Source organism: Streptomyces sp. NPDC043854, from assembly GCF_056436005.1.
Genome location: NZ_JBWKDK010000008.1, coordinates 1 through 115,343, shown reverse-complemented (window position 1 = coordinate 115,343; position 115,343 = coordinate 1). Strand labels below are relative to the sequence as shown.

Sequence of the window (115,343 nt, the reverse complement as noted above, 5' to 3'; positions counted from 1 at the left end):
GAAGCTCGTCGTGAGCAGCAGGCCATCCCGAGGCGCTGCTCGCCTCGCAGCAATACTCGACGCGCTTCCGGACGCGCTGCTGCTCGTCAACGCCAACGGCACGGTCGTCAACGCGAATTCGATCGCCCTCGAGGTCATGGAGAGCCCCGGCACCGGCCTGGTCGGCCGCGGTGTGCTGGACCTGTTCCCCGACTTCGACTCCAAGCTGATCCCCGGCTCGATGCGCCGCCCCGGCGACGACGACGGCGGCCGGGCCAAGCCCAAGCGGATGGTCGCGCGGCGCACCGACGGCAGCGAGTTCCCGGTCGAGGTCACCCACGCCCACCTGGACGGCCGGGACGCCTACCGCGAGCCGCAGCCCGCCTACACCGGGGACGAGCTGCTGATGCTCGTCGTACGCGACCTCTCCGAGACCGTGGACACCGAGGCCGAGCTGGCCCGCTCCCAGCGGCAGACCGAGATGATCCTGCGCGCCGCCGCCGAGGGCGTCGTCGGCACGGACACCGACGGCCGCGTCGTCCTCGTCAACCCGGCGGCCGCACAGATCCTCGGCTACCGCGCCACCGATCTCGGCAACCGCGAGCTGCACGCCCTGATCCAGCACTCGCGCGCCGACGGCTCCCCGTTCCCCTTCGAGGAGTCCCCGCTCGCCGACACCCTGCGCAGCGGCCGCAAGCACCGGGTGCGCGGCCAGGTGCTGTGGAACAAGGCCGGGCAGCCCGTCTCCGTGGACCTGACCACCTCACCCGTGCGCGACGGCGACATGCTCGTCGGCGCCGTGATGACCTTCACCGACCGGCGGCCCTTCGACGCGCTGGCCGCACGGCACGCCCAGCTCGTCGCGGTCCTCGGCGGTTCCCTGCGCGGGCCGTTGGAGGAGCTGCGCGGTGAGCTGGCCACCCTGGCCGCCGACGACGGCGGCCAGCTGTGGCCCGAGGCCAACCAGCTGCTGCACCACCTGGCCGCCGGGTACTCCCGGATGACCACGCTCGTCGACAACGTGCTGGCCTACCAGCGTCTGGACGCGGGCAGCGAGAAGCTGAGGAAGAAGAACGTCCTGATGGACGGGGTCGTCAAGGCCGGCGTCGACGGCGCGGTCGAGCTGATCGGCCCGGGCCGGGCGCAGTTCGCCGTGCACGCGCCGACCATCGAGGCCGAGGTGGATCCGGAACGGATCGCCACCGCCCTCGCGCACCTCGTCGCGGACGTCGCCGGCGTGGACGCCACCGGCAAGACCCCCCAGGGAAGCGGGTACGCCGACTCCACGATCGTGGTCGCCGCCGCGCAGCGCGGCGAGGTCGTACGCATCGAGGTGCGCGGGCCCTACCAGGGCGGAGACCCGGTGCACGAGCCGATCGTCCGCGGCATCGTGACCGCGCACGCGGGTGTGCTCCAGACCGTGGAGGTGCCCGGCGCGCCCGGCGGCGCGTACGTGCTGGAACTCCCCCTGGGCTCGGGCGCCGGGACCGTGACCCTGCCCGAACCGGAACCGGAACCCGAGCCGGAGCCTGAGCCCGAGCCCGAACCGAAGCCGGATGCGCAGGGTGGCGGGGCGGCCGCCGGAGCGGCTGCCAAGGGCACCGGGCGACGCGGCCGGCGCGGGGTGGACGCGTTCCTGGAGGACTCCGCGGACGAGGCGGGCGCACCCGGCGCCGCTGCGGCCGGGGGCGCGCTGGCACTGCCGTCCGGGCGGCGGCGAGCCGGCGAGGCCCCTGCCGACGCGGCCGCGCCCGCGCTCGCTCAGTCCCCGGTGAACCCGGCCGGCCTCGGCACCGGCCGCCGGCGCGGCCGGGACGGCGACGGCGAGGGCGCCGAGGGCGGTGCCGCCCGGCCCGTGCCCCCGCAGGGCACCGCCATGCCCGCACTGCCGCCCGTGCCCGCCATGCCTTCGGTTCCGGCGACCGAGCACCCCGCCGGGCGGCGGCGTGCGCTGGGCCAGGCCGGTCCGGTACGGCCCGGTAGCCCGGTGCCCGCGGCGGGACTCGCGCCGGCCGCACCCGCCGGCGGCCCGGCTCCCGCACGGCCGATCGCCCCGGAGGGCGGCTTCGCGCTGCCCGCCGGTCCGACGCCGGGTCCGGCCCCTGTTCCGGCTCCTGTTCCGGCTGGGGCTGCGGTCCCGGCCGCCACCCCCGTTCCCGGTCCTGCCGCCGGACCGTTCCCGCCCGCGCCCGGGTCGCTCGGCTCGCCCGGGTCCGCTCCCGCCAGCGCCCCGGTTCCCGTCGGCGCCCCGGTTCCCGCCGGCGCACCGGCACCCGGCTCCGCTCCGGCTCCTGGCTCCGCTCCGGCTCCGGGTGCCGTGCCCGGCGCCTCCGCCGAGGGCGAGGCCCCGGTCGGGCGGCGTGCCCGGCGCGCCCTGGGCACGCCCGGTGCCGAGTCCGCGGCTCCCGCCGCGCCCGCCGCCGCGGGTGACGGGGAGGCCGTACCGCCGACCGGGCGGCGCCGGGCCCTGCCGCCCACCCCTGCCTGGCCGGTTCCGGCAGCCCGGACCGCCCCCGAGGACGACGAGGCCGCCGGCCGTGCCGCCGTGCCCGGGGCCCGGCAGCCGCAGGACGGGGCGGCCGAGCCGGGCCGGCCGATCAGCGTCCGCACCCTCGGCCAGGGCATCTCGGTCGACCCGTCCGCTGCTCCCGACAACGGTGCCGCCGCCGGCGGCTCCGGACGCCGCCGCCGGCTCGCCGAGCCCGCGCCACAGGGCCGTGCCTTCGTGATAGGCGCCCCCGAGGCGGGCGCGGCCGAGGGGCCGGAACCGCTGGACGGGCCCGGCGGCGCCATCGAGGTGGTCAGCCGGCCCGTTCCGCCGCCGGTCGACGACGAGCTGCCGCCGGAGCCGCTGGACAACCCGCGCCGGCTCCTGGTGTGGCCCGCGCCCGACGTGCAGACGCAGCAGGCGCTCAGCGACAACGGCTACCGCCCGGTGGTCGTGCACTCCCGCGAGGAAGTCGACGCGCAGATCGCCGCGTTGCCCGCGGCCCTGTTCGTGGACCCGCTGACCGGCCCGATCACCCGGACCGCCCTCCAATCGCTGCGCGCGGCCGCGGTGGCCGCCGAGGTGCCCGTACTGGTCACGGCCGGGCTCGGCCACGCCTCGCGCGAGGCGGCGTACGGGGCGGATCCTGCCGTGCTCCTCAAGGCGCTCGCGCCGCGCGACAGCGAGCAGCACCCGTCGCGGGTCCTGCTGATCGAGGAGCGCGACGGGATCGCAACCGCGCTCACGGCCGCGCTCGAACGGCGCGGGCTCCAGGTCGCCCGGGCGGGCGCCGACACCGACGCGGCGGAGCTGGCGTCCCGGATGCGGCCCAACCTGCTGGTCATGGACCTCATGCAGGTACGCCGCCGACGGGCCGGCATCGTCGACTGGCTGCGCGCCAACGGCAGGCTCAACCGGACCCCGCTGGTGGTCTACACGGCCACCGGGATCGACGATGCCGTGCTGCCGCGGCTCGCGTCCGGGGAGAGCGTGCTCTTCCTCGCGGAACGGGCCACCACGGCGGACGTGCAGGGCCGCATCGTGGACCTCCTGGCCAAGATCGGCACCAACTAGCCATCCTGGCCCGATGGCCATCACCGACACGTCCGAGCACGCCGTCCCCGCCGACAACGGGGAGGTGAGTCTGCTCATCGCCCGGCAGGTCGAGCCGGGGTACGAGGAAGCGTTCGAGGGCTGGGCGCGCGGCATCCTGGAGACCGCCGCGTCCTTCCCGGACCACCTCGGCTACGGGCTGTTCCGCCCGGCGCAGGAGGGCGGACCGTGGTTCCTCGTGCACCGCTTCCGGGACCAGTCCGCGCTGCGACGGTGGCAGGACTCGCCGGAGCGGGCCGCCTTCTTCGCGAACTGCGAGGGCCACCACCACACCGAGACGGCCCGGCGCGAGCTGCACGGCATGGAGACCTGGTTCGCCAAGCCGGGTACGGCCCAGCCCGCACCGCCGCGGTGGAAGATGGCGATCAGCTCCGGGCTGGCCATTTTCCCGATCTCGCTGGTCGGCAACGCGGTGCTCGGGCCGTACCTGGTGGACGTGAACTTCGTGCTGCGGACGGCGGCCTTCGCCGCCGTCTTCAGCACCCTGATGACCTACGTGGCCATGCCTGCCGTCAGCAGGCTGCTGCGGCCTTGGCTCACGCGCGGCTGACGGTGGTTCAGTCGAGCACGGTGACGTCGAGCTCGCCGTCGGCGTACTGCCTGCGGATCACCTTCTTGTCGAACTTGCCGACGCTGGTCTTGGGGACCGCCTCGATGAACGTCCAGCGCTCGGGCAGCTGCCACTTGGCGATGGACTGGCCGAGGAAGGCCCGCAGCGCCACATAGTCCACGGTCCCGCCCTCCTTGAGGACGACGGTGGCCAGGGGGCGCTCGCCCCACTTGTCGTCCGGGACGGCGACGACCGCGGCCTCGGCGACCTCGGGGTGCGCCATCAGCGCGTTCTCCAGCTCCACGCTGGAGATCCACTCGCCACCGGACTTGATCACGTCCTTGGCCCGGTCGGTGAGCGTGAGGAAGCCGTCCGAGGTGATCACGCCGACGTCGCCGGTCTTGAGCCAGCCGTCGGAGCTGAACTTGTCGTCGGGGCGCAGCGGTTCGCCGGATCCGCCGTAGTAGGCGCCCGCGATCCAGGGGCCGCGCACCTCCAGCTCACCCGCCGACTCCCCGTCCCAGGGCAGGATGTCGCCGCCCGGGCCGACCAGGCGGGGTTCGACGCCCGCCGGGAAGCGGCCCTGGGTGATCCGGTACGGCCACTCCTCGTCGGCGTCCAGGCCGGCCGGAGGGTGCGCCATGGTGCCGAGCGGCGAGGTCTCGGTCATCCCCCAGGCATGGCAGAGGCGGACGCCGAGCTTGTCGTACGCCTCCATCAGCGAGGGCGGGCAGGCCGCGCCGCCGATGGTGACCTGCCGCATGGAGGTCAGGTCGCGCGGGCGGGCGGTGACCTCGGCGAGGAGCCCCTGCCAGATGGTGGGGACGGCCGCGGCGTGCGTGGGCCGCTCCCGCTCGATCATCTCGGCGAGCGGGGCGGGCTGCAGGAACCGGTCCGGCATCAGCATGTTGATGCCGGTCATGAACGTGGCATGGGGCAGGCCCCAGGCGTTCACGTGGAACTGCGGGACGACGATGAGGCTGGTGTCCTTGTCGTTCAGCCCCATCGACTCCGCCATGTTGACCTGCATGGAGTGCAGGTAGATGGAGCGGTGCGAGTAGACGACGCCCTTCGGGTCGCCGGTGGTGCCCGAGGTGTAGCACATGGCGGCGGCCTGGCGCTCGTCCAGCTCCGGCCAGTCGTAGTGGTCGGAGCGGCCCGCGAGGAGCTCCTCATACTCGTGGACGCGGACGCCGAGTCCGTCGAGTACGGAGCGGTCGCCGATGCCGGAGACGACCACGTGCTCGACGGTGGGCAGGTGCGGCAGCAGCGGGGCGAGCAGCGGCAGCAGGGTCCCGTTGACCAGCACGACCCGGTCGGCGGCGTGGTTGACGATGAAGACGAGCTGCTCGGGGGGAAGCCTGAGGTTGAGGGTGTGCAGGACCGCGCCCATGGAGGGGATCGCGAAGTACGCCTCGACGTGCTCCGCGTTGTTCCACATCAGCGTGGCCACCCGGTCGTCCTGCTGGACGCCGAGCCCGTCGCGCAGGGCGTGGGCCAGGCGCCCGGCCCGGGCACCGATCTCGGCGAAGCTGCGCCGGTCCGGCTCCGCCTCTCCGGTCCAGGTCGTGACCTGGGAGTTCCCGTGGATCGTCATCCCGTGTCGGAGTATCCGACTGACGAGAAGCGGTACGTCCTGCATGGTGCTCAGCAAAGCGTCCTCCCGTGGGCGCTGCGGCGCTGCGGCGGCTTGGATTGCTGCCGATTCTGCGCACGTACCGGTCGGCATGTCACTACCCGGGGGTACAAACAGGGCGCTCAATCGCTGTCAGGGGACACGGCGTGGCGCCGCGCACAGGCCCGGGGCGCGCGTACGGTGCACGGCGCACAGGCCGCGCCGGGGGCGGGCGTTGTTTCACGTGAAACGGCGGCCCGGGTTTCACGTGAAACATCCCTGGTCGCGGCCGGAACGGGCGGCGGGCGCTCAGCGGACCGGGGTGAGCTCCGGGTCCTCGCGGAGCTTGACCAGCGCGCGGGAGACGGCGCTCTTGACGGTGCCGATGGAGACCCCCATGAGCTCGGCGGTCTGAGCCTCGGTCAGGTCCTCGTAGTAGCGCAGGACGACCATGGCACGCTGCCGGTCGGGCAGCCGGGTCACCGCGCGCCACATCGCGTCGCGCAGGGCCTGCGCCTCGGCGGGGTCGGTGCTCTGCGGTGCCTCGGTCTCCGGGAGCTCGTCGCAGGCGAACTCGTCGATCCTGCGCTTGCGCCACTGGGAGGTGCGGGTGTTGACCAGGGCCCGCCGGACGTAGCCGTCCAGGGCCCGGTGGTCCTCGATGCGGTCCCAGGCGGCGTAGGTCTTGGCCAGCGCCGTCTGGAGCAGGTCCTCGGCATCGCACGGGTTGGGCGTGAGCGAGCGCGCGGTGCGCAGCAGGCCCGCGCCCCGGGTCCGGACGTACGCCGAGAACGACGGGTACGGCGTCGGTTGCGAGGCGAGCGTGCACACGGGCGTGGTCATGGCTCCACGCTAGAAGCGCGGGGCCTGGCAGGGGATCGGCCGCAGGTGCCGAAGGGGGGTCCCTCTCAGGTTGTAGGGGCGGGGCGTATCCCACCTCCTGAAGGTGGAGGGGGCGGGGGCGGTGGGCAGGGCCACGGGTCGCGGGGCGTCAGCCGTCCGCGCCGAGGATCAGCCCGGACGTCGGTACCCCGGTCCCGGCCGTGACCAGGGCGTGGGCGGCCCCGCGGACCTGGTTGACGGAGGTGCCGCGCAGCTGGCGCACGGCTTCGGCGATGCCGTTCATGCCGTGCAGGTATGCCTCCCCGAGCTGGCCGCCGTGCGTGTTGAGGGGCAGCTCGTCCGCGGCAACGAAGTCGGCGGCCTCGCCGGGCTTGCAGAAGCCGAACTCCTCCAGCTGCATCAGCACGAACGGCGTGAAGTGGTCGTAGAGGATGCCGACGTCGATGTCCGAGGGGCGCAGTCCGCTGGTCCGCCACAGCTGCCGGGCGACCACGTCCATCTCGGGCAGGCCGGTGAGGTCGTCGCGGTAGAAGGAGGTCATGCCCTCCTGGCGGCGGCCCGCGCCCTGCGCCGCCGCGGTGATCACGGCAGGCGGGTGGCGCAGGTCGCGGGCCCGCCGGGTGCTGGTGACGACGATGGCCTGGCCGCCGTCGGTCTCCTGGCAGCAGTCCAGCAGCCGCAACGGCTCGGCGATCCAGCGCGAGGCGGCGTGCTCGGCGAGGGTGATGGGCCGGCCGTGGAACCAGGCGGCGGGGTTGTTCGCGGCGTGCCGCCGGCCGGTGACGGCGACGTGCCCGAACGCCTCGGGGGTGAGGCGGTGGGCGTGCAGGTAGCGCTGGGCGGCCATGGCCACCCAGGAGGCCGGCGTGAGCAGCCCCCAGGGCAGCGACCAGCCCAGGGCGGCGCCTTCCGCAGAGGGCTCGCGCTGCTGCACACCGGAGCCGAAGCGGCGGCCGGAGCGCTCGTTGAAGGCGCGGTAGCAGACGACGACCTCCGCGACCCCGGTGGCGACGGCGAGGGCGGCCTGCTGGACGGTGGCGCAGGCAGCACCGCCGCCGTAGTGGATGCGGGAGAAGAAGGAGAGCTCCCCGGTCCCGGCGGCCTGGGCGACCGTGATCTCGGGGCTGGTGTCCATGGTGAAGGTGACCATGCCGTCGACGTCGGCGGGGGTGAGCCCGGCGTCGTCGAGTGCGGCGTGCACGGCCTCGACGGCGAGCCGCAGCTCGCTGCGGCCGGAGTCTTTGGAGAACTCGGTCGCGCCGATACCGGCGATGGCGGCGCGCCCGCCGAGCCCGTCCCGGTTCCGCACGCTCATGCCGTGCCTCCCGGGGCGGGCAGGGTCACGGTGACGGTGCCGGTGACGTGCCGGCCGATGCCGTTGGCCCCGACCACGCGGATCTCGGCGGTGTCCCCGGCGAGGGCGGTGACGGTGCCGGTGAGGGTCATGGTGTCGCCCGGGTGGTTCGGGGCGCCCAGCCGGATGGCCACCCTGCGCAGGACGGCCCCGGGGCCGAGGTGGTCGGTGATGTACCGGCCGACCAGCCCGTTCGTGGTCAGGATGTTCATGAAGATGTCCGGGGAGCCCTTTTCGCGCGCGAGCTCCGCGTCGTGGTGCACGTCCTGGTAGTCCCGGGAGGCGATCGCGCCCGCGACGATGAGCGTGCGGGTGATCGGGATCTCCAGCGGCGGCAGTGTGTCGCCGACGTTCATGCGTCCTCCCCCTCGGGCGGTGTGTTCGGCCGGGACAGGAGGGTGCCGAGCTCGGCCAGCAGCTCGCTGCCGCAGCCGAGGTAGGCGTCGAGCTGGCGCCCCCACAGGAAGTGCCGGTGGACCGGGTGGTCGAGGTCGGCGCCCGTCCCGCCGTGCAGGTGCTGGACCGCGTGGACGACCCGCTTGCCCGCCTCCGAGGCCCACCAGGCCGCCGTCAGGGCGTGCTCGTGCGCCAGGAGCCCTTGGTCGATGCGCCAGGCCGCCTCGTAGGCGGTGACCCGGATCGCCTCCGTGTCCATGTGCGCGTCGGCGGCGCGCAGCATCACCCCCTGGTTCGTGGAGAGGGGCCGGCCGAACTGCTCGCGGGTGGAGGTGTACTCGGCCGCGCGGGCCACGGCGCCCGCGCATACGCCCGCCTGAAGCCCCGCGAACGCCGTGCGGGCGGCGGCGAGCACCTGCCCGTAGGGCTGCCCGCCGGGAGCGGGCGCCGGGCCGAGCGGTTCGGCCTCGGCCCCGGCCAGGCCGAGCCGCCCGGCAGCCCAGGGGGCGGTGGTCTCCACGGGCGCGGTCTCCACGCCGGGAGCGTCCGTCCGTACGAGCCACAGGGCCCGGTCCGCATCGGGGACCAGGACATGGGAGGCATCGCGCAGCCACGGCACGAGGGGAGCGGTACCGGTCAGCCGGCCGTCCGCCGACGCGGTGAAGCATCCGCGGGCCGGGAGGGCGCCGGTGGCCACCGCCTCGCCCGTGCACAGGGCGGGCAGCAGGCGGGCCCGCTGCTCGGCGCTGCCGTGCGCGGCGACGGGGAGGACCCCGTACACGCAGGTGGCGGCGTACGGGACCTGCGCCGTGGTGCGGCCCTGCTCCTCCAGCAGCAGCACCAGCCCGAGCAGGCCGATGTCCTCCACCGCGCCGATCAGCCCGGAGTCGGCGAGGGCCTTCCACAGTTCGGCGTCGGTGCCGGTGTCGGCCGCGGCGAGGCGTTCGTGGGTGGCGAGGTCGCGGAAGATGCGGGTGGCGAGCGCGGCCGCGGTTGCCTGCTCCTCGGTGGGGCGGAAGTCCATCAGCCCTCCGCCCCGCCTCGGAAGACCGGCAGCTCCAACTCCTCGTCCACCCGCAGGAACTCCAGCCGGACGGGCATCCCGATGCGGACCGCGTCGTACGGGACGCCGGTGATGTTGGTGATCATGCGGACTCCCTCGGCGAGTTCGACGAGCGCGACCGCGTACGGGGGGTCGAAGGCCGGGAACGGCGGATGGTGCAGGACGACGTAGCTGAAGACCGTGGCCTCGCCGCAGGCCTCGACGGTGTCCCAGTCCAGGCTCGCGCAGGCGTTGCACCCGGGCAGCCAGGGGAAGCGGAGGGTCGCGCAGGAGGTGCATCGCTGGATCAGCAGCCTGTGGTCCCGGACGCCGTCCCAGAAGCCCTGGTTGTCGCGGTTGACCACGGGACGGGGGCGGCGGGGCTGCTCGGGCCGCCGCCGGGGCGGTGCCGCGTGCGGGGGCGCGTCCTGCCCGGCCGGTCGGGGCCGTGCGGCGGGCGCGTACTTGAGGATCCGGAAGCGGTGGGTGCCGGCGAGTTCGCCCCCGACGCGGACGTCCATGCGCGTGGTCACGAAGTGGCCGGGGCCCAGCCCGGTCGTCTTGCGCGGCGATACGGACTCGATCACGGCGTCGAAGGTGACGGTGTCGCCGGGGCGCAGCGGGCGCAGGTACTCCTGCTCGCAGTCGGTGGCGACGACGGAGGTGCAGCCGGCTCCGTCGAGGAGGGCGAGGAGTTCGTCGTAGGCGCCGGAGCGGGCGGTGTGCCCCGACAGTCCGCCCATCGTCCAGGCCTGGAGCATGGTGGGCGGGGCGATCGCGTCCGGGCCCGTGTAGGCGGGGCTGGTGTCGCCCATCGCCTCGCACCAGTGGCGGATCATCGCCTCGTTGACGGGGTCCTTGCCCTGCCCGGCGGTGGCGGCCGGCCGGCCCTCGTAGGCCAGGAGCCGCGCGAGGAACCGCTCTGCTGCCGCGTCCTGTGCCTTCCCGGACTCCGTGGCGGTCATCGCTTCCTCCCCTTCATGCCGAGCCGCATCATGGCGACGATCTCCCGCTGGACCTCGCCGGCTCCGCCGCCGAAGGTGTTGATCTGGGCGGCGCGGTTCATCCGCTCCAGCTCGCCGTCCGCGAAGGCTCCGGGCCCGGCTCCCCGCAAGAGGGCCCGCTCGCCCACCACCTCCTGGCACATCCGGTACACCTCGACGGTGGTCTCGGTGCCGAAGAACTTCACGCCGCTGGCGTCGCCCGGGGCCAGGGTGCCGGCACCCACGTCCTGGACCAGGCGCCAGTTGAGGAGGCGTACGGCGGCCAGCCGGGCGTGGGCCTCGGCGAGCCGGGCTTGCACCCAGGGCCGGTCGGCGGGGCGTTCGCCGGTGACCGGGTCGGGAGTGCGGGCGTGCCGGAGCGCGGCCTCGTAGACGTCCTCGGCCTGCATGCCGATGGCGGCCAGGGCCACCCGCTCGTGGTTGAGCTGGTTGGTGATCAGGCCCCAGCCGCCGTGCTCGGGGCCCACCAGGTTGCCCGCGGGCACGCGGACCCCGTCGTAGTACGTCGAGGTGGTCGTCAGGCCGCCTACCGTCTCGATCGGGGTCCACGAGAAGCCGGGCGCGGCGGTCGGCACGAGGATGATCGAGATTCCTTTGTGCTTGGGGGCCGCCGGATCGGTGCGGCAGGCCAGCCAGATCCAGTCGGCGTTCTGGGCGTTGGACGTGAAGACCTTCTGGCCGTCGACTATCCAATCGGCTTCGTCACGTACCGCGCGGGTGCGCAGGGACGCCAGGTCCGTGCCGGCCGCGGGCTCGGAGTAGCCGATGGCGAAGACGGTCTCGCCGCGGAGGATCCGGGGCAGGAAGTAGTCCTTCTGCTGCGTGGTCCCGTACTTCATCAGGGTCGGGCCCACCGTGTTGAGGGTGACCATCGAGACGGGGGCGCCGGCCCGGTAGGCCTCGTCGAAGAACACGAACTGCTCGTCGGCGCCGCGCCCCTGGCCGCCGTACTCGACGGGCCAGCCGAGGCCGAGCAGGCCGTCGGCGCCGATCCGGCGCAGCAGGGCGCGCTGGGCGGCCGGGTCGGCGGGGGGCGCGCCGTCCGGCAGGAGGTCGTGGAAGTACGCGCGCAGTTCGGCGCGGAGCCGCAACTGGCCTTCGGTCGGGGCGAGGTGCACGGCGCAGTCCTCCCGGCTCACATCGGCGATGTGAATCTGACTGTCCGTCAGTTCTGCGGAGGATGTCAAGGTCGCCGGCGGGCGGCGGCAGGCTCGGACGCACACGAAAAGGGGCAGCACGGGGAGCGGGTGCCTGCCGCAGCTACCGCATCGGGAGGAAGTGGACCGCCACATTCGAGTTGGCCTGCTGGATTCCGGCCAGTGCCGAGCCGTTGACCTGCGCGGAGTTGCTCTGGTCCGACGCCACCCCCCCTGCAGAGCACGGCGGCAAGCGGGAGCGAAGCGGCGGCGGCGAGGACACGGGCGGTACGGATGCTTGGCCGTCCCATGCCTCACACCCCTGCGCGCCCTCCCGCGCGCCCCCGCGCCTCCTGTGTCCGCCCCGCGCGCTAGGCGGCGAGCGCGAGCCGAAGCCGGACGTCCGCCGCGGCAACGGCATCCCGCGCCGAGCCGGTGACACGGGAAGCGGCACGGGCGGCAGCCCCGATGGGGGCACCCTCACCGACGCGGGCAGCGGCGGCAACAGCCGAGTTGCGGACGGACGGGGTGCTGCCGTGCGCCTCGGCGCAGATCCGCTGCTTGATGGTCGGCGGCAGCGCCCAGCTCGGCATCACCGTCCCCCGGCTCCGCGATACGGCCGGCCGGCACACCTCCACGCACCTGCACCAAGCGGGCGCTTCCCCGACGGAGACGGTCGGCGCTGCGGCCCCGCCGCGAAGCCCGAGGACGGAGAGCAGCGACGCGAGCGCGGTGACGACAACGGTCCAGACCGAGGTGAGAGTGATGCGCTGAGCCATGACGAGGTGCCTCGCTTCGCACTGTTCCGGCGGGCGGATCTGCATACATTCGTCATGATGTATCCGCAAATGCACGGCCCGCACCACCCGCGCCGATCGTCCGACAAACACCACCCGAAGGGCCCAAACGAAGAAGGGGTGCCCCGGAACCGGGACACCCCTTCTGGTCAGCGCGCGCCGACCTGGTGCGGTGGGTGTGGGATTTGAACCCACGGTGACTCGCGCCACGACGGTTTTCAAGACCGTTCCCTTAGGCCGCTCGGGCAACCCACCTGGCCGGTACAGACTACCGGGAGGTGGGAGGCGGTGGCGTCAGGAATTCTGGGCCTTGTCGTAGGCGGCCTTCGCCTCGTTGCCGAAGTAGGGGCCGAACATCCGGTTCGGCAGGAAGGTGTAGCCGAAGCTGTTCACCGAGACCTGGGTGCCCAGGCCCGTGGTCTCGTTGAAGTCCTGGAACCAGGGGCCGCCGCTGGAGCCGCCGGTCATGTTGCAGGCCAGGCTGTGGTCCTTGGTCAGCAGGAAGTCCCTGCTGCTGTTGCCGCTGCAGTAGACCAGCTTGGTGCCGTCGTACGGCGAGGCAGCCGGGAAGCCGAAGGCGTACATCCGCTTGTTGTAGCCGCCGTTGAACAGGATGCCCTGGGCGCCGACGACCTGGCTGAGCTTCTGGCCGTTCTGCGGGGCGACGACCGCGAGGCCGACGTCCATGTTCATGTCCTCGCTGGCGGCCCACTGGTCCGTCGCGAAGGTCTTGGTGGCCGGCCACTGGCCGTAGGGCGCGTTGCCGTTGTTGTACGCCGGGACGAAGACCCAGTTGGTGTGCCAAGCGCCCTGGTACTTCACGCAGTGGCCGGCGGTGATCACCGTGCTGCCGTTGGCGCTGGTGACGGAGTCGCCGGAGCAGGACGCGGTCCGGTCGCCGAAGGTGAAGAAGACGCGGCCGGAGGTCTTCACCACCGCCCCGCCGCCCGTCCAGGCGCCGCCCGCCTGGGGGAAGGCCGTCGGGGAGGCCGCGGCGGAGGCGGGCGCGGAGGCGGCGGTCGGAGCGATCAGCGTGGGCCGGTCCGCGGTCGTGGCCGGCGCCCGTCCTGTCCCCGGCGCCGCCACCACGTCCAGCGGGACGGCGCTGCGCATCCGCTCGGCGGTCCAGAAGCCGGCGGTGTGCTGCTGCCGGAACGAGGCCGGGGCTTCCGCGGCGGCCGATGGGGTGGCCGCCGTCAGCGCGCCCGCGATGAGGGCGCCTGCCGCCAGCAGGACCGATGCCGCCGTGCGATGACGATTCACGCATGACTCCTTCTGCCGTGCCCGGTCCCGTCGAACCGGACAGGGTGGGGGTGAAGAGCTGTCGGTGCGGATCGGCCGCAGGGTGGCACGCGCGGCACGAGATGTCAGGAGACGGCCGGACCGTTCGGTCGGTTCAGGCCAGGAATTGGCCAACTCCCGCCCGTGGGACCGGCCGTACGCCCCTCCCGCCCCTCACCATCTCTTCCCTCATACGGTCATCAGCACGCCCGCGTACGAGACTCCGGCCACCACCACCCACGCCCCGAGCCCCAGTGCGGCGGCCCGACCGCCTGTCCGGGCCATGGAGCGGAGGTCCACCGCGCTGCCGAGCCCGAACAAGGCGGCTGCCAGCAGGAGTTCCTGCACGGTGTGCGCCCACTCCAGGGCTGCCCCGGGCAGCACACCGGTGGCGCGCAGGGCGGCCGCGGCCAGGAAACCGACCACGAACAGCGGCACGGGAGCCGGGCGGCGACCGGAAGACGTGCGCTCGCCCCGGCGGCGGGCCCGCAGTGCGAAGGCCACGGCCGCCACCAGCGGAGTCAGCAGCGCCACGCGCATCAGCTTGACCACGACCGCTTCGCCGAGCGAGCCGGGGCCCGCGGTCTGCGCGGTCGCCACGACCTGGCCGACGTCGTGGACGCTCGCGCCGACCCAGCGCCCGAACGCCACGTCGGAGAGCCCGAGCGGATCCTGGAGCAGCGGCAGTACGGCAATGGCCAGCGTGCCGCACAGGGTCACCAGCGCGGCCGAGGCGGCCACGTCCTCCTCGTCACTGCCGGTCACCTGGCTCACCGCACCGATCGCCGAGGCCCCGCAGATCGAGTAGCCGGTGGCGATCAGCAGCGGCTGGTCGCCCGGCAGGCCGAGCCGTCGGCCCAGCCAGAGCGTCCCGAAGAAGGTGGCCGCGACCACGCCCGCCACCATGGCCAGGGTGGCCCAGCCCAGTCCGAGCACCTGGTCCAGGCCCAGACCGAGGCCGAGCAGCACGATGCCGATCCGCATCAGCCGCCGACCGGCCAGCGAGAGGCCGGGACGGGCGGCTCCGCGTACGGTCGCCCGTAGGCCGGGAAGGTGGGCCGCGGCGATCCCCAGCACCACCGACGCGGTCAGCATGGGGATCGCGGGCACGAGCCGGTGCACGCACCACGCCACGGCGACGCCGGCGGCGGCCATCCCCAACCCCGGCCAGGAAGAGGATGTTTCACGTGAAACCCGGCCCGCCGGTGCGCTTCCTGCCGCGCGTATCGGGCGGTTGAGAAGCGCCATCAGTCGGCGGGGAGCGTGTAGACGCGGCGCACACTACTGCCCAGGCGGACGACATCGGCTCCGTAGATGTGGATCGATATCGCCTTGGTGGTACAGGAGTTGCGGACCTTGTGGATGTCGCCGGGCGGGGCGAATCCGCAGACGTCGCCGACGCCGTTGACCACGGCCTCGGTGGCCACCAGCCGGGCGCCGGACGTCGCTGTGGCGGGCGCGAGCCGGTAGCGGAGCTCGCTCTCCTCGCCCTCGTGAACGCCCGCCACGCACCAGGAGACGTGGTCGTGGATGGCGGTCTCCTGACCGGGCAGCCACACCAGCGCCACCACCGAGAAGCTGCCGTCCGGCTCCGCATGCAGGACATGCTGCCGGTACCGGTCGGGGCTGCCCTCGCACTGCTCGGGCATGAGCAGGTCGGGCGTGCCCAGCTGCGGGGCGAGTCGTTCGCCGACGAGGTAGGCGGTCAGGTCCGGGGCCAGCCCCCGGTCCACGACCGTGCGGATCTCCTGGACGAGGGCGGCCATCCTCGCAGTGGTACGGGCCGGCGTCGTGGTGGTCATATGGGCAGAGTCGGACAGCTCACCCATCACGTCCAACGACAGTTTTCACCTGAAATCCCAAGCACTGCTTATGGGTTGCCGGGGGCGTGATCGACGGGGTCAGCACCCTATGCGGTTCGAGGCCACCAGCTTGAGCGCGTCGAGGAGCACGGCCGTCGCCGGTATCCGCAGGTGGTCGCGGTACACGTACGCGGCAATGTGGCGGCGGGCGTCCGGCTGGAGCGGCCGCCCGCAGACCCGGGTCAGGGAGAGGGAGGGCAGGACCAGGGCGGGCATCATCGCCACGCCGAGCCCCTGCCCGACCATGCTCTGAACGACCAGGTTGTCGTCCGAGGCGAACCGGATGTCGGGCACGAAGCCCAGCTCGGCGCACTCGTGCAGCAGGTTGGCCCGGCAGCGCGGACACCCCGCGATCCACCGCTCCTCCGCGAGGTCGGCCAGGTGCACGGCCCGGCGCCGGGCCAGCTGGTGCCCGGTCGGGAGCAGCACGGTGAGCTGGTCCTCCAGCAGCCTGACCTCCACGACCTCCTCGGGAACCTCCTCATGGAGCCCGGGGTAGGTGAAGGCCAGGGTGATGTCGCACTCCCCGCGTTCCAGCCGCAGCAGCGATTCCGGGGGCTCCCCGTCCAGCAGCTCGACCTGGACGCCCGGATGGTCCTTGGCCAGGCTGCTCAGGGCCTCGGGAACGAGGGTGGCGTTGGCGCTGGGGAAGCCGCACAGGCGCACCCGCCCGGTGCGCAGGCGCGCGTGCGCCTTCATCTGGGCCTCGGCGGCGGAGAGACTGCCGAGGATGGACTCGGCGTGCCGGGCCAGGGACTTTCCCGCCTCGGTGAGCTGCATCCTGCGGCCGACGCGGGTGAACAGCGGGGTACCGACGGCGCGTTCGAGCGCCTTCATCTGCTGGGTGATCGCGGGCTGCGTGTACCCGAGGGCACGCGCAGCCGCCGAGTAGGAACCAGAGGCCACGACTTCGTGGAAAGTACGTATGTGCCGCGAATCGAACACACGGGAAGCATAAGCGGACGTTGGGAGGGGCCGAAGGCAGAATCCCGCCCGCGGCCCCTCCTCATTCCGGCCAGCCGTCCCGGCCGGCCGCCCGCTGCTACTTGTCGCCGACGCGCGAGCCGAGCGTGATGTCCACGGTGGTCGGCTTGCCGTCGCGCAGGTAGGTCAGCTTCACGACGTCGCCCGGCTTGTGCGTCCAGATTTCGCTGATGAGCGTCGGGCCGCTGTCGATCGGCCGGTCGCCGAAGCGGGTGATGATGTCGCCCGGCTTGAGGCCGGCCTTGCCGGCCGGGCCGTTGGGATCGACCAGCTCGTTGGCCGGAGCGCCCTGCTCGGAAATCTTGGCGCCGTCGACCTTGGACTGGAGGTCCACGGAAACGGAGATGACCGGGTACACCGGCTTGCCCGTCTTGATCAGCGACTCGGCGACGATCTTCGCCTGGTTGACCGGAATGGCGAAGCCGAGGCCGATCGAACCGGCCTGTCCGCCGCCGAACCCGCCACCGCCGGCGGACTGGATGGCGGAGTTGATACCGATGACCGCGCCGCGGCCGTCGAGCAGCGGACCACCCGAGTTGCCCGGGTTGATCGAGGCGTCCGTCTGGAGGGCGCTCATGTACGAGTTCTTGCCGCCGGAGCCGTCGCCGGAGGCCACCGGGCGGTCCTTGGCGCTGACGATGCCGGTGGTGACCGTGTTGGACAGGCCGAAGGGGGCGCCGATCGCGATGGTCGCGTCGCCGACCGCGACCTTGTCGGAGTCGCCGAGCGGGAGCGGCTTGAGGCCGGCCGGCGGGTTCTTCAGCTTGAGCACGGCAACGTCGTAGCCCTGGGCCCGGCCGACGACCTCGGCCTCGTACTTCTTGCCGTCGGAGAAGGTCGCGGCGACCTTGCCGCCGTTCGCCGCGGAGGCCACCACGTGGTTGTTGGTGAGGATGTGGCCCTGCTGGTCGTAGACGAACCCGGTGCCGGTGCCGCCCTCGCCGTCGCCGGCGGAGGCCTGGATGGTGACGACGCTGGGCAGCGCGGAGGCGGCCAGACCCGCGATGGAGCCGGGCTCGCGCTTGAGGTCCTTCGGGGTGTTGCCGGCGGTGATCGTCGTGGAGCCGAAGCCGTCGCTCTTGCGCTCCGCCGCCCAGTAGCCGAGGCCGCCGCCGACACCGCCCGCGAGCAGGGCCGCCACGAGCACGGCGGCGATCAAACCGCTCCGCCCCTTCGGCTTGGCCGGGGGCACGCCGTCGACCAGGGGGGTGCCCCAGCCGGTGCCGTGGCCGCCGCCTCCCGCGTATGCCGGGACCGTCGGCGGCGCGGGGGGCCAGCCCTCGGCACCACCGTACGCGGCCGGGGCCGGCGCGGTGTGCGGGGCGGCAGGCTGCGCGTACGCCGGGGCCGGAGCCTGGTGCGGGGCGGGCGGGATCTGCTGGGTGGGCTCGGTGCCGGGCGCAGGCGTCGGCGGGAGCTGCTGGGTCACGGGCTCAGCGGGGGCGGGCGCCGAAGCCGGGGCCGCCGGGGCGGGAGCGGCAGGCGCCGCGGCCGGGGCCGCCGGGGCGGAAGCCGGGACCGGAGGGGCCGCGGGGGGCGTCGGGGCCGCGGTTCCCTCGTTATCGGTGCTCACAGCGCTCTCTCCTCGTCACACACGGCTTCACAAACTGGCGTTTCGGCCCGTCTGAACGTTCGACGTGCCGCACAAGTTCCTGGGAAAAGCGTTCCCCATCACCCGTCAGAGCACTGTAAGCCGGACCTGTGCATCTCCCCCATCCTTTATATCTGGCATTTCGGTCACACCTGCAGGGTCGAAGGCCTCCATCCGGAGCCTCCTCGGTGGCACCATGACCCGGTGACCCACGCAATGCCGCTCCCCATCCAGGTCGTCGCCCACCGCGGCGCCTCGGAGGATGCCCCCGAGCACACGCTGGCCGCCTACCGCAGGGCCATCGAGGACGGCGCGGACGCCCTCGAATGCGATGTCCGGCTCACCGCCGACGGTCATCTGGTCCTGGTCCACGACCGCCGGGTCAACCGCACCTCCAACGGCCGCGGCGCCGTCTCCGCCCTGGAGCTGGCCGATCTCGCGGCCCTCGACTTCGGCTCGTGGAGGGACCGCGAGGAGTCCCCCGACTGGGACGCCGACCCCGAGCGGACCTCGGTCCTCACCCTGGAGCGGCTGCTGGAGCTGGTCTCCGACGCCGGACGGCCCGTACCGCTCGCGATCGAGACGAAGCACCCGACCCGCTGGGCCGGACAGGTGGAGGAGCGCCTCCTCTTCCTCCTCAAGCGGTTCGGTCTGGACGCTCCGCCCGCCGAGGGCCCGCACCCGGTCCGCGTCATGAGCTTCTCCGCCCGCTCCCTGCACCGGGTGCGCGCCGCCGCGCCGACGATCCCGACCGTCTACCTGATGCAGTTCGTGTCGCCGCGGATGCGCGACGGGCGGCTTCCGGCCGGTGTGCGGATCGCCGGCCCGGGCATGCGGATCGTGCGCAACAACCCCGGCTACATCCGCAGGCTCCAGAGCGCGGGCCACTCCGTGCACGTGTGGACCGTAGACGAACCCGAGGACGTTCAGCTCTGCGCCGATCTCGGCGTGGAAGCAATCATCACGAACAGACCGCGACAGGTTCTGTCACAGCTCGGGCGCTGACGTCCCTATTTGCCCACCCGCCCCGCCGGACCCGCCCGTGACAGGGTGTGCCCCGGCGCATCCGCTCCGCAACCGGTGGTCATGAATGCGTCAGAGGGCTCCCGGTTCGTCGGTTTCCGGTCCAGGCCATTGGGGCATCCAGACCATGGCGTGGGACTAAGGAGGTTCCGGGGGTGGCGTTGGTGGTGGCACAGGAAGTGCCCACGTCGTCGTGCATGGACGTACGCCATGGTCCTGCGGGCGTAGGCGAGGCGAGACACCGGATGCGCGAGCAGTTGCGTATCAGCGGGGTGTCCGAATCGGTCGTGGACGACGCCGTACTGATCCTTTCCGAACTGCTCGGCAACGCCTGTCGGCACGGCAGGCCGCTGGGCGCCGGGGAGATCGGCGACGGGGAGATACGCGCCGCGTGGCGCATCGACATGGCGGGACGGCTGACAGTCGAGGTCACGGACGGAGGCGGCCCCACCCGCCCCGTTCCGGCCACGCCCTCGGTCACCGCGCACGGCGGCCGGGGGCTGAACATCATCAGCGCCCTCGCACAGGACTGGGGAGTCCGGGACGGAGCGGCCGGCGAGGTCACCGTCTGGGTGATCGTCGCGTGCGGGGCACGTCACGCGGATTTTGCTACGCGCGTTGCGCCCCCGGTCCTCGACTTCAGCACCGCCTTCGACGATCTGGATCCCTGACCGGATCCCCGACCGGATCCTCCAACGGATCCCCGACTGACCCGAACGACCGAACGACCCGAACAACCCGACCGACCTGAGCAACCCGAACGACCCGACTGCAGCACCCGCATCAGCGGCCATCGGTACGACCATCAGCACAGCGTCCGTACAAGCGGCCGACCGGGAGCGCACGCCGACCGTGCTCCCGGCCGCACCCCACCGGTTGCGGCGGCTGAAACGGCTAGGCTCACGCCCAGACGCAACAGCCGTACCGCCGCAACCGGGAGACACCCACGATGGCCAAGAAGCGCCCCGCAGCCAAGAGTGCAAAGCCGCAGCTCAAGAACGGGGAGATCCCGGTGGTGGGCGCGCGCGAGCCCTGCCCCTGCGGATCCGGGCGCCGCTACAAGGCCTGCCACGGCGCGGCCGCCGCGCACGCCGCCACCGCGCGCGTGCAGCGTCCCTTCGAGGGCCTGCCCGGCGAATGCGACTGGGTGGCGCTGCGCGAGCTCGTGCCGGCGGCGACCATCCCGCTGACGCTCAAGGGCGGCCTGCCCGAGGGCGTCCCGTCCGTCACGCTGGTGACCGTGCTGCCCATGGCCTGGCCGGCGCTGCGCCGCGAGGACGGCTCCGTCCTGCTCGCCCTGCAGAACGACTCGACCACCGGCGACCTCGCCCGGGACATGGCCGACACCCTGGAGCGCGCCCTGGCCACGGAACCGGGCAATCCGGTGCCGGGCCGCCGGGTTCCCGCCGAGGGCCCCCGACTTCAGGATCTCCTGGACACCGACAGCGTTTTCGAGCCGGTTGTGCACACCGGCTTCGAATTCTGGATTCCGGATGCGGAGACCGCCCAGAACGCCTCCCCGGAGATCGCCGCCTCGCTGGAGCGCGCCAACGCCGCCGCCATCCCCACGGTCAAGCTGGCGAGCGTGGAAGCGGCCTACTGGTGCGAGACCCCGGACAAGAACCACCTGCGCTGGGTCATGCCGCACCCCGAGGAGAAGCTGCTCGACGCCCTGGCCCGGCTGCACGCGGCCGGCACCTCCTCGCTCGGCGAGGGCACCCGGCTGGTCGGCTCCTTCCGGGCGCACGGCCTGGTGGTCCCGGTCTGGGACCTGCCCACCGGCGTGACCGCCGACGACGTGGAGAAGCCGGCCGCCGAGTTCGCGGAGCGCCTGGCCACGGCGCTGGCCTCGGACGCGCCGCTGACCGCGGAGGAGCGCCGGGCGCGCGGCGGGCTCACCAACCGCCAGATCACGCTCAGCTGATCGCCCACGCGCCCGCAGGAGCGGTGACCGCGGTCACAACTCCCGCTAATCGTCGGCAAATCGGTGTCTGAATATCAGAGATCGAATTTGCGAACAGGCGATCTCTTGTTACCGTTCTTGTAGCCCGGTCGCTGGTGCATCCCCCGTCGCCAGCGACCGGGCCCTTCCATTTCCGGGGGGGCTCAGCCCTCTTCCGGTGCCGGTGAGTTGCTCCCGGACCGCAGCAGCAGCCGCCCTTCCTCACCCGGAACTGCAAACTCCGCAACGGCCGAGTAGGCGTCCTGCGGCCCTGCCGAGCGCTCCCGCGGGGTCTCGCACAGCCCCGGCTCGTCCCCCGCCCCGACCGTGCACCGGATCTGCACCGTCTGCCCGGCGGGTCCCATCATCGTCAGGACGGCGTCCAGTGCGCGGCCGCCGGTGTTGCGGAAGTAGCTCCGGCCCCAGGTCTGCCCGTCGGCGGCCAGGACACAGGTCTGCGCCTCCACCCCCTGGGGCGAGGACAGTTCGGGACCGCACCGGGAGTCCGTGCGGGACTGCTCGGGCGGACCCGGCTGGGCCGGACCGTCCTTGCCCGCGGCCTGGCCCGCCGCGCCGTGCTGCCGTTCGGACGCGGCCGAGGGCGCCGCCGCACCGGACCGGCCCGGTGGATCGGCGAACCCGAGGGCGGACAGCAAGCCGCCGCCCTTTCCGTCGTCCTGACCGACGAAATCCGGTCCGGCGATCGCTCCGGCCAGCGGGAGCGACAAGATGATCAGCACACCGGCGCCGATACCGATCAAGCGGAGATTCATTCGCCGAAGATAGCGACGCGGGAATGGGGCACGGAGATCCCCGCGCCCAATTCCCCGGGAAACGCGTCGCACAGGCACCCGAACGAGTGAAGGGCGGGCACCGCAGCCGCCGCGGCCCGCCCTGGTCCGTCAGTACGCGAGCCGACTGCCGCCGCCGGAGGCCCCGCTGCTCGCCTCGACCAGCGCGTCCACCACGGCCTCGACCTCCGGCAGCGACACGCTCCCGGAGTCCGCGGGCTCCCGCTCCCATCGCACCTGCCCGCCGCCGCAGGCGGGGGAGGGCGGGAGCAGCAGGTAGCCGCCCTCGCCGTGGAAGCGCAGCGCGGAGGGGACGTGGTCCTTGGCGTAGAGGAGCTCGCCGAGCCGTTCCAGCGAGTACGGCGCCACCAGCAGCGACCAGCGCGTGGGCGTGGCCACGATCGGGCCGAGCCGCATGCCCTGCGCCTCCAGCCGTACGACGGCCCGCGCGGCCGCGGCGGCAGGCAGGCTCACCGCGCACGGAGCGGAGCCGCCGGTGGCGAGGAGGACGGGGGCGGCGGGCCGGCGGGTCCACCACCAGGCCACCATCCGGGGGTCGGTCGTGGCCGCGAGCAGCCCCGGCTCGAAGGGGTGCGCGCCGGGGACGGGGCAGTCGGGGTCAGGGCAGGCACAGCGGTCGGCGGCGCCGGTCCCGCAGCGGCCGACACCCGGCAGGACGGGCCACTGCCGCCCGGCGGCGCAGGCCACCGCCGCGTCGCGCAGTGCCGTGCCGGGGAACGCCGCGTCGGGGGGCTCCGCTTCGGGGAGCGCCTGGTCGGGAGTGGCAGGGAGCGCCGGGTCGGGAAGTGCCTGGTCGCCGCTCTGGGCCGGGGCGGGCCGGAGGGTTTTCAGGCGGTTGCGGAGCCGCTGGAGACGCCTTCCGAGGATCTCGCGCATGAGCGCTCGTTCCTTTCCTTGAACGCCGAGGGCCACATCACACCATGTAAGCGATGACTCACCACACGTACACGTTTCGCGTCACTGTCCGCCAGAAGCAGGTTCACACGGTTCGTGCAGTTTTCTTACGGGTCCATGAATCGTCCGGCGGGGCGGAACGCGACCCGCGCCGGTACCGAGACCGGCTGCCGCCGCTAAGGACGACGGCCCCTGCCGGGCGGTTCCCGGCGGATGCCGGGCTGCGCCAACCACCCCCGGGCATCACTGAGTACGTACCCGAGGCCACTTCGGCGCCCGCTCAGTCGATCGCAAAAACCGTCCGCTTCCGTCTTTTTCCAGCCAAGTTCTAGCCTTGGCTGGACCGTGAGTTGCCGCCTCACGGACACCAGGATTCCCAGCCGGACAATGCTGGACATCGATCCTCGTGTGCGTGTAGATGTGGATTCATTGATGGCGGCGCAGCACGATCTGGGGGTTTGCGATGCTATATGGCGAATCGCACCAGGTGGAAAGGCGGACGCCATGAGCGCCCCGCATCTGCCGAAAGTGGCTGGAATCGATCCAGCAGTTGCATCGGTCCCGCACACTACGGCCCCCACGCCCGTCCTGGCCGCCCCCGTACCCGCCGCGGCCCCCGCCCCGAACACGCTCGTCCAAGACCGCCTCGCGGGCATGGTCTCCGACCTGACCACCCTCCACGAACTCACCGAACGCCTCGCCCGCGCCGGCGATCTGGAGTCCTCCCTCCAGGAGTTCCTGCGCGCCGGAGCCGCCCTCGTCGGCGCCCGCCGCGGCCTGATCGTCCTGGAACCCTCCGACGGACTCGGCCCCACGACCACGATCGGCCTCGGCCTCGGCCGCGCCGACCTCGGGCACATCGAGACCGTCCCGCGCGCCGCGACCCCGTACGGCCGCATCCTCGACGGACTCCCCGATGCGCACGGCGGCTCCGAGGTGCTCCCCGAACCCGACGCCGCCCCCGGCATCGGCGGGTACGGAGCCCCGGTCGACCCCCGGCACCGCGAGGTCGCCGCCCGGCTCGGCTACGCCGCCAGCTACGCCCTGCCGCTGACCGCCGAGGCCACCGGCCGGCTCGGCGCCGCCGTCTGGCTGTACGACGAGCAGGCCGAGCCGAACGGCCGCCAGCGCGGCGTCGTCGGCCTCTACGTCCGCCACGCCGCCGAGCACCTGGCCCGGATGCTGGAGGTGGAACGGTCCCGCAGCCGCCTCGCCACGGTCGCCGAGGAGCTGCTGCCCAGCCGGCTGCCCCGGATCCCCGGCGTCCAGCTCGCCGCCCGCCACCACACCGGGCCGCACGGCGGCGGCGACTGGTACGACGCGCTCCCGCTGCCGGAGGGCGCCCTGGGGCTGGCCGTCGGCTCCGTCACCGGAGCGGGCCCCAGCGCCGTCGCCGCCATGGGCCGACTGCGGGCCTCGCTGCGGGCGTACGCCGTGATGGAGGGCGAGGACCCGGTCGCGGTCCTGTCCGACCTCGAACTGCTGCTGCGCCTCACCGAGCCGGCCCGCTGCGCGACCGCGCTCTTCGCCTACTGCGAGCCCGCCCGGCGCAAGATCGTCCTGGCGGGCGCGGGCCACACCCCGCCGCTGCTCGTCGGGGAGCGGCGCACGGAGTACGTGGAGACCTCGCTCTCCGCGCCGCTCGGGATGCTGTCCTGCTGGGAGGCGCCGAGCGTGGAGCTCGAACCGGCACCAGGAGAAACGGTGCTGCTGTACACCGAAGGGCTGCTGCGGCGCATAGGCGAACCGATGGACCGGGCCTACGCCCGGCTGCACGCCGCCGCCGCGGGCACCCCGCGCGGCGTCCGCGACGACCCGGCGGCGCTGTGCGAGCACGTCCTGCGCGCGGTGCTGCCCGAGGGGGACCCGGCATTGGGCGGCCCGGCATCGGGCGGCCCGGCATTGGGCGGCCCGGCATTGGGCGGCCCGGCATTGGGCGGCCCCGTGAAGGGCGGCACGGCCCCCGCCGTGCCCGCCCCGCCCGCCGCCTCCGCGGCCCGCAGGCAGCAGGACACGGAGGACCTGGTCCTGCTCGCTGCCCGTTTTGACTGATTTATCACAGCCGTCCCCGGGCGTCTTCCCCTCGCACATACGATGGATACGGTCCTTACCCGGTCCTGTCGTAGCTGTCGTAGCTTGAGGAGAAGACGTGGCTGACGAGCTCACCCCGGAGACCCCGGAAGAAGAGCAGCCCAAGAAGACGCACAAGCAGCGCAAGAACGGGCTGTACCCGGCCGTCAGCGACGAGCTCGCCGAGAACATGCGCACCGGCTGGGCCGACACCGAGCTCCACGGCCTCGAGCCCATCGCCCAGGCCGCGCACACCGCCGCCCGCCGCGAGGCCCTGTCCGCGCGCTTCCCGGGCGACCGCCTCGTCGTGCCCGCCGGCCGGCTGAAGATGCGCTCGAACGACACCGAGTACCCCTTCCGCGCCGCGACCGAGTACGCGTACCTCACCGGCGACCAGACCGAGAACGGCGCCCTCGTCCTGGAGCCGACCGGAGAGAGCGGCCACACGGCCACCCTCTACCTGCTGCCCCGCTCCAACCGCGAGAACGGCGAGTTCTGGCTCTCCGGCCAGGGCGAGCTGTGGGTCGGCCGCCGCAACTCCCTCGCCGAGGCCGAGCAGCTCCTGGGCATCCCGGTCAAGGACGTCCGCGAGCTCCCCGACTCCCTCGCCGAGGCCACGGGCCCGGTGCGCGTCGTGCGCGGCCACGACTCCGTCATCGAGAAGGCCCTGACCGACAAGGTCACCGCCGAGCGCGACGAGGAACTGCGCGTGTACCTCTCCGAGGCCCGCGCGGTGAAGGACGAGTTCGAGATCGGCGAGCTCCAGAAGGCCGTCGACTCCACCGTCCGCGGCTTCGAGGACGTCGTGAAGGTCCTCGACAAGGCCGAGGCCACCTCCGAGCGCTACATCGAGGGCACCTTCTTCCTGCGCGCCCGCGTCGAGGGCAACGACGTCGGCTACGGCTCCATCTGCGCCGCCGGCCCGCACGCCTGCACCCTGCACTGGGTCCGCAACGACGGCCCCGTCCGCCCCGGCGACCTGCTCCTGCTCGACGCCGGCGTGGAGACCCACACCCTCTACACCGCCGACGTCACCCGCACGCTGCCGATCAACGGCACGTACACCGACATCCAGCGCAAGGTCTACGACGCGGTGTACGAGGCCCAGGAGGCCGGCATCGCCGCGGTCAAGCCGGGCGCGAAGTTCCGCGACTTCCACGACGCCGCCCAGCACGTGCTGGCCGAGAAGCTCGTCGAGTGGGGCCTGCTGGAGGGCCCGGTCGAGCGCGTCCTGGAGCTGGGCCTCCAGCGCCGCTGGACCCTGCACGGCACCGGCCACATGCTCGGCATGGACGTCCACGACTGCGCCGCCGCGCGCACCGAGGCGTACGTCGACGGCACGCTGGAGCCGGGCATGTGCCTGACCGTCGAGCCGGGCCTGTACTTCCAGGCCGACGACCTGACCGTGCCCGAGGAGTACCGGGGCATCGGCGTCCGCATCGAGGACGACATCCTGGTCACCGAGGACGGCAACCGGAACCTGTCGGACGGCCTGCCGCGCGCCTCGGCCGACGTCGAGGCCTGGATGGCCCGCCTGAAGGGCTGACGGCCCTCACCCCGCACCCCGCCACGGGCGGGATCCCCGTACGCACACGCACGGGGGTCCCGCCCGTCGGCGTATCACGACGCCTGGAGCAGGGCCGCCCCCTCGCGCCACTTCAGGATCTTGTCGAAGCTGACCACCGCGCCGCGCCCCGGCCGGTTGCGGAACCGGACGTGGTCGGCGAGCTCCTCGATCAGCCACAGACCGCGACCGCTCTCGCACTCCGACGGCACCGGATCCGGAGCCCCCGTGAACGCCGCGGGCCCCGCCGCCTCCGGGAACCCCGGGCCCGAGTCGGTCACCTCGATGCGGCAGCGGTCCCCGTCCAGGTACGCCGTGACGCGGTAGGCGCCGCAGGCCTGCGCGGCCGGCTCCCCGTCGCGGCCGGCGGCCGGCGCGGGCCCGCCGTGCTCCACCGCGTTCGCACAAGCCTCGCTCAGGGCCACCGACAGGTCGAAGGAGATGTCCGGATCCACCCCCGCGGTCTCCATCGTCCTCAGCAGCAGTCGCCTGGCGAGCGGCACGCTCGCGGCTTCGCGCCTCAACTGGAGAGACCACCAGATGCTCATACGGTTACCTATTGCCACCCCCGGCGCACCGTAAGCACCCGGCGGCCCGCACAGCCCTCATTCGGCCGATGCGGCACGCCGGGGCCGCCGTGTATGGCCGTGCGATGGACGGATGAGATGAACGGGTCGCAGACGGGCACACGCGACCTTCCGGACCTGCCGTATGCGCGGCACGGGCGCAGTGCGATGATGACCCGGCCATGACTGTCCCCCATGCGACGTCCGCCGGAGTCGGCCTCCGGCTGATCCGGGCCGCGGTGTTCACCGCGGTCTGCGTCGTGCTGTCCGCGGCCGGGCACGCGCTGGGGTCCTGCGCCACCGTGCCCTGGTGGGCTCTGGTCATCGGCTTCCTCACCGTGTTCGCCGTCGCCGCCCCGCTCGCGGGACGACGGCGCTCGCTGCCCGGCATGGCGGCCGGGCTCGCCGCCGGCCAGCTGGGACTGCACGCGGTGTTCGGCCTCGCCCAGCACCGCGCCTCGGCCGCCGAGGCGCGCACCGCCGCCGACACCTCGCTGGCGGAACTCGCCGCGCAGCTGGTGTGCGGGGGCGGCTCCGTCCCGCCCGGGCCGGCCGACGCCCGGCGGATCCTGGAGGCCGCCGGGCTGGACCCGGCCGCCCTCGCGGCCCAGGCCGAGGCGCAGGCCCACGCCGGCCACGCCCACCTGGCCCGGGCAGCCGTCGAGCCGGCCACCGGCCTGCTCACGCCCGGCATGTTCGCCGGCCACCTGCTGGCGGCGGTCGCCGCCGCCTGGCTGCTCGGACGCGGCGACGCCGCCCTGTTCCGGCTCGTCGAGCTGTCCCGCAGCTCCGCCGAAGCCGGCCCGGTACGCCCGCTGCGCGCCGCCCTGGCCTTCGTACGGGCACTCGGCGCCGGGCTCGCCCCGGCCCCCGCGGGCGGGCCGAAGCTCCCGCGTACCGCCTCCGAGCCCGCGACGCCCACGGGCCGGGAAGCACTCCAGCACGCGGTGATCAGGCGCGGGCCGCCCACGGCGCTCGCCCTCGCAGCCTGACGCGGCACCCTCCACCCCGGAAGCACCGAGCACCCGGGCGGCGGTGCCGCGGAACCCGTGCGCGCCCGCGCGCGGATCCACCGTCATCTCTGCCTCATGTGGAGTGTTTCCGCCATGAAGACCTCGCGCGTCCCCCTCGTCGCCGCCCTCGCCGCCGGCTCCGTCCTCGCCCTGTCCGGTTCGGCCTTCGCGCACGTCAGCGTGCAGCCCGGCGAAGCAGTGAAGGGCGGCTACGCCACCCTCGACTTCAAGGTGCCGAACGAGCGCGACAACGCCTCGACCACGCAGCTGGAGGTCAACTTCCCGGCCGACCAGCCGCTGACGTCCGTCATGCCGCAGGACGTGCCGGGCTGGACCGTGACGGTCGAGAAGACCAAGCTCGACAAGCCGCTCACCGTGCACGGGAAGCAGATCAACGAGGCCGTCACCAAGGTCACCTGGAGCGGCGGCAAGATCGAACCCGGCAAGTTCCAGCAGTTCCCCGTCTCCGTCGGCAAGCTGCCGGAGAACGCCGACCGGATGGTCTTCAAGGCGATCCAGACGTACGACAACAACGAGGTCGTCCGCTGGATCGAGGAGCCCAAGGAGGGCGCGGCCGAGCCGCAGACCCCGGCTCCCGTCCTGAAGCTGACCGCGGCCAAGGCCGCCGACGCCCACCACGGCGACGCCAAGAAGCCCGCCGACGGCGCGCACTCCGCAGGGGACGGCCACGCCGAGGCCGCAGGAAGCAGCTCCGACACGACCGCGCGCGCCCTCGGCGTCGTCGGCATCGCCATCGGCCTCGCCGGCGTCGCGTTCGGCGTCTCCTCGCGCCGCCGCGCGTCCTGACCTGCCGCCCTCCCGGGGCGTATCCACACCACCACGGCATCACGCGCGGCCGGACCCTCGTCCGGCGGCGCATCAGCAATCCACCCGATTCCAGGGACAACACACCATGCGCACCACACGTGTGACGGTCGCCGCCCTCGTGGCGGCGGCTGCGCTCACCCTCACCGCCTGCGACGGTGGGACCCCCGCCGCAACCGACGGGGTCACGCAGATCACCGGCCAGTCCAAGGCGGGGGCCGCAACGGTCCTCGACCGCCCCTTCGACAAGCCCGAGCTCGTCCTCACGGACACCGGCGGCAAGCCGTGGAACCTGCGCGAGCAGACCCAGGGCAAGCCGACCCTCATCTACTTCGGCTACACCAACTGCCCCGACGTGTGCCCGCTGACGATGAGCAACATCGCCGTCGCCAGGAAGGCGCTCCCGAAGGCCGACCAGGAGAACCTCCGGGTCGTCTTCGTCACCACCGACCCCGAACGGGACACCCCCGAATCCCTCGGCGCGTGGCTCAAGGCCCAGGACCCGTCCTTCATCGGACTGACCGGGGACTTCGCCACCATCCAGGCCGCCGCGCGCCGGCTCGGCATCGGCATCGACCCCGCCAAGAAGGAGGCCGACGGCAGCGTCGTCTCCATGCACGGCGCCCAGGTCATCGCGTTCTCGCCCAAGTCGAACGAGGGCTACCTCCTCTACGGCGAGAACACGACCGTCGACACCTACACCAAGGACCTGCCGAAGATCATCAAGGGGGAGAACCCGTGACCACCCGCACCACCCGCACCCTTGCCGCCGCCCTCTCCCTGACGGCAGCACTGGCCATATCCGGCTGCTCCTCCGACTCGGACGCCGCCGACAAGCCGAAGATGACGGTCAGCGGCGCGTTCATGCCCGAACCGGTCAACGACAAGATGGCCGGCGCCTTCATGGTCATCAAGAACGACTCCAAGACCGCCGACAAGCTCACGGCCGTCACCAGCCCGCTCTCGGACGACATGCAGATCCACGAGACCAAGGACCAGAAGATGCAGCAGGTCCCGTCCATGGACGTGCCGGCGAACGGCGAGCTCAAGCTGGTGCGCGGCGGCAACCACGTCATGTTCATGGGGCTCAAGAACAAGCCGAAGGTCGGCGACAAGGTCACCATCGAGCTGCGTTTCGAGAAGGCCGCCCCGGTCAAGGTCGAACTGGACGTGAAGGAACGGACCTACCAGGCCCAGCACACCGAATCCCACTGACGCACTGACGGACCGAGGGACTGACACGCCATGACGGCCACCGCCCCCGCCCCCTCCACGGCCCGCGACCGGGCCGCGGCACTCCTGCCGCGGCTCGCGCTGGTCCTCGCAGCCCTGCTGGCGACCCTGTTCACCGCGGCCGCCCCGGCCACGGCACACGCCGCACTCACCGCGAGCGACCCCAAGGAAGGGGCGGTGGTCGCCACGGCTCCCGCCCAGGTCACCCTCTCCTTCTCGGAGCAGGTCGCCATGGGCGACGACTCGATCCGCGTCCTGGACCCCCAGGGCAAGCGCGTGGACACCGGCGAACTGCGCGACATGTGCAGCGGATCCACCATCCGCTACGGCACCGCCCTGCACTCCGGCCTGCCCGACGGCACGTACACCGTCGCCTGGCAGGCCGTCTCCGCCGACAGCCACCCCATCTCGGGAGCCTTCACCTTCTCCATCGGCGCCCCCTCGGCCACCAGCGTCACCCTGCCCGACCGACAGGCCGGCGGCGGCCCCGTCGGCATCGCGTACGGCATCGCCCGCTACGCCGCCTACGCGGGCTTCACGGTGCTGGTGGGCAGCTGCGCCTTCGTCCTGGCGTGCTGGCGGCAGGGGTCCGCTCAGCGGCCGGTCCAGAAGCTCGTCCTGCGGGCCTGGGTGACGCTGACCGCGGCCACGCTGGTGATGCTGGTGCTGCGCAACCCGTACACCGGGTCCGGGGAGTTCGCCGACGCGTTCGACCTGAGCGGCCTCAAGGCCGTGCTGGAGACCAAGACCGGCGCCGCCCTGGTGTCCCGGCTGATGCTGCTCGGGGCCGCCGCGCTCTTCATCGCCGTGCTCTTCGGCGCCTACGCGCGGCGGCAGGTCGGCGCCGGCGGCGGCGATCGCGCCGGCCGTGCCGCGGGCGCTGACGGGGCTGCCGGGTCTGACGGCGCCGCCGAGAAGGACACCGCGGACCTCTTCTTCGGCCTCTGCATCGGCGGCAGCGTGGTCGCCGCCGGTATCGCCGCGACATGGGCCCTGTCCGAGCACGCGTCCACCGGCATCCAGCCCGGTATCGCCATGCCCGCCGACATCCTGCACCTGCTGGCGGCGGCCGCCTGGCTCGGCGGACTGGCCGCACTGCTCCTCGCGCTCCACAAGGTCCCCGGCATCGAGCGCGACGCCGTCCGGCGCTTCTCCCGGCTCGCGTTCGCCGCGGTCCTGGTCCTCACCGTCACGGGCGTCTACCAGTCCTGGCGCCAGCTCGGCAGCTGGTCGGCCCTCACCGGGACCGAGTACGGACGGCTGCTGCTGCTGAAGGTCGGGATCGTCGCCGTTCTCGTCGGCATCGCCTACCTCTCCCGGGGCTGGACCGCGCGGCTGGCCGAGGCACCGGCCGAGGATCCAACCGAGGAGTCGGCCAAGGCCGCTGCGGCGAGCGGTGTTTCACGTGAAACGTCCAAGGCACCGGCCGAGAGCTCCGAGGTCCCGGAGGCACCCGAGGCCCTGGAGGCACCCGAGGCCCCGGAGGCCCCCACCGACCCTCGCCGCGCGGCACAGCTCGCGCGGCAGCGCGCGGCCGTGCAGAACGCCCGCGAGCGGCAGGCCCGCGACGCCGACCCGAACCGCGCCGGCCTGCGCCGCTCCGTGCTCGCCGAGGCGGGCGTGGCCATCGTGATCCTCGCCGTGACCACCCTCCTGACCAGCACCGAGCCCGGGCGTGCCGCCGCGCAGGAGACCAGTCGCACGGCGGGCGCCGCCACGGCGGTGCCCGACCGCGCCGTCAAGATCACCCTGCCGTTCGACGCGGGCGGCGCGAACGGCAAGGGCTCCGTCCGGCTCCAGCTCGACCCGGGCCGGGTCGGCGCCAACACCCTCCACCTCTGGGTCGAGTCCCCCGACGGCAACCCCCTCGACATCCCCGAGACCAAGGTCGCCTTCACCCTGGCCGCCAAGGACATCGGCCCCCTCCCGCTCGTTCCCGAGCGGGAGGCCCCCGGACACTGGAGTGCCTCAGGGGTCCAGCTGCCGCTCGCCGGGGAGTGGCGGATCGACGTGACCGTCCGTACCTCCGAGATCGACCAGACCACCGTGCAGAAGACCGTGAAGATCGGCTGACCAGCGTGACCGAGAGCAACACCGACATCGCAATCTCCCGCCGCAGGCTGCTGGGCACCGTCGGCGCCGCGGGCGCCACCGGACTCGCCCTCGGCGGCGCCGGCGGCGCACTCGTGCACTCCGCCCTGGCCGACGCGCCGTCCGGGGCGGCCGGTCCGTCCGGCGGCACCCGGCTGTCCTCGGTGGGCGCCGCCCGCGTCGCCTTCCACGCCGACCACCAGGCCGGCATCACGACGCCGCTCCAGGCCAAGGGCCATGTGCTCGCCCTCGACCTGTCCCCCGGCGCCGGCCGCAAGGAGGCCGCCGCCCTGATGCGCCGCTGGTCCGACACGGCCCGCCGGCTCATGGCGGGCGAGACGGCGCCGACGGCGGACACGGGCATCGCCCTCGACGCGGGGCCGTCCTCCCTGACGGTGACCTTCGGCTTCGGCCACTCCTTCTTCGAGCGCACCGGGCTCACCGACCACCGCCCCACGGCGCTGGACCCGCTGCCGGAGTTCTCCTCCGACCGACTCGACCCACAGCGCAGCAACGGCGACCTGTGGGTGCAGATCGGCGCCGACGACGGCCTCGTCGCGTTCCACGCACTGCGCTCCCTCCAGAAGGACGCGGGGGAGGCCGCCCGCGTGCGCTGGCAGATGAACGGCTTCAACCGGTCCCCCGGCGCCACCGCCACCCCGATGACCGCCCGCAACCTGATGGGCCAGGTCGACGGCACCAACAATCCGAAGCCCTCGCAGCCCGACTTCGACAAGCGGATCTTCGTGCCCGCCGGCGGGCCCGGGCCCGCTGAGCACGCGTGGATGGGCGGGGGCTCGTACGCCGTCGTCCGGCGCATCCGGATGCTCCTGGACGAGTGGGACAAGCGGTCCCTCGCCCAGCAGGAGCAGGTCATAGGCCGGACCAAGGCCACGGGCGCGCCGCTCACGGGCGGCACGGAGACCAGCCGGATGGGGCTCGACAAGCTCGGCCCGGACGGCAAGCCCGTCATCCCCGCCAACGCCCACGCCCGGATCTCCGCCCCCGAGCAGAACGGCGGGGCGGCGATGCTGCGGCGCCCCTTCTCGTTCCACGACGGGATATCCGCCGACGGCACCCCGGACGCCGGGCTGCTGTTCATCTGCTGGCAGGCCGATCCGCTGCGCGGCTTCGTGCCCGTACAGCGCAAGCTGGACCGCGGTGACGCCCTGTCGGAGTTCATCCGGCACGAGTCCAGCGGCCTGTACGCCGTGCCGCCCGGGCCGCGCGACGGAGAGTACGTGGGGCAGCGCCTGCTCGAAGGGTGAACAGAACCCCTCCCGGCTGGTGCCCGGCATTAGGCTGATCGCATGTCGGCCACCCGCTTCACCTATCTCGGTCCCGAGGGCACCTTCACCGAAGCCGCCCTCCGCACACTGCCGGAAGCCGCGACCCGGGAGCTCGTCCCCATGGTGTCGGTGCCGGCGGCCCTGGACGCGGTGCGCAACGGGGAGGCGGCGGCGGCGCTGGTGCCGATCGAGAACTCGGTGGAGGGCGGTGTCACGGCCACCCTGGACGAGCTGGCCTCCGGCGAGCCGCTGATGATCTACCGCGAGGTGCTGCTGCCGATCGCCTTCGCGCTGCTGGTCCGGCCCGGGACACAGCTGTCGGACATCAAGACCGTGACCGGGCACCCGGTCGCCCAGCCGCAGGTGCGCAACTGGCTGCGGGCGAACCTGCCCGACGCGGTGTGGGAGTCGGCCGCGTCGAACGCCGACGGGGCCCGGCTGGTCCAGGAGGGCCGCTTCGACGCGGCCTTCGCGGGCGAGTTCGCGGCCGCCACCTACGGGCTCGTCCCGCTGGTCACCGAGATCCACGACGCGCAGAACGCCGAGACCCGCTTCGTGCTGGTGGGCCGGCCGGCCAGGCCCGCCGCACCGACCGGCGCCGACAAGACCTCGGTGGTGCTGTGGCTCGGCGACGACCACCCCGGCGCGCTGCTGGAGCTGCTCCAGGAGTTCGCCGTGCGGGGGGTCAACCTGATGCTGATCCAGTCCCGGCCGACCGGCGAGGGCATCGGCAACTACTGCTTCGCGGTCGACGCCGAGGGCCACGTCTCCGACCGGCGGGTGAGCGAGGCGCTGATGGGTCTCAAGCGGACCTGTCCCCAGGTGCGGTTCCTCGGCTCCTATCCCCGTGCCGGGGTCACCCGCAGTGACGTCCGGGATCCGCGGCCGGGGACGTCGGACGGCGACTTCACGGCTGCTTCCGACTGGCTGGCCCGCTGCCTCGACGGCCGACCCTAGGCTCGTCCGCCTCCGCCCACTGTCCACAGAGTTATCCACAGGACGAGAAAGAGGCCTGTGGACTAGTCGACAGTCGGGCCCGCAAGGTCGACAAATCGGCCGGCGGCTCAGGTTTCGCGCTGGAGAGCGACGGGTGAACGGCGTCACCCGTCTATCGGCGGGCAACTCTTTGGAGCGAGCCATTCCCACCCGAATGAGTGTGTGAAGGTGGTTTGAACCTTGAATCGGGATGACCACCCAGTGGACGGGATTGATCTGATTCCGTGTCCACAGATGCGGCTCACAGCCTGTGGACAACTCTTGCCGGCGGACAATTCCTGTGGACAAGACGGGGGGACCAGTCGGCCGCCCCGCCGCCGTCCGAATGCCGGGTTGCATCCTCCCGGGAAGGGGCGGCCTTTACCGACCGAACGGGAGCGGCCGTTTCCGGCCACCGAGGAGAGTTTTCCATTCGCGGCAATTAGGGCATAGCGACACGCAGCGTGATATCGGTGTGAGCCCGGCAAGCCCAGACCGGTAGCCTGGAGGAGTGATTGACCTTCGGCTGCTCCGTGAAGACCCTGACCGTGTCCGCGCCTCGCAGCGCGCCCGTGGAGAGGACGTCGATCTCGTCGACGCCGTGCTCTCCGCCGACGAGCGCCGCAGGTCCTCCGGGATGCGCTTCGACGAACTGCGCAACGAGCAGAAGTCGCTCGGCAAGCTCATCCCCAAGGCCTCCCCGGAGGAGCGCGCGGAGCTGCTGAAGAAGGCCGAGCAGCTCAAGGCCGACGTCAAGGCGGCCGAGGCCGAGCAGAACGAGGCCGACGAAGCGGCCCGCAAGCTGCTCCTCAAGCTCGGCAACGTCGTCCACCCGGACGTCCCGATCGGCGGCGAGGAGGACTTCACCGTCCTCGAGACGCACGGCGCGATCCGCGACTTCGCCGCCGAAGGCTTCGAGCCCAAGGACCACCTGGAGCTCGGCGAGGCGCTGGGCGCCATCGACGTCGAGCGCGGCGCCAAGGTGTCGGGCTCGCGCTTCTACTACCTGACCGGCGTAGGCGCCCTGCTGGAGCTGGCCCTGGTCAACGCGGCGATCGCGCAGGCCACCGAGGCCGGGTTCATCCCCATGCTGACCCCGGCACTGGTGCGCCCCCGGGCCATGGAGGGCACCGGCTTCCTCGGCCAGGCCGCCGAGAACGTCTACCACCTGGAGAAGGACGACTACTACCTGGTCGGCACCTCCGAGGTCCCGCTCGCCGCGTACCACATGGACGAGATCATCGACGCCGAGAAGCTTCCGCTGCGGTACGCCGGCTTCTCGCCGTGCTTCCGCCGCGAGGCCGGCACCTACGGCAAGGACACCCGCGGCATCTTCCGCGTCCACCAGTTCGACAAGGTCGAGATGTTCTCGTACGTCGCGCCGGAGGACGCCGAAGCCGAGCACGCCCGCCTCCTCGCCTGGGAGAAGCAGTGGCTGACCAGCCTGGAGCTGCCGTTCCAGGTGATCGACGTCGCCACCGGTGACCTCGGTGCCTCCGCCTCGCGCAAGTTCGACTGCGAGGCGTGGATCCCGACGCAGGGCAAGTACCGCGAGCTGACCTCCGCCTCGAACTGCGACGGCTTCCAGGCCCGCCGCCTGTCGATCCGCGTCCGCGACGGCAAGAAGACCCAGCCGCTCGCGACGCTGAACGGCACGCTGTGCGCCGTGCCGCGCACGATCGTCGCGATCCTGGAGAACCACCAGCAGGCCGACGGCTCGGTCCGGGTCCCCGCTGTGCTCCGTCCGTACCTGGGCGGCCGCGAGGTCCTGGAGCCGGTCACCAAGTGAGCCCGGCCCCGTTCCCGTACAAGCTCGTCGCGACCGATCTCGACGGCACGCTGCTGCGTGGCGACGACACCGTCTCGGAACGCACTCGGGAAGCGCTCGCCGCGGCCACCGCGGCGGGCGCCGTCCACATCATCGTCACCGGCCGGGCCGTGCCCTGGACCCGGCGCGTGCTGGACGACCTCGGCTACCGGGGGATAGCGGTGTGCGGCCAGGGCGCCCAGGTCTACGACGCGGGAGCCCACCGGCTGCTGACCTCGGTGACGCTGGACCGGCAGCTGGCCGGCCTGGCGCTGTCGAAGCTGGAGGCCGAGGTGGGCCCGCTGGCGCTGGCTGCCAGCCGTGACGGGGTCGATGGCGATGTGCTGTCCGGGCCCGGTTACCGGGTGCAGGCAGGCCTGCCTGCGGTCTATCTGGAGGACACCGCCGCGGTGTGGTCGGCTCCGCTGAACAAGCTGTACATCCAGCACCCGGAGCTCGACGACGACGCCCTGGTCACGGTGGCCCGGCAGACCGTCGGCTCACTGGTCGACATCGTCATGGCCGGTCCGGGGATAGTGGAGATCCTGCCGCTCGGCCTGACCAAGGCCACCGGGCTCTCCCTGGCCGCTCGTCGGCTGGGGGTGAGGGCCGCCGAGACGATCGCCTTCGGCGACATGCCCAACGACATCCCGATGTTCGGCTGGGCGGCGCACGGCGTGGCGATGGCCAACGCCCATCCGGAGCTCAAGGCAGTGGCCGGCGAGGTCACGACCTCCAACGAGGAGGACGGCATCGCGGTGGTACTGGAGCGCCTGCTGGGCGCCGCGTAAGACGCCACCGCACAAGGACACGGCGCGCAAGCGCAGATACGAGGGTCCGGGGCAGCCCGCGCCGAACGGCGCGCTCGAAGTGGCTGCCCCGGACCTTTTGTTCTCCCCGCACCGCCCACTCTGCCCCCGGCGGAAGCCCCGTACCAGTGATTTTCGGCGCCTCGGCGCCGACCCCCGGTCAGGTCGCCGCCGGTCATGTTTCACGTGAAACATGCTCAGGAGGGCGGCTGGGGCGGGGGTGCTCGGTCATGCCCCGCACGGCTGTGCCCCGCCTGGCCGGTGGGCCGGGCGGGGCACAGGGATTCCGGGCTCGTGCCGGGCTCGTCCTACTCCTCGCCGGCGAGGGTGAGGCGGCGCAGCTTCTGGCCGGCGTACAGGGTGGCGCCGACGGTGACCACCGTCAGCAGGGTGATCGCGGTGGGCAGGGCGACGGTGGCGTCGACATAGCCTTCGCCGGCGACCTTCTCGGCCAGGGCCAGGGCCCACTGCTGGACGCTCAGGGTCTTGGCCCCGGAGACCAGGCTACCGAAGAGCGACTCCCAGATCAGGGCGTAGACCAGGCCGAAGACCACCGCGTGCCGGCTGATGGTGCCCAGCAGCAGGAACAGGGCGCTGTAGGCGATGGAGGCGACCAGCGCGGCGACGGTGTAGGCGACGGCGATCTGCTGGCCGTTGTTGTTGAGGATGAAGCCGGCGATCAGGGTCGGGATGGCGGAGAAGGCCATGGTGACGGCGATCGCGACGATCAGCTTGGTCATGATGATCGTCGGCCGCTTCACCGGCTTCGAGAGCAGGTAGACGATCGAGCCGTCGTCGATCTCCGGCCCGATGGCACCGGTGCCGGCGATGACACCGATCAGCGGGACCATGGTGGCGAGCGCGAAGCCGCCCAGCAGATCGGCGGCGATCTTGTCGTCCAGGCCCATGAAGACGCGGACGGCCGCGGCGATGACGATCAGCATGGCGGGCAGCGCGAAAAGGATCAGCGCGCGGCGGCGGCCGAGCAGGGCACGGTAGGTGAGCCGGGCCACGGTGGGGTTGTACATGGGTGCCAGCTCCTTCAGGCCGCGACGAGGTAGGAGAAGACCGACTCGAGGGACTCGTCGGAGGGTGAGACCGTCAGCAGCCGGATGCCGTGGGCCCGGGCGACCTGCGGCAGCAGCTCGGTGAAGCGCCCGAAGTCGACGGCCTCGATGCGCAGGGCGCCTTCCTTGACGTCGACCTCGATCCCGGCTGTGGACGGGTCGGCGATCAGGGCTGCGGCGAGGGCCCGGTCGTCGGAGGAACGGACCAGGTAGCGGTGCGGGCGGTCCGTCATCAGGCGGCGGATCTTGCGGAAGTCGCCGGAGGCGGCGTGCCGGCCGGCGACGACCACCTCGATGTGGGAGGCGAGCTGCTCGACCTCCTCCAGGATGTGGGAGGAGAACAGGACGGTGCGCCCTTCCTCGCCCATGCGCCGCAGCAGGTCCATCAGTTGCATGCGCTGACGCGGGTCCATGCCGTTGAACGGCTCGTCGAGGAGGAGCACCGACGGGTCGTGGACGAGCGCGGAGGCCATCTTCACGCGCTGGCGCATGCCCTTGGAGTAGGTCGCGATCTTGCGGTCCTGGGCGTACTCCATCTCGACGGTGGCCAGGGCGCGCTGCGCGGCGGCGGCGTCGAGGCCGTGGAGTTCGGCGTTGGCGACCACGAACTCCCGGCCGGTGAGGAAGTCGTACATGGCCTCGCGCTCGGGTACGACGCCGATCTGCCGGTAGGCCTGCTCGTTGCCCCAGATGGGGGCGCCGTCGAGGGTGACGGTGCCCGTGGAGGGGGCCAGGAAGCCGCCCATCATGTTGATGAGGGTGGACTTGCCGGCGCCGTTGGGCCCGAGCAGTCCGGTGACGCCGGGGCCGATGCGCATGGTCACGTCGTTGACGGCGACGACGTTCCCGAACCAGCGGGAGGTGTGGTCGATGTCGATGGTGGTCACAGCCCGGCCTTCCGGTAGCGCGCCATCAGGGCGGCGTACGAGCCGACGATGAGGGCGAGGATGACGAGCAGGTAGACGAAGCCGACGCCGGCCGAGGGGCCCTCGCCGCCCGGGAAGGCGGAGGTGGCGCCGAGGAACGCCGTCTGCATGCCGTCGATCAGGGTGATCGGGGAGAACAGGCCCATCCACTCGATCGGTGCGGTCTCCCCGGCGCTGTAGGCGACGCCCTGCACCGCGGTGACCGCGCCGTAGGGGATCAGCAGCAGGGCGATGATGCCGGCGACGCCGAACCCGCGGCGCGGGGTGAGCGCGGCAACGACCAGGCCCAGGCCGGCGAACAGGACCGAGAGCAGCAGCACGGAGACCAGCCCCTGAGCGAACCCCTTGGTCTGGTCCGCAAAGTCAAATTTGGCCAGCAGCGAGCCGATCCACATGATCAGCAGCGGTGTGGCGGTGAGGATGAACAGGGCGGAGGCCATCGCCGCGTACTTGGCGAGGACGTAGTCGACCCGCTCGATGGGCCGCGAGAAGTACAGCGGCACGGTCTTGAACCGCAGGTCCCGGGAGACCGACTGGGGTGCCTGCGAGGCGAGGTACAGGCCGATGACCATCTGGGTGGTCAGGGCGTACGTCGTGTACTTGATCGGCAGGCCGGTCGACCCGGGCACCGCGATGGCGATGGCCACGATGATCAGCGCGGGGACGCACATCACCGCGAAGAGGATCATCGGGAGGACCTTGGACTTGGCCGAGCGGCCGAGTCCGTACGCACCGCGCAGGGACTGCGAGTACAGCGAGGTGCGGGCGTAGGAGCGGCCGAGCCGGGCGCCTTCGTAGGACCGGTAGCCGATGTTGTGGATCTGGGTGGAGGTCTCAGGCGCCATCGGTACCGGTTCCCTTCCGCTGGTCGTTGTCACGGAATACCTCCGCGATGTGGTGGCGCCGCTGCTCCATGCGGACCAGGCCGAGCCCGAGGCGGGCGACGGTGTCGACGATGGTGTCGTAGGTGCTCTCGCCGGTGGCCTCGACGAGCAGGATGTGGCCCGCGCCGGGCAGGCCCTGCTCCTCGCCCGGGTGCAGGACGACGCCCGCCGCGGTGAGCGCCGCGCGCAGGGCGGCGGTGCCGTCCGGGTGCGCGTCCGAGTCGGTGACCTCGACGGCGACGGTCGCTGTGGTCTGCATGAAGTCGCTGGTGGAGCTGGAGCGCAGCAGCTTGCCGCCGTCGACGACCACGACGTGGTCGCAGGTCCGCTCCAGCTCCCCGAGGAGATGGGAGGTGACCAGCACCGAGATGCCGAAGTCGGTGTACACGCGGCGGATCAGGCCGAGCATCTCGTCACGGCCGACCGGGTCGAGGCCGTTGGTGGGCTCGTCGAGGAGGACCAGCTGCGGGTCGTGGACGAGCGCCTGGGCGAGCTTGACGCGCTGCTTCATGCCGGTGGAGTAGCCGCCGATGGGACGGTAGCGCTCCTCGTACAGCCCCACGTGGCGCAGGGTGTCGGCGGTCCGCTCGCGGGCGGCGGTCGGCGGGAGCCCGGACATGCGCGCCATGTGCACGACGAACTCGGTGGCCGAGACGTCGGGCGGCAGGCAGTCGTGCTCGGGCATGTAGCCGACCCGCTCGCGAATGGCGCCGCCGTGCGTCGCGACGTCGAGGCCGAGCACGGAGGCGCGCCCCTCGGTGGCGGGGGACAGTCCCAGCAGGATCTTGATCAGCGTGGACTTGCCGGCCCCGTTGGCGCCCACCAGGCCGGTCACTCCCGGGCCGATGTCCAGGGAGAGCCGGTCGATGGCGGTCACTCGGGGGTACCGCTTGGTCAGGCCTTCGGCCGCGATGACTGTCACGGCTTCGACGGTAGTGGCGCGTCAATCGCAGGTCGTCAGACTTGGAGCGCGATCCGGTATCAGCCTTCAGGACTACGGACCCTGACCGAAGGCTGATGTGCACCGGACAACTTTGTCCACAGGTCCCAGGCACGCCCCTTGACGTGGCCTCCGGCCATTGTCACATTCATCAGTGTCAAGTTACGGGCGGTACGGCTCTACGGACGGACGGCTATGGGTGGGGACACGAGGCATCGCACCGCACAGCTCACCGGTCGGCTCGCCGCCGACCTCCACGGTTTCAGAGAGGTGCAGCGCCTTGCGTACGAGTGCGCCGAGGCCGTGGCGGCGCAGCTGCGGCCGGGCGTGACCGAGCGCGAGGCCGCACGGATGCAGCGGGAGTGGCTGCGCGAGCGCGGGGTACGGGACTGGTTCCACCTGCCCTTCGCCTGGTTCGGGGACCGCACCGCCTTCGTGGACTTCAAGGTCCCGCTCCAGTTCTTCCCGACCAACCGGAAGCTGGAGCCGGGGATGCCGTTCATCCTCGACATGGCACCGGTCCACCGGGGTTACGCGGCCGATATCGGGTACTCGGGCAGCCTCGGGTTGAACCCGGTGCAGGACCGGCTGATGTCCGACCTGCGCGCCCACCGGGAGCTGATCCTCGAACAGGTCCGCGAGCGCCGCTCGCTGCGCGAGGTATACGAGAACGTCGACCGGCTGATGGTCCGCCAGGGGTACGCCAACCGGCACCGCGCCTACCCCTTCGGCGTGATCGCGCACAAGATCGACCGGGTGCGGGAGCGGCGCTGGTCCCCGACCGCGTTCGGGTTCGGGGTGCAGTCCCTCAAGGGGCTGGCCTCCGACGCACTGCACGGGCACCGGGAGGGCTGGTCCCCGCTGTGGAGCCCGTACCGCTTCTCCGACCACGCCCCGCAGCCCGGGCTGTGGGCGGTGGAGCCGCACCTGGGGTTCCGGGGCACCGGCGCGAAGTTCGAGGAGATCCTGGTCGTCACCGACTCCCGGGATCCCGAGGAGAGCGCGTTCTGGCTGGACGACGATCTGCCGCACGTGCGGCGCTGGGCCGAGGAGAAGGCAGCATGAACGGGGTGAACCGGGTGAACGGGGTGGACGGGGTGGACGGCGTGCGCCGGACGGGCCTGGCGGGAGCGCGCGAGCGACGGGTGAGCACCGGCGGGATCGACCTGTGCGTGGTCGAGCTCGGGGACACGGCCCGGCCCACCGTGGTGCTGGTGCACGGGTACCCCGACAGCAAGGAGGTCTGGGCGGAGGTCGCCGAACGGCTCGCGGCCCGCTTCCATGTGGTGCTCTACGACGTACGCGGCCACGGGCGCTCCACCGCTCCCAAGCCACTGCGCGGCGGGTTCACGCTGGAGAAGCTGACCGACGACTTCCTGGCGGTGGCGGACGCGGTCAGCCCGGAGCGTCCGGTGCACCTGGTCGGCCACGACTGGGGTTCCGTACAGGGCTGGGAGTTCGCGACCGTCGCCCGTACCGAGGGCCGGATCGCCTCCTTCACCTCCGTGTCGGGGCCCTCCCTCGACCACTTCGGGCACTGGATCAAGAAGCGGATGAGCCGGCCCACCCCGCGCCGGGCCGCGCAGCTGCTGGGTCAGGGCCTCAAGTCCTGGTACGTCTACATGCTCCACACGCCCGTCCTGCCGGAGCTCGCCTGGCGCGGGCCGCTCGGCAAGCGGTGGCCCGGCATCCTCGAGCGCCTCGAGAAGGTGCCGGCCGGCTCCTACCCGACGCCCTCCCTGCCGTCGGACGCCGCGCACGGGGCCTGGCTCTACCGCGACAACGTACGGTCCCGGCTGAGCCGCCCCCGCGCCGACGCGTACGCCCACACACCCGTACAGCTGATCACGCCGACCGGTGACGCCTTCCTCTCCGAGAAGCTCTACGACGACCTGGAGCGGTGGGCCCCCGACCTCGTACGGCGCACCCTGCCGGCCAGGCACTGGGTGCCCCGGACCCGCCCCGACCAGCTGGCCGCATGGATCACCGAGTTCGTCACCACCCGCGAGGAGCCCGCCGCACGGGCTCCGAAGGACAGGGCTCCGGGCAAGTACGCCGACTGGTTCGGGGGCCGCCTGGTCCTGGTCACCGGCGCCGGCAGCGGCATCGGCCGGGCCACCGCCCTCGCGTTCGCCGAGGCCGGAGCCCGGGTGGTGTGCGTGGACCGGGACGCGGAGGGCGCGAGGCGCACGGCCGACATGGCGCGGCTCATCGGAGCCCCCGAGGCCTGGGGCGAATGCGTCGACGTCAGCGACGAGCAGGCCATGGAGAAGCTCGCGGCGAAGACCGCGGCCGAGTACGGCGTGGTGGACGTCCTGGTCAACAACGCCGGGATCGGCCTGTCGGGCCCGTTCCTGGAAACCACGGCGGAGGACTGGAGGAAGGTCCTCGACGTCAACCTGTGGGGCGTCATCCACGGCTGCCGGATCTTCGGGAAGCAGATGGCCGAGCGCGGCCAGGGCGGACACATCGTCAACACCGCGTCCGCCGCCGCCTACCTGCCGTCCCGGACCCTGCCTGCGTACAGCACCTCGAAAGCGGCGGTGCTGATGCTGTCGGAGTGCCTGCGCGCCGAACTCGCCCCGCAGTCGATCGGCGTCTCGGCGATCTGCCCGGGCATCGTGAACACCAACATCACCGCCACCTCCCGGTTCGCCGGAGTGGACGCGGCCGAGGAGAAGCGCCGCCAGGAGCGCGCCTCGCGGCTGTACGGGCTGCGCAACTTCCCGCCGGAGAAGGTCGCCGACGCGATCCTGCGGGCGGTCGTGCGCAACGAGGCCGTGGTCCCGGTGACACCGGAGTCCAAGGGCGCCCTGTGGATGTCCCGCTTCGCGCCGCGCGTCCTGCGGCGGCTGGCCCGGATGGAACCCCGGCTGTGAACGGGGCCACGCGGCCGTGTACCCCTCATTCCGGCGGTCGTACCATCCCTCGCAGGAGGGCTCGCTGAGCAGGCGGGACCGGGCCGCCATGTCGTAGGGAGCCGGGATTGTCCGATCAGGCAGCAGCCGAGTACCGGATCGAGGATCTGGCGCACCACAGCGGAGCCACGGTGCGCACGATCCGGGCGTACCAGGACCGTGGCCTGCTGCCGAAGCCCGAGCGGCGCGGCCGTTCGAACGTCTACCGCGACACGCATCTGGCCCGGCTGCGCCAGATCGCGGACCTGCTGGACCGCGGCTACACCCTGGCCTCCATCAAGGAGCTGCTGGAGGCCTGGGACGCGGGGCGGGGGCTCGGCGGCGTCCTGGGGCTCGTCGCCGAGGTGCACGGACCGTGGACCGACGAGGAGGCGGTCCGGGTCAGCCGGGCCGAGCTGAACGAGCGCTTCGGCGGCACGTCCGACGACGACGCCGTGAACGAGGCCTGTGAGCTGGGCGTGTTGGAGCGGATCCCGGGCCGTCCGGAGGAGTTCCTCGTCCCTTCGTCGCAGGAACTGGCGGTGGCCGCCGAGCTGTACGCGGCCGGAGTGCCGCTGCCGGCGATCACCGGGCACCTGCGGGAGCTGCGCGGGCAGGTGGAGCACATAGCCTCCCGCTTCCTGGAGTTCACCACCGAGCACGTCTTCGCGCGCTACCTGGGGCAGGTACCGCCGACGGATGCGGACGCGGCGGAGGCGGCGGCGCTGGTCCGCCGGCTGCGGCCGCTGGCGCAGCAGACCGTGGACGCCGAGCTGGCCCGGGCCATGCAGTTGTTCGCGACCCGGCACCTGCAGCGGCACCTCGGCGCCGCCGGCGCGCCGCAGGCGGCGGGGCCGGTGTCGGTGGCCCTCCCGGCCGGGACGGTACGGGCGGTGCAGGAGCTGGTCGGCGCCGAGCACGTGGGGGAGTTCGTCCGGGCGGCGACCGAACGGGAGATCCAGGCCCGCACGATGAACGACCTGGCACAGCGGGGCGGCCGCCGGATCCCGGCCGACGGCAGCCGGTAGTCCACAGGACGGATCACTCGTTTACCGTCAAATGCCACCCAACCGGCTGTGGACAAGTCGGTGATTCCTGTGGGCAACCCTGTGGACGACTCAGCTGACGGCCTCGTACGCGGGTCTGGCGGCGGGGGCTTCCCGCGTGCCGCCCTCGGCCTCCCGACCCGGGCCCCCGCCCTCGGCCTCCCGACCACCGGCGCCCGCGCCCGCGCCCCCGCCCGTACGCCGACCTGCGCCGCGCGCCGCGACCCGACCCGCGCCGCGCCCCGTGCTGCCGTAGAGGAAACCGGCGAGTGCCAGTCCCGCGCCCCCGCCGACCAGCTGTGCCGCGACGAAACCGGGCAGCGACTGCGGGGCGATGCCCGCGAAGGAATCGCTGAAGGCCCGCCCGACGGTGCCGGCCGGGTTCGCGAAGGAGCCCGAGGAGGTGAACCAGATCGCGCAGCCGATGTACGCCGCCACCGCCGCCGGGACGAGGTTCGTGCGCCCGATGCGCTCCAGCCCCTGGATGACGAGGACGAGCCCGGCGGTGGCGACGATCTCCCCGATGAGGAGGTGGCCGCCGTCGCGGACCCGGGTGGAGAGGACGCCCGGGGCGCGCCCGAACATCACCTCGGCGAGGAGCGCCCCGGCGACCGCCCCGGCGGTCTGCGCCGCGGTGTAGACGAGCGCCTCCCGCCCGGCCGGCCCCTCGCCGCCGCGCCGATGGACCCACCAGGAGGTGAGGGTGACCACGGGGTTGAGGTGGGCCCCGGACAGCGGCCCGAACAAGGTGATGATCAGCCCGAGGCCGATGGCCGACGCGAGCGAGTTCGCGACGAGGGCGACGCCGGTGTCGCGGCTGAGGCCGGCGGCCTGGATGCCGGACCCGATCACCACCACGAGCAGGCCGGCGGTGCCGACGAGCTCGGCGGCCGCCCGGCGCGGCAGGGAAGCGTGGATCGTCATGGGTCCTCCCCCTGAGCAGAAACAAATAATGGAAAATGTATTCCGTATCCCGGAAGGATGGTAGGGGGCGCGTTCACGGTCGGGCGGCATGGCGGAAAATCGCTGCGGCGGCGCTGTCCGGAGCGGCAAGCTGGGCCCATGGACGACAGACGCACCGTGAAGGTGTCCAAATACGTCTCGAAACACCTGAGGCACCGGCCGGAGCGCATCGGACTCGAGCTCGACCCGCACGGCTGGGTGGAGATCGACACCCTCCTGCATGCGGCCGCGGCCCACGGCTTCCCCATCACCCGCGCCGAGCTCGACCACGTCGTCGCCACCAACGACAAGCAGCGCTTCGCCGTCGACGGCGCCCGCATCCGCGCCAACCAGGGCCACACCGTCCCCGTCGACTTGGACCTCCCGGAGGCGGAGCCGCCCGCGTACCTCTACCACGGCACGGTCGCCGCCGCGCTGGACGCGATCCGCACCGAGGGCCTGCGGCCCATGGCCCGCCACCACGTCCACCTGTCTCCCGACCGGGAGACCGCGACCCGCGTCGGCGCGCGGCGCGGCCGGCCGATCGTGCTCAGCGTGGACGCGGGCGCGATGCGCGCCGCCGGGCACGTCTTCCGGGTCAGCACCAACGGGGTGTGGCTGGTGGACGCCGTCCCACCGCAGTTCCTGCGCCTGCCGTGACCGCCCGAATTTCCCAAGAGATTGTCAGATCGTCCCCCTAATCTGTTCCTCACTCCGGGATCTGTGAGGGGGGGCACCTCGCGATCGCCGAACCTTTCCCGTACGCACGCGAGGTGACACTCCATGACGTCCGCATCCGCATCCGCACCCGCACCCGACGCGCGGACCGACGAGCCTTCGGCCGCCAATTTCCAGGTGGACCTGCGCGGTCTGGTCGACCTGCTCTCCCACCACCTCTACTCCAGCCCGCGCGTCTACGTCCGCGAACTCCTCCAGAACGCGGTCGACGCGGTCACCGCCCGCCACGCGCTCGACCCCGAGGCGGAGATCCGCATCCGCCTGTCGGCGACCGCGGACCGGGTCACCATCGAGGACAGCGGCATCGGCCTGACCGCCGCCGAGGCCCACTCCCTCCTCGCCACGATCGGCCGCAGCTCCAAGCGCGGCGGCGAGCACGGCCTGGAGACCACCCGCCGCGAGTTCCTCGGCCAGTTCGGCATCGGCCTGCTCGCCTGCTTCGTCGTCGCCCGCCAGATCCGCGTCGTCACCCGCTCCGCGCGCGACCCGCAGGCCGCCCCCGTCGAATGGCTGGCCACCGACGACGGCTCGTACACCGTCCGCGAACTGCCCGACGACGCCCGCCCGGAACCCGGAACCACCGTCGTCCTCCAGGCCCGCCCGGGGGCCGAGGAGTGGATGGTCCCCGCCAAGGTCGAGCAGCTGGCCCGCGACTACGGCTCCCTCCTCCCGTACGACATCACCTTCGACGACGGCGAGGGCGGCGAGCCGCGTCCCGTCACCGACCGGCCGGCCGTCTGGGACCGCGCCTTCCCCACCCCGGCCGCCCGCCGCGTCGCGCTCGCCGGGCACTGCGCGCAGCTCTTCGGCTTCACCCCGCTCGACACCATCGACCTCGACCTGCCGGTCGCCGGGGTCCGCGGAGTCGCCTACGTCCTGCCCGAGCCGACCAGCCCCGCCCACCGGGCCGGACACCGGGTCCACCTCAAGGGCATGCTGCTCACCGACCGGGCCGACAACCTGCTGCCGGACTGGGCGTTCTTCGTCCGCGCCGTCCTGGACACCGACACCCTGCGGCCCACCGCCTCGCGCGAGAACCTCTACGACGACGAGACGCTGTCCGCCGTCCGGGAGGCGCTCGGCGCCCGCATCCGCGCCTGGCTGGCCGAGCTCGCCGCCAGCGAACCGGAGCGGCTGGCGGCGTTCCTGAACGTCCACCACCTCGGGGTGAAGTCCCTGGCCCGGCACGACGCCGAACTGCTCGGCCTGATGCTGCCCTGGCTGCCGTTCGAGACCAGCGACGGCTCGATGAGCCTTCAGGAGTTCGCGGCCGCCCATAGCGAGATCCACTACACCCGCACCGTCGAGGAGTTCCGCCAGATCGCCCCGATCGCGGCCGCCCACGGCCTCGGCGTCATCAACGCCGGCTACACCTACGACGCCGACCTGCTCGCCCTGCTGCCCACCGTACGGCCGGACCTGAAGGTCACCGAGCTGGACGCCGGAGCCGTCACCGAGCGGCTCGACCCGGTCCCGACCGCCGCCGAGCTGGCCCTCGCCTCCTTCCTGTCCACCGCCCGCACCCGCCTGGAGCCGCAGGGCTGCGACGTGGTGCTGCGCGCCTTCCAGCCCGTCTCCGTCCCGGCGCTCTACCTCGACGACCGGCAGGCCCGCCAGGAGCGCGACCGGACCGCCGCGCTGGACAGCGCCGACTCCCTGTGGACGGGCATCCTCGGCGCCCTGCGCGGCTCGGCGCCGCGCGCCCGCCTGGTACTCAACCACCACAACCCGCTCATCCGCCGGATCGCGGCCCTGTCCGACGAGGCGCTGGCCGGCACCGCCGTCGAGTCCCTGTACGGGCAGGCGCTGCTGATGTCCCAGCGGCCGCTGCGTGCAGCCGACTCCACCCTGCTCAACCGGGCCTTCCTCGGGCTCCTGGAATGGGCGACCCACTCCGCCGACACCCGGGAGGGCCAGCAGTGACGATGACGACGCACGAGGAGATCCAGCGGGGGCTGGCGGAGAACCGCAACACCCCGAACGGGACCGCCCGCAACGCCCACGCCGAAGCGCTGGTCGGCGCGGCGGAGGCCCTCGGCGACGCGGCCCTGTTCCGCGACGCACTGGACAACCTGGTCCACGCCTACCTCTGGAGCTCCGAGTCCTCCAAGATGCTGGTGCCCTTCGCCCGGCTGCTCCAGGAATACGACAAAGACCCCGGATCGTTCGCCAAGTGGGACGCCCACTCCCTGTTCTGGCAGTTCAAGTGGGTGGCCACCGCCATTTCCGACTCCCCGGAGATCCCGCTGGAGTCGGCCTGGGGCTGGGTTGCGGAGATGGAGCGCCGCTACCGGGTCGCCGGCTACAGCGAGCGGCCGGTGCGCGAGGCCGAGATGTGGCTCGCGCACTCCACCGGGGAAGACGAGCGGGCCGACCGGGCCCACCGGGCCTGGCTGGCGGCGGACCGCGACAGCATGAGCGACTGCCACGCCTGCGAACTCAACAGCCAGGGCGGCTACGCCGCCCTGCGCGGCGACGACGCCCAGGCCCTGGAGCACTGGCGGCCCGTGCTGGAGGGCGAGCGGACCTGCGCCGAGGAGCCCCACCGGGTGCTGGCCGCCTCGCTGCTGCCGCTGCTGCGCCTCGGCCGCCTCGACGAGGCCCGCTCCCACCATCTGCGCGGCTACCGCCTGGCCCGGGGCAACGAAAGCCTGCTGCCGTCGATCGCCAAGCACATCGAGTTCTGCGCGCTGAGCGGCAACGAGTCACGCGGTCTGGAGATCCTCGCCGAGCACGCCGTCCATCTGGGCCCGCTCGCCAACGTCGACGACCAGCTGGCCTTCCACGGCGGCATCCTCGTCCTGCTGCGCCGGCTGAAGGAGCTCGGGCACGGCGACAGCCCGGCCGCCTCCTACGAGGGCGTACCCCGCACCGTCTGCGAGCTGTACGAGCTGATGTACGCCGGCTCGCTCGCCATCGTCCGCCGCTTCGACACCCGCAACGGCACGACCCGTGTCTCGGACCGCTTCCTCGCCCGGATCGGAGCACAGCCGCTGGCCGGCGTACTGCCGCTGGGGGTGCGCAGCGCGCCGCTGCCGCAGACCGCGGGCACCCCGGCCGCGGCGGTGCCCGTGGCCGCGGTACCGGGGGCGGCGGCCAGGCCGGCGACGGCTCCGGTCACCCCCGATGCCTCTTTCGCGGATCTGGTGGAGCAGGCCCGGCAGGCTCGTGACCAGGGGCGTCCGGCCGCGGAGGGGCTCTGGGCGGAGGTGGCCGCGCGGGTTGGCGCCCTCCCGGAGGAGGACGTGGATCCGCTGGTCGCCGCCGACGTGGCGGACAGCCGGGCCCTGGCCGCCGCACGTGCCGGCGCCCCGGAGGCAGGCGAGCTTCTGGAGGCGGTCCGCGACCGCTACCGGGACCTCGGCCAGGCGCAGCGTGCCGCGCTGGCGGAGCTGCGGCTGGCGAGCGTGGCCGGCCAGTGCGGGGCCGAGCCCCCGCAGGTCCGGGAGCTGCTGGCCGCAGCGGCGCGGGCCGCCGAGGCGCTGGACCCGGGCGAGCCGCTGCGCGCACGGCGGATCGCCGCCGCGGAACTGGCCTCGATCCGGATCGAGCCGTACCTGCGCTCCCGCGAGACCGGCCACGAGCACGGGCATGGGCACGAACTCGGGCACGGCCACGACCCGGAGCACGACCACGGGCAGCGGGAGCTGGCCGCCTTCGCCGAGGCCCACGCGCAGACGCTGCCTGATCTGGCCGCCGACGCCGAGGAGCTGCTGGGCCGGATCGCCCTGTCCCAGGGCGACCCCGAGCGGGCCGCGGTGCTGCTGGGCTCCTCCGCGCGGCGCGTGGCCGAGGCGGGCCGCCCGTGGCAGGCCGTGGACCCACTGGTGCTCCGGGCCGGGCTGCTGATGTCGCTCGGGCAGCCCGAGGAGGCCGAGGAGGCGGCCCGCTCCGCGGTGGAGTTCGCCGCGGAGATCACCGACGCCGAGACCCAGGGGACCGCACGGCTCACCCTGGCGGACATCCTGCTGCAGCGGGCCGACGCGGCGGCAGGGGCAGCCGAGGCGGCCGAGCACGCGCTGACCGCGGCGCACTGGTTCGACCTCGCCGGACTGGCCTCCGTGAACGGGGCACAGGCGCGACTCGTCCTGGCCCGGGCGTACGCGCGGAACGACCGCACCGCCGACGCGGCGGAGGTGCTGCAGTCGGCACTGCCCGACCTGCTGGAGCACGGCGATCTCCAGGAAGTCTCCGCCCGGGAGTTCCTCGGCGACCTGCTGCGCCGGCTGAACGATCCGCGGGCAGCGGCGGAGCAGTTCCTGCTGGCGGCGGAGGTGGCCAAGAGCTGGAACGGCCTCCAGCCGCAGGCGAACCTGGCCCACTCGGCCGCGGACCAGCTCTCCGCGGCGCAGCTGCCCGAGGAGGCGATCGCTGCGTACGAACGGGCCTTGGAGCTGTACCGGGCGAACGGCGGCGCGCCGGTAGCGGAGGTGCGGATCCTGCGCTCCCTGGCCTGGCTGACCTTGCGCGAGGGAGCTTCCGGCGCAAGTGTGGCGCGGGCGCGGTCCCTGATGGACGAGGCGGCCGGAGTGCTGACGGCAGCCTCCGACCCGGGGGATCCTCGGCTGCGGGCCGAGCTCGCCCAGACCTGGCACCAGCTGGCGCAGGTGCTCGACCGGCAGGTGACCGCCGCCGAGCAGCTCGACGAGGAGTACGGAGACGACGAGGACGCGCGGCCCGCCGTAAGGCTGGACGAGGCGGAGACGCGTGCTCTGCGGCTGGAGGAGATCGACCTGTGCGAGCGGGCGGCCGCCGTCTACGCGGAGCTGGGACCGGACCATCTGGACGACCGGTTGCAGTGCGTCCAGTACGCCGCCTGGACCGAGCAGGAGCTGGGACACGACGAGGCGGGGGTGGCCCGTATGTCGGCGCTGGTCGACGAGCTGCGGGCGCTGCCCGAGGGCACGGCGGAGGGCCTGTTGGAGCGTGCCGAGTACACGCTCGAACGGCTGGCCTCCTGAGCTGAGGCGCCCGGCCGGTGCACCCCGCCGCCGCGGGGGAGCACCGGCTCGCGTGCGCAGTCCCGGGGGGCGGCTCGGCCGCTTGCCCGGTCGGCCGCTCGGCCGGTCAGGCGGCCAGCTGGGCCAGCCCCTCGGTGGCGATCTTCTCGAAGACACCCTGGTCGGCGGCGAAGTCGGAGTCCGGGATCGGCGCGTGGATCACGAGCTCCGTGAAGCCGAGCTCCTGGTGGCGCCCCGCGAAGTCGACGAAGGCGTCCACGGATGCCAGCAGGGAGTTGCGCTCCGGGGTGAACCCGGTCAGCAGGATCTTCTCCATCGGGTCGAAGTCGCGGCCGATCTCCGCGAAGGACTTCTCCAGCCGGGTCAGCTGTCCGCGCAGTGCCTCCAGCGACTGCTCGGGGGTGCCGTCCTCGTACAGCTTCGGATCGCCGGTGGTCACCCAGGCCTGACCGTGTGCCGCAGCGAGCTTCAGTCCGCGCGGTCCGGTCGCCGCGACCGCGAACGGCAGGCGGGGCCGCTGCACACAGCCGGGGATGCTGCGGACCTCGTCCGCGCAGTAGAACGTGCCGCGCGTGCTCACCGCGGGCTCGGTCAGCAGCCGGTCGAGCAGCGGCACGAACTCGGCGAATCGGTCCGCACGCTCGCGCGGGGTCCAGGCGTCCTGTCCGAGCGCGGTCGCGTCGAAACCGTTGCCGCCCGCCCCGATGCCGAGGGTGATGCGCCCGCCGGAGATGTCGTCCAGCGTCATGAGCTCCTTGGCCAGGGTCACCGGATGCCGGAAGTTCGGCGAGGTCACGAGCGTACCCAATCGCATACTCTGCGTAGCCGTCGCTGCCGCGGTCAACGTGGGCACCGCCCCGAACCACGGCCCGTCCCGGAACGACCGCCAGGACAGGTGGTCGTACGTGTACGCGGCGTGGAACCCGAGGTCCTCGGCCCGCCGCCAGATCTTCTGTCCCTCGCTCCACCGGTGGATGGGGAGGATCACCGTACTCAGACGCATGGTGCAGACCCTACGCCGGGTTCTGCCCCCACGACCGTGCCGGCTGAGCGGATGAAGGGAACCGCACCGGCGCCGACTGTCGCTACGGTGGCCTCATGAGCACGTGGAGTGACGCTGAACTCGTGGCCATGGTCGATGAAGCGACGGCTTGCCTGCATGGAAGGATCGAACGTGGCTAACACCGTACAGGCAGCGCCTCAGGACACCGGTGGACCTTCGCTGACCGATCTCATCGAGCGCAGTGCCGAGCTGAAAGGGCAGCTGGTCGCCTTCGCTCAGAGCGCCCGCTTCGACCGGTGGTTGACGCCCCTCCTGCTGGCGGCCGCTGGGCCCGCACGGGAGCTGGACGAGGGCGAGGCGATCCGGATCACCGACCACTTCATCCTGAGGTACCGCCTGCCGGACGGTTCGACCGTGGTGGACCGCTTCGTCGCCGGACGGAAGGACTTGACCGCCGACGACCGGGAGATGCTGCTCGGCTGGCGTGACCCGGTCGAGGGCATCTTCGAGATCCAGCGCAAGGAAGGGAATGCCGTCGTCCTACTGAACCTGGTCGATGACCTGGAGTACCGCACGTACTCGAATATCGGGAGGGCGGCTTTCCGTGGGGTGTCCAAGGGAGGATTCCTCCACACCTGCCTGGTGCCCGTTCAGTCGGCCGACGGGGCGTGGCTGGTGTCCGGGGCGATGACGAGCTACCCCAGGTCCAGCACCACGGAGATAGCCCAAGCCGCTCTGCAACTGGCCACGCACCACCCCGAACTGGTCTTCCGCAACGCCGAGAAGATCGAGCAGGGGTGGCAGCGGATGCGGGAGGACCGGGCCGCCTTCATGGACTTCTGCGGCGGCGACGAACTGGTCCTTCCACCTGCCGAAGCCGAGGCACTCCTCAACGCCTACTACCGCCACCGCCAGGAGGCCGCTGTCGCCGGACGACCGGGCCGGGCCCGGGGCAGCCGGCTTCCCGGCCTGGACCTGCCGTTCTTCGAGCTGCCGCGAGAGCTCGCGGGCTCGGACACCATCGGCGTCATCTACGACCAGGTCGACGGACTCAACTTCTACGCCGACTACGGGATGCTGCGGGACCTCTTCGCGGACCCGGCCCTGGTGGGTCGCAAGCAGCACAAAGACCTGCTGCGCACCTACCTGCGCGAGGAGTCGATCACACCACTGCCGATCCGCCGTCTGGCTGCCTCTCACCCGGAGACCGTCGACGCGGTGTTCCGGAAACTGCTCCGCAAACCAGGATTCACCTGGAGCGAGCACGGTGAGACGCTGCTGCGCCGACGCAAGCCGCGGTACTACGAGAGCGAGCCGCGCCCTGGGGTGTCCGTCATCGGCGACCGTCTGAGTGAGCTGCTCGTTTGATCAGGCTCATCGGCCACTGAGGGTAACCCCCTGGTCAGGCCGCAATAAGCAAACGAGGCAAGACTGAGGTAACGAGGGTGCCCAGACGCATGCTCTCGGTGGCCGCGGCCGCCGCCGTCAGAGTCGGAATCGCGCCAAACCACGGGAGGTCCCGGAAGGACCGCCAGGAGGGGTGGTCACAGCTGTAAGCGGTGTGGACGCCCAGCTCCTCGGCCCGCCCACACCGGTCGCGGCTGCCCTCACACCACGGTCGTACCGGGAAAAGCGCAGTGCTCGGACGCCAGCCCGTGCGTTCGAGACTACGACGTCGCCCATGTTTCACGTGAAACACAGCAGACCGCAGTTTCACGTGAAACATCGCCATCGCGCCCCCTGCCCTCCTGGGCCCGGGTCCTCCAGCGCAGGACCATGGGCGAAGATGGTGCGGTGACCTCGGCTCCCCAGCGCCCGGACGGGCCAACCCCCACTCCCCGGCTCATCGCCACCGATCTCGACGGCACCCTGCTGCGCGATGACAAATCCGTCTCGCCGCGCACGGTGGCCGCTCTCGCCGCCGCCGAAGAGGCCGGGATCGAGGTCTTCTTCGTCACAGGCCGACCGGCCCGCTGGATGGATGTGGTCAGCGATCACGTGCACGGCCACGGCTTGGCGATCTGCGCGAACGGCGCCGCAGTCGTCGACCTCCACGCCGGACGGGAGTTCGTCCAGGTCCGGGCGCTGCCCAGGGCGACGGCGCTGACGGTCGTGGAAACCCTGCGCCTCGCCGCCCCCGGCACGTCCTTCGCAGTGGAGACGACTGCGGGCATAAACTACGAACCGCTCTACCCGCCCTTCTTCCAGGATCCGGGCGCTCATGTCGCCACCGCGGAGAAGCTGCTGCACGTGGAGGCGGACGACGCCTCCGCCCCGGTCCTGAAGCTGCTCGCGCACCACGCCGAGCTGGCCCCCGACGAGTTCCTGGCGCTCGCGCGCTCCGCAGCGGGCGACCACGCCTCGATCACCCGCTCCAGCCCGACCGCCCTGCTGGAGATCAGCGGCCTGGGCGTCTCCAAGGCCAGCACCCTGGCACTGTGCTGCGAGGAGCGCGGCATATCCCCGTCCGAGGTGGTCGCCTTCGGTGATATGCCCAACGACGTGGAGATGCTCAGCTGGGCGGGCATCTCCTACGCCATGGGCAACGCGCACCCGGCTGTGATCGCGGCCGCCTCCGGCCGTACGGTCGCCAACAACGAGGACGGAGTCGCCGTCGTCATCGAGCAGATCCTGGCCGGCCTCGGCGGACGGCAGCAGCCCTAGGCGTCAGAGCGGGGCCTCCCACACGAGGGTGGTCCCGCCGCCGCGCTCCCCGATCCCGGGACCATACGAGCTCGACCCGCCCAGCGACTCGGCCCGCCGGCGCAGGTTGCGCAGCCCGCTGCGGCGCCCGCTCTCGCTGATGCCGATCCCGTCGTCGGCGACCTCCAGCCGCACCCCGGGCCGCCCGTCGGGCAGCGTGACGGTGGCGTCCACCACCACCTCGATCCGGGACGCCGCCGCATGCCGGAACGCATTGGAAAGGGCCTCGCGCAGCGCGGCGATCAGGTTCTTGCCCACCAGCTCGCCGACGATCGTGTCGAGCGGGCCGAGGAAGCGGTGCGCGGGCTTGAAGCCGAGCGGCACGGCCGCCATGTTGATCTCCCGCAGCACCCGGGTCCGCAGCCCCGAGGGCGCCTCCGCAGGCCCCTGCTGGAGCGCGAAGATCGCGGTGCGAATCTCCTGGATCGTCACGTCCAGCTCGTCCACGGCCTTCCCGACCCCGTCGCGCACCTCGGGGACGTCGGAGCGCCGCTGCGCGCTCTCCAGCATCATCCCGGTGGCGAACAGCCGCTGGATCACCAGATCGTGCAGGTCCCGGGCGATCCGGTCGCGGTCCTCGAACACCGCGAGGCGCTCACGGTCGCGCTGCGCCTCGGCCATCATCAGCGCGAGCGCCGCCTGGGAGGCGAACTGCGTCGCCAGGGTCCGCTCGGCCTCGCTGAATGGCCGCTGCCCGCGGTCCCGCGGGGTGACCAGGGCGCCCAGCACCCGCCCGCCACTGTGCAGAGGCAGCATCATGCAGGGCCCGTACCGGCTGGTCAGCGGGCCGGCCATGCGGGGGTCGGTCGCGGCGTCGTCCACGAAGACCGGCTCTCCCCGCAGCAGTCTGGCCACGACCGGACTCTCGGCCGGGACGACCAGACCGAGCGAGGTGGCCGGGGTGTCGGCGGAGACGGCGACGATCTCCATCCCGCCGTCCTCGGTCGGCAGCATCACGATCCCGGCGGAGGAGCCGGCAAGCCGACGGGCCTGTTCGGCCACCACGGAGAGCGCGTCGTCCGCGTCCCCGCCCGACAACAGGGCCGTGGTGACGGCCACCGAGCCGTCGATCCACCGCTCCCGCTGGGTGGCGGCCTCGTACAGCCGGGCGTTGCCGATGGCGATGCCCGCCTCGGTGGCCAGCACCCGGACCATGTGGACGTCGTAGTCGCTGAACTCGCCGCCGCCGTTCTTCTCGGCGAGGTACAGGTTGCCGAAAATCTCCCCCTGCACGCGGATGGGGACACCGAGGAAGGTCTTCATCGGCGGGTGGTGCGGCGGGAAGCCCGCCGAACGCGGGTCCTTCGTCAGATCGGCGAGCCGTACGGTGCCGGCGTGCGAAATCAGCGCTCCGAGCAGGCCCCGGTTGCCGTCCGGGCGGTGCCCGATCCGCTCCGCCACCTCGGCGCTGACACCGAAGGTGACGAAGTCCGACAGACCTCGGCCCTCGGTGTCCACCACGCCGATCGCCGCGTACCGGGCATCCGCCAGCTCGGCGGCGGTCTCGCAGATGCGGTCGAGCGTGGAGTGCAGCTCGAGGCCGGTGCCGACCGACCGCATGGCCTCCAACAGCTGCGGCACCCGGGCGGTGAGCTCGGTGGACAGGCCGTGCAGGCTTCGGGTGGCCAGGGTGGCGGCCTCCAGCGGGTCCGGAGCCCGGGGGGCCGGATCCGGCGCTTCCGGCGACTGCTGCAGCAACATGCACGTGAGCCTAGTTAGTCCGTTTTATCGGGGAAAGTCGGCCAGCGCGCCGTCGGCTGCCGCCTCCCGCTCCCGCATGCGGCGCAGCGGGCCCTCCGCGGCGGCCAGCTCGGCGAAGCCGCCGCGCTGGACGACGGCTCCCCCGTCCAGGACGAGGACCTCGTCCACCGCTTCCAGGCCGGCCAGCCGGTGCGTGATCAGCACGGTGGAGCGGCCCTCGGTCGCGGCCAGCAGGTCCGCCGTCAGGGCGTCGGCCGTCGCAAAGTCCAGGTGTTCGGCGGGCTCGTCCAGGACGAGTACCGGGAAGTCGGCAAGCAGGGCGCGGGCCAGGGCCAGGCGCTGTCGCTGGCCGCCGGAGATCCGCTCGCCGTGTTCGCCGACCAGGGTGTCGAGGCCGTCCGGCAGCCCGTCGGCCCACTCCAGCAGCCGGGCCCCGGCCAGGGCCCCGCGCAACTCCTCCTCGCTCGCCCCGGGGCGGGCCAGCCTCAGGTTCTCCCTGACCGAGCTGTCGAAGATGTGGGCGTCTTGGGCGCACAGGCCGACGATCCGGCGGACCTCGTCGCTGTCGAGCAGCCGCGCGTCGGTCCCGCCCAGGGTGTACGAGCCCGCGCGCGGGTCCAGGAAGCGGAGCAGGACTTGGGCCAGAGTGGACTTGCCCGCGCCGGAGACACCGACGACGGCGATGCGCCGCCCTGCCTCCAGGGTGAGGTCGAAGCCGTGGAGGGCGTCGCCCTCCTGGCCGGGGTGCCGGGTTGCGATCCCCGCCAGGCGCAACGGGAAGGGCGAGACGGGCAGCCGCGCGGGCTTCTCCGGCTCGGCCACCGGGGCCGGGGCGTCGATGACCTCGTAGATCCGCTCGGCGCTGCGCCGCACCCGCTGCCGGAACTGCACGGCCTGCGGCAGCCCGGTCACCGCTTCGAAGGCGGCCAGCGGGGTCAGTACGGCCACGGCCATGGCCACCCCGGACAGCCGCCCCTCCTGCACAGCGTCGGCGGCGAAGGCCGCGGCGGCCACCACGGTCAGCCCGCACACGACGGCCGACAGTCCGCTGCCGAGACCGGTGGCGGCGGCGCCCCGCGCGGCGATGGCGGTCAGGGTCCGGTCGCTCTCGCGCACGGCGTCCATGCGCCGTCCGAGCGCGCCGGCGACCGTCAGTTCGGCGGTCCCGGTCAGCAGGTCGGCAGTACGGGCGGCCAGTTCCCCGCGGGCGGGTGCCAGCCTGCGCTCCGCGCGGCGGGAGCAGGCCCCGCTGACCAGCGGCACCCCGATCCCGGCGGCCAGCAGCCCGACGGCGAGGGCGGCCCCGGCCTCGGGCAGCAGCCAGGCGGTGAACACGACCGACCCGCCGCCGACGAGGACGGCGGTGCCCACCGGCAGCAGCCAGCGCAGCCAGTAGTCCTGAAGGGCGTCGGCGTCCGCCACCAGACGGGCCAGCAGGTCCCCGCGGCGCTGCGCGGGCAGCCCGGCGGGCGCGATGCGCTCCAGCCGCCGGAAGACGGACACCCGCAGGTCGGACAGCATCCGCAGGACGGCGTCGTGCGACACCAGCCGCTCCGCGTACCGGAAGACGGCCCGCCCGATCCCGAATGTACGGGTGGCCGTGACGGCCACCATCAGATAGAGCACAGGAGGCTGCTGGGAGGCCCGCGAGATCAGCCAACCGGAGACGGCCATCAGTCCGACGCTGCACCCGACGGCCAGCGCCCCCAGCAGCAGTCCGAGCCGGAACCGGCCCTGCCAGGCCTTGGCCACGCCCCTGACCCGGCGCAGCGGATCCCGCCCGGCCGAGTCGCCCCAGCCGGCCCCGGCCGACGTGCTCCGCGGGGCGGTGTCCGCAGACTCCGGGGCCCGCGGCTCCGGCACGCTGCCCTCCGGCGCCCGGTCTTCCGATACGGGGTGCGCCGTAGTCGCGGATACGCCCGCCGGTCCGGCGCCGATCTCCACCACCCGGTCCGCGAGGGCCAGGAGCGCCGGCCGGTGCACGACCAGCAGCACGGTCCGCCCCACCGCAAGGCGGCGTACCGCCTCGACCACCGCGGCCTCGGTCTCACCGTCCAGCGCCGCCGTCGGCTCGTCCAGCAGCAGCACGGGCCGGTCCGCCAGGAAGGCGCGCGCCAGCGCGATTCGCTGGCGCTGCCCGGCGGACAGCCCGGCGCCGCCCTCACCGAGCACCGTCTCGATGCCGCGCGGCAGTGCGGCGACGAACTCCCCCGCTCCGGCGTCCTCCAGGGCGGCCGCCACGGCTTCGTCGGAGGCGTCCGGCCGGGCCAGGCGCACGTTCTCCGTGAGGGTTCCCGCGAACAGGTGCGGCCGCTGCGGCACCCAGGCGATCCGCTCGCGCCACTGCTCCGGCGCGAGCCCGGCCAGGTCCGCGCCGCCGATTCGCACCCGGCCCGCGGTCGGTGCCGTGAACCCCAACAGGACGTGGAGCAGGGTGGACTTGCCGGCCCCGCTGGGGCCGGTGAGGGCCACGCACTCGCCGGGCCCCACCGTGAACGAGACCGGCCCGGGGGAGTCCTCGCCCCGCCCGGGGTGCCGTACGGACACCCCGTCGACCTCGATCCGCAGTCCGGCGGCCTCCGCCCCGGGCACGCCGATGCCGGTGGCACCGGTGGCACCGACCGCCGCGGCCGGAGTCTGAAGGACCTCGAAGACCTCCTCCGCCGCCGCCAACCCCTCCGCGGCCGCGTGGTACTGCGCCCCGACCTGCCGCAGCGGCAAATACGCCTCGGGCGCCAGGATCAGGACGACCAGGCCGGTGTAGAGGTCGAGTTCCCCGTGCACCAGCCGCATGCCGATGGTCACGGCGACCAGCGCCACCGACAGCGTTGCCAGCAGTTCCAGTGCGAAGGACGACAGGAACGCGATGCGCAGGGTGCGTATCGTCGCCCGCCGGTAGTCCTCGGTGATCCTGCGGATGGACTCGGCCTGGGCCTTGGCCCGACCGAAGACCTTCAGCGTCGGCAGGCCCGCCACGACGTCGAGGAAGTGCCCCGACAGCCGGGACAGCAGCCGCCACTGGCGGTTCATCCGCGACTGGGTGGCCATGCCGATCAGCACCATGAACAGGGGGATGAGCGGCAGGGTGACCACGATGACGGCCGCCGACACCCAGTCCTCGGTGACGATCCGGGCGAGGACCGCGACCGGAACGGCCACCGCCAGCCCCAGCTGGGGCAGATAGCGGGCGAAGTAGTCGTCGAGGGCGTCCACGCCCCGGGTGGCCAGCGCCACCAGCGACCCCGTTCGCTGCCCGCTCAGCCAGCCCGGCCCAAGACCGGTGGCTCGGTCCAGCAGCCGCGCCCGCAGTTCCGACTTGACCGACGCGGCCACCCGGTGGGCGGCGAGCTCGGTGAGCCAGGCGAGCAGGCCGCGGCCCACCGCCACGGCCGCCAGGAGCAACAGCGGCGTGCGCAGCTGCCCGCCGTCCAGGCCCTCCTCGAAGGCGCCGACCACGATCTCGGCGATGAGCATCGCCTGACCGATGACCAGCCCCGCCCCGGCACAGCCGAGGGCCACCACCGCTGCCAGGAAGAGGCGGGTGGAGCGGGCGTACCGAAGCAGGCGCGGGTCTATCGGTTTCACGTGAAACATCCCCCAGAGCAGGGTCAGTGCAGATCAGGGTCAGTGCGCGTCGGCGATGTGCTGCGTACCGATCCGCTTGCGGAACACCCAGTACGTCCAGCCCTGGTAGAGCAGGACCACCGGGGTGGCCACGGCCGCACACCAGGTCATGATCTTCAGGGTGTACGGGCTGGACGAGGCGTTGGTGACCGTGAGGCTCCAGGCGTCGTTCAGCGAGGACGGCATGACGTTCGGGAACAGCGTCAGGAAGAGCATCGCGACGGTGGCCGCGATGGTGGCTCCGGACAGGGCGAACGACCAGCCCTCACGGCCCGCGAGGTTGCAGCCGAGGGCGCCGGCCAGTGCCGCCACCGCGACGATCAGCGCGACCAGGCTCCAGCCGTCGCCGTGCGAGAGCTGAGTCCAGCCCAGGAACACAAGGGCGAGCACCGCGGCGGCCACGCCCAGCCGGGCTGCCAGTGTCCGTGCGCGGTCCCGGATCTCACCGACCGTCTTGAGCGCGGTGAACACCGCGCCGTGGAAGGTGAACAGGGCGAGGGTGACGAGGCCGCCGAGGACCGCGTGGATGTTGAACAGGTCGAAGAGGGTTCCGACGTACTCCTTGTTCTGATCGATCTTCACGCCCCGAGTGATGTTGGCGAACGCCACACCCCACAGGAACGCGGGGATCAGCGAGGTCCAGAAGATCGCGTGTTCCCAGTTCGCCTGCCACCGCTCCTCGTCCCGCTTGTGCCGGTACTCGAAGGCGACGCCGCGGACGATCAGGCAGACCAGGATGAGCAACAGCGGCAGGTAGAAGCCGGAGAACAGGGTGGCGTACCAGTCGGGGAAGGCGGCGAAGGTCGCACCGCCCGCGGTGAGCAGCCAGACCTCGTTGCCGTCCCACACGGGCCCGATCGTGTTGATCAGGACCCGCTTCTCCCTGCGGTCGCGGGCGAGCAGCTTGGTCAGGACGCCGACCCCGAAGTCGAAGCCCTCGAGGAAGAAGTAGCCGGTCCACAGGACGGCGATGAGCACGAACCAGACGTCGTGGAGTTGCATGGTGTGGTCCCCTCAGCCTCAGTACGAGAAGGCCATCGGCCGGTCGGAGGAGTCGTGTCCGCCGATCTTGGTCGGCGGGTTGAGGTCGGCCTCGGTGAGCTCGGGCGGGCCGGCCTTGACGTACTTGACCAGCAGCTTGACCTCGATCACGGCGAGTACGGCGTACAGGGCGGTGAAGACGAGCATCGAGGTGAGGACCTCGGCCTGGGAGACCCCAGGGGAGACCGCGTCCCTGGTCCGCAGGACTCCGTAGACCACCCACGGCTGGCGGCCCATCTCGGTGAAGATCCAGCCCCAGGAGTTGGCGATCAGCGGGAAGCCGAGCGTCCAGACCGCGGCCAGCCAGTACAGCCGGGTCAGCCGCGGGCTGAGGGCCTTGTTGAACGGGACCAGGTGCGGCCGTTCGTCCTCACCGGTCCGAAGGGCCGGCGGCAGCAGGAGCTTCCTCCGGGTCAGCCACAGGCCGGCGGCGCCGATGGCGAACGAGGCCATGCCGAAGCCGATCATCCAGCGGAAGCCCCAGTACGCGACGGGGATGTTGGGCCGGTAGTCGCCGGGGCCGTACTTCTCCTGCTCGGACTTGTTGACGTCGTTGATGCCGGGCACGAACGAGTCGAAGTTGTTGTCGGCCAGGAAGGACAGCAGGCCGGGCACCTCGATCGCGACCTTGTTGTGGCCCTTGTCGACGTCGCCGTAGGCGAAGACGGAGAAGGGGGCGCTCTCCTCGCCGTCCCACAGGGCTTCGGCGGCGGCCATCTTCATCGGCTGCTGCTTGAACATGACCTTGGCCAGGGTGTCGCCGCTGACCGCGACGAGCGCCCCGCCGATGACGACAGCGACCAGGCCGAGCCGCAGCGAGGTGCGCATCACCTGGATGTGCTTCTTGCGCAGCAGGTGGAAGGCGGCGATGCCGACCATGAAGGCGCCGCCCGTCAGGATCGCCGCGGTCAGGGTGTGGAAGACCTGCGCCAGGGTGGTGTTCTGGGTCAGGACGAGCCAGAAGTCGGTCAGCTCGGCACGACCGGTCTCCTTGTTGATGCGGTAGCCCACCGGGTGCTGCATCCACGAGTTCGCCGCGAGGATGAAGTACGCGGACAGGACGGTGCCGAGGGACACCATCCATATGCAGGCGAGGTGGATCTTCTTCGGCAGCTTGTCCCAGCCGAAGATCCACAGGCCGATGAAGGTGGACTCGAAGAAGAAGGCGATGAGCGCCTCGAAGGCCAGTGGGGCACCGAAGACGTCGCCGACGAACCGCGAGTAGTCGGACCAGTTCATGCCGAACTGGAACTCCTGGACGATGCCGGTGACGACACCCATGGCGATATTGATCAGGAAGAGCTTGCCCCAGAACTTCGTGGCCTTGAGGTACTTCTCCTTTTCGGTGCGCACCCACGCGGTCTGCAGGATCGCGACCAGTGCGGCGAGGGAGATCGTGAGGGGGACGAAGAGGAAGTGGTAGACGGTCGTGATGCCGAACTGCCAGCGCGCCAGTGTTTCCGGGGCCAAAGCTACGTCCACGTCGTCTTCTCCTTCGGGTCGCCGTGGTCATGGCCGAAGTCTGCCCATCTGCACTCCCCATTCCGGGAGAAAACAGGCAGGGCTTGTGAACGCGTTCACATTCACAAGCATTATGTCGCACCACCTCGGGCGACTTTCAGGCGGGGTCCCCTAGTCAACAGATTCAACAAATTGTTGAATAACGCCATGAAGATTCGCATCTCGTGGCCCGCGGGCCACCTCACCGCGACCCTCGACGAGACCCCGACCAGCAGTGCGCTGGCCGAGGCCCTCCCGATCTCCGCCTCCGCCCACACCTGGGGCGAGGAGGTCTACTTCGACACCGGCGTCTCCGTCGCCCTGGAGCCCGACGCCCGGCAGGTCGTCGAGCCGGGCACCGTCGCGTTCTGGACCGAGGGCGACGCCCTCGCGCTCCCCTACGGCCCGACGCCCATCTCGCGCGGAGGCGAGAGCCGCCTGGCGAGCCCGTGCAACGTCCTCGGCTCCTTCGACGGCGACCCCCGCCTGCTGGCCACCGTCCGCGACGGCGACCCGATCCGGGTGGAACAGGCCTAGCCTCGAGCGAGCGCCAAGCCCCCTCCCGGCGCTACATCTCCTTGAAGAACCCCTCTGCCGTGTGCAGGAAGATGTCGTTCGCCTCGCACTCACCGATCGTGATCCGCAGGCCCTCGCCCGGGAAGGGCCGGACCACCACACCGGCCTTCTCGCAGGCCGCGGCGAACTCGAGGGTCCGCTCGCCCAGCCGCATCCACACGAAGTTCGCCTGCGTGTCCGGCACGACCGTCCAGCCCTGGCTGAGCAGCCCCTCGTGGACCCGGGTGCGCTCGGCGACCAGCGAGCCGACCCGGCCCATCAGCTCGTCCTCGGCGCGCAGCGAGGCGACCGCCGCGTCCTGGGCCAGCTGGCTGACGCCGAAAGGCACCGCCGTCTTGCGCAGCGCCGCGGCCACCGGCTCGTGTGCCACCGCAAAGCCGACGCGCAGGCCGGCCAGGCCGTACGCCTTGGAGAAGGTGCGCAGCACGCAGACGTTCGGGCGGTTGCGGTAGAGCTCGATGCCGTCCGGCACCTCGGGGTCGCGGACGAACTCGCGGTACGCCTCGTCGAGGACGACCAGGATGTCCGAGGGCACCCGCTCCAGGAAGCGCTCCAGCTCGGCGCGGCGCACCGCGGTACCGGTGGGGTTGTTGGGGTTGCAGATGAAGATCAGGCGGGTCCGGTCGGTGATCGCGTCGTACATCGCCTCGAGGTCGTGCACGTCCCCGGGGGTCAGCGGGACCTGTACGGACTTCGCACCCGAAATCTGCGTGATGATCGGGTAAGCCTCGAAGGAGCGCCAGGCGTAGATCACCTCGTCGCCGACGCCGGCCGTCGACTGGACGAGCTGCTGGGCCACGCCCACCGAGCCCGTGCCGGTGGCGATGTGGTCGACCGGGACCCCGTACCGCTCCGCGATCTCGTTCACCAGGCCGGTGCAGGCCAGGTCCGGGTAGCGGTTGAACCGGCCGGCCGCCGCCACCGCGGTCTCGAGCACGCCGGGCAGCGGCGGGTACGGGTTCTCGTTCGAGGACAGCTTGTACGCGACGGAACCGCCCGCGGCGGCAGGCTTGCCCGGCTTGTAGACGGGGATGCCGTCCAGCTCGGCGCGCAGCTTAGGGGTCTTCTCGCTCACCGCAGGTCCTCCTAGACCATCCCGTCCGACGTCGCCGTCGAGTCAATACTGCTCACCTTAAGAGGATTCCGCTCTGGCGAAAATGGCAGCGCCTGGATTGCGGGGGAGCGCACGCATATATGCGTGCGCCGGTGGCTTGCGCCGTGGCGCGCATCCCTCGTACAGGTGAGTTGGGGATGCCCCGGGACCACGTCGTTTTGGCATGCTCGTACCCGAAGGCAAAGAACCCATTCACCTCGACCTCCCAAATCCCTTTAATTCCAAGGTCATTGGGGGTGGCGAACCATGCAGAACCGTGCCTGTCAACGCGTGCATATGCGCCCGGGCCACCCTCCCCACCGAGCCCTACTATCGGCTCGCCATGACAGCAGCAGGGAAGCATCAGGTGAGCCGGACCGAGACCCCCCGGCGGGCCGCCGGCCGACAGGGCCGGGCCGGCATCAGGGACGTGGCCGCCGCGGCGGGCGTCTCGATCACGACAGTCTCCGACGCGCTCAATGGCAAGGGGCGGCTGCCCGATGCCACCCGCCGCCACGTCCGCGAGGTCGCCGACCGGCTGGGGTACCGCCCCTCCGCCGCGGCCCGCACCCTCCGTACCGGCAAATCGGGACTCATCGGCCTGACCGTCACCACCTACGGGGATGAACCTTTCACCTTCACCGAGTTCGCGTACTTCGCCGAGATGGCCAGAGCCGCCACCTCGGCCGCGCTCGCCCGCGGCTACGCCCTCGTCATCCTCCCGGCAACCTCCCGGCACGACGTGTGGTCCAACGTCGCCCTCGACGGCACCGTCGTGATCGACCCCTCCGACCACGATCCCGTCGTCACCGAGCTGGTCCGCCAGGGCCTCCCGGTGGTCTCCGACGGCCGCCCCGCCGGCTCCCTCCCGGTCACCGCCTGGGTCGACAACGACCACGAGGCAGCCGTACTCAACCTGCTGGACCACCTCGCCGCCGCCGGCGCCCGCCGGATCGGGCTGCTGACCGGGACGACCACCGACACGTACACCCACCTGTCCACCACCGCCTATCTCAACTGGTGCAAGCGCGTCGGCCAGGACCCCGTCTACGAGTCCTACCCGGCCCACGACCCGTGCGCGGGGGCGGTCGCCGCCGACCGCCTGCTCGCCCGGCCCGACCGTCCGGACGCCGTCTACGGGCTCTTCGACCCGAACGGCACCGACTTGCTCGCCGCGGCCCGCCGCTACGGCCTGCGGGTCCCCGAGGACCTGCTGCTCGTGTGCTGCAGCGAGTCCACCGTGTACGCGAACACCGAGCCGCCGATCACCACGCTCTCCCTCAAACCGCGCCGCATCGGCACCGCCGTCGTGCAGTTGCTCATCGACGCCATCGAGGGAGTCGAGACCGGGCGCACCGTCGAACAGGTCGTCCCGACCGAGCTGATCGTCCGTACCTCCTCGCAGCGCAGGAGGCCCCGTACGACGATCAGCCCGCCGCGGTCACCGGCTCAGGACTGACCGTTACACCGCCGTACCAGCGGGGCCGGTGGTCCCGCCGGAAAGTTCGGCAACGCCGATTTCGGGATAAAGCGGCAGGAACGATCGGTTCCGCACAGGATTCACCACCCCTGGTGCGTCACACAGCGCGAGCCGCATTCCTATGATGGGCGCACGACATCACGGATCCTCCGAGCCGGAGGCCAGGAGGATCCGCAGGTGTACGGCAGCGCGACGGTGGTGGAGGGGTCGATGACTCAGGGGGCCGGTCAGGGACCCGCGATGCGGACGGAGACGCTGCGGGACTTCCGGGTGCCGGTCACCGAACCCCATCCGTACGGCGTGCCCGCACGACTTCCCGAAGAAGCCCCGGTCTACGGCGAGTACCCCGCGTACTACGGCGAGCCCGCGCCCGCCCCCGGAGCGGTCCCGCCGCCGCCCGGACCGGTGCCGCCCGCGCCCGCCCCGGTACCCCCGGTCCCGCCCGCGCCGCCGGTCCCGCACGTCCCGCCGCAGCCCGCCGCGGGCATGCCGCCCGCGGAGGACGGCATGGACGGCTACACCCCCACCCAGCGCGACCTTCCGGTCATCGGCCGCGGCGGCCTCGGCGGTCCCGGTGACACCGTCCAGGTGCACTACGTCCCCCAGCAGGCACCGAGCGGCCCCGGCCCGCTCTACGTCGTCGGCGACGTGCACGGCTACCTCGACGAGCTCGTCGCCGAGCTCCAGGCCCAGGGCATCATCGACGCCGACCAGCGCTGGTCGGCGGGGAACGCCCGCATCTGGTTCCTCGGCGACTTCACCGACCGCGGCCCCGACGGCATCGGCGTGATCGATCTCGTCATGCGGCTGTCCGCCGAGGCCGCAGCCGCCGGCGGATACTGCAAGGCCCTCATGGGCAACCACGAGCTGCTGCTCATCGGCGCCAAGCGGTTCGGCGACACCCCCGTCCAGTCGGGCGCCGGCACCGCCACCTTCCAGGCGGCCTGGCTGCTCAACGGCGGCCAGCGCACCGACATGGAGCGGCTGGAGGACGTACACCTCCAGTGGATGTCGCGCCTGGACGCGGCCGTACTGGAAGACGGGCACCTGCTGCTGCACTCCGACACCACCGCCTACCTCGACTACGGCGACTCCATCGAGGACGTCAACGACACCATCCACGAACTGCTCAACCGCAACGACGCGGACATCACCTGGGACCTGTTCCGCAAGTTCACCAAGCGGTTCGCCTTCCGCGACGAGGAGACCGGCCCGCAAGCCGTACGCGAGCTCCTCGACACCTACGGCGGCAGCCGCGTCGTACACGGCCACAGCCCCATCCCGTACCTGCTCGGCGAGGTGGGCACCGAGGACGGCGACGGCACCGGCGGCCCGGAGCTCGTCGACGGGCCCCACGTGTACGCCGACGGCCTCGCCATCGCGATGGACGGCGGTGTGACGATGGCTGGCAAGCTGCTGGTCGTGCAACTCCCGCTGAACGACTGAGGCTTGTCAGAAGCGGGGTATTTCGGGAAAGCCCCTGTCACGGCGCGGCATGAGCCCTCTACCATCGCTCTATCCGTAGCAGGCTCTCCTCCGTTTACGCCGGCGCCCCGGGTCTACGCGGGCAAACCGGCCCCCACGGAGCATCCGGGGGATGCACATGAACAGCGCTCCGCACCTGCTGACCGAAGACCGGCCGGAGTTCGATCGGCTCCTCGACGAGGCGCTGCGCACCGCACACGAACGGTCCGGACTCGACGGGCTCGGCGAACGGCTCAACGCCGAACAACTGCGCACCATGGCCGTCGGGGCCAGCGCCCTGCTGACGGCCGCGGCCGCGGCCGAGTACGACCACTACGTGAAGGTGCGCGGCGCGCAGCGCGAGGAGATCCGCTCAACCCCGAGGGCGGACTACCGGGACGGCGCGCGAGAGGAGAGCGACGGGGCGGGCATCACCGCCATGGTCGCGGTCCTCGCCCCGGTCCTGGCGGCCACCGCCATGGTGATCTTCCTACTGGTCGGCTACATCCTGAAGGCTGTCGAGCCCGAACCGTCCTTCGCCGACACGATGCTGACGGCGGGCTGGCTCTTCGGCGCCCTGACCGCGGTCACGCTGTTCGGCGCGGTGGTCGCGCTGCTGGTGACGGCCGTGCGCAACCGGTCGACCGAGGTCGTGGCCGGGGACGAGGCCGCGACCGCACCCGACGAGGTCGCGCTGGCGCGCGAGGCGTGGCGGAACGCCTTGCTGGAGCGGGGCATCCTGCCGTTCCTGCGCGAGGCCCTGGCCGATCCGGACGCGGCGGCGCCCGCGCACCCGGCGCCCAGCACGCCGAAGGCCGGGCGCATCCCCACCTTGGGATACACCCGGCCCGACTTCACCAGCCCCGGATCCCCGTCACAGGGAACCCGGCCCGGCTACACGCCTCCGGACTTCACGAGCCCGGACTTCGGCGGCCCGGGGATCGAACCGCGACCGCGCTGACAGCGCCGGTCCGGCTCGCCGGTTGGTCAGACGAACGGAGCGGCACGCAGGGCCACATGGCGGTGTGTGCGACAGCCGCCCGGGGCCGCGGACCGGCGTGCCGCACGAGGCCCGAGCGGCCGCGCACCTAGGGTCGGCGGCCGTGAAGCCGACCATTTGCCTCTGCATGATCGTGAAGAACGAGTCTGCCGTCATCGAGCGCTGCCTGGACTCGGTGCGGGACCTCATCGACACCTGGGTCATCTCCGACACCGGATCCACCGACGGCACCCAGCAGCTGATCTGCAACGCCCTGCGCGAAATCCCCGGCGAACTCCACGAGGAGCCCTGGAAGGACTTCGGGCACAACCGCAGCCTCAACATCGCACACGCCCGCGGCAAGGCCGACTACCTGCTCCTCCTCGACGCCGACCTGGTCCTGTGCCGTAACGGCCCGCTGCCGCCGCTCACCGCGCAGTCGTACATGCTGCGGCACAAGGGCGCGACGGAGTACCGGATCAAGCGCCTGGTCCGCGGTGACCTCCCCTGGCGATACGAGGGCGTCACGCACGAGTACCTGACCTGCGACCGCCCCGACGAGTACGACCAGCGCCCCGGCAAGCAGGAGAACCTCGACGCACTCGTCATCGAGGACCACGCCGACGGCGGCTCCCGGCACGACAAGTTCGAACGCGACGCGCGCCTGCTCGGTGCCGACCTCGAGCGGGACCCCACGAACACGCGGACCGTCTTCTACCTCGCGCAGACCATGCGGGACATGGGGAACACCGCGGAGGCGATCCGGCTCTACGAGCGCCGCGCAGCCATGGGCGGCTGGGACGAGGAGGTCTACTACGCGCTCCTCCAGGCCGGTGTCCTGAACGCCGATGCCGACGACTGGCCGGCCGCGATGGACGCCCTCACGCGCGCCTGGGAGTTCCGGCCCGCGCGCCTGGAGGCCTGCTACGAACTCGCCTCCCGGCTGCGCCTGCTGGGCCGGTACCACGCCGCACACGCGATCACCTCGGCCATCCTGGACCGGCCGGTCCCGGCGGACCTGCTCTTCGTCCACCCGTGGGTCTACCGGTGGGGGCTGCTCTTCGAGCACTCCATCACCGCCTACTGGGTCGGGGACGTGGACGCCTCGCTGCGTGCCTGCGACCGGCTACTCGCCCTGCCCGACCTGCCCGACGCCTATCGGCGGCAGACCGAGGCCAACCGCGGCTACGCCCTGGACCGCGGCGGCTCGCCCATTCCCGTTTCACGTGAAACATCGCCCGCGGCAACGGTGTAGCCCCGAGCGGACCCGGCCGGTGTAGCTCAGCGCGGATCCGGCCGGTGTAGCTCAGCGCGGATCCGGCCGGTGTAGCTCAGCGCGGATCCGGCCTGTGTGGCTCAGCGCGGATCCGGCCGGGAGGGTGTCACCCCCGGCCGGAGCGTCACCCGGCGGCGCGGTCCCGGAGCGGGCGGCGCCGCAGCGCGGCATCGGCCAGTGCCTGCGGGCGCCAGACCCCGTCCGGCTGGTAGAGGTTCGTCCCGGGCGGCACGATCTCGTCGATCCGGTCGAGCGCGGCGTCGTCGAGCACCCTGGCGGCGCCCCCGACCAGTGATTCCAGCTGGTCCATGGTCCGCGGTCCGATGATCACGGAGGTGACGGCGGGGTGCGCGACCGGGAAGGCGACGGCCAGCTCGGAGAGGGTGCAGCCGATGCCGTCGGCGAGCTCGACGAGCTTCTCCACGGCCTCGAGCTTCGCCACGTTGCCGGGGATCGCCGGGTCGAAGCGCGCCGGCGTGAGCGCTGCGCGCCCCGAGGTCAGGTCGACGGGCCCACCGAGCCGGTACCTGCCGCTGAGGAACCCGGAGGCGAGCGGACTCCACGTGAGCACGCCCATCCCGTAGCGCTGGGCCACCGGCAGGACGTCGGCCTCGATACCGCGCGCGAGGATCGAGTAGGGCGGCTGCTCCGTCCGGAACCTCGGCAGCGCCCGCCGCTCGGCAGTGTGGTGCGCCTCGACGAGTTCCCCGGCGGGGAACGTCGAACAGCCGAAGGCCCTGATCTTCCCGGCCCGCACCAGATCGCCGAGGACCGACAGGGTCTCCTCGATGTCCGTCGTGTGGTCGGGCCGGTGCACCTGGTAGAGGTCGATCCAGTCGGTGTCCAGCCGGCGCAGGCTGTCCTCGACGGCGCGCACGATCCAGCGCCGCGAGTTCCCGCTGCGGTTGCGGCCCTCGCCCATCTGGAAGTGGACCTTCGTCGCGAGCACGACGTCGTCGCGGCGGCCGCGGAGGGCCTTGCCCACGATCTCCTCGGCCTCGCCGGCGGAGTACATGTCCGCGGTGTCGATGAAGTTGATGCCCCGGTCGAGCGCGGCATGGACGATCCGCACGCACGCGTCATGGTCCGGGTTCCCCACCGCCCCGAACATCATGGTTCCGAGGCAGTGCGCACTGACCTCCATGCCGGTGCGGCCCAGACTGCGGTATCTCATGGTCATGGGGCGGCACTGTAGGAGTTGGAGCGCACTCCAGCGCAAGCCCCACGTGGGCGGGGCATCCGGTCCGCCGGGCCCGGGCCGGGCCCGCGACTCCCCCCATACGGGTCGCGGGTCCGGTTCGCCGGGCCCGGCAGGTCAGTCCGCGATCGGCAGGTAGACCCGGTTGCCGGTCGCCGCGAACTCGGCGGACTTGGCCGCCATGCCCGCCTCGATCTCGTCCGCCTTCAGATCGCCCCCGTGCTCGCGGCGGATGTCCTGGGAAATCTTCATCGAGCAGAACTTCGGACCGCACATGGAGCAGAAGTGCGCGGTCTTCGCCGGCTCGGCCGGGAGCGTCTCGTCGTGGAATTCGCGGGCCGTGTCCGGGTCGAGGGCCAGGTTGAACTGGTCCTCCCAGCGGAACTCGAACCGCGCGTCCGACAGGGCGTCGTCCCACTCCTGGGCGCCCGGGTGTCCCTTGGCCAGGTCCGCCGCGTGTGCGGCGATCTTGTACGTGATGACGCCGGTCTTGACGTCGTCGCGGTTGGGCAGGCCCAGGTGTTCCTTGGGCGTGACGTAGCAGAGCATCGCGGTGCCCCACCAGGCGATCATGGCGGCGCCGATGCCCGAGGTGATGTGGTCGTACGCCGGGGCGACGTCCGTGGTCAGCGGGCCGAGCGTGTAGAACGGCGCCTCCTCGCAGATTTCCTGCTGGAGGTCGATGTTCTCCTTGATCTTGTGCATCGGGACGTGTCCCGGGCCCTCGATCATGGTCTGCACGTTGTGCCGCTTGGCGATCGCGTTCAGCTCGCCCAGCGTCTTCAACTCGGCGAACTGGGCCGCGTCGTTGGCGTCCGCGATCGAGCCGGGGCGCAGGCCGTCGCCCAGCGAGTACGTCACGTCGTACGCCGCGAGGATCTCGCAGAGCTCCTCGAAGTTCGTGTAGAGGAAGTTCTCCTTGTGGTGCGCCAGGCACCACGCGGCCATGATCGAGCCGCCGCGCGAGACGATGCCGGTCTTGCGGCGGGCGGTCAGCGGCACGTACGGCAGCAGCACGCCGGCATGGACCGTCATGTAGTCGACGCCCTGCTCGGCCTGCTCGATGACCGTGTCCTTGTATATCTCCCAGGTCAGCTCCTCGGCCTTGCCGTCGACCTTCTCCAGCGCCTGGTAGAGCGGCACGGTGCCGATCGGCACGGGGGAGTTGCGCAGCACCCACTCGCGGGTGGTGTGGATGTTGCGGCCGGTGGAGAGGTCCATGACCGTGTCGGCACCCCAGCGGGTGGCCCAGGTCATCTTCTCGACCTCCTCCTCGATGGAGGAGGTGACCGCGGAGTTGCCGATGTTGGCGTTGACCTTCACCAGGAACTTCTTGCCGATGATCATCGGCTCGATCTCCGGGTGGTTCACGTTCGCGGGCAGCACGGCGCGGCCGGCGGCGATCTCCTCGCGGACGGCCTCCGGGGAGACGTTCTCGCGGATCGCGACGTACTCCATCTCCGGGGTGATCTCACCGCGGCGGGCGTACGCGAGCTGCGTGACGGCCTGGCTGCCGCGGCCGCGGCGCGGCAGGCGCGGGCGGCCCGGGAAGACGGCGTCGAGGTTCTTCAGGCCACCGCGCGGCGAGGTGTGCTTGATGCCGTCGTCCTCGGGGCGCACGGGACGGCCCGCGTACTCCTCGGTGTCGCCGCGGCCGATGATCCAGTTCTCGCGCAGCGGCGGCAGACCGCGGCGGACGTCGGTCTCGATCTGCGGGTCGGTGTACGGACCGGACGTGTCGTAGAGCGTCACGTCCTTGCCGTTGGTGAGGTGGACCTGGCGAACGGGCACCCGGATGTCGGGGCGGGAGCCCGCCACATAGCCCTTGTGCCAGCCCGGCTGGCGCTCGGTCTGCCGGTCGGCGTCCTGGCCGCCGGCAGGCGTGCGTGCGTCCTGAATGGTCATGAGACCTGATCTCCCTACGCCGGCATTACCCGGTAACAGGTTCGGCGGTCGGCGCAGCCTCTTCCCGTACGCATGTGCCGCGCGTACGGTGATCAGCGCCCTCTCAGCCCGGTGCTCCGAGCTCCCGCGTTGTGCAAAGGTGCCCCCACGCTAGCGTCATCTGTGGCGTGCTGAACAGTGGGCCCCCTCAACTCTTGCGATGATCTGCCGGTGACGTCCTCGACTCAGCCCCCCGACGAGCCCGCCGAGCCCACGGGTCACACCGGCCACGCACATGCGGACCACGGCCATGGTCACGGGCATGGCCATTCCCACGGCCACGGACCTGCGGCTCCCGTTTCGAAGCACCTGCGCAAGGTCATCGCAGCCGTACTGATCCCCTTCGCGACGGCCGTGTTCGTCGGCATGGCGGTGCTCTGGCCGGGAGGTGCTCCTGCCCACGAGCGCTCCGGCGTGGGCTTCGACCGCCAGACCGAGCAGGGCCGGGTCGTCGCGCTCGAACTAGTCGACTGCAAATCCGTGAATGCCTCTCAGGTGCCGCCCACGGGCAACACCTCGACACCGGAGGGCCGCGAGGCGCAGGCCGCGCAGACCGGCCAGTGCAAGAAGGCCACCGTCGAGGTGGGCACCGGACCCGACAAGGGCCGCACCTTCTTCGAGATCGTCCAGCCGGGCGCGCCGCGGCAGCTGGCGGACGGTCAGGAGGTGGTCGTGGCCTACGCCCCCGACGCGCCCCGGGACCTGCAGTACTCCGTGATCGACGTGAACCGCAAGATCCCGCTGGCGGTGCTGGCCGGCATCTTCGCCCTGGTGGTGGTCCTGGTGGGGCGGATGCGCGGCCTGTTCGCGCTGATCGCCCTCGCCATAAGCTTCGCCGTGCTGACCCTGTTCATCCTGCCTGCGATCCTTCAGGGCTCGAATCCGCTGGTCGTCGCGGTCATCGGGGCCAGCGCCATCATGCTGATCGCGCTCTACCTGTGCCACGGGCTGACCGCCCGCACCTCCGTCGCCGTCCTCGGCACGCTGGTCTCGCTGCTGCTGATCGGGCTCCTGGGCTCGGTGTTCATCGACTGGGCGTTCCTCACCGGCAACACCGACGACAACACCGGGCTGATCCACGGCCTGTACCCGGACATCGACATGAGCGGCCTGCTGCTCGCGAGCATCATCATCGGATCGCTGGGCGTGCTCGACGACGTGACGGTCACCCAGACCTCGGCGGTCTGGGAACTCCATTACGCGGACCCGGCGATGGGGCCGCGGTCCCTGTACCGCGCGGCCATCCGCATCGGCCGCGACCACATCGCGTCCGTGGTCAACACCCTCGTGCTGGCCTACGCAGGTGCGGCCCTGCCCCTGCTGCTGCTGTTCTCGATCGCGAACAGCAGCGTGGGTGCGGTGGCCAACAGCGAACTCGTCGCGGTGGAGATCGTACGGACCCTCGTGGGCTCGATCGGCCTGGTGGCCTCGGTCCCGGTGACGACGGCGCTCGCAGCGCTGGTGGTGTCCGCCGACCGGCCGGCCGCCCCGGCCGGTACGGCGGCCGCCCCGGGCGCCGGGCGCGGGAGCCGGGGCCGGGGTCGGCGGCGCAAGCGCTGAACCGGTCGTCAGCCGGCGTTCTGCTCGTTCTGCCGGGACTCGGCGAGGATCCTGTCGAGGGCCTCGTCGAGGCTCATCTCGAAGTCGCCGAGGCTGCGCTCCTGGCCGAGCGGAACCAGCCGGTCGGTGCGGTCGAGGAAGGCGACCAGCGGTGCCGCACCAGCCCGGAAGAGGGCGCGGTCACTGCCGACCTGGAGCCGGATGTGGACGTCGGACAGCTCCTCGGCCGAGCTCGGGGCGACGTGGACATCGCCTTCCCCGCACGGCTTGTTGATGCCGTCGAGCAGGAGCTCCCGCCCGAACGCCCAGGTCACCGGCGCGTCTCCGGGAAGGTGGAAGGTCAGCCGTACCGCGTACGGGTCGTCGGCGTCGTACCGGAGCTCCACCGGGATCCGGAACGAGAGCTCCTCGGAAACGAGGAAGCTCATCATGACCTCTGCCTGTACCGACTCGCGCATTGCCTACCCCGCTGTAGTGGAAGTGGCCAGGAATGACCCCCGGGACCCCCTTGACAAGGGTGGTGGAAGCGCTATCAGATCACAAGGAGTGAGTTTTCAGATACTGATAGAGAAGAACAGCGTGCTCAACAGCGCGCCTACTTCACTCCGTAGCCGATCGACCACCCACGGCAATCGGTCCTGCTGGTGGAGGGGGAGGGAAATGGCCATCGTCGCGACGGCGTCGCCGGCGGTGATCGGGATGGCGGCGCACACCGTGCCGAGGGCATACTCCTGACGCTCGGTCACGGACTGCATGCGTCCCAGCGAGCCGATCTTCTGCTCCAGGGCCCGCTGGTCCCGCACGGTGTACGGGGTGATGGCCTCGACGGGATGGCGGTCGTAGTAGTCCCGGCGCGTCTCCTCGTCGAGCTGGGCCAGCAGGCACTGCCCGATCGCGTGCGCGTGGCCGGTCGCCCGGAAGTCGGCCCATTCCTCGACGGCTGGATGGCCCGGGGAGTCCGACACGCCCACGAGCTCGATTTCACCCTCGCGGAAGACCGCGAAGTAGACGGGGGCCCCGACCGCGTCGCGGAAGTGCGCGAGCGAATCGCGGATGGTGGTGCGACGTTTCTGCTGCAATCCGCCGGCCGCCAGCCGTCCGGCCGCGGCCCCGAGAACGAACACGCCGCCCTCACGGCGCAGGTACCCCTCGTGCGTGAGCGTCCGCAGCAGGTGGTACGCGGTGGGAAGCGGGAGCCCGGCCTCGCGCGCCAGCTGCTTCGCCGGGGCTCCCCCGCTATGGGAGGCGGCCGCTTCGAGCAGCCTCAACGCCCGCTGTACCGAGCCGATCAGTGTCGGCACACCGGCATTGTGAACCGGAGACAAGGACTCACCCCCAGGCGTGGCGGCGGGCTGTGGGGCCCGCTCTGCGGGGGCCGCCCCCGCACATGCCGCGGGTCCTGGGGTCGTGCTCGTTCCTGCGTGGCTTGACCGCGGGTCGGAGCAGCCGTACCGGCGTTCGCACCCAGGGGGACGGCGCGGACTGCACTCTATCGACCGCGTCGCGCCCTGTGAGCTGCTCGGAACCCCGCGTTAGGCCACCCGGGCTAACCCCCGGACAGCCCTGAGCGGGGCCCCTCCACCCCCGCTACCACCCGCGGGACGAGGACTTCGCGCTGCCACCACCGAACTTCTTCACCAGGAAGACCAGGCCGCCGACCAGGGCGACGAAGAGCAGCGCCTTGAAGGCAAACCCGATCAGGGCACCGAGGATGCTCGTGATGACGCCGCCGAAGACGAAGAGCACCAGAAGGGGGATCGCGACCCACTTCACCCACCAGGGCATGCCTGCCAATGTCTCTCGGATGCCGTCCATGTCCTCGACCTCTTCCTCTTCCGCGTCCCCGTCGGTGACGTCCGCTTTCCTGTCTTCGATGCTAGGAGGACGAGCGCACGGACGGGGGCCCGCGAGCCCCCGGACTCCCCTGATCCTGCCCCTAGGGGGACCGGGGTGCCGCCCCTCACCCGCGGCACAGGTCAGGCCTCCGGCGGGGAGAACACCACCAGCACCTTCAGGTCCTCGGTGATGTGGTGGAACTTGTGCGGCACGCCGGCCGGCACGTAGACGACGCTGCCGCGGCCCACGGTCGTCGTCTCCTCCCCGACCGTGATCGAGGCGCGGCCGCTGACCACGAAATACACCTCGTCCTGGCGGTGCGGCTGCTGCGGGTCGCTCTGGCCGGCGTCGAGTGCGTACAGCCCGACCGACATGTTCCGCTCACGCAGGAACTGAAGGTAGGCGCCGTCGTTGGCGAGCCGCTCCGCTTCGAGCTCGTCCAGCCGGAAGGCCTTCATCGTTGTTGTGCCCCTCGTGTTCTCACGGTCCGGGATCGGCAGATCCGCCGATATGCCGCCCGGATCTTCTCTGCCACGATCAGACACATGACGAATTTCGTAGTCAAGACGCTGGCGAACGCGGCCGCCCTCGCCGTCGCCATCTGGCTGGTGTCCGGCATCACCCTCGACGACGGCAGCCCACTGGGGCGCAGAACGCTGACGCTGATCCTCGTCGCCCTGGTCTTCGGTCTGGTCAACCTCATCGTCAAGCCGGTGGTGAAGCTCCTCTCGCTGCCGCTGTTCGTCCTCACCCTCGGTCTGTTCACGCTCGTCGTGAACGCGCTGATGCTGCTCCTGACCTCGTGGCTCGCGGATCTGCTCGACCTCAGCTTCCACGTCGAGAACTTCTGGAGCGCGCTGCTCGGCGGCGTGATCATTGCCGTCGTGTCCTGGGCCGTGACCCTGGCCCTGCCCGAGAAGAACTGAGCGGAGTCACCGTGTACCGCGTGTGCTTCGTCTGCACCGGCAACATATGCCGCTCGCCCATGGCTGAGTCCGTCTTCCGCGCCCATGTCACCGAGGCGGGGCTCGGCGGCCTGGTCCGGGTGGACAGCGCCGGAACCGGCGGCTGGCACGAGGGGGACGGGGCCGACCCGCGCACCGTCACCGTCCTGGAGGCCGCCGGGTACGCGCAGAGCCACCGGGCCCGGCAGTTCCGCCCCTCGTGGTTCGGTGCTCTCGACCTGGTCATCGCGCTGGACGAGGGGCACCTGCGCGAGCTGCGGGCCCTGGCCCCCAGCGCCGAGGACGCGGCGAAGGTCCGGCTGCTGCGGTCCTACGACCCGGCCGCCCCGGCCGGGGCCGATGTACCGGACCCCTACTACAGCTCCCTCGACGGGTTCGAGGAGTGCCTGCGGCTCGTCGAGGCGGCGTGCCCGGGCCTGCTGGAGGCCGTACAGGAGGCTGTGAACCCGAAGGAGCACGCCGCGTGACCGACCGCGCGAACGATCCCGTCCCGCAGACGCTCGCGGAGGCCGCCCCGGCAACGGCAACCGGGGCGGGCGACGGCACCCGGGCCGTGCGCGCCGGGCTGCCCGCGCCGGTGAAGAACGAACCGGCCCTGCCCGGCCCCGTCTTCGCCGCCCACTTCCACCTCCCCGGCGACGTTGCCGGCCCGTACACCTACGGCCGGGACACCAACCCCACCTGGACCCTGCTGGAGCAGGCCATCGGGGAACTGGAGGCCCCCGGCCGGGAGGGCGTGGACACCGTCGTCTTCGCCTCCGGCATGGCCGCCGTCTCCGCCGTCCTCTTCTCGCAGGCCCGCGCCGGCGACACCGTCGTCCTGCCCGACGACGGCTACCAGGCACTGCCGCTGGTCCGGGAGCAGCTGGAGGCGTACGGGATCCGCGTCCGCACCGCCCCGACCGGCGGCGACGGCCAGCTCGCCGCCCTCGGCGGAGCCCGCCTGCTGTGGATCGAGACGCCGTCCAACCCCGGGCTCGACGTGTGCGACGTACGGCGCCTGGCCGACGCGGCCCGCGCGGGCGGCACCCTGGTCGCCGTCGACAACACCCTCGCCACCCCGCTCGGGCAGCGGCCGCTGGAGCTCGGGGCCGACTTCTCCGTGGCCAGCGGCACCAAGGGGCTCACCGGCCACGGCGACCTCCTCCTGGGCTATGTCGTCTGCCGCAACGCGGAGCTCGCGGCCGGAATCCGCCGCTGGCGCAAGATCATCGGGGCGATCCCCGGGCCCATGGAGGCCTGGCTCTCCCACCGCTCCCTGGCCACCCTCCAGCTGCGCGCGCAGCGCCAGTGGGCCAACGCCCGGGCGGTCGCGGAGGCCCTGGCCGGGCGCACCGAGGTGGCCGGGCTGCGCTACCCGGGGCTGACCGCGGACCCGTCCCACGCCACGGCCTCCCGGCAGATGCGCGGGTTCGGCTCGGTCGTCTCCTTCACCCTGCCCGACCGCGCCTTCGCCGAGCGCTTCCTGGCCGCGCTGCACCTCGTCGAGGACGCCACCAGCTTCGGCGGCGTGCGTTCCACCGCGGAGCGGCGGGGGCGGTGGGGCGGAGACCCGGTCCCGGAGGGCTTCATCCGCTTCTCTGCCGGCGCCGAGGACACGGAAGACCTGGTCGCGGACGTGCTGCGCGCCCTCGACGCCGCGGGCACCGACCGGAGCTGAACCACCACGGCGCCCGCGCGAAGGGCGGTCCGAGCCTCCCCCCTCCTGGCTCGGACCGCCCGGGTTCTGCGCGAAGAACCCCGCGCTCAAGGCTAGTTGACCCAGCGTCAGAGTCCAATCACGGTAACGACAGGGTCCTATCGCCATATTTATAGTTGAAGGCCCCACCGAGAGGGGCCCCTCATGGACCTGGCCCTGCTGCGCACCTTCGTCGCCGTACACCGGGCCGGCTCGTTCACCCGTGCCGCTGCACTTCTCGGGCTCTCCCAGCCCGCCGTCACCTCCCAGATCCGCACGCTCGAACGCCAGCTGGGCCGACCGCTGTTCCACCGGCGGGCACGCGGGGTCACCCCCACCGCCGTCGGGGACGAACTCGCCCACAAGGCGGCCCCGCACCTCGACGCCCTCCTCCAGATCACCGAGGCCGAACGGGAGGCCGCCGGCGCCGCGCGCACCCTGCACCTGGCCGGTCCCCCGGAGTTCCTGTGCCTGCGCGTCCTGCCGGCCCTCGCGCCCCTCGTCGGCCAGGGCCACACCCTGCGGACCACCCTGCGGACCGGAGCCGAGGAGACCCTCGACGGGCTCGCCGCCGGCCACCACGACCTCGTCGTCACCACCGCCCGCCCGCGCGGCGAGCTCTTCACCGCCACCGCCCTGTGCGACGAGGAGCACGTACTGGTCGCCGCGCCCTACTGGGCCGCCCTCGTGGACCCGGACCGGCTGCGCGACCACGGCCCCGCCACCCTCAACGGCATTCCGCTCGTCGAGGTCCACGAGAGCCTGCCGCTCGTCACCCGCTACTGGACCGCCGTCTTCGAGACCCAGCCCGACACCTGGCAGCCCGATGCCGCAACCGTGGTCGTGCCCGACCTGCGGGCCGTACTCGAATGCGTCCGCGCCGGCGCCGGACTCGCCGTCCTGCCCCGCTACGTGTGCCAGAGCGCCCTCGACAGCGGGCAGGTGGTCGCCCTGCTGGAGCCCCCCGTGCCACCCCTGCGGACCTGGTTCCTCGTCGTGCGCGCCGGGAGCCTCTCCCTGGCCCACCTCTCCCGCGCCCACGAACGGCTGCTGCGTGCCGCCGCGCAGTGGTGAGCGTTCCGGTTCCGGCCCGCGGCGCGTTTCAGAAACGCAGTCCTGGGCCACTCTTCTCCCATGACCGAACGTCCCGTGGTCAAACGCACCGCCCGCGCGATCCTGCTCGACGGTGACGACCTGATCCTCATCAAGCGCACCAAGCCCGGCATCGACCCCTATTGGCTGACCCCCGGCGGGGGAGTCGAGCCCTCGGACGAGACCGTCGTCGACGCCCTCCACCGGGAGGTCCACGAGGAACTCGGCGCGAGGATCACCGATGTGGTGCCCTGCTTCGTCGACACCGTCGAGCACATCGCCGACGGAGGAGTGACCGGAGTGAAGGTGCAGCACTTCTTCGTCTGCCGACTCGCCTCGATGGACCCCGCCGAGCGGCACGGCCCCGAGGTGGAGCAGCCGGAGGGGACGTACGAGATCGTGCGCGTGCCGTTCAGCCGGGTCGGCATCGCCGCCGTCCACCTCGTGCCCCTGTCCCTGCGCCACTACCTGGACGGCAACATCGAGGGTGTGCGGGCCATGCACGCTCCCGACCTGGGGTGATCGGAAACTCTCGAGAGGCGGGCGCCCGCCGGTGTCAGCCGGCGACGCCCGCCAGCTCCTCGACCGCGTCGTAGCGGATCCGCTCCCGGGGAATGCCGATCCGCTCGAGCTCGCCCACACCGCTGCGGATCATCGCCGGCGGCCCCGAGACGAAGGCGTCGTACGAGCTCCACGGGCCGTTCCGGCCGACCGCCCGCGGCAGCTGGCCCTCCAGCCCCGCGCCGACCACCGGGCGCACCGAGAGCCACGGGTGCGAACGCTGGAGCCCCAACAGGGTGTCCTTGTCGTACAGGTCCCCGTCCGTGCGCGCCCCGAAGAACACCTCCACCGGGCGCCGTTCGCCGTGCACCGCCACGTCCTCGATCAACGCCTTGATCGGAGCGATGCCGGTTCCGCCGGCCAGGCAGAGCATCCCGTTGTCGGTGCTGTGGTCCACCACCATCGACCCGGCCGGCGGCCCGAGCCGCAGCACGTCGCCGGGGCGGGCGTGGCGTACGAGAGCGTTGGAGACCCAGCCGGCCGGAACGGCCTTGACGTGGAAGGACAGCAAGCCGTCGGCGCGCGGGGCCGAGGCGAACGAGTAGTGCCGCCAGACCTGGGGCCACCACGGGGTCTCCAGGCTCGTGTACTGGCCGGCCAGGAAGGTGTACGGCTGGTCGGGGCGGACGGTCAGCACCGCGATGTCGGGCGTGCGCAGCTCGTGCGAGACCACTTCGGCGTGCCACCACGCCGGCGACTTCCACTCGTCCTCGGCGGCGGCATCGATCATGATCTGGGAGATGGCGGTGTAGGCCCGCACCCACGCGGCCTCGGCATCCGGCCCCCAGGTGTTCTCGGCGTACCGGGACAGCGCCCCGATAAGGGCCTCGCCGACCACCGGATAGTGGCCTGCGAGCGTGCCGTACTTGCGGTGCCCGGTGCCCAGCCGCTGGAGGTAGGGCGTGAGCACCTCTGGATTGTCGATGTGCTCGGCCGCGGTGAGCAATGCTTTCAGCAGCCTGTCGCGCTGGGCGTCCATCGCGGCCGGGAACATGCCCCGTACCTCCGGGTGCCTTGTGAACACCAGGGCGTAGAAGTACGAGGTCACCCGGTCGGCCACGGGTGCGACCTCCGCCAGCGTCCGGCGGATGAGCACCGCGTCCGGGGAGGGCCCGGCCAGACTGCCCCCGGAAGGTATCGGGGCGGTCCCTCTGGCCGGTCTGGTGGGCGGAGCGTCCATGCGATGCCTCGCTTCGAACATCTCGGTCGGTAAAGCACGCCACGGCCTTTGAATCCGTGGTTCCGGGGCTCACAGACTGCCAGCCGACCCAGATACTCGCGGAGGAATGAAGAAATCCCCCGTTTCGAACCCACTTTCCTCCTAAGATGCCTCAACTCCCGGGCGTGCCGCGGCAACGAGCTGGTATGCGTCGCGCAGATCCCGTCCTTCGTAGACATGCGTGGCACGCTCCACCAGAGCGGGCTGGGCGTTGACCGCCACCGACACCGGAACCGCATCGAAGAGCACCGCGTCGGTCGCCGAGTCTCCGTACGCCACGCAGTCCGACCGGTCGACCCCGAACCGGGAGCACAGCCGGTCGGCCACCGTGACCTTGTCCTTCGGAGTCAGGATCCCGGTCACGTCCACGGGCCGGGTGAACGGGACCTCGGGGAACACCGAGCCGTGGGCGGCGTGTGCACCCCAGTCCAGCAGCAGCTCCACGAAGAACGACGGCGACAGCGAGATCACCGCGCAGTAGTCGCCCCGCTCCCGGATCTCCTGCCACACCTCGCGGATCCCGGCCAGCCAGGGAGCACCGTCGAACGCCGCCCGGACATGCACGGGCGTCAGCTCGGCCCACAGGGCGTGGGCCGCCACCGAGAACTCCTGGGGGCCGATCTCACGGGCTCCGAACGCGCGCTCCAACTCGGCGATATCCGCGCCCAGGCCGAGCTGCCGGGAAATCTCCACCGGCGCTGCCGAGCCGTACATCAGGGTGCCGTCGAGGTCGAAGAGGTGCAACAGCGTCATGGGAGTGGAGGCTAGCCGCTGGTTTCACGTGAAACGGTCTGTTTCACGTGAAACCTCTGTTTGGTTTCACGTGAAACATCGCGCGGTTTCACGTGAAACATCAGACCGATCGGCGCCGAACATCGCCCGAATTCCCCTGGACGCCTCCCCGTCGGTGATCCAGTCTGGGCTCGTGACACCACCACACCTCACCGACCTGCCGATCCGTGCACTGACGGTGGATGATCTCCGCCACTGCGCCAACCTCTCCGAAGACCGCGGATGGCCGCGCGAGGACCACAAGTGGGGCTTGCTCCTTGCCGCAGGCAAGGGCTACGGGGTCGACGCCCCGGACGGGAGGGGGCTCGCCGCCGCCTGTGTCGTCACCTCCTACGGGCACACGTACGACAAGCCCGAGCTGGCCGCCATCGGAATGGTCCTCGTGGCCGACCGGTACGCACGCCAAGGCCTGGGCCGCCGCTTGATGACACACCTCTGCGACGACGTCCTCAAGGGCATCCCGCTCACCCTCCACGCCACGCCGTACGGCCGCCCGCTCTACGAGGAGCTCGGCTTCACCGCCACGGGCCGGACCGAGATGCTCCTGGGAGCCTTCCGCTCCGATCTCGCGGCCCCGCCGCCGGGCAGCGCCACGGTCCGGTCTGCCGCCGCCGGGGACATCGCACGGATCCTCCGCCTGGACGCCGAGGTGTTCGGCGCCGACCGGACCCACCTGATCACGCGGCTCCCGGCCTTCGCGGACCGGCTCCTGGTGGCAGAGGACGGTGCGGGCCACCTCACCGGATACGCCGCCGTCTGGCCCAACATGGAGACGCATGTGATCGGCCCGCTGATCGCCCGCGACACGGCCTGCGCAAAGGCCCTCGTCACCGCCCTCGCAGCCACCACCAGCAGGCCCCTGCGCACCGATGTCGACGTCCGCCATGAAGAGTTCGCCGCCTGGCTCAAGGAGCGCGGCTTGGACTCCGTCGCCTTCAACGCGGTCATGACCCGTGACATCCCCGGACTCCCCGGCGACTGGACCCGGCGCTGGGCCCCGCTCACCGTGGCCGCCGGCTGAGAGGGAGTGCCTCCATGTCCGAGACCGCCGAGCTCTTCATCCGCCCGGCGACCGAGAAGGACCTGCCGGCCATCGTCGCGATGCTGGCCGACGATCCCCTCGGCGCCGCACGCGAATCCCCGGACGATCTCACGCCGTACCTCGCGGCGTACCAGCGCCTGGCCGCGGACCCCCACCAGCATGTGGTCGTGGCGGTGCGCGACGGACGGGTCGTGGGCACGCTCCAGCTCACCATCGTCCCGGGCCTGTCCCGCAAGGGGGCCACCCGCTCCATCATCGAAGGCGTCCGCATCCACGCCGACGAGCGCGGCAGCGGCCTGGGAACCCGGTTCATCGAATGGGCGATCGAGCAATCCCGCCGTGAGAACTGCCGCCTGGTCCAGCTCACCTCCGACGCGACCCGCACCGACGCCCACCGCTTCTACGAGCGGCTCGGCTTCACCCCGTCCCACATCGGCTTCAAGCTCGCCCTCTGATCGCCCACGGCAGGCCGGGCCGACCGGGCCCGGCCGACGGGCCGGGCAGGCCGCGGGTCAGCCGATCCCCCGCCAGCCCTGCGGGTCCACCCCGCCCGGAACCGGGGCCTCGGCGTCGTACGGCCGCCGGGTGAACACGAACGACCCCAGATCGAGGTGGCTGACCGAGCCGTCGGTCCGCCGGACCGCCCGCAGCGTCTCCCCCGCGTAGTAGCCGTTCAGGCCCCGCCAGCTGCCGTCCGGCTCCGCCCGGAACCCGGCCACGCGGCCCTGCCCGCCCGCGGGGCCCAGTTCCAGCTCCCCGTTCGACCTCAGCCGGACCACGTGCGCCGCCGGACCCCAGTACCAGGGCCCGCACAGCTCCAGTGCCACCGGGTCCGCCTCCTCGAACGGCACCCACGGCTCCGGGAAGCGCGGCTCGGCGTCCGCGACGATGGTCAGCAGGTCCGCGGCCACGGCCCCGGCGGGCAGCCCCGACGTGCAGTTCGCAAGCACCACGGCCACCACATCCTCGGCCTGGTTCAGCCACAGGCCGGCGACGAAGCCCGGCAGCGAGCCGCAGTGCCCCGCGAGCCGGCGCCCGCCGCTCTCCGTCAGCTGGACCCCCAGCCCGTACCCGTACTCGGCGATTCCCGGCTCGGCGGGCGCCGCGGCGACGGCCATCTCCCGGGCGGATTCGGCGCCCAGCACCCGCTCGTCCCCGTGCAGCAGGAACTGCCCGAACCGCGCCAAGTCGCGTGTGGTGGACCACAGCTGACCCGCCGGAGCCATCAGGCCCAGGTCCTCCGGCGGCTCGGGCATGAGCACATCGGCCCATGGATGGACGGCCCAGCCGTCAGCGTACGGTGCCTGCGGCTGCGCGGTCGTCCGGTCCAGCCCCAGCGGCTCCAGCACCTCGGTACGCAGCACCTCTTCCCAGGGCTTGCCGCGCACGGCCTCCACGAGCGAACCCAGCAGTGTGTAGCCGGGGTTGGAGTAGTGGTGGCGCCGGCCGGGCTCGAAGAGGAACGGCTCCGCTCCCAGGACGTCGGAGAGCTCCGGACGCAGGGAGGCGGAGCTCCGCTCCCACCATGCGCCGGGCGTCTCTGCAGCCAACCCTCCCGTATGGGCCAGCAGCTGCCGGACGGTCACCTCTGCGGCGCCGGTTCCGGGCAGATGCTTCTCGAGAGGGTCCCCGAGCGCCAGCAGCCCCTCGTCGCGCAGCCGCATCACCAGGACGGCGGTGAAGGTCTTGGTGATCGACCCGATCCGGTACTGCACGTTCCCGTCCGGTCCGTGCCCGCCGGCCGGGCTCCGGGCCCCCTCCCAGACCAGGGCGCCTCCCCGCGCCACGGCGGCGACCACCGAGGGCGCCCGGCACTCGCTCTGGGCGACGGCGATCCGGTGCCCGAGCGCGCGCCGGGTGGAGGGAAGCAGCTCCAGGTCTTCAGGCAAGGCATCCATGCCTGGATGCTACGTGTTGGCCATGTCCACGAACCGCGAATAGTGGCCCTGGAAGGCGACCGTGATCGTCGCCGTGGGGCCGTTTCGGTGCTTGGCCACGATCAGGTCGGCCTCGCCCGCGCGGGGCGACTCCTTCTCGTACGCGTCCTCACGGTGCAGCAGGATCACCATGTCGGCGTCCTGCTCGATCGAGCCCGACTCACGCAGGTCGGAGACCATCGGCTTCTTGTCGGTGCGCTGTTCGGGACCACGGTTCAGCTGGGACAGCGCGATGACCGGCACCTCGAGCTCCTTGGCCAGCAGCTTGAGGTTTCGGGACATGTCCGAGACCTCCTGCTGGCGGCTCTCGGGCCGGCGGGAGCCGCCCGACTGCATCAGCTGGAGGTAGTCGATGACCACCAAGGCGAGGTTGTTGCGCTGCTTCAGGCGCCGGCACTTCGCCCGGATCTCCATCATCGACAGGTTGGGGGAGTCGTCGATGTACAGCGGTGCGGCGGAGACGTCCGGCATGCGGCGGGCCAGCCGGGTCCAGTCGTCGTCCGTCATCGTGCCGGAGCGCATGTGGTGCAGGGCGACGCGGGCCTCTGCGGACAGCAGGCGCATCGCGATCTCGTTGCGCCCCATTTCGAGGGAGAAGATCACGCTCGGCAGATTGCTCTTGATGGAGCAGGCGCGGGCGAAGTCCAGCGCGAGCGTCGACTTGCCCATGGCGGGGCGGGCCGCGATGACGATCATCTGGCCCGGGTGCAGGCCGTTGGTGAGCGAGTCGAGGTCCGTGAACCCGGTCGGGACGCCGGACATCTGGCCGCTGCGCGAGCCGATGGCCTCGATCTCGTCGAGCGCGCCCTCCATGATGTCGCCGAGGGGCAGGTAGTCCTCGGAGGTCCGCTGCTCGGTGACGGCGTAGATCTCGGCCTGGGCGCTGTTGACGATCTCGTCGACATCGCCGTCCGCCGCGTATCCCATCTGCGTGATCTTGGTGCCGGCGGCGACGAGGCGACGCAGGACCGCCCGCTCGTGCACGATCTCTGCGTAGTACGAGGCGTTGGCCGCTGTGGGCACCGACTGGACCAGCGTGTGCAGGTACGAGACACCGCCGACCTTGCCGATCTCGCCGCGCCGGGTCAGCTCGGCGCCGACCGTGATCGGGTCGGCGGGCTCGCCCTTGGCGTAGAGGTCGAGGACGGCCTGGTAGATGGTCTCGTGCGAGGGCCGGTAGAAGTCGTGGCCCTTGATGATCTCCACGACGTCCGCGATGGCGTCCTTGGACAGCAGCATGCCGCCGAGCACCGACTGCTCGGCGTCGAGGTCCTGCGGAGGAACCCGCTCGAAGCCGCCACCGTCCCAGGAGCCGCCCTCGCGTCCCCGCTCGTGCTGCTCATCTCCACGGCCTCGGCTGTCGGCCCCGCGGCGCGAGCGGGTGGGCAGACGGTCGCCCGGACCGCTGTCGGCCCAGGGATCGTCCATGGGCTCGGGCATGCTCACCGGCCCGCCTCCTCACGTCCGCAGCGCGGACCTCACCATGCCACGCTCTCCGGGGCACGGCCCTGACATTTGGGACACCCGAGTCGGCAGTCAGCCGGTCGGGCAACGCTCAACGGTAGGGCCGGGAGCGACGTCAGCCAATCTTGTTATCCACAGGCTGTGTGGATGAGATGTGGACGACGGACCCAATGCTGTGGGTAACTCGTCGGAAGCTGTGTACGGACCAGGGGACGACCCTGTGGACAAAATCACCTGACCTACCCGATAACCCAGCCTGACCTGCACATTCTTCCTCCACGGCCTGTGGGGGAGAAATTTCTTCGTCACAGTCCCGAGATCACCTCCGGCGGGGTGCAGCGAACGCCGGAAGCGACCGTTCAGTAAGGATCAGTAGTCGATTGTGTCTGTTACCTGTGGAAGATTAGATTGAGTGCATGACACAGGCCCTGGAGACACCGAAGGCTGCACCGAGACGGCACGACCGAGAGATCCTGGCTCTCGCCGTGCCGGCCTTCGGCGCGCTCGTCGCGGAACCCCTCTTCGTACTGGCCGACAGCGCCATCGTGGGGCACCTCGGCACCTCCCAGCTGGCCGGGCTCGGCATCGCCGCCGCTCTTCTGACGACCGCCGTAAGCGTCTTCGTCTTCCTCGCCTACGCCACCACCGCGGCTGTCTCCCGCCGCGTCGGCTCGGGCGACCTGGGGGCCGCAATCCGGCAGGGCATGGACGGCATCTGGCTCGCCCTCCTCCTGGGCGCGGCCGTCGTGGCCATCACGCTTCCCACAGCACCCTGGCTGGTCTCGGCCTTCGGCGCCTCCGACACCGCCGCCCCCTACGCGGTCACCTACCTGCGGATCTCGGCGTTCGGCATCCCGGCCATGCTCGTGGTCCTGGCGGCCACGGGCGTCCTCCGCGGCCTCCAGGACACCCGGACCCCGCTATACGTGGCCGTGGGCGGTTTCACCCTCAACGCCGGCCTCAACGCCGCTCTCGTCTACGGAGCCGGCCTCGGCATCGCGGGCTCCGCCTGGGGCACCGTCATTGCCCAGTGCGCCATGGCCGCCGCCTACCTCCTCGTGGTAATCCGCGGGGCCCGGAGACACGGAGCCTCGCTGCGTCCCGACGCGGCAGGCATCCGGGCCTGCGCCCAGGCCGGCATGCCACTGCTGATCCGTACCCTGTCCCTCCGGGCCGTCCTGATGATCGCGACCGCCGTGGCCGCCGGGTTGGGCGACGCCGACATCGCCGCCCACCAGATCCTTCTCGCCCTGTGGAGCCTGCTCGCCTTCACACTGGACGCGATCGCCATCGCCGGACAGGCGATCATCGGCCGGTACCTGGGAGCCGGCGACATCGCGGGCGCCAAAACCGTCTGCCGCCGGATGGTGCAGTGGGGGATCGTCTCCGGTGCCGTCCTCGGCGCGCTGGTGGCCGTGGCCCGCCCCCTGATCGTGCCACTGTTCACCACCGACCCGCTGGTGGAGCAGGCCCTGCTGCCCGCGCTGCTGGTAGTGGCCGTGTCCCAGCCCGTCGCCGGGGTGGTCTTCGTCCTCGACGGAGTCCTGATGGGCGCGGGCGACGGCCGCTATCTGGCCTGGGCCATGCTGACGACGCTGGCCGTGTTCGCCCCGGCCGCCCTGCTCGTTCCGGCCACCGGTGGCGGGCTGACGGCGCTGTGGTGCGCCATGACCCTGATGATGCTGGTCCGGCTGGTGACCCTCCAGCTGCGCGCCCGCTCCGGCCGATGGGCGGTCGCCGGGGCGACCCGCTGAGTCCCGGACTGATGTTTCACGTGAAACGTGCCTCTGCGGGCGGGCCGTGTTTCACGTGAAACAACGGCTTCACTCCCGCCACCCGCCATCCCGCAGCAACGACGAAGGGCCGCACCCGAGGGGGTGCGGCCCTTCATGCGCAGCACTTAGGCGGCGACGACCTCGACGCCCACGTTCGCGGCGACCTCGGCGTGCAGACGCACGGAGACCTGGTACGAACCGAGGGTCTTGATCGGGGCAGCCAGCTCCACGCGGCGCTTGTCGACCTTCGGGCCACCGGAAGCCTCGATCGCCGTGGCGATGTCGGCCGGGGTCACGGAGCCGAAGAGGCGGCCGGCGTCACCCGAGCGGGTGGCCAGACGGACCTTCGTGCTCTCGAGCTGGGCCTTGACCTCGTTGGCCTGCTCGATGGTCGCGATCTCGTGGATCTTGCGGGCGCGGCGGATCTGCGCCACGTCCTTCTCGCCACCCTTGGTCCAGCGGATCGCGAAACCACGCGGGACCAGGTAGTTGCGAGCGTAACCGTCCTTGACGTCGACGACGTCGCCGGCGGCACCGAGGCCCGAGACCTCCTGGGTCAGGATGATCTTCATTAGTCGGTCACCCTTTCCTTATCGCGCGGTGGACGTGTAGGGCAGCAGCGCCATCTCACGGCTGTTCTTCACGGCCGTGGCGACGTCACGCTGGTGCTGCGTGCAGTTGCCGGTGACGCGGCGGGCACGGATCTTGCCGCGGTCGGAAATGAACTTCCGCAGCATGTTCGTGTCCTTGTAGTCCACGTACGCGGTCTTGTCCTTGCAGAACGCGCAGACCTTCTTCTTCGGCTTGCGCACAGGCGGCTTCGCCATTGTGTCTCTCCTGTGTGATCAAGAAGTGGGGGTGCGAGCTTCCCTAGAAGGGGGGCTCGTCCGAGTAGCCGCCGCCGGAGTTTCCACCCCAGCCACCGCCGCCGCCCTGCTGGCCGCTGGCCGGCGCGCTGGACGCCCACGGGTCGTCGGAGGGGCCTCCGCCGCCCTGCGGACCGCCGCTGGGGGCACCGCCCCAGCCACCGCCGCCGCCCTGCTGGCCGCCGCCGTAGCCGCCCTGGCCACCGCGGCCGGTGGTCTTGGTGACCTTGGCCGTGGCGTTCTTCAGGCTGGGACCGACTTCCTCGACGTCCAGCTCGAAGACCGTGCGCTTGACACCCTCACGGTCCTCGTACGACCGCTGCCTCAGCCGGCCCTGCACGACGACGCGCATGCCCCGCTGAAGGGACTCGGCGACGTTCTCCGCCGCCTGCCGCCACACCGAGCAGGTCAGGAACAGGCTCTCGCCGTCCTTCCACTCGTTGGTCTGACGGTCGAAGGTGCGGGGGGTGGACGCGACGCGGAACTTCGCGACCGCCGCACCCGAGGGGGTGAAGCGCAGCTCGGGGTCGTCGACGAGATTGCCGACGACCGTGATGACGGTCTCGCCTGCCATGGATGAACCTCTCGGCGGGGATGTACTGCTGGCTGCTGTGCTACTCGAACCCGATTACCGCTGAACCGAGGTTCAGTGGGTCTCGGGACGAAGGACCTTGGTCCGGAGAACCGACTCGTTCAGGTTCATCTGGCGGTCGAGCTCCTTGACGACCGCGGGCTCGGCCTGCAGGTCGATGACCGAGTAGATGCCCTCGGGCTTCTTCTTGATCTCGTAAGCGAGACGACGACGGCCCCAGGTGTCGACCTTCTCGACCTTTCCGTTGCCCTCGCGGACGACGGAGAGGAAGTTCTCGATCATGGGGGCGACAGAGCGCTCCTCGAGATCGGGGTCGAGGATGACCATCACTTCGTAGTGACGCATGTGGAACCCACCTCCTTTGGACTCAGCGGCCACGGTCGTTCCGTGGCAGGAGGGTCGTGATGCGTGCTGCACGGCGTCTGAGAGCAGACACCGCGCAGACCGTACAGACTACCCCGCCGCCTCCTTCCGGTTGAAATCCGGCGCAGAGGGGCCACAATCTGTAGGCATCGGGTGTGCTCGGTGCTATGCCCCCGGCCCGGTGGCAGCACCGCAGCACCGGACTGCTTCAGCCAGGAGGTGCCCACCGATGGCACAGGCAATGCGCTCCCAGCCCCCCATCTCGCTCCTCTCGACCGATGGCAAGCCCCATCCGCTGCAGGACACCCTGATGGCGGTCACCCTCGTCTGCGGCGCCGTGGCATGCATCACAGCGTTCTTCGACAATCTGCACCTGCTCACCTCGTGGACCGGACTGGTCGGGATCCTGACCGGCGCATACGGACAGTTCGTCTCGGAAACGACACGCGAGCGCTTCGCGCTGATCATCGGCCTTGGCGCATCGGGCCTCGGCTTCTACCTCGGCATGGCCCACGGCGGTCTCTTCGGCGGCTTGCTGGGCTGACCGGGGCACCTTCGCGACAGGGCGCCGGCCCCCCCGACCGGCCCGGATAGGGCCCGTCCCCCAGATGGGTGGCGCCCTTGTCGCAGTAGGCTTCGCGCCATAGCCAGCGAAGCCGCCGGAGGAGACGCCCCGCATGAGCCTGTCCCTGAGGACCATCAGCCGAGAGCAGCATCTGGGTTACCTCCAGAGCCTGCCCTCGGCTAGCCACTGCCAGGTCCCGGCGTGGGCCGACGTGAAGAACGAGTGGCGTTCCGAGAACCTCGGATGGTTCGACCAGAACGACGAACTCGTCGGTGCCGCACTCGTGTTGTACCGCCAGCTGCCCAAGGTGAAGCGGTACCTCGCCTACCTTCCCGAGGGCCCCGTCATCAACTGGTTCGCCCCGAATCTGGAGGAATGGCTCCAGCCGATGCTGGCGCACCTCAAGCGCCAGGGCGCCTTCACCGTGAAGATGGGCCCGCCCGTCGTCATCCGCCGCTGGAACTCCGCCGCCATCAAGGCCGGCATCCAGGACCCGAACGTCAAGCGCCTGCGCGACGTGGAGGCTTCGCACATCGAGCCCCGCGCCTTCGAGGTGTCCGACAAGCTGCGCCGCATGGGCTGGCAGCAGGGCGAGGACGGCGGCGCCGGCTTCGGTGACGTCCAGCCCCGCTACGTCTTCCAGGTGCCGCTCGCCAACCGCTCGCTGGACGACGTCCTCAAGGGCTTCAACCAGCTGTGGCGCCGCAACATCAAGAAGGCCGAGAAGGCCGGCGTCGAGGTCGTCCAGGGCGGCTACGACGACCTGCACACCTGGCAGCACCTGTACGAGATCACGGCCGAGCGCGACAAGTTCCGCCCGCGCCCGCTCAGCTACTTCCAGCGCCAGTGGACGGCCCTCAACGCCGAGGACCCGAACCGGATGCGGCTCTACATCGCCCAGCACGAGGGCGAGGCGCTGGCCGCAGCGACCATGATCACCGTCGGCCAGCACGTCTGGTACTCGTACGGCGCCTCCGCCAACCACAAGCGCGAGGTGCGGCCTTCGAACGCGATGCAGTGGCGCATGCTGCGCGACGCGTACGCGCTGGGGGCGAGCGTCTATGACCTGCGCGGTATCAGTGACACGCTGGATGAGAACGACCACCTGTTCGGCCTGATCCAGTTCAAGGTCGGTACGGGCGGCGAGGCCGTCGAGTACGTCGGCGAGTGGGACTTCCCGCTCAACAAGGTGCTGCACAAGGCGCTCGACATCTACATGTCGCGTCGCTGACCGGCCGCACCCCCACCTACCGCACCGCTGCTTCAGGCAGCCATTCCAGAGAGGCTCCGGACGGGCATGGCGCTCACGCTCTACGTCGACACCGCGCGCTGGCGTGCGCACCACAAGCAGATCCAGGACCAGTTCCCCGGCCTGGTCCCGGTCTGCAAGGGCAACGGCTACGGCTTCGGCCACGAGCGGCTGTCCGAGGAGGCGACCCACCTGGGCGCGGACATCCTGGCCGTCGGCACGACGTACGAGGCCGCCACCATCAAGGACCTCTTCAGCGGCGACCTGCTCGTCCTCACCCCGTTCCGGCGGGGTGAGGACCCGGTCCCGCTGCCGGACCGGGTGATCCGCTCCGTGGCCTCGCTGGACGGGGTCCGCGGCCTGGTCGGCGCCCGTGTGGTCATCGAGTGCATGAGCTCGATGCGCCGCCACGGCATCTCCGAGCAGGACCTGGGCCAGCTGCACGCGGCGATCGAGGACGTACGGCTGGAGGGCTTCGCCCTGCACCTGCCGCTGGACCGCCCGGACGGCTCGGACCCGGTCGAGGAGGTCATCGGCTGGCTGGACCGGCTGCGTGCGGCCCGCCTGCCGCTGCACACCATGTTCGTCAGCCACCTGAAGTCCGCGGACCTGGCCCGGCTCCAGCAGCAGTTCCCGCAGACCCGCTTCCGGGCCCGTATCGGCACCCGGCTGTGGCTCGGGGACCACGAGGCGACCGAGTACCGCGGCAGCGTCCTGGACGTCACCCGGGTGGCCAAGGGCGACCGGTTCGGCTACCGGCAGCAGAAGGCCGCCTCCGACGGCTGGCTCGTCGTGGTGGCCGGCGGCACCTCCCACGGAGTGGGCCTGGAGGCCCCCAAGGCCCTGCACGGTGTCATGCCGCGCGCCAAGGGCGTGGCCCGGGCCGGCCTGGCCACCGTGAACCGGAACCTTTCGCCCTTCGTGTGGGCGGGCAAGCAGCGCTGGTTCGCCGAGCCGCCGCACATGCAGGTCTCGATCCTGTTCGTGCCGTCGGACTCGCCCGAGCCCAAGGTCGGCGACGAGCTCGTGGCGCACCTGCGCCACACGACGACGCAGTTCGACCGGATCGTCGACGCCTGATCCGGGCCGGTTCGGTCCTGGTCCGCCCGGATCAGGACCGAACCGGCCCCGAGGCCGTCAGTCCCCGGGGGCCGTGCCCCAGCGGACCCGCTGTCCCTCCGAGGGCGCCGCTTCCTGCGGCGCCCTCGCCGCGTCCGCGAGCACGAACACGTCCTCGGCCCCGTCCAGGACACCGCCGGAGGGGTCGTCCGACCCGTCGCGGCGTACGACGTCCCGCTCGGGCAGCAGGATGTCGCGCACCACGACCGCGCACAGGTAGAGCGTGCCCAGCAGGTGGGCGGCTATGGCCAGCTGGTAGCCCTCCGTGGGCAGGCCCTGGTGCTTGTCGCCACTGGTCGTGTAGGCCAGGTAGAACCAGATCCCGAGGAAGTACACGACTTCGGTGGCCTGCCAGATCAGGAAGTCCCGCCAGCGCGGCCGGGCCAGCGCCGCGAGCGGGATGAGCCACAGCACGTACTGCGGCGAGTAGACCTTGTTGGCCAGGATGAAGGCGGCCACGACCAGGAAGGCCAGCTGCGCGAAGCGCGGGCGGCGGGGCGCGATGAGCGCGAGCAGGCCGATGGCCGCGCACATCAGCAGCGTCAGGCCCGTCGCATAGGTGTTGGCGTCGTTCAGGGGGTTGCCGGAGCGCTGGGAGATGAGCAGCCACACCGAGCCGAAGTCGATCGGCCGCTCCTGGCTGAAGGTGTAGAACTTCTTCCAGCCGTCCCAGGCGAACAGCATGACGGGCAGGTTCACCACGAGCCAGGAGGCGGCCGCGCCCAGGGTCGCCGCGCCGAAGGCACGCCACTTCCCGGCCCGCCAGCACAGCACGAACAGTGCCCCGAGCAGCAGGACGGGGTAGAGCTTCGCCGCGGTGGCCAGGCCGACGAGGACGCCGAAGAGCAGGGGGCGGCCGCGGGACCACATGAGCATGGCCGCGGCGGTCAGGGCGATGGCCAGCAGGTCCCAGTTGATCGTCGCGGTGAGCGCGAAGGCGGGCGCGAGCGCGAAGAGCAGCGCGTCCCAGGGCCGCCGGCGGTGGGTGCGGGCGACGCACACGGCGATGACCGCGGCGCAGCTCATCAGCATCCCGGCGTTGACCATCCAGTACATCTGCTCGCGGTGCTGCATGGAGCCGCCGCCCGGTGTCAGCCAGGACGCGACCTCCATGAACAGGCCGGTGAGCACGGGGTACTCGAGGTACTCCATGTCGCCGGGGAGGCGGTCGAAGTACGGGGTGAGGCCGTCGGCGAAGCCGCGCGCGACGAAGAGGTGCGGGATGTCGGAGTAGCAGGCGTGGGTGTACTGGGACCCGGCGCCCCGGAACCACGCCCAGTCGTAGCAGGGCAGTTTCTGCACCATGCCGAGCGCGAACATCCCGAGGGCGACCAGCACCACGACGCGGACCGGGTGCAGCCAGTGGCCGCCCAGTCTGGCGTGGCGGCCGATCGGGCCGCCGATGAACTCGCTGCCCGCCGCGGCGACCTCGTCCTGCCGGGTGGGCAGTACGAGCCGGTCCTCCTGCACCTTCGTCATGCGCTCATCCTGCCGTACGGCGCCGGGCACGCGGGAGGGCCGCCGCGACGGATGCGGCGGCCCTCCTCCGGTCAGGGGACGCGGCGCGGTCAGCCCCCGTCCGTGAGGGTTCCCCAGCTGGTGCTACCGCCTGGGCGGCCCGGCTTGACCGATGGTGTCGGGGACGGCGATCCGGTGGATCCGCCGCCGGTGTCGCTGCTTCCGCCGGTGGTGCCGCCGCTGTCGGGGATGCAGTACAGCTGCCACGGCCTGCAGGACGGCTTGCCGCCCCTGGAGGGCGACGGGGACGGGGACAGGGAGGTCGAGGGCGACGGGGACACCGACATGGACGGCGAGGAGGAGACGGAGGGGCTCGGCGAGGGGGCGCCGGCGGAGTCCGCGATCACACCGATCTTGTCGGGCTCGGGGAAGTCCTTGACCGGGGTGCCCTTGAGCGCTTCCTTCATGTACGCGGTCCAGATCACGGCCGGGATGTCGCCACCGTGGATGGAGTCGGTACCGCCCACGCCCTTCATGGAGATCAGCTTCTTGTCCGGCGAGTTCGGGTCGGTACGGAAGAGCGTGACCGAGGTGGACAGCTCCGGGGTGTAGCCGACGAACCAGGCCGACTTGTTGAAGTCGGTGGTACCGGTCTTGCCGGCCGCCGGCCGGCCGAGCTTCCTGGCCTTGGTGCCGGTGCCCTTCTCGACGACGTTGCGGAGCACCTTGGTGACGTTGTCGGCGATGGTGTCGTCCATCGCCCGCTGCTCCTTGGGCGGCTCAAAGCCGGGCAGGTCCTTGCCGTCCTTCTGCACGCTGTGCACGGAGAACGGCTCGCGGTGGACTCCGGACGCCGCGAAGGTGGCGTACGAGTCGGCCATGCGGATGGCGCTCGGGGTCGAGGTGCCCAGGGCGAACGAGGCGTCGTTGTTCGGGTTCATCGAGTCCTCGAGGATGCCCGTGGCCTTGGCCACCTCGCGGACCTTGGTGTGGCCGACGTCGAAGACGAGCTGCGCGAACGGCACGTTGATGGACTTCTCCATCGCCTCGTCGAGGGTCACGTAGCCGTAGGGGTACTCACTCTCGTTCTTCTGCCGGAAGGGATTGCCGGAGGAGTCGCGCAGCGGCTTGCCCTCACGGTTGTTGATCACCGTGAGGTCGTTGGCCATGTACTTGCTGTCGGGCGAGATGCCCTGACCCTTGGAGTTCTGGGTGCCGTACTCCATCGCCGCCGCCAGCACGTACGGCTTCCAAGTCGAGCCGACCGGGACACCGATGGTGTTGGCGTTGTTGCTGAAGTACTTCTTGTCCATTCCCGGGCCGCCGTACAGGGCCACGATCGCGCCGGTCTTGACGTCCACCGACGCCGCGCCGAACTGGACGAAGGAGTCGTACTCGGGCCGGGCCTTCTCGTCGAGGAAGTCGTTGCGGGTCTCGTCGACCGCCTTGGCCAGGGCGTCCACCTTCGGCTTCTGGAAGGTGGTCTTGATCTGGTAGCCGCCCCTGGCCATCTGCTCCGGGGTGATCTTCGCGACCTTCATGACGTACTGCTTGGCCGTCTCGACCAGGTAGCCGGTCTGGCCGGAGAGGCTGCGGGCCTGCTCGGAGTCGACGAGCTTGGGGAACTCCTTGTACTGCTCCCGCTCCGACTTCTCCATGCGGCCGACGGCGACCTCGCGGTCCAGGACCCAGGCCCAGCGCAGCTGGGCCCGCTTGGTGTTCTCCTCGGGGGTGGCCGTGGGCCCGATGCCGCCATCCGGGTTGTAGAGGTTGGGGCCCTTGAGCACGGAGGCCAGGAAGGCGCTCTCGGAGGGCGTGAGGTTCCAGCAGTCCTTGCCGAAGTAGGCACGCGCGGCCGCCTGGATGCCGTAGGCGTCGCGCCCGTAGTAGGCGGTGTTGAGGTAGCCGGCGAGGATCTTGCCCTTCTCCTCGGTCACACCCAGCCTTATCGAGATGAAGAGCTCGGTGACCTTGCGCTTCAGGGTCTGGTCCGAGTCCAGGTACGTGTTCTTCACGTACTGCTGGGTGATGGTCGAGCCGCCCTGGGTGGAGCCGCCCTTGGCCATGTTCCACACGGCGCGGGCGATACCCATCGGGTCGACGCCCTTGTCCGTCTCGAAGGACTCGTTCTCCGCGGCGATCACGGCGTTCTGCATCGACTTGGGGATCTTGTCGATGGGCACGATCTGCCGGTTCATGGTGCCGCCGGTGGCGACCATCTGGGTTCCGTCGTCCCAGAAGAACACGTTGTTCTGGGCCTGCGCGGCGAGGTTCGGGTCGGGCGTGCTCACCGCGGCGATGCCGATGCCGGCCCCTGCCGTAATCACGGCGAAGAAGCCCAGGGCCGTACCGCCCACCAGCTTCCACGACGGCATGAAGCGCTGCCAGCCGTCCTTGTCGGAGCGCGGGTAGTTGATGAACCGCTTGTCGGGGCGGCCCGCACCCCGTCCCCGGGTTCCGGATCCGCGCTGGGCTGCCCGGCGCGCCTCTGCACGGCTGCCGTGGCCGCGGGGGTCTGTGTACGGCCCGCTGTACGACGCCGTGGGGACGTCGCGTGCAGGCCCGGCACCCCGTCCGGGGCGCTGTTGGGCGGCCCGGCGGGCAGCGGCACGTCCGCTGCCCTCGGGCTGCGGCGGTTTGCGGCGGTGCTCGCTCATCGAACGACTACTCCTCGGGCAGGCGAGTGGCCTGGAAGCGGCTGCTGAATTCCGGTTCCCCCGGTGTCCTGCCGCAAAGACTACGCACGCCCAAAACCCGAACAGTGCCGAAGTTCACCCGAAATCGGGCAACTCGCATCGCGCGAATCAGTGATGTGATGCCGGTCACGAGATCGCCACTTGTCGCCGGAGACGGCCCGTTCTATCGTCTGGATGTATCGAGCCGATACATCAGCTCGGTATAAAAACTCAGAAGCGAAGGAGGCAGGCGGATGAGCAGGCGCTCAGGCATCCTCGAGTTCGCCGTCCTCGGCCTGCTTCGCGAGTCCCCCATGCACGGCTATGAGCTGCGCAAACGGCTCAACACCTCGCTGGGGGTATTCCGGGCGTTCAGCTACGGGACGCTCTATCCCTGCCTCAAGACGTTGGTCGCCAACGGCTGGCTGGCCGAGGAGCCGGGCAATGCCCCGGAGGACGCTCTCGCCGCTTCACTCGCAGGGCGCCGCGCCAAGATCGTCTACCGGTTGACGGCGGCCGGCAAGGAGCACTTCGAGGAGCTCCTGTCCCGCACGGGCCCCGACACATGGGAGGACGAGACCTTCGCCGCCCGGTTCGCCTTCTTCGGCCAGACCGAGCGGGACGTGCGCATGCGGGTCCTCGAAGGCCGCCGCAGCAGACTCGAGGAGCGCCTGGAGAAGATGCGCGCCTCGCTCGCCCGCACGCGGGAGCGCCTCGACGACTACACGCTTGAGCTGCAGCGGCACGGAATGGAATCCGTGGAGCGCGAAGTGCGCTGGCTGAACGAGCTCATCGAGAGTGAGCGGGCGGGACGGGATCTGAGACGACCCGGTCCGCCCGACGAAACCGCAAAGTGAGGCCTGCACCTCGCAGGCCTCGTCCGAGAACAAACAGGGAGCAACCGGAATGGGTTCGGTTCGCGTAGCCATCGTCGGCGTGGGCAACTGCGCCGCCTCGCTGGTGCAGGGCGTCGAGTACTACAAGGACGCCGACCCGGCGTCCAAGGTCCCCGGGCTGATGCACGTCCAGTTCGGCGACTACCACGTCGGTGACGTCGAGTTCGTCGCCGCGTTCGACGTCGACGCGAAGAAGGTCGGCCTCGACCTCTCGGACGCCATCGGCGCCAGCGAGAACAACACCATCAAAATCTGCGACGTCCCGCCCTCCGGTGTGACCGTCCAGCGCGGCCACACCCTGGACGGCCTGGGCAAGTACTACCGCGCGACGATCGAGGAGTCCTCCGAGGCCCCGGTCGACGTGGTCCAGGTCCTCAAGGACCGCGAGGTCGACGTTCTGGTCTGCTACCTGCCCGTCGGCTCCGAAGAGGCGGCGAAGTTCTACGCCCAGTGCGCCATCGACGCCAAGGTCGCCTTCGTCAACGCCCTCCCGGTCTTCATCGCCGGCACCAAGGAGTGGGCCGACAAGTTCACCGAGGCCGGTGTCCCGATCGTCGGCGACGACATCAAGTCGCAGGTCGGCGCCACCATCACGCACCGCGTGATGGCGAAGCTGTTCGAGGACCGCGGTGTCCGTCTCGAGCGCACCATGCAGCTCAATGTGGGCGGCAACATGGACTTCAAGAACATGCTGGAGCGCGACCGCCTCGAGTCGAAGAAGATCTCCAAGACGCAGGCCGTCACCTCGCAGATCCCCGACCGCGACCTGGGCGAGAAGAACGTCCACATCGGCCCGTCCGACTACGTCGCGTGGCTCGACGACCGCAAGTGGGCTTACGTCCGCCTCGAGGGCCGTGCCTTCGGCGACGTCCCGCTGAACCTCGAGTACAAGCTCGAGGTGTGGGACTCCCCGAACTCCGCCGGTGTCATCATCGACGCCCTGCGCGCCGCGAAGATCGCCAAGGACCGCGGCATCGGCGGCCCGATCCTGTCGGCCTCCAGCTACTTCATGAAGTCCCCGCCGGTCCAGTACTTCGACGACGAGGCTCTGGAGAACGTGGAGAAGTTCATCAAGGGCGAGGTCGAGCGCTAAGCACGACGCTGCGCGAGGCACCGGGAGTCCCCGGACACCTGGTCTTCGACTGTTCTTCCGCGGAGGGTCTCCGGGCAATCTGCCCAGGGACCCTCCGCGTGTGTGACCCTTGCCCTCATGCCTGTCGTACGTGATCTGCGCGTACTCCTGCGCCTGAGGGACTTCCGCAACCTGCTCGCCGTTCGGCTGCTCTCCCAGGCCGCCGACGGCGTCTACCAGGTCGCTCTCGCCACCTACGTGGTGTTCTCCCCGGAGAAGCAGACCTCGCCCGCGGCGATCGCCTCGGCCATGGCGGTCCTGCTGCTGCCGTACTCCGTGATCGGCCCGTTCGCCGGGGTGCTCCTGGACCGCTGGCGCCGCCGCCAGGTCTTCCTCTACGGCAACCTGCTGCGGGCCCTCCTCGCCTGCATCACCGGCGTGCTGATCGTCGCGCACGTCCCGGACTGGCTCTTCTACGCCTCGGCCCTGTCCGTGACCGCGGTCAACCGGTTCGTCCTGGCCGGGCTCGCCGCCTCCCTGCCCCACGTGGTCGCCCCCGACCAGCTGGTCACCGCCAACGCGCTCTCTCCCACCGCCGGGACCCTCGCTGCCACCGCCGGCGGCGGGCTGGCCTTCCTGCTGCGGCTCCTGGCCTCCGACTCCAACGCCGTCGTCGTCCTGCTCGGCGCCGGCCTCTACCTCTGCGCGGCACTGGTCTCGCTGCGTCTGGCGGCCGATCTGCTGGGGCCCGACCACCGCCCCGACGTGGTCCACCCGACGGTCGCCGAGGGGATCGCCCTCACCGTGCGGGGCATGACCGAGGGGCTGCGGCACCTGGCCCACCGGCGCGAGGCCGCGCGGGCGCTCACCGCGATGACCCTGATGCGGTTCTGCTACGGGGCCCTCACGGTCACCCTGCTGATGCTCTGCCGCTACTCCTGGTCGGACAACGAGTCCGACGGGCTCGCCCTGCTGGGAATCGCGGTCGGCGTCTCCGGGGCCGGGTTCTTCGCTGCCGCCGTCGTCACGCCCTGGCTGGTGGGCCGACTGGGCACCCTCGGCTCGATCACCGCCTGCTCGGCCGCGGCCGCCGTGCTGGTTCCCGCGCTCGGCCTGTTCTTTCTGCCAGGCCCCATGCTCGTCGCGGCGTTCGTCCTCGGCCTCGCCACCCAGGGCGCCAAGATCGCCACCGACACCGTCTTGCAGTCCCGGGTGGACGACGACTTCCGCGGCCGGGTCTTCTCGGTCTACGACGTGCTGTTCAACGTCGCCTTCGTCCTCGCAGCCGTCGTGTCCTCGCTGATGCTCCCCCCCGACGGGCAGTCCGCGGTGCTCATCGTGAGCGTCTCCGTGATCTACGCGCTGACCGCCGCCTACCTCGGGCGCCACGGCCGTGTTTCACGTGAAACACGGCCCTGAAGCCGCTCCGCGGAATCCCCGGGGCGGCGTTTCACGTGAAACATCGCCCCGGGCAGCCGTGCATCAGGCCTGCGCGGCCCACCATTCCTTGAGCGCGGCGACTGCGGCGTCCCGCTCCATGGGGCCGTTCTCCAGCCGCAGGTCCAGCAGGAACGCGTAGGCCTTCCCGATCACCGGGCCCGGGCCCACGCCCAGCACCTGCATGATCTCGTTACCGTTCAGGTCCGGCCGGATCGCGTCCAGTTCCTCCTGCTGCTGGAGCTGCGAGATCCGCTCCTCCAGGCTGTCGTACGTGCGCGAGAGGGCACTGGCCTTGCGCTTGTTACGGGTGGTGCAGTCCGACCGGGTCAGCTTGTGCAGCCGGTCCAGCAGCGGGCCGGCGTCGCGGACGTAGCGCCGCACCGCCGAGTCGGTCCACTCGCCCTCCCCGTAGCCGTGGAACCGCAGGTGCAGCTCCACCAGCCGGGAGACATCCTTGATCATGTCGTTGGAGTACTTCAGCGCGGTCATGCGCTTCTTGGCCATCTTGGCCCCGACCACCTCGTGGTGGTGGAAGGAGACCCGGCCGTCGATCTCGAACCGGCGGGTGCGGGGTTTGCCGATGTCGTGGAGCAGGGCCGCGAGCCTCAAGACCAGGTCCGGGCCCTCGTCCTCCAGGTCGATCGCCTGCTCCAGCACGATCAGCGAGTGGTCGTAGACGTCCTTGTGCCGGTGGTGCTCGTCCCGCTCCAGCCGCAGCGCGGGCAGCTCGGGCAGCACGTGGTCGGCCAGCCCGGTGTCCACGAGCAGGCCCAAGCCCTTGCGGGGGTGCGCGGACAGCACCAGCTTGTTCAGCTCGCCCTGCACCCGCTCCGCCGAGACGATCTCGATCCGCCCGGACATCTCCTCCATCGCCGTGACGACCTCGGGGGCGACCTCGAAGTCGAGCTGCGCGGCGAAACGCGCCGCACGCAGCATTCGCAGCGGGTCGTCGGAGAAGGACTCCTCCGGCGTGCCGGGGGTGCGCAGCACGCGCGCCCGGAGGTCCTCCAGGCCGCCGTGCGGGTCCACGAACACCTTCTCCGGCAGCGCGACCGCCATCGCGTTCACGGTGAAGTCGCGGCGGACGAGATCCTCCTCGATCGAGTCGCCGTAGGAGACCTCGGGCTTGCGGGAGGTCCGGTCGTACGACTCCGAGCGGTAGGTGGTCACCTCGATCTGGAAGCCCGCCTTCTGGGCTCCGACGGTGCCGAAGGCGATACCGACGTCCCAGACCGAGTCGGCCCACGGCCGGACGATCTTCAGAACGTCCTCGGGGCGGGCGTCGGTGGTGAAGTCGAGATCGTTGCCGAGACGCCCGAGCAGCGCGTCGCGTACGGACCCGCCGACGAGGGCGAGGTTGAAGCCCGCCTCCCGGAAGCGGAGGCCGAGCTCGTCGGCGACAGGGGCAACCTGCAGCAGTTCGCTGACCGCGCGGCGCTGCAGCTGACTCAGGGCACTGGAGTTGTCTTCGTTGGCGTTCGGCACAACAGAAAAGGGTACGTGCCCGGCCCGGCAGGGGCTCCCGGGTTTGCGGCCACCCCGCCCTCCGGCGCCCGTGGGGCGAACCCGATCATGTGGAGCAAGGCGCGGCACTCGCACGCAGCGGGTCTCGTTACCATTCCTGGACGCACACACGACGACCACTGACACTTCGAGGGACGGGCTAGCGCGTGGCCGAGGCGGCAGACATCCAGGGGGCGTCCCCCGCTCCTGCCCGGCGCCGCTGGCTGCGGCGTGCCGCCGTCCTGCTGGCCGGGACGCCCGTCCTCGCCGCTCTCGTCTCCGCACCCGCGCCCCGGGCGCAGGCCGCCGACGCCGGCACGGTCGACATCCAGCTGAGCACCCTGACCCCTGCCGCCCCGGTCAAGGGCGACACCCTCACGATCTCGGGCACCGTGGTCAACACCGGCCGCGAGACGATCACGGGCGCCCACGTCGGCCTGCGGGTGGGACCCGCCCTCGGGGACCGGGCCTCGATCGACGAGGCGGCGGAGCGGGCAGGGTTCCGGGCCGGCACGGACCCGGGCGAGGTCGACCAGGCCTATTCCTCGAAGATCGCGTCACTGCCCTCCAAGGCCAGCCAGACGTTCACCCTCTCGATCCCGGTGAACAAGCTGGAGCTGGACAAGGAGGGCGTGTACCAGCTGGGCGTCTCGCTGTCGGGGGAGACCGAGAGCCGGAACTACGAGCAGGTCCTGGGCATCAAGCGGACCTTCCTGCCCTGGCAGCCGGAGCCCGCCGCCAAGCGCTCCCAGCTGACCTACCTGTGGCCGCTGGTCTCCACCACGCGGCCGACCGCGGAAACCGGCTCGGACGAGGTGCAGACGCCCGTCTTCCTCGACGACTCCCTCGCCGAGGAGCTCAGGACCGGCGGCCGGCTGGAGCGGATGGTCTCGCTGGGCAAGGAGCTGCCGATCACCTGGGTCATCGATCCGGACCTGCTGTACACGGTCGACGCCATGACCAAGGGCTACCGGTACCGCACCCCGGACGGAAAGATCGTCCAGGGCCAGAACAAGGCCGTCGCCGAGCAGTGGCTGAGCTCACTCGAAGCGGCCGTCCAGGGCAAGAAGGTCGTCGCGCTGCCGTTCGCCGACCCCGACATCGCCTCCCTCGCCCACCAGGGCAAGGACGTCTCCGGCACCCTCGGCCAGCTGCGGCCCGCCACCGACAAGGCGAAGCAGGCGGTGGAGACCGTCCTGCACGTCACCCCGTCCACCGACTTCTCCTGGCCTGTGGACGGCGCCATCGACCCGTCGATCGTCAACGTCGCCACCTCTGCGGGCGCCCACCATGTGCTCGCCCGCAGCGACAGCCTCCAGGAGACCGGCGCCCTCGGCTACACCCCGTCGGCGTCCCGCCCCATCGGCGCGGGCACCACCGCCGTCGTCGCCGACGCCGACCTGTCGACCGCCTTCGAGGGCGACATGCTGAACGCCGGGAACTCCACGCTGGCCGTCCAGCGCTTCCTCGCCCACAGCCTGGCCCTCAACCTCCAGAAGACCGACAACCAGCGCAGTTTCGTCGTCACCCCGCAGCGGATGCCCAGCGCCAGCCAGGCGCAGTCGATGGCCGACGCCCTGCGGGCCCTGCAGGCGGGCCGCTGGACGCAGCCCGTGGACCTCGACACCGCCGCCGCGGCCAAGCCCGACGCCGGCGTCAACACCCAGGTCCCGGGCGCCGGCCAGTACCCCGAGGCGCTGCGCAAGACCGAGCTGCCCGTCGCCGCCTTCGAGAAGATCCGCACCACCCAGAACACCCTCGACCACTTCAAGGTCATCCTGACCTCGCCCGACCGCGTCGAGATCCCGTTCGGCAACACCACCAACCGCGAGATGTCCACCTCCTGGCGGGGGCGCCCCCAGGACGCCGGGCACTACCGCAACCAGGTGCAGGAGTACCTCATCGGCCTGACCGAGAAGGTCAAGGTCGTCCCCAAGTCCGACGCCACCCTGTCCGGACACAGCGCGACCATCCCGGTCAGCGTCCAGAACAGCCTCGTCCAAGACGTCCACAACCTCGTCCTGCGGGTGAAGTCCGCCAACCCGACCCGCCTGATGTTCGGCGACGGCGGCGAGGCGGAGCAGGAAGTCACCGTCCAGGGCGGCCACAGCCAGACGGTCAAGTTCACTGCCAACGCCACGGCGAGCGGCCCTGTCGAGGTCACCGCGCAGCTCTTCACCACCGACGGTGTGCCCTACGGCAAGGAGCGCAGGTTCACCGTCGAGGCCACCGAGATCACACCGACTGTGATGCTGGTCATCGCCGGCGGGGTGCTGCTCCTGGTCCTGGCAGGCGTCAAGATGTACGCCAGCCGCAAGCGCGTCGCGGCCCGGGCGGCCGCTGCGGAGGAGAGCACGCAGCCGAGTGACGAGACCCCGGACACCGGACCGCAAAGCACCAGCCCGTCCGGCGCGGGTGAGACAGTGGACCGTTGAGCGATGCCGTGGCCGGCCGGGCCTGGGACGATGAGGTGGGGTTTCAATGAACGCGCCGTACGACGGTGACCGCGCGCAGGGCACTGGCGCGCCCGCGCCCTCCTCGGGCGCCGACCCGGACACGAGGCTGCCCGGACAGGTTCCCGTGCCCGGTCCCGCAGCGGACCGCGACCCGTACCTCCAGGACGCCTACGACCACGACCCGTACCGGTCGCAGGACCTGTCGGCCCAGGACCCGGTCGCCGAGGTCCTCTACGACCGGGCTTCGCACCCCCCGCCGCCGCCGGGGACCTTCCAGGACCCAGGCCCGCTCTACGCAGCACCGCGGACTGCGCAGCAGGGCCCGGACCCGCGGGTGTGGGCCCAGACCCCGCCGCCCGAGCCGGACGGCCCGTCCCGCCACCTGCCGTACGGCGACCGCCCCGCCACCACGCAGTTCGTGGGCGTGGACTCGCTGGTCACCAGCGCGGCGGAGGAGGAGGTCGAGCCCGACGCCTTCGCCCACCTGTACAAGGACCAGCAGGCGGCGCCCGGCGCCCCCGTCGAGGACGCGCCCGTCGCGGCCCCTGCGCCGAGCAAGCCGGCCGGCCGTGCGGCCGGTCTGCTCAAGTCCAGTGCGCTGATGGCCGCCGGGACGATCGTCTCCCGCATCACCGGCTTTCTGCGGACCCTGGTCGTCGCCGCCGCCATCGGCGTCGGCACCTTCAACGACACGTACCAGATCGCCAACACGCTGCCGACGATGATCTACGTGCTGGTCGGCGGCGGCGCCCTGAACGCCGTCTTCATCCCCCAGCTCGTGCGGGCCATGAAGAACGACGAGGACGGGGGCGAGGCGTACGCCAACCGGCTGCTGACCCTGGTCGTCGTCCTGCTCGCCGCCGTCACCACGATCTGTGTGCTGGCCGCGCCGGTGTTCATCACCATGATGTCGCCGAAGATCGCCTCCGACCCGGCCCAGATGGACGTCGCGGTCGCCTTCGCCCGCTACTGCCTGCCCACCATGTTCTTCATGGGCGTGCACGTGGTGCTCGGTCAGATCCTCAACGCCCGCGGCCGGTTCGGCGCGATGATGTGGACCCCGGTCCTCAACAACATCGTGGCCATCGCCACCTTCGGCGCGTTCATCTGGGCCTTCGGCGGGTTCACCACCTCCGGCGTCAGCGCCGCCACGGTCACCCCGGAGGGCGTGCGCCTGCTCGGCATCGGCACCCTCCTGGGCCTCACCGTCCAGGCCCTGGCGATGCTGCCGTACCTGCGCGACGCCGGGTTCTCTCCGCGGCTGCGCTTCGACTGGAAGGGCCACGGCCTGGGCAAGGCGGCCGGCCTGGCCAAGTGGACGTTCTTCTTCGTCCTCGCCAACCAGATCGGCCTGGTCGTGGTGACCCAGCTCGCCACCTGGGCCGGTGCGATCGCCGAGAAGCAGGGCCACTCCGGCACCGGCATCACCGGCTACCAGTACGCGCTGCTGCTGTGGCAGATGCCGCAGGCCATCATTACCGTCTCCGTCATGACGGCCGTCCTGCCCCGGATTTCCCGTTCCGCTCACGACGGGGACGCCGCCGCCGTCCGCGACGACATCTCCTATGGGCTGCGCACCTCGGCCGTCGCGATCGTGCCGTGCGCCTTCGCGTTCCTCGCCCTCGGCGTCCCCATGGCCACGCTGCTCTACGCCGGCGCCGGCGCCGGCGCCCAGAACATCGGCTACATCCTGATGGCCTTCGGCCTCGGGCTCATCCCGTACTCGGTCCAGTACGTGGTGCTGCGCGGTTTCTACGCCTACGAGGACACGCGCACGCCCTTCTACAACACCGTCATCGTCGCCGCGGTCAACGCCTCCGTCTCCGCTGCCGCGTTCTTCGTCCTCCCTGCGCGCTGGGCGGTCGTCGGCATGGCCGGCGCTTACGGCCTCGGCTACGCCGTGGGCGTCGGCGTCGCCTGGAAGCGCCTGCGCAAGCGGCTCGGCGGGGACCTGGACGGCGCCCATGTGCGGCGCACCTACACCCGCCTCATCGGAGCCTGCATCCCGGCAGCCGCCGTGGCCGGCGGTGTCGCCTATGCCATCACCCAGTGGCTGGGCAGCGGAGTCCTCGGTTCCCTCACTGCGGTGGTCATCGGCTCCCTCGCCTTGGGCGGTGTCTTCCTTCTGGCGGCCAAGCGGATGCGGATCGAAGAGCTCAACGCCATGGTCGGAATGGTCCGCGGGCGCATGGGTCGCTAGATGCGCACAACCGTCGTACCCCTTCGCGTGTCGTGCATAGCGCCGGACTGTGGGCACAATTGGCATGGCTTCGCAGACTGGCCGACAGCGCGTAACGGATGGGGAGGCAGGAACGACGGTGGCGGAACGTAGCACGGCTGCCGTCGACGTGGCCGACAACGGCGGCGACCAGCCGCTGGTCGCAGATGCGGCCAAGGCCACGGCCGACGGGGTGGACACCCAGAACGGACGAGCCGCGGACGGACCCATGCCAGAGAAGGACGGCGAACGCAGGAGCGCGGCCTCTGCCGCCGCGCCCGAACTCCACAGCGGCCACAAGCTGGCACGGCGCTACCGCCTGGAGGAGTGCGTCACCCGTCTGGACGGATTCAGCAGCTGGCGCGCGATGGACGAGAAGCTGCGCCGGGCCGTCGGGGTCCACGTGCTGCCCGCCGACCACCCGCGCGCCCGCGCGGTCCTGGCCGCGGCCCGCTCCTCCGCCCTGCTGGGCGACCCCCGCTTCGTCCAGGTCCTCGACGCGGTGGAGGACAACGACCTCGTCTACGTCGTCCACGAGTGGCTGCCCGATGCCACCGAGCTGACGGCGGTCCTCGCCTCCGGCCCCCTGGAGCCCCACGACGCCTACCAGCTCGTCAGCCAGGTCTCCCAGGCCATGGCCGCTGCCCACCGCGAGGGCCTGTCCCACCTGCGCCTGACGCCGAGCGCCATACTGCGCACCTCCACCGGCCAGTACCGCATCCGCGGCCTCGCCGTGAACGCCGCCTTGCGGGGCATCGTGAGCGACACCCCGCAGCGCACGGACACCGAAGCCATCGGCGCACTCCTGTACGCCGCCCTGACCCAGCGCTGGCCGTACGAGAACGACGCGTACGGCCTCTCCGGCCTGCCCAAGGGCGTCGGCCTGCTCCCGCCCGACCAGGTCCGCGCCGGTGTCCACCGCGGCCTGGGCGAGCTCGCCATGCGCGCGCTCGCCAACGACGGGGCCACCGCCTCCCGCCAGGAGCCCGCCTGTACCACCCCGGAGGAACTGGCCAAGGCAGTTGCCGCGATGCCGCGCATCCGGCCGCCGGAGCCGGCGTTCACCCCGCCGCCCGAGTACCAGCAGACCACCTATCAGCAGGGCAGCTACGGCCGTCCGCCGACGCGCCCCGGTGCACCCGTTTCGCACCCCATCCCCGTCCCGCCTCCGCCCCCGCTGCAGAGCCGTACGGGCCGCGTCCTGAAGTGGGGCGTGGCGGCGCTGCTGATCGCTGCCCTGGGGCTGGGCAGCTGGCAGCTGGCCGACACGCTGCTGGACCGCGTCAAGGGCAACAGCGGCAGCAACGGGAGCACCACGCAGCCCGCCAAGCCGGACGAGGACCAGAAGCCGCCCAAGGAGACCAAGCGGCTTCCCATCAGCGGCGCGACGGTCTTCGGCAAGGACCCGATCAAGGCCGACGACGCCGGCAAGGCCGTCGATGGCAACAGCAATACGGCGTGGATCACCCTGTCGTTCAAGTTCTCCTCCAACTTCGGCAACCTCGACGCCTACGACGACGGCAGCGGCATCATCGTCGACCTCGGCAGCGTCAGGGAGGTGACGGGCGTCGAAGCGGACATGCACGGCGCGGGCCACAAGGTCGAGGTTCGTGCGGCCGCCGCCGAGGCGACCTCCGTGCGCGCCATTTCCGACTTCCCGCAGGAAATCTCCGGGCTGCATGTCGTGGGGAGGAACCTGAAGGCCAAACCCGACGCTCCGGTGAAGACCCGCTTCCTGGTGATCCACATCACCAACCTGCCCGCCGAGGGCGGTGGGGGCATCTGGCGGGGCGGCATCAGCGAGATCAGGGTGCTCGGACCGGCCGACTAGTCCGGGCACTGAAGCCATCGAGGGTCCGCTGTGCCGACGGCACGGCGGACCCTCGTATTCGTCCCGCCCGCCCCGTACGCTCCCTCCGGGAGGGAGGTGTGATGCACGACGCAACGAACGGCGAGGACAGCGACCGGGACCTGCTCGCCCGGCACGTCGCCGGAGACGCCGATGCCTTCGGTGAGCTCGTGCGCCGGCACCGCGACCGGCTCTGGGCGGTGGCCCTGCGCACCCTCGGCGACCGGGAGGAGGCCGCCGACGCGGTGCAGGACGCCCTCGTCTCCGCCTACCGGGCCGCGCACACCTTCCGCGGCGAGTCCGCCGTTACCACCTGGCTGCACCGCATCACGGTCAACGCCTGCCTCGACCGGGCCCGCAAGGCCGCCTCCCGCCGGACCGCCCCCCTCGACGACACGGACCGCCTGGAGCGCCTCCTGGAGCCCCACGAATCCGCCGAGGCACCCGCGGAGCGCCAGGACCTCCACCGCCAGCTGCTGGCCGCCCTCGGCACCCTCCCGGCCGACCAGCGGGCCGCTCTCGTCCTGGTCGACATGCAGGGATACTCCGTCGCCGAGGCCGCCCGCGTCCTCGACGTCCCCGTCGGCACGGTGAAGAGCCGGTGCGCGCGCGGACGGGCGAAACTCGTCCCGATGCTCACTCATCTGCGCTCGAATGCCGGGGATAACACCACCACGGAGCGGGGAAGGAACCGGACGCCGGGGACACCCGTCCCACCAGCGGCAGACCCCAGTCAGCCAGCCCCAGGGGCAGACACGGTGAAGGGCGGAGGTGGACGAACGTGACTCCCGCAGCCGGCACGATCCGGCACCCTGACGTCTCGGAAATCTCCGACCTGACCGAGGGACTCCTCTCCCCGGTCCGGACCGGGGAGGTACGCCGCCATCTGGCCGAGTGCCCGCTGTGTGCCGACGTGCACGCCTCCCTGGAGGAGATCCGCGGCCTGCTCGGCACGCTGCCGGGGCCGCCCCGCATGCCCATGGACATCGCCGGGCGCATCGACGCAGCCCTCGCCGCCGAGGCACTCCTGGACTCCACGACCTCTAGATCGGGCGACGAGTCCGCCGCCGACACCGACGCCGACCGTGTTGTTTCACGTGAAACTTCGACCACCGCACCCTCCGGGCGGGACGCGCGCCGGCCCGCCGGTCACCCAGTCGGCGCAACAGGGCCCGGGCGCCGCCGCGCCCGCCGCCGGGTCGCGGTCATCGCAGGTCTCGCCGGAGCGGCCGCCTGCACGCTGGCAGTGCTTCTCGCCGGCAATCTGCTGGGCGGCTCCCCGGACACGGCCGCCCGCAAGTCCGCCACGAGCGCCACCGCCGAGGCCCCTGCCGACGGCGCGTACACCGCTCAGGGGCTCCAGGACAGCGTGCGTCGCCTGCTGGCCTCGGGAGAGGGAGTCAGGAAGGCCTCCCCGCAGGTGCAACAGCAGGAGAACGGCACCTACGGCCTGGAGAACACCTCCCCGGCCCCGGGGGACCGGGCGGGCACGGAGGTCACCGCGGTTCCGTCCTGCGTCCGGAGCGCCACCGGGCGCGGCGAGACCCCGCTCGCCGTGGAGCGCGGCAGTTATCAGGGCAACGAGGTCTACCTCCTCGTCCTTCCGCATCCCGGCGACCCCGGCAGGGTGGACGCCTACCTCGTCGGCGCCGACTGTGCGCTCACCCCCTCGGACGGCGCGGGCCGGGCCCTGCTGACCGGGACCTACCCTCGAAGCTGACAGCTTGGGGCTCGTGGGTGAGCAGCCCGGGAATGCCCGCGCCGTAGGATCCGTTGGGTGGGGTGAGACTCCACACCGGCCCCTCAGGGCCAGCAGCGCGCAGTCCACAGAGACGAGGAAGAGACCCGTGAGCGACGTACGAAACGTGATCATCATCGGTTCCGGGCCTGCCGGTTACACCGCCGCCCTGTACACCGCACGTGCTTCGCTCAAGCCGCTGGTCTTCGAAGGCGCCGTCACCGCAGGCGGTGCGCTGATGAACACCACCGAGGTCGAGAACTTCCCCGGCTTCCAGGACGGCATCATGGGGCCGGACCTCATGGACAACATGCGTGGCCAGGCCGAGCGTTTCGGTGCGGAGCTCGTTCCGGACGACATCGTGTCCGTGGACCTCACCGGCGAGATCAAGACCGTCACCGACACCGCCGGCACCCTGCACCGTGCCAAGGCCGTGATCGTGGCCACCGGTTCCCAGCACCGCAAGCTCGGTCTGCCTAACGAGGACGCCCTCTCCGGCCGCGGTGTGTCCTGGTGCGCCACCTGCGACGGGTTCTTCTTCAAGGACCAGGACATCGCCGTCGTCGGCGGTGGCGACACCGCGATCGAGGAGGCCACCTTCCTCTCCCGGTTCGCCAAGTCCGTCACGGTCGTTCACCGCCGCGATGCTCTGCGCGCCTCCAAGGCCATGCAGGACCGGGCCTTCGCCGACCCGAAGATCAAGTTCGCCTGGGACAGCGAGGTTTCCGAGATCCACGGCGACCAGAAGCTCTCCCACCTCACCCTGCGCAACACCAAGACCGGTGAGACCTCCGAGCTTGGCGTGACCGGCCTGTTCATCGCCGTGGGCCACGACCCCCGCACCGAACTGTTCAAGGACCAGCTGGAGCTCGACGACGAGGGCTACCTCAAGGTCGAGGCCCCCTCCACGCGCACCAATGTCACCGGCGTGTTCGGCGCCGGCGATGTCGTGGACCACACGTACCGTCAGGCCATCACGGCCGCCGGCACGGGCTGCGCCGCCGCCCTCGATGCCGAGCGCTTCCTCGCCGTCCTCGCGGACACCGAGAAGGCCCACGCCGCGGTCTGACCCCAGACACCCCCCCACCTCAACACCCCGCAGGAAGAATTAGGAGGCCGCTGTGGCCGGCACCCTCAAGAACGTGACCGACGCCGACTTCGACGCCGAGGTCCTCCGGAGCGACAAGCCCGTCCTGGTGGACTTCTGGGCCGAGTGGTGCGGTCCGTGCCGCCAGATCGCTCCGTCCCTGGAGGCCATCGCGGCCGAGTACGGCGACCAGATCGAGATCGTCAAGCTCAACATCGACCAGAACCCGGCCACGGCCGCGAAGTACGGCGTCATGTCGATCCCGACCCTGAACGTCTACCAGGGCGGCGAGGTCGTGAAGACCATCGTCGGCGCCAAGCCGAAGGCCGCCATCCTGCGTGACCTCGACTCCTTCATCGAGGCCCAGGCCGTCTGACGGCAATGTTTCACGTGAAACGGGGCCGCCCCTGACAAGGGGGCGGCCCCGTTTCGCACACCGGACCCCGACCGTTGGGTCAGCGGGCCCCGCTCACTGCCATCCTTCCTCACAGGGGGCGCAGAACAGGCTCCTTGCGCGCCGCGCCCAGCAGCCGGTCCAGGGCCAGTTCCACGTCTTCCTTCCATGACAGCGTCGAGCGCAGCTCCAACCTCAGCCGCGGATGCACCGGATGGGGGCGCACCGTCTTGAAGCCCACGGCAAGCAGATGGTCCGCCGGCAACAGGCACGCGGGCCGTTCCCAGTGCGCGTCGCCGAATGCCTCGATCGCTCGGAAGCCCCGCCGCAGCAGGTCCTTGGCCACCGTCTGGACCATCACCCGCCCGAGGCCCTGCCCCTGATACCCCGGCATGATCCATGCGGTGATCAGCTGCACCGCGTCCGGGGACACCGGGCTCGTCGGGAAGGACGTGGACCTGGGCACGTAGGCCGGCGGCGCGTACAGGACGAACCCCACGGGGACCTCATCCACATAGACCACGCGGCCGCACGAGCCCCACTCCAGCAGGACCGCGGAGATCCACGCCTCCTTCTCCAGGGCCGGAGTCCCCGCCTTGGCTGCGGCCTCACCGCTGACGGGATCGAGTTCCCAGAATACGCAGGACCGGCAACGCAGAGGCAGGTCCTGGAGGTTGTCCAGTGTGAGTGGTACCAACCGACGCCCCATGAGCGCATGGTATCCAGGGTCCGAATCAGGAGAAACCGCAACAAGGAAAAGAGGCGGCCCGCACCGGCACTACCGGTACGAGCCGCCCCTCGGGAGCCAGGAACTCACTCTCCGGACGGTCGCTGCTCCAGCACCCGGCCCTCGCCCGGCGCCATCGTCGCCAGAATCCGCTCCAGGTCCTCCATCGAGGCGAACTCGACAGTGATCTTGCCCTTCTTCTGGCCCAGGTCCACCTTCACCCGGGTGTCGAAGCGGTCCGACAGCCGCGTCGCAAGCTCGCTCAGCGCCGGGGAGAGCCGGGCTCCCGCCCTCGGCCTCTTCGGCTTCACCGGGCTCTCGGGCTCCGACCCCATGAGGAAGACGATCTCCTCAACCGAGCGCACCGACAGGCCTTCGTCCACGATCCGCTCCGCGAGCGCCTCCTGTGCCTCGGGGTCCGCCACGGGCAGCAGGGCACGAGCGTGACCCGCCAGAAGCACACCTGCCGCCACGCGTCGCTGCACCTTCGGCGACAGTTTGAGCAGCCGCAGCGTGTTCGTCACCTGGGGACGCGAGCGCCCGATCCGGTCCGCCAGCTCGTCGTGCGTGCAGCTGAAGTCCTGGAGCAGCTGGTCGTACGCGGCGGCCTCCTCCAGCGGGTTCAGCTGGGCCCGGTGGAGGTTCTCCAGCAGCGCGTCCAGGAGGAGTTTGTCGTCCTCCGTGGCCCGGATGATCGCCGGAATGCGCTCCAGGCCGACCTCCTTGCACGCGCGCCAGCGGCGCTCGCCCATGATCAGCTCGTAGCGGTCCGGACCGGACTGCCGCACCACCACCGGCTGGAGCAGGCCCACCTCCTGGATGGAGGTCACCAGCTCCGCCAGCGCCTCGGAGTCGAATTCCTTGCGGGGCTGCCGCGGATTCCGTGTGATCGCGCCGACCGGAAGTTCTGCGAACGTAGCCCCCACCACGCTGCCGACCGCGGACTCCGCCTCTTCGGGCGCATGGTCCGGCCCGACCGGCGCCGATGTTTCACGTGAAACATCGGCCTGGGCGAGGACGGCCAGCTTCGCCGCCGCGATCCCGCGTTCCGAGTTCAGTGTCGGCACCGCCGCCGGCGAGGTCGACCCCGCACCGATCACCGCCGGCGTTTTCTCCTGCGGAGCCATGGGGATCAGCGCTCCGAGCCCCCGGCCCAGACCCCTTCGTCGCTCGCTCACTGGATCCCCTCCACCACACTCTGCGTGCCGTTCAGGCCCGCGCCCATATGGGCGTGCCGGGCGTCGTACTGGATACCGGCCCCCCGCAGCGCGATCTCCCGCGCCGCCTCCAGGTAGGAGAGGGAACCGCTAGAACTCGGGTCATAGGTGAGCACCGTCTGTCCGTAGCTCGGAGCCTCGGAGATGCGCACCGACCGCGGGATGCTCGTCCGCAGCACCTCGCTGCCGAAGTGGGTCCGGACCTCCTCTGCCACCTGGGAGGCCAGTCGGGTCCTGCCGTCGTACATCGTCAGCAGGATGGTGGAGACGTGCAGCGTCGGATTGAGGTGGGCCCGCACCAGGTCCACATTGCGCAGGAGCTGGCCCAGGCCCTCCAGCGCGTAGTACTCGCACTGGATCGGGATCAGCACCTCGGCACCCGCAACGAGTGCGTTGACCGTCAGCAGACCCAGCGAGGGCGGGCAGTCGATGAGGATGTAGTCCAGCGGCTGCTCGTACGCCTGGATGGCCCGCTGGAGACGGCTCTCACGCGCCACCAGCGAGACCAGCTCGATCTCGGCACCGGCCAGGTCGATGGTGGCCGGGGCACAGAAGAGGCCCTCCACATCCACCACCGGCTGGACCACCTCCAGCAGCGGCCTGCTGTCGACCAGCACGTCGTAGATCGAGGGGACGTCCGCGTGGTGATCGATACCGAGTGCGGTGGACGCGTTTCCCTGCGGGTCGAGGTCGATGACCAGGACGCGCGCGCCGTGGAGCGCCAGCGAGGCCGCCAGGTTCACGGTCGTCGTGGTCTTGCCGACGCCACCCTTCTGGTTGGCAACGACGATCACACGGGTCTGGTCCGGCCGGGGCAGACCCTCGCCGGCACGCCTCAGCGACTCGACCGCGAACGGGTTGGGCCGGCCGGCAAACGTGTCGTTGTCAGCAGGGGGCGGGGGGGGGGGTTTCCTTGGAACCCCCACACCCCCCCCCCCCCCCCCGACAACCCGGAGCCGGGCTGACCCCCGCCCCCCCCAGTTCGTTGCCTGCCCAACCCCTTCCCC

At 71.5% G+C, this 115,343-nt stretch carries 97 protein-coding genes, 1 tRNA gene and 2 pseudogenes; 51 read left to right on the top strand and 49 right to left on the bottom strand.

All coding sequences use genetic code 11. The features are described from left to right. Window positions 1-10: 10 nt before the first annotated feature. Entirely contained in the window at window positions 11-3,541 is a 3,531-nt protein-coding gene (locus AC068A_RS10535; RefSeq protein WP_478583480.1) for a PAS domain-containing protein, read from the top strand. Between the two features lie 13 nt (window positions 3,542-3,554). Continuing rightward, the gene (locus AC068A_RS10530; RefSeq protein WP_478583478.1) at window positions 3,555-4,130 is read left to right on the top strand and encodes an antibiotic biosynthesis monooxygenase; all 576 of its coding nucleotides are present in this window, start codon (window positions 3,555-3,557) and stop codon (window positions 4,128-4,130) included. 7 nt (window positions 4,131-4,137) lie between these two features. Here AC068A_RS10530 and AC068A_RS10525 read toward each other — a convergent pair whose 3' ends face one another. The 14 genes from AC068A_RS10525 to AC068A_RS10460 all read right to left on the bottom strand — a co-directional run bounded on the left by AC068A_RS10525 (window position 4,138) and on the right by AC068A_RS10460 (window position 18,017). Beyond that, complete coding sequence (locus AC068A_RS10525; RefSeq protein WP_478583476.1) at window positions 4,138-5,784, bottom strand: long-chain fatty acid--CoA ligase; 1,647 nt, start codon at window positions 5,782-5,784, stop codon at window positions 4,138-4,140. A 270-nt stretch (window positions 5,785-6,054) separates the two neighbouring features. After that, window positions 6,055-6,588, bottom strand: coding sequence for a SigE family RNA polymerase sigma factor (locus AC068A_RS10520; RefSeq protein ID WP_478583474.1), 534 nt, complete (start codon window positions 6,586-6,588; stop codon window positions 6,055-6,057). 148 nt (window positions 6,589-6,736) lie between these two features. After that, complete coding sequence (locus AC068A_RS10515) at window positions 6,737-7,903, bottom strand: lipid-transfer protein (protein WP_478583472.1); 1,167 nt, start codon at window positions 7,901-7,903, stop codon at window positions 6,737-6,739. Continuing rightward, a complete protein-coding gene (locus tag AC068A_RS10510) occupies window positions 7,900-8,298 on the bottom strand; it encodes a MaoC family dehydratase (protein WP_478583470.1) in 399 nt (132 codons plus the stop codon). The genes AC068A_RS10515 and AC068A_RS10510 overlap by 4 nt, the downstream gene beginning before the upstream one ends. Further along, complete coding sequence (locus tag AC068A_RS10505; protein ID WP_478583468.1) at window positions 8,295-9,362, bottom strand: acyl-CoA dehydrogenase family protein; 1,068 nt, start codon at window positions 9,360-9,362, stop codon at window positions 8,295-8,297. Before AC068A_RS10505 ends, AC068A_RS10510 begins: the two co-directional genes overlap by 4 nt. After that, window positions 9,362-10,345, bottom strand: coding sequence for a bifunctional MaoC family dehydratase N-terminal/OB-fold nucleic acid binding domain-containing protein (locus AC068A_RS10500; protein ID WP_478583466.1), 984 nt, complete (start codon window positions 10,343-10,345; stop codon window positions 9,362-9,364). The genes AC068A_RS10505 and AC068A_RS10500 overlap by 1 nt, the downstream gene beginning before the upstream one ends. Continuing rightward, window positions 10,342-11,502, bottom strand: coding sequence for an acyl-CoA dehydrogenase family protein (locus AC068A_RS10495; protein WP_478583620.1), 1,161 nt, complete (start codon window positions 11,500-11,502; stop codon window positions 10,342-10,344). The genes AC068A_RS10500 and AC068A_RS10495 overlap by 4 nt, the downstream gene beginning before the upstream one ends. 389 nt (window positions 11,503-11,891) lie before the next feature. Further along, window positions 11,892-12,299, bottom strand: coding sequence for a DUF6344 domain-containing protein (locus AC068A_RS10490; protein ID WP_478583464.1), 408 nt, complete (start codon window positions 12,297-12,299; stop codon window positions 11,892-11,894). A gap of 188 nt (window positions 12,300-12,487) precedes the next feature. Beyond that, window positions 12,488-12,572, bottom strand: a tRNA-Ser gene (locus tag AC068A_RS10485). Between the two features lie 39 nt (window positions 12,573-12,611). Then, entirely contained in the window at window positions 12,612-13,580 is a 969-nt protein-coding gene (locus AC068A_RS10480; protein WP_478583462.1) for a trypsin-like serine peptidase, read from the bottom strand. Between the two features lie 207 nt (window positions 13,581-13,787). Continuing rightward, window positions 13,788-14,846, bottom strand: coding sequence for a YeiH family protein (locus tag AC068A_RS10475; RefSeq protein ID WP_478583460.1), 1,059 nt, complete (start codon window positions 14,844-14,846; stop codon window positions 13,788-13,790). After that, the gene (locus tag AC068A_RS10470; protein ID WP_478583458.1) at window positions 14,846-15,400 is read right to left on the bottom strand and encodes a cysteine dioxygenase family protein; all 555 of its coding nucleotides are present in this window, start codon (window positions 15,398-15,400) and stop codon (window positions 14,846-14,848) included. The genes AC068A_RS10475 and AC068A_RS10470 overlap by 1 nt, the downstream gene beginning before the upstream one ends. 99 nt (window positions 15,401-15,499) lie before the next feature. Further along, on the bottom strand, window positions 15,500-16,405 hold the full coding sequence (locus tag AC068A_RS10465) for a LysR family transcriptional regulator (protein WP_478583456.1): 906 nt from the start codon (window positions 16,403-16,405) through the stop codon (window positions 15,500-15,502). A 97-nt stretch (window positions 16,406-16,502) separates the two neighbouring features. After that, window positions 16,503-18,017 (bottom strand): S1C family serine protease, encoded by a 1,515-nt coding sequence (locus tag AC068A_RS10460; RefSeq protein WP_478583454.1) that lies wholly within the window; start codon window positions 18,015-18,017, stop codon window positions 16,503-16,505. Window positions 18,018-18,251: 234 nt separating this feature from the next. Between AC068A_RS10460 and AC068A_RS10455 the strand changes: the two genes are divergently transcribed. The 3 genes from AC068A_RS10455 to AC068A_RS10445 all read left to right on the top strand — a co-directional run bounded on the left by AC068A_RS10455 (window position 18,252) and on the right by AC068A_RS10445 (window position 20,982). Then, window positions 18,252-19,040: a glycerophosphodiester phosphodiesterase gene (locus tag AC068A_RS10455; RefSeq protein ID WP_478583618.1), complete on the top strand. Its 789-nt coding sequence runs from the start codon at window positions 18,252-18,254 to the stop codon at window positions 19,038-19,040. Between the two features lie 59 nt (window positions 19,041-19,099). Continuing rightward, complete coding sequence (locus AC068A_RS10450; protein WP_478583616.1) at window positions 19,100-19,729, top strand: ATP-binding protein; 630 nt, start codon at window positions 19,100-19,102, stop codon at window positions 19,727-19,729. Between the two features lie 278 nt (window positions 19,730-20,007). After that, entirely contained in the window at window positions 20,008-20,982 is a 975-nt protein-coding gene (locus AC068A_RS10445) for a DUF5926 family protein (RefSeq protein WP_478583452.1), read from the top strand. 182 nt (window positions 20,983-21,164) lie between these two features. On the opposite strand, the gene AC068A_RS10440 is transcribed toward AC068A_RS10445, so the two are convergent. Continuing rightward, window positions 21,165-21,773, bottom strand: a complete 609-nt coding sequence (locus tag AC068A_RS10440; RefSeq protein WP_478583450.1) for a hypothetical protein — start codon at window positions 21,771-21,773, stop codon at window positions 21,165-21,167. A 129-nt stretch (window positions 21,774-21,902) separates the two neighbouring features. Then, a complete protein-coding gene (locus AC068A_RS10435; RefSeq protein ID WP_478583448.1) occupies window positions 21,903-22,688 on the bottom strand; it encodes a bifunctional DNA primase/polymerase in 786 nt (261 codons plus the stop codon). A 405-nt stretch (window positions 22,689-23,093) separates the two neighbouring features. Here AC068A_RS10435 and AC068A_RS10430 point away from each other — a divergent pair, with 405 nt between their 5' ends. Together AC068A_RS10430 and AC068A_RS10425 are read left to right on the top strand one after the other, a co-directional pair. After that, a complete protein-coding gene (locus AC068A_RS10430; RefSeq protein WP_478583446.1) occupies window positions 23,094-24,758 on the top strand; it encodes a PP2C family protein-serine/threonine phosphatase in 1,665 nt (554 codons plus the stop codon). Window positions 24,759-24,855: 97 nt separating this feature from the next. Next, window positions 24,856-26,322 carry an aminopeptidase P family protein gene (locus AC068A_RS10425; protein ID WP_478583444.1) on the top strand — a complete coding sequence of 489 codons (1,467 nt, stop codon included), beginning with the start codon at window positions 24,856-24,858 and terminating at the stop codon, window positions 26,320-26,322. A 74-nt stretch (window positions 26,323-26,396) separates the two neighbouring features. On the opposite strand, the gene AC068A_RS10420 is transcribed toward AC068A_RS10425, so the two are convergent. Continuing rightward, complete coding sequence (locus AC068A_RS10420) at window positions 26,397-26,888, bottom strand: ATP-binding protein (protein WP_478583443.1); 492 nt, start codon at window positions 26,886-26,888, stop codon at window positions 26,397-26,399. Between the two features lie 200 nt (window positions 26,889-27,088). Between AC068A_RS10420 and AC068A_RS10415 the strand changes: the two genes are divergently transcribed. The 9 genes from AC068A_RS10415 (at window position 27,089) to AC068A_RS10375 (ending at window position 36,930) form a co-directional block, all read left to right on the top strand. Then, entirely contained in the window at window positions 27,089-27,898 is an 810-nt protein-coding gene (locus AC068A_RS10415; protein WP_478583441.1) for a hypothetical protein, read from the top strand. A gap of 114 nt (window positions 27,899-28,012) precedes the next feature. Next, window positions 28,013-28,726, top strand: a complete 714-nt coding sequence (locus tag AC068A_RS10410) for a YcnI family copper-binding membrane protein (protein WP_478583439.1) — start codon at window positions 28,013-28,015, stop codon at window positions 28,724-28,726. Window positions 28,727-28,832: 106 nt separating this feature from the next. Next, window positions 28,833-29,486: an SCO family protein gene (locus tag AC068A_RS10405; RefSeq protein ID WP_478583438.1), complete on the top strand. Its 654-nt coding sequence runs from the start codon at window positions 28,833-28,835 to the stop codon at window positions 29,484-29,486. After that, window positions 29,483-29,959 carry a copper chaperone PCu(A)C gene (locus AC068A_RS10400; protein ID WP_478583436.1) on the top strand — a complete coding sequence of 159 codons (477 nt, stop codon included), beginning with the start codon at window positions 29,483-29,485 and terminating at the stop codon, window positions 29,957-29,959. The genes AC068A_RS10405 and AC068A_RS10400 overlap by 4 nt, the downstream gene beginning before the upstream one ends. 30 nt (window positions 29,960-29,989) lie before the next feature. After that, window positions 29,990-32,050 carry a copper resistance CopC/CopD family protein gene (locus tag AC068A_RS10395; RefSeq protein ID WP_478583434.1) on the top strand — a complete coding sequence of 687 codons (2,061 nt, stop codon included), beginning with the start codon at window positions 29,990-29,992 and terminating at the stop codon, window positions 32,048-32,050. Continuing rightward, window positions 32,047-33,336: an iron uptake transporter deferrochelatase/peroxidase subunit gene (efeB, locus tag AC068A_RS10390; RefSeq protein WP_478583614.1), complete on the top strand. Its 1,290-nt coding sequence runs from the start codon at window positions 32,047-32,049 to the stop codon at window positions 33,334-33,336. Before AC068A_RS10395 ends, efeB begins: the two co-directional genes overlap by 4 nt. A gap of 42 nt (window positions 33,337-33,378) precedes the next feature. After that, on the top strand, window positions 33,379-34,314 hold the full coding sequence (gene pheA / locus AC068A_RS10385) for a prephenate dehydratase (RefSeq protein ID WP_478583432.1): 936 nt from the start codon (window positions 33,379-33,381) through the stop codon (window positions 34,312-34,314). Between the two features lie 529 nt (window positions 34,315-34,843). Continuing rightward, window positions 34,844-36,121 (top strand): serine--tRNA ligase, encoded by a 1,278-nt coding sequence (gene serS, locus AC068A_RS10380; protein ID WP_478583430.1) that lies wholly within the window; start codon window positions 34,844-34,846, stop codon window positions 36,119-36,121. Beyond that, window positions 36,118-36,930: an HAD family hydrolase gene (locus tag AC068A_RS10375; RefSeq protein WP_478583429.1), complete on the top strand. Its 813-nt coding sequence runs from the start codon at window positions 36,118-36,120 to the stop codon at window positions 36,928-36,930. Before serS ends, AC068A_RS10375 begins: the two co-directional genes overlap by 4 nt. 326 nt (window positions 36,931-37,256) lie before the next feature. On the opposite strand, the gene AC068A_RS10370 is transcribed toward AC068A_RS10375, so the two are convergent. The 4 genes from AC068A_RS10370 to AC068A_RS10355 are packed head-to-tail and all read right to left on the bottom strand — an operon-like array spanning window position 37,257 to window position 40,747. Continuing rightward, window positions 37,257-37,976 carry an ABC transporter permease gene (locus tag AC068A_RS10370; protein ID WP_478583427.1) on the bottom strand — a complete coding sequence of 240 codons (720 nt, stop codon included), beginning with the start codon at window positions 37,974-37,976 and terminating at the stop codon, window positions 37,257-37,259. A gap of 14 nt (window positions 37,977-37,990) precedes the next feature. Beyond that, window positions 37,991-38,902, bottom strand: a complete 912-nt coding sequence (locus AC068A_RS10365; protein WP_478583425.1) for an ABC transporter ATP-binding protein — start codon at window positions 38,900-38,902, stop codon at window positions 37,991-37,993. Beyond that, entirely contained in the window at window positions 38,899-39,786 is an 888-nt protein-coding gene (locus AC068A_RS10360) for an ABC transporter permease subunit (protein WP_478583423.1), read from the bottom strand. Before AC068A_RS10360 ends, AC068A_RS10365 begins: the two co-directional genes overlap by 4 nt. Further along, window positions 39,776-40,747, bottom strand: coding sequence for an ABC transporter ATP-binding protein (locus tag AC068A_RS10355; RefSeq protein WP_478583421.1), 972 nt, complete (start codon window positions 40,745-40,747; stop codon window positions 39,776-39,778). Before AC068A_RS10355 ends, AC068A_RS10360 begins: the two co-directional genes overlap by 11 nt. A 213-nt stretch (window positions 40,748-40,960) precedes the next feature. On the opposite strand from AC068A_RS10355, the gene AC068A_RS10350 reads away from it, so the two are divergent. The 3 genes from AC068A_RS10350 (at window position 40,961) to AC068A_RS10340 (ending at window position 44,690) form a co-directional block, all read left to right on the top strand. Continuing rightward, the gene (locus AC068A_RS10350) at window positions 40,961-41,830 is read left to right on the top strand and encodes a M24 family metallopeptidase (protein ID WP_478583419.1); all 870 of its coding nucleotides are present in this window, start codon (window positions 40,961-40,963) and stop codon (window positions 41,828-41,830) included. After that, window positions 41,827-43,644 carry an SDR family oxidoreductase gene (locus AC068A_RS10345; protein WP_478583418.1) on the top strand — a complete coding sequence of 606 codons (1,818 nt, stop codon included), beginning with the start codon at window positions 41,827-41,829 and terminating at the stop codon, window positions 43,642-43,644. The genes AC068A_RS10350 and AC068A_RS10345 overlap by 4 nt, the downstream gene beginning before the upstream one ends. 107 nt (window positions 43,645-43,751) lie before the next feature. Beyond that, window positions 43,752-44,690 carry a MerR family transcriptional regulator gene (locus tag AC068A_RS10340; protein ID WP_478583416.1) on the top strand — a complete coding sequence of 313 codons (939 nt, stop codon included), beginning with the start codon at window positions 43,752-43,754 and terminating at the stop codon, window positions 44,688-44,690. Window positions 44,691-44,780: 90 nt separating this feature from the next. Here the strand turns inward: AC068A_RS10340 and AC068A_RS10335 are convergent, their stop codons facing one another. After that, window positions 44,781-45,632, bottom strand: coding sequence for an aquaporin (locus tag AC068A_RS10335; protein ID WP_478583414.1), 852 nt, complete (start codon window positions 45,630-45,632; stop codon window positions 44,781-44,783). 138 nt (window positions 45,633-45,770) lie between these two features. Here AC068A_RS10335 and AC068A_RS10330 point away from each other — a divergent pair, with 138 nt between their 5' ends. From AC068A_RS10330 to AC068A_RS10320, 3 genes are all read left to right on the top strand, one after another. Beyond that, window positions 45,771-46,310 (top strand): RNA 2'-phosphotransferase, encoded by a 540-nt coding sequence (locus AC068A_RS10330; RefSeq protein WP_478583413.1) that lies wholly within the window; start codon window positions 45,771-45,773, stop codon window positions 46,308-46,310. Window positions 46,311-46,433: 123 nt separating this feature from the next. After that, window positions 46,434-48,311, top strand: coding sequence for an HSP90 family protein (locus tag AC068A_RS10325; protein ID WP_478583412.1), 1,878 nt, complete (start codon window positions 46,434-46,436; stop codon window positions 48,309-48,311). Continuing rightward, window positions 48,308-51,349: a tetratricopeptide repeat protein gene (locus AC068A_RS10320; RefSeq protein ID WP_478583410.1), complete on the top strand. Its 3,042-nt coding sequence runs from the start codon at window positions 48,308-48,310 to the stop codon at window positions 51,347-51,349. The genes AC068A_RS10325 and AC068A_RS10320 overlap by 4 nt, the downstream gene beginning before the upstream one ends. 106 nt (window positions 51,350-51,455) lie before the next feature. Here the strand turns inward: AC068A_RS10320 and AC068A_RS10315 are convergent, their stop codons facing one another. After that, window positions 51,456-52,352: an LLM class flavin-dependent oxidoreductase gene (locus AC068A_RS10315; protein ID WP_478583408.1), complete on the bottom strand. Its 897-nt coding sequence runs from the start codon at window positions 52,350-52,352 to the stop codon at window positions 51,456-51,458. 171 nt (window positions 52,353-52,523) lie between these two features. Here AC068A_RS10315 and AC068A_RS10310 point away from each other — a divergent pair, with 171 nt between their 5' ends. Further along, window positions 52,524-53,720 (top strand): hypothetical protein, encoded by a 1,197-nt coding sequence (locus tag AC068A_RS10310; RefSeq protein WP_478583406.1) that lies wholly within the window; start codon window positions 52,524-52,526, stop codon window positions 53,718-53,720. 64 nt (window positions 53,721-53,784) lie between these two features. Here the strand turns inward: AC068A_RS10310 and AC068A_RS10305 are convergent. Beyond that, window positions 53,785-54,078 (bottom strand): annotated as a pseudogene (locus AC068A_RS10305) (LLM class flavin-dependent oxidoreductase); the annotation flags it as partial. 50 nt (window positions 54,079-54,128) lie between these two features. On the opposite strand from AC068A_RS10305, the gene AC068A_RS10300 reads away from it, so the two are divergent. Next, window positions 54,129-55,016 (top strand): Cof-type HAD-IIB family hydrolase, encoded by an 888-nt coding sequence (locus tag AC068A_RS10300; RefSeq protein ID WP_478583405.1) that lies wholly within the window; start codon window positions 54,129-54,131, stop codon window positions 55,014-55,016. A gap of 3 nt (window positions 55,017-55,019) precedes the next feature. Here the strand turns inward: AC068A_RS10300 and AC068A_RS10295 are convergent, their stop codons facing one another. Genes AC068A_RS10295 through AC068A_RS10280 form a run of 4 tightly spaced genes read right to left on the bottom strand, consistent with a single transcriptional unit; the run spans window position 55,020 to window position 62,903 of the window. After that, a complete protein-coding gene (locus tag AC068A_RS10295) occupies window positions 55,020-56,756 on the bottom strand; it encodes a GAF domain-containing sensor histidine kinase (protein WP_478583403.1) in 1,737 nt (578 codons plus the stop codon). Window positions 56,757-56,780: 24 nt separating this feature from the next. Next, the gene (gene cydD, locus AC068A_RS10290) at window positions 56,781-60,350 is read right to left on the bottom strand and encodes a thiol reductant ABC exporter subunit CydD (RefSeq protein WP_478583401.1); all 3,570 of its coding nucleotides are present in this window, start codon (window positions 60,348-60,350) and stop codon (window positions 56,781-56,783) included. 30 nt (window positions 60,351-60,380) lie between these two features. Further along, complete coding sequence (gene cydB, locus AC068A_RS10285; protein ID WP_478583399.1) at window positions 60,381-61,382, bottom strand: cytochrome d ubiquinol oxidase subunit II; 1,002 nt, start codon at window positions 61,380-61,382, stop codon at window positions 60,381-60,383. A gap of 18 nt (window positions 61,383-61,400) precedes the next feature. Next, window positions 61,401-62,903, bottom strand: a complete 1,503-nt coding sequence (locus AC068A_RS10280; RefSeq protein WP_478583397.1) for a cytochrome ubiquinol oxidase subunit I — start codon at window positions 62,901-62,903, stop codon at window positions 61,401-61,403. Between the two features lie 186 nt (window positions 62,904-63,089). On the opposite strand from AC068A_RS10280, the gene AC068A_RS10275 reads away from it, so the two are divergent. Beyond that, on the top strand, window positions 63,090-63,458 hold the full coding sequence (locus tag AC068A_RS10275; RefSeq protein ID WP_478583395.1) for a cyclophilin-like fold protein: 369 nt from the start codon (window positions 63,090-63,092) through the stop codon (window positions 63,456-63,458). A 31-nt stretch (window positions 63,459-63,489) separates the two neighbouring features. Here AC068A_RS10275 and hisC read toward each other — a convergent pair whose 3' ends face one another. Then, window positions 63,490-64,572 carry a histidinol-phosphate transaminase gene (gene hisC, locus AC068A_RS10270; RefSeq protein WP_478583393.1) on the bottom strand — a complete coding sequence of 361 codons (1,083 nt, stop codon included), beginning with the start codon at window positions 64,570-64,572 and terminating at the stop codon, window positions 63,490-63,492. Window positions 64,573-64,933: 361 nt separating this feature from the next. Here hisC and AC068A_RS10265 point away from each other — a divergent pair, with 361 nt between their 5' ends. The 4 genes from AC068A_RS10265 (at window position 64,934) to AC068A_RS10250 (ending at window position 69,768) form a co-directional block, all read left to right on the top strand. After that, window positions 64,934-66,049, top strand: coding sequence for a LacI family DNA-binding transcriptional regulator (locus AC068A_RS10265; RefSeq protein ID WP_478583391.1), 1,116 nt, complete (start codon window positions 64,934-64,936; stop codon window positions 66,047-66,049). Between the two features lie 231 nt (window positions 66,050-66,280). Continuing rightward, entirely contained in the window at window positions 66,281-67,516 is a 1,236-nt protein-coding gene (locus tag AC068A_RS10260) for a metallophosphoesterase (protein ID WP_478583612.1), read from the top strand. Window positions 67,517-67,667: 151 nt separating this feature from the next. Beyond that, window positions 67,668-68,495: a hypothetical protein gene (locus AC068A_RS10255; protein WP_478583388.1), complete on the top strand. Its 828-nt coding sequence runs from the start codon at window positions 67,668-67,670 to the stop codon at window positions 68,493-68,495. 166 nt (window positions 68,496-68,661) lie between these two features. Further along, entirely contained in the window at window positions 68,662-69,768 is a 1,107-nt protein-coding gene (locus AC068A_RS10250) for a tetratricopeptide repeat protein (RefSeq protein WP_478583385.1), read from the top strand. 145 nt (window positions 69,769-69,913) lie between these two features. On the opposite strand, the gene AC068A_RS10245 is transcribed toward AC068A_RS10250, so the two are convergent. Both AC068A_RS10245 and thiC read right to left on the bottom strand, forming a co-directional pair. Then, window positions 69,914-70,963 (bottom strand): aldo/keto reductase, encoded by a 1,050-nt coding sequence (locus AC068A_RS10245; protein WP_478583610.1) that lies wholly within the window; start codon window positions 70,961-70,963, stop codon window positions 69,914-69,916. A 141-nt stretch (window positions 70,964-71,104) separates the two neighbouring features. Further along, the gene (gene thiC / locus AC068A_RS10240) at window positions 71,105-72,892 is read right to left on the bottom strand and encodes a phosphomethylpyrimidine synthase ThiC (protein ID WP_478583382.1); all 1,788 of its coding nucleotides are present in this window, start codon (window positions 72,890-72,892) and stop codon (window positions 71,105-71,107) included. A 210-nt stretch (window positions 72,893-73,102) separates the two neighbouring features. Between thiC and AC068A_RS10235 the strand changes: the two genes are divergently transcribed. After that, window positions 73,103-74,491, top strand: a complete 1,389-nt coding sequence (locus AC068A_RS10235; protein WP_478583379.1) for a YibE/F family protein — start codon at window positions 73,103-73,105, stop codon at window positions 74,489-74,491. A gap of 8 nt (window positions 74,492-74,499) precedes the next feature. Here AC068A_RS10235 and AC068A_RS10230 read toward each other — a convergent pair whose 3' ends face one another. The 4 genes from AC068A_RS10230 to AC068A_RS10215 all read right to left on the bottom strand — a co-directional run bounded on the left by AC068A_RS10230 (window position 74,500) and on the right by AC068A_RS10215 (window position 76,785). Beyond that, window positions 74,500-74,949, bottom strand: coding sequence for an SsgA family sporulation/cell division regulator (locus AC068A_RS10230; protein ID WP_478583376.1), 450 nt, complete (start codon window positions 74,947-74,949; stop codon window positions 74,500-74,502). Between the two features lie 96 nt (window positions 74,950-75,045). Then, window positions 75,046-75,792 (bottom strand): IclR family transcriptional regulator, encoded by a 747-nt coding sequence (locus AC068A_RS10225; RefSeq protein ID WP_478583373.1) that lies wholly within the window; start codon window positions 75,790-75,792, stop codon window positions 75,046-75,048. 286 nt (window positions 75,793-76,078) lie between these two features. Beyond that, a complete protein-coding gene (locus AC068A_RS10220; RefSeq protein ID WP_478583608.1) occupies window positions 76,079-76,297 on the bottom strand; it encodes a DUF5326 family protein in 219 nt (72 codons plus the stop codon). A gap of 170 nt (window positions 76,298-76,467) precedes the next feature. Then, complete coding sequence (locus AC068A_RS10215) at window positions 76,468-76,785, bottom strand: cupin domain-containing protein (protein WP_385423224.1); 318 nt, start codon at window positions 76,783-76,785, stop codon at window positions 76,468-76,470. Window positions 76,786-76,872: 87 nt separating this feature from the next. Between AC068A_RS10215 and AC068A_RS10210 the strand changes: the two genes are divergently transcribed. The 5 genes from AC068A_RS10210 (at window position 76,873) to AC068A_RS10190 (ending at window position 80,584) form a co-directional block, all read left to right on the top strand. Next, window positions 76,873-77,253, top strand: a complete 381-nt coding sequence (locus tag AC068A_RS10210) for a phage holin family protein (protein ID WP_478583371.1) — start codon at window positions 76,873-76,875, stop codon at window positions 77,251-77,253. An 11-nt stretch (window positions 77,254-77,264) separates the two neighbouring features. After that, entirely contained in the window at window positions 77,265-77,759 is a 495-nt protein-coding gene (locus AC068A_RS10205; RefSeq protein WP_478583368.1) for a low molecular weight protein-tyrosine-phosphatase, read from the top strand. Then, window positions 77,756-78,952 (top strand): cystathionine gamma-lyase, encoded by a 1,197-nt coding sequence (locus AC068A_RS10200; protein ID WP_478583365.1) that lies wholly within the window; start codon window positions 77,756-77,758, stop codon window positions 78,950-78,952. The genes AC068A_RS10205 and AC068A_RS10200 overlap by 4 nt, the downstream gene beginning before the upstream one ends. Window positions 78,953-79,135: 183 nt before the next feature. Continuing rightward, on the top strand, window positions 79,136-80,044 hold the full coding sequence (locus AC068A_RS10195; RefSeq protein WP_478583362.1) for a LysR family transcriptional regulator: 909 nt from the start codon (window positions 79,136-79,138) through the stop codon (window positions 80,042-80,044). Window positions 80,045-80,104: 60 nt separating this feature from the next. Beyond that, entirely contained in the window at window positions 80,105-80,584 is a 480-nt protein-coding gene (locus AC068A_RS10190) for an NUDIX domain-containing protein (protein ID WP_478583359.1), read from the top strand. Between the two features lie 34 nt (window positions 80,585-80,618). Here AC068A_RS10190 and AC068A_RS10185 read toward each other — a convergent pair whose 3' ends face one another. Together AC068A_RS10185 and AC068A_RS10180 are read right to left on the bottom strand one after the other, a co-directional pair. Next, window positions 80,619-81,683, bottom strand: coding sequence for a globin domain-containing protein (locus AC068A_RS10185; RefSeq protein ID WP_478583356.1), 1,065 nt, complete (start codon window positions 81,681-81,683; stop codon window positions 80,619-80,621). Window positions 81,684-81,944: 261 nt separating this feature from the next. Next, window positions 81,945-82,595, bottom strand: a complete 651-nt coding sequence (locus AC068A_RS10180) for an HAD family hydrolase (protein WP_478583353.1) — start codon at window positions 82,593-82,595, stop codon at window positions 81,945-81,947. Window positions 82,596-82,767: 172 nt separating this feature from the next. Here AC068A_RS10180 and AC068A_RS10175 point away from each other — a divergent pair, with 172 nt between their 5' ends. Together AC068A_RS10175 and AC068A_RS10170 are read left to right on the top strand one after the other, a co-directional pair. Beyond that, complete coding sequence (locus AC068A_RS10175; protein WP_478583351.1) at window positions 82,768-83,655, top strand: GNAT family N-acetyltransferase; 888 nt, start codon at window positions 82,768-82,770, stop codon at window positions 83,653-83,655. Between the two features lie 14 nt (window positions 83,656-83,669). Next, complete coding sequence (locus AC068A_RS10170; RefSeq protein ID WP_478583348.1) at window positions 83,670-84,131, top strand: N-acetyltransferase family protein; 462 nt, start codon at window positions 83,670-83,672, stop codon at window positions 84,129-84,131. A 57-nt stretch (window positions 84,132-84,188) separates the two neighbouring features. On the opposite strand, the gene AC068A_RS10165 is transcribed toward AC068A_RS10170, so the two are convergent. Together AC068A_RS10165 and dnaB are read right to left on the bottom strand one after the other, a co-directional pair. Then, window positions 84,189-85,574 carry a serine hydrolase domain-containing protein gene (locus tag AC068A_RS10165; protein WP_478583346.1) on the bottom strand — a complete coding sequence of 462 codons (1,386 nt, stop codon included), beginning with the start codon at window positions 85,572-85,574 and terminating at the stop codon, window positions 84,189-84,191. A gap of 9 nt (window positions 85,575-85,583) precedes the next feature. Beyond that, the gene (gene dnaB, locus AC068A_RS10160; RefSeq protein ID WP_360621206.1) at window positions 85,584-87,059 is read right to left on the bottom strand and encodes a replicative DNA helicase; all 1,476 of its coding nucleotides are present in this window, start codon (window positions 87,057-87,059) and stop codon (window positions 85,584-85,586) included. A 434-nt stretch (window positions 87,060-87,493) separates the two neighbouring features. Between dnaB and AC068A_RS10155 the strand changes: the two genes are divergently transcribed. Further along, window positions 87,494-88,831 (top strand): MATE family efflux transporter, encoded by a 1,338-nt coding sequence (locus AC068A_RS10155; RefSeq protein ID WP_478583342.1) that lies wholly within the window; start codon window positions 87,494-87,496, stop codon window positions 88,829-88,831. Window positions 88,832-88,977: 146 nt separating this feature from the next. Here the strand turns inward: AC068A_RS10155 and rplI are convergent, their stop codons facing one another. The 4 genes from rplI to rpsF form a co-directional block, all read right to left on the bottom strand. Continuing rightward, window positions 88,978-89,424, bottom strand: a complete 447-nt coding sequence (gene rplI, locus AC068A_RS10150) for a 50S ribosomal protein L9 (protein ID WP_360621210.1) — start codon at window positions 89,422-89,424, stop codon at window positions 88,978-88,980. An 18-nt stretch (window positions 89,425-89,442) separates the two neighbouring features. Further along, window positions 89,443-89,679, bottom strand: coding sequence for a 30S ribosomal protein S18 (rpsR, locus tag AC068A_RS10145; protein WP_005315025.1), 237 nt, complete (start codon window positions 89,677-89,679; stop codon window positions 89,443-89,445). A gap of 43 nt (window positions 89,680-89,722) precedes the next feature. Next, a complete protein-coding gene (locus tag AC068A_RS10140) occupies window positions 89,723-90,292 on the bottom strand; it encodes a single-stranded DNA-binding protein (RefSeq protein WP_478583339.1) in 570 nt (189 codons plus the stop codon). Window positions 90,293-90,364: 72 nt separating this feature from the next. Continuing rightward, on the bottom strand, window positions 90,365-90,655 hold the full coding sequence (rpsF, locus tag AC068A_RS10135) for a 30S ribosomal protein S6 (protein ID WP_478583336.1): 291 nt from the start codon (window positions 90,653-90,655) through the stop codon (window positions 90,365-90,367). Between the two features lie 247 nt (window positions 90,656-90,902). Here rpsF and AC068A_RS10130 point away from each other — a divergent pair, with 247 nt between their 5' ends. The 3 genes from AC068A_RS10130 (at window position 90,903) to AC068A_RS10120 (ending at window position 93,567) form a co-directional block, all read left to right on the top strand. After that, window positions 90,903-91,217: a hypothetical protein gene (locus AC068A_RS10130; RefSeq protein WP_478583333.1), complete on the top strand. Its 315-nt coding sequence runs from the start codon at window positions 90,903-90,905 to the stop codon at window positions 91,215-91,217. A 133-nt stretch (window positions 91,218-91,350) separates the two neighbouring features. Continuing rightward, window positions 91,351-92,469: a lipid II:glycine glycyltransferase FemX gene (locus AC068A_RS10125; protein ID WP_478583330.1), complete on the top strand. Its 1,119-nt coding sequence runs from the start codon at window positions 91,351-91,353 to the stop codon at window positions 92,467-92,469. 66 nt (window positions 92,470-92,535) lie between these two features. Further along, a complete protein-coding gene (locus AC068A_RS10120) occupies window positions 92,536-93,567 on the top strand; it encodes an alanine racemase (RefSeq protein WP_478583328.1) in 1,032 nt (343 codons plus the stop codon). A gap of 57 nt (window positions 93,568-93,624) precedes the next feature. Here the strand turns inward: AC068A_RS10120 and AC068A_RS10115 are convergent, their stop codons facing one another. Beyond that, the gene (locus AC068A_RS10115; RefSeq protein WP_478583327.1) at window positions 93,625-95,085 is read right to left on the bottom strand and encodes a glycosyltransferase family 87 protein; all 1,461 of its coding nucleotides are present in this window, start codon (window positions 95,083-95,085) and stop codon (window positions 93,625-93,627) included. Between the two features lie 89 nt (window positions 95,086-95,174). Continuing rightward, entirely contained in the window at window positions 95,175-97,721 is a 2,547-nt protein-coding gene (locus AC068A_RS10110) for a transglycosylase domain-containing protein (protein WP_478583324.1), read from the bottom strand. Between the two features lie 272 nt (window positions 97,722-97,993). On the opposite strand from AC068A_RS10110, the gene AC068A_RS10105 reads away from it, so the two are divergent. The 3 genes from AC068A_RS10105 to AC068A_RS10095 all read left to right on the top strand — a co-directional run bounded on the left by AC068A_RS10105 (window position 97,994) and on the right by AC068A_RS10095 (window position 101,126). Then, window positions 97,994-98,596, top strand: coding sequence for a PadR family transcriptional regulator (locus AC068A_RS10105; RefSeq protein ID WP_361093116.1), 603 nt, complete (start codon window positions 97,994-97,996; stop codon window positions 98,594-98,596). A 49-nt stretch (window positions 98,597-98,645) separates the two neighbouring features. Next, window positions 98,646-99,728 (top strand): inositol-3-phosphate synthase, encoded by a 1,083-nt coding sequence (locus AC068A_RS10100; protein ID WP_360621226.1) that lies wholly within the window; start codon window positions 98,646-98,648, stop codon window positions 99,726-99,728. A 117-nt stretch (window positions 99,729-99,845) separates the two neighbouring features. Then, window positions 99,846-101,126 (top strand): MFS transporter, encoded by a 1,281-nt coding sequence (locus AC068A_RS10095; RefSeq protein ID WP_478583319.1) that lies wholly within the window; start codon window positions 99,846-99,848, stop codon window positions 101,124-101,126. Window positions 101,127-101,189: 63 nt separating this feature from the next. Here the strand turns inward: AC068A_RS10095 and AC068A_RS10090 are convergent, their stop codons facing one another. Then, a complete protein-coding gene (locus AC068A_RS10090; RefSeq protein ID WP_478583316.1) occupies window positions 101,190-102,632 on the bottom strand; it encodes a CCA tRNA nucleotidyltransferase in 1,443 nt (480 codons plus the stop codon). Window positions 102,633-102,817: 185 nt separating this feature from the next. Here AC068A_RS10090 and AC068A_RS10085 point away from each other — a divergent pair, with 185 nt between their 5' ends. The 7 genes from AC068A_RS10085 (at window position 102,818) to trxA (ending at window position 112,374) form a co-directional block, all read left to right on the top strand. Then, window positions 102,818-105,085, top strand: coding sequence for a DUF6049 family protein (locus tag AC068A_RS10085; protein WP_478583313.1), 2,268 nt, complete (start codon window positions 102,818-102,820; stop codon window positions 105,083-105,085). 46 nt (window positions 105,086-105,131) lie between these two features. Continuing rightward, window positions 105,132-107,306: a murein biosynthesis integral membrane protein MurJ gene (gene murJ, locus AC068A_RS10080; RefSeq protein WP_478583312.1), complete on the top strand. Its 2,175-nt coding sequence runs from the start codon at window positions 105,132-105,134 to the stop codon at window positions 107,304-107,306. Between the two features lie 118 nt (window positions 107,307-107,424). Beyond that, complete coding sequence (locus AC068A_RS10075) at window positions 107,425-109,155, top strand: protein kinase family protein (protein WP_478583309.1); 1,731 nt, start codon at window positions 107,425-107,427, stop codon at window positions 109,153-109,155. A 101-nt stretch (window positions 109,156-109,256) separates the two neighbouring features. After that, window positions 109,257-109,958 (top strand): RNA polymerase sigma factor SigM, encoded by a 702-nt coding sequence (gene sigM / locus AC068A_RS10070; protein WP_478583306.1) that lies wholly within the window; start codon window positions 109,257-109,259, stop codon window positions 109,956-109,958. Next, window positions 109,955-110,893 carry an anti-sigma factor family protein gene (locus AC068A_RS10065; RefSeq protein ID WP_478583304.1) on the top strand — a complete coding sequence of 313 codons (939 nt, stop codon included), beginning with the start codon at window positions 109,955-109,957 and terminating at the stop codon, window positions 110,891-110,893. The genes sigM and AC068A_RS10065 overlap by 4 nt, the downstream gene beginning before the upstream one ends. 127 nt (window positions 110,894-111,020) lie before the next feature. Next, entirely contained in the window at window positions 111,021-111,980 is a 960-nt protein-coding gene (gene trxB, locus AC068A_RS10060) for a thioredoxin-disulfide reductase (RefSeq protein ID WP_478583301.1), read from the top strand. 52 nt (window positions 111,981-112,032) lie between these two features. Beyond that, a complete protein-coding gene (gene trxA, locus AC068A_RS10055; RefSeq protein WP_478583299.1) occupies window positions 112,033-112,374 on the top strand; it encodes a thioredoxin in 342 nt (113 codons plus the stop codon). A gap of 109 nt (window positions 112,375-112,483) precedes the next feature. Here the strand turns inward: trxA and AC068A_RS10050 are convergent, their stop codons facing one another. The 3 genes and pseudogenes from AC068A_RS10050 to AC068A_RS10040 all read right to left on the bottom strand — a co-directional run. Continuing rightward, on the bottom strand, window positions 112,484-113,101 hold the full coding sequence (locus AC068A_RS10050; protein WP_478583298.1) for a GNAT family N-acetyltransferase: 618 nt from the start codon (window positions 113,099-113,101) through the stop codon (window positions 112,484-112,486). Window positions 113,102-113,205: 104 nt separating this feature from the next. Then, window positions 113,206-114,297 (bottom strand): ParB/RepB/Spo0J family partition protein, encoded by a 1,092-nt coding sequence (locus AC068A_RS10045; protein WP_478583296.1) that lies wholly within the window; start codon window positions 114,295-114,297, stop codon window positions 113,206-113,208. Next, window positions 114,294-115,265, bottom strand: a pseudogene (locus AC068A_RS10040) (ParA family protein); the annotation flags it as partial. The pseudogene AC068A_RS10040 and the gene AC068A_RS10045, both read right to left, overlap by 4 nt. Window positions 115,266-115,343: the final 78 nt, after the last annotated feature.

What these genes read in the sequence shown, in the direction of transcription:
- AC068A_RS10530 (WP_478583478.1), top strand. Translation starts at nt 3,555, where the DNA reads ATGGCCATCACCGACACGTCCGAGCACGCCGTCCCCGCCGACAACGGG.
- AC068A_RS10520 (WP_478583474.1), bottom strand. Translation starts at nt 6,588, where the DNA reads ATGACCACGCCCGTGTGCACGCTCGCCTCGCAACCGACGCCGTACCCG.
- AC068A_RS10515 (WP_478583472.1), bottom strand. Translation starts at nt 7,903, where the DNA reads ATGAGCGTGCGGAACCGGGACGGGCTCGGCGGGCGCGCCGCCATCGCC.
- AC068A_RS10510 (WP_478583470.1), bottom strand. Translation starts at nt 8,298, where the DNA reads ATGAACGTCGGCGACACACTGCCGCCGCTGGAGATCCCGATCACCCGC.
- AC068A_RS10505 (WP_478583468.1), bottom strand. Translation starts at nt 9,362, where the DNA reads ATGGACTTCCGCCCCACCGAGGAGCAGGCAACCGCGGCCGCGCTCGCC.
- AC068A_RS10500 (WP_478583466.1), bottom strand. Translation starts at nt 10,345, where the DNA reads ATGACCGCCACGGAGTCCGGGAAGGCACAGGACGCGGCAGCAGAGCGG.
- AC068A_RS10490 (WP_478583464.1), bottom strand. Translation starts at nt 12,299, where the DNA reads ATGGCTCAGCGCATCACTCTCACCTCGGTCTGGACCGTTGTCGTCACC.
- AC068A_RS10475 (WP_478583460.1), bottom strand. Translation starts at nt 14,846, where the DNA reads ATGGCGCTTCTCAACCGCCCGATACGCGCGGCAGGAAGCGCACCGGCG.
- AC068A_RS10470 (WP_478583458.1), bottom strand. Translation starts at nt 15,400, where the DNA reads ATGACCACCACGACGCCGGCCCGTACCACTGCGAGGATGGCCGCCCTC.
- AC068A_RS10455 (WP_478583618.1), top strand. Translation starts at nt 18,252, where the DNA reads ATGCCGCTCCCCATCCAGGTCGTCGCCCACCGCGGCGCCTCGGAGGAT.
- AC068A_RS10445 (WP_478583452.1), top strand. Translation starts at nt 20,008, where the DNA reads ATGGCCAAGAAGCGCCCCGCAGCCAAGAGTGCAAAGCCGCAGCTCAAG.
- AC068A_RS10440 (WP_478583450.1), bottom strand. Translation starts at nt 21,773, where the DNA reads ATGAATCTCCGCTTGATCGGTATCGGCGCCGGTGTGCTGATCATCTTG.
- AC068A_RS10435 (WP_478583448.1), bottom strand. Translation starts at nt 22,688, where the DNA reads ATGCGCGAGATCCTCGGAAGGCGTCTCCAGCGGCTCCGCAACCGCCTG.
- AC068A_RS10430 (WP_478583446.1), top strand. Translation starts at nt 23,094, where the DNA reads ATGCTGGACATCGATCCTCGTGTGCGTGTAGATGTGGATTCATTGATG.
- AC068A_RS10420 (WP_478583443.1), bottom strand. Translation starts at nt 26,888, where the DNA reads ATGAGCATCTGGTGGTCTCTCCAGTTGAGGCGCGAAGCCGCGAGCGTG.
- AC068A_RS10415 (WP_478583441.1), top strand. Translation starts at nt 27,089, where the DNA reads ATGACTGTCCCCCATGCGACGTCCGCCGGAGTCGGCCTCCGGCTGATC.
- AC068A_RS10410 (WP_478583439.1), top strand. Translation starts at nt 28,013, where the DNA reads ATGAAGACCTCGCGCGTCCCCCTCGTCGCCGCCCTCGCCGCCGGCTCC.
- AC068A_RS10405 (WP_478583438.1), top strand. Translation starts at nt 28,833, where the DNA reads ATGCGCACCACACGTGTGACGGTCGCCGCCCTCGTGGCGGCGGCTGCG.
- AC068A_RS10395 (WP_478583434.1), top strand. Translation starts at nt 29,990, where the DNA reads ATGACGGCCACCGCCCCCGCCCCCTCCACGGCCCGCGACCGGGCCGCG.
- pheA (WP_478583432.1), top strand. Translation starts at nt 33,379, where the DNA reads ATGTCGGCCACCCGCTTCACCTATCTCGGTCCCGAGGGCACCTTCACC.
- AC068A_RS10370 (WP_478583427.1), bottom strand. Translation starts at nt 37,976, where the DNA reads ATGTACAACCCCACCGTGGCCCGGCTCACCTACCGTGCCCTGCTCGGC.
- AC068A_RS10360 (WP_478583423.1), bottom strand. Translation starts at nt 39,786, where the DNA reads ATGGCGCCTGAGACCTCCACCCAGATCCACAACATCGGCTACCGGTCC.
- AC068A_RS10350 (WP_478583419.1), top strand. Translation starts at nt 40,961, where the DNA reads ATGGGTGGGGACACGAGGCATCGCACCGCACAGCTCACCGGTCGGCTC.
- AC068A_RS10345 (WP_478583418.1), top strand. Translation starts at nt 41,827, where the DNA reads ATGAACGGGGTGAACCGGGTGAACGGGGTGGACGGGGTGGACGGCGTG.
- AC068A_RS10335 (WP_478583414.1), bottom strand. Translation starts at nt 45,632, where the DNA reads ATGACGATCCACGCTTCCCTGCCGCGCCGGGCGGCCGCCGAGCTCGTC.
- AC068A_RS10330 (WP_478583413.1), top strand. Translation starts at nt 45,771, where the DNA reads ATGGACGACAGACGCACCGTGAAGGTGTCCAAATACGTCTCGAAACAC.
- AC068A_RS10325 (WP_478583412.1), top strand. Translation starts at nt 46,434, where the DNA reads ATGACGTCCGCATCCGCATCCGCACCCGCACCCGACGCGCGGACCGAC.
- AC068A_RS10315 (WP_478583408.1), bottom strand. Translation starts at nt 52,352, where the DNA reads ATGCGTCTGAGTACGGTGATCCTCCCCATCCACCGGTGGAGCGAGGGA.
- AC068A_RS10300 (WP_478583405.1), top strand. Translation starts at nt 54,129, where the DNA reads ATGGGCGAAGATGGTGCGGTGACCTCGGCTCCCCAGCGCCCGGACGGG.
- AC068A_RS10295 (WP_478583403.1), bottom strand. Translation starts at nt 56,756, where the DNA reads ATGTTGCTGCAGCAGTCGCCGGAAGCGCCGGATCCGGCCCCCCGGGCT.
- cydD (WP_478583401.1), bottom strand. Translation starts at nt 60,350, where the DNA reads ATGTTTCACGTGAAACCGATAGACCCGCGCCTGCTTCGGTACGCCCGC.
- cydB (WP_478583399.1), bottom strand. Translation starts at nt 61,382, where the DNA reads ATGCAACTCCACGACGTCTGGTTCGTGCTCATCGCCGTCCTGTGGACC.
- AC068A_RS10275 (WP_478583395.1), top strand. Translation starts at nt 63,090, where the DNA reads ATGAAGATTCGCATCTCGTGGCCCGCGGGCCACCTCACCGCGACCCTC.
- AC068A_RS10265 (WP_478583391.1), top strand. Translation starts at nt 64,934, where the DNA reads ATGACAGCAGCAGGGAAGCATCAGGTGAGCCGGACCGAGACCCCCCGG.
- AC068A_RS10260 (WP_478583612.1), top strand. Translation starts at nt 66,281, where the DNA reads ATGACTCAGGGGGCCGGTCAGGGACCCGCGATGCGGACGGAGACGCTG.
- AC068A_RS10255 (WP_478583388.1), top strand. Translation starts at nt 67,668, where the DNA reads ATGCACATGAACAGCGCTCCGCACCTGCTGACCGAAGACCGGCCGGAG.
- AC068A_RS10250 (WP_478583385.1), top strand. Translation starts at nt 68,662, where the DNA reads ATGATCGTGAAGAACGAGTCTGCCGTCATCGAGCGCTGCCTGGACTCG.
- AC068A_RS10245 (WP_478583610.1), bottom strand. Translation starts at nt 70,963, where the DNA reads ATGAGATACCGCAGTCTGGGCCGCACCGGCATGGAGGTCAGTGCGCAC.
- thiC (WP_478583382.1), bottom strand. Translation starts at nt 72,892, where the DNA reads ATGACCATTCAGGACGCACGCACGCCTGCCGGCGGCCAGGACGCCGAC.
- AC068A_RS10230 (WP_478583376.1), bottom strand. Translation starts at nt 74,949, where the DNA reads ATGCGCGAGTCGGTACAGGCAGAGGTCATGATGAGCTTCCTCGTTTCC.
- AC068A_RS10215 (WP_385423224.1), bottom strand. Translation starts at nt 76,785, where the DNA reads ATGAAGGCCTTCCGGCTGGACGAGCTCGAAGCGGAGCGGCTCGCCAAC.
- AC068A_RS10210 (WP_478583371.1), top strand. Translation starts at nt 76,873, where the DNA reads ATGACGAATTTCGTAGTCAAGACGCTGGCGAACGCGGCCGCCCTCGCC.
- AC068A_RS10195 (WP_478583362.1), top strand. Translation starts at nt 79,136, where the DNA reads ATGGACCTGGCCCTGCTGCGCACCTTCGTCGCCGTACACCGGGCCGGC.
- AC068A_RS10190 (WP_478583359.1), top strand. Translation starts at nt 80,105, where the DNA reads ATGACCGAACGTCCCGTGGTCAAACGCACCGCCCGCGCGATCCTGCTC.
- AC068A_RS10180 (WP_478583353.1), bottom strand. Translation starts at nt 82,595, where the DNA reads ATGACGCTGTTGCACCTCTTCGACCTCGACGGCACCCTGATGTACGGC.
- AC068A_RS10170 (WP_478583348.1), top strand. Translation starts at nt 83,670, where the DNA reads ATGTCCGAGACCGCCGAGCTCTTCATCCGCCCGGCGACCGAGAAGGAC.
- AC068A_RS10165 (WP_478583346.1), bottom strand. Translation starts at nt 85,574, where the DNA reads ATGGATGCCTTGCCTGAAGACCTGGAGCTGCTTCCCTCCACCCGGCGC.
- AC068A_RS10155 (WP_478583342.1), top strand. Translation starts at nt 87,494, where the DNA reads ATGACACAGGCCCTGGAGACACCGAAGGCTGCACCGAGACGGCACGAC.
- rplI (WP_360621210.1), bottom strand. Translation starts at nt 89,424, where the DNA reads ATGAAGATCATCCTGACCCAGGAGGTCTCGGGCCTCGGTGCCGCCGGC.
- rpsR (WP_005315025.1), bottom strand. Translation starts at nt 89,679, where the DNA reads ATGGCGAAGCCGCCTGTGCGCAAGCCGAAGAAGAAGGTCTGCGCGTTC.
- AC068A_RS10140 (WP_478583339.1), bottom strand. Translation starts at nt 90,292, where the DNA reads ATGGCAGGCGAGACCGTCATCACGGTCGTCGGCAATCTCGTCGACGAC.
- rpsF (WP_478583336.1), bottom strand. Translation starts at nt 90,655, where the DNA reads ATGCGTCACTACGAAGTGATGGTCATCCTCGACCCCGATCTCGAGGAG.
- AC068A_RS10130 (WP_478583333.1), top strand. Translation starts at nt 90,903, where the DNA reads ATGGCACAGGCAATGCGCTCCCAGCCCCCCATCTCGCTCCTCTCGACC.
- AC068A_RS10125 (WP_478583330.1), top strand. Translation starts at nt 91,351, where the DNA reads ATGAGCCTGTCCCTGAGGACCATCAGCCGAGAGCAGCATCTGGGTTAC.
- AC068A_RS10120 (WP_478583328.1), top strand. Translation starts at nt 92,536, where the DNA reads ATGGCGCTCACGCTCTACGTCGACACCGCGCGCTGGCGTGCGCACCAC.
- AC068A_RS10115 (WP_478583327.1), bottom strand. Translation starts at nt 95,085, where the DNA reads ATGACGAAGGTGCAGGAGGACCGGCTCGTACTGCCCACCCGGCAGGAC.
- AC068A_RS10110 (WP_478583324.1), bottom strand. Translation starts at nt 97,721, where the DNA reads ATGAGCGAGCACCGCCGCAAACCGCCGCAGCCCGAGGGCAGCGGACGT.
- AC068A_RS10105 (WP_361093116.1), top strand. Translation starts at nt 97,994, where the DNA reads ATGAGCAGGCGCTCAGGCATCCTCGAGTTCGCCGTCCTCGGCCTGCTT.
- AC068A_RS10100 (WP_360621226.1), top strand. Translation starts at nt 98,646, where the DNA reads ATGGGTTCGGTTCGCGTAGCCATCGTCGGCGTGGGCAACTGCGCCGCC.
- AC068A_RS10095 (WP_478583319.1), top strand. Translation starts at nt 99,846, where the DNA reads ATGCCTGTCGTACGTGATCTGCGCGTACTCCTGCGCCTGAGGGACTTC.
- murJ (WP_478583312.1), top strand. Translation starts at nt 105,132, where the DNA reads ATGAACGCGCCGTACGACGGTGACCGCGCGCAGGGCACTGGCGCGCCC.
- sigM (WP_478583306.1), top strand. Translation starts at nt 109,257, where the DNA reads ATGCACGACGCAACGAACGGCGAGGACAGCGACCGGGACCTGCTCGCC.
- AC068A_RS10050 (WP_478583298.1), bottom strand. Translation starts at nt 113,101, where the DNA reads ATGGGGCGTCGGTTGGTACCACTCACACTGGACAACCTCCAGGACCTG.